Below are 115,343 nucleotides of genomic sequence, written 5' to 3'. Positions count from 1 at the left end.
TCGGTGTCCGAAGAAGCCCTGTCCGGCCGTGTGGGACGGTGTCCGAATAGGCGGGGGAGACAGGAGATCGAATTTGCCTGGGGCCGATCTCTTGTTACCGTTCGAGTAGCCCGGTTGCTGGTGCATCCCCCGTCGCCAGCAACCGGGCCTCTTTCTTGCCCGCCTGGGTGTACAGAGCACCACCCGGAGTCAATTGCCCGTGTGCATCGGGGAATTGCTCCCCGACCGCAGCAGCAGCGGTCCGCCGCCGTCGGCCCGGGCGAACTCCGCGACCGCCGTGTACGCGTCCATCGCGCCCCGCGTCCGCTCCCTGGGCGTCTCGCACGTCCCCGGCTCGTCCTCGGAACCGATCCGGCAGTGCATCTGCATCGTGCGCCCCTGTGGCCCCATGAGGCTCAGGACGGCCTCCAGGTCACGGCCGGTGGCGTTGCGGAAGTAGGTTCGCGCCCAGGTCTCCTCACCCTGCGCCAGCACGCAGGTCTGCGCCTCGATGCCGCCCGGCGTGGAGAGTTCGGGACCGCAGCGCGCGGCGGTGGCCACCCCCAGGCCGAGCAGCAGGGGTGAGCCGGGCGTCCGGGCGGTGGGGGCCTTCCCGTCACCGGCGCCGGTGGCCGGGCCGCGCCCGGAGGCGGATCCGCTCCGGTCGCCGGAAGCCGGGCCGCTCCGGTCGCCGTAGGCGGCTTCGCGCGCCCCGGCGGGCGCGACCGTGCGCCCCTCGCCCTCGGGCTGCTCCGCGGAGGCCGCGGCCAGCGGCAGGGCGACGGCGCAGACCGCGAGGCCCCCGAGGGCGAGGAGACGAAGGTTCATGGCAAGGGAAGATAACGAGGCGAGACGCGGGACCCGTTCCGCGCGCGCCGGACACCCCTACAACTCGGGCGCGCTCACACCCGTACGAGTGAGGGCCTCGACCACCGCGTCCACCACGGCCTCCACGTCGGGCACCCACGGTGAGGCCGAGCCCGGCAGCGGCGCACGCTCCCAGCGGACGGCGCCCCGGCCGGTCTCGGACGGGGGCAGCGCGAGGTATCCGCCCTCGCCGTGGAAGCGGAGGGATCCGGGCACGAACTCCTTGGCGTACAGCAGTTCGCCCAACTGCTCCAGGGAGTAGGGGCGGACGAGGATCGACCAGCGGGCGGGCGAGGCGACGACCGGGCCCAGGCGGATGCCCATGCGGTCGAGGGCGGCGAGGGCATGGGCGGCCGGCAGGGCGGGCAGGCTGACGGCGCAGGGCGCGCGGCCTCCCCCGCTCCCGGCGCCGCCGGGGCCGAGGGCACCCCCGGTGGCCAGGATGATCGGCGCCGCGGGCCGGTTGGTCCACCACCAGCGCACCATGCGCTCGTCGGTGGTGGCGGCGAGGAGACCGGGCTCGAAGGGATGGGCACCGGGCACGGTGCACTCGGGGTCGGGACAGTCGCAGCGGGACCGCCCCTGGGGGTCGGCCGCCACACCCGGGAGCACGGGCCACCGCCACTCCGTCGCGAAGGTCAGGGCCGCGCTGATCAACTCAGGGCTCCCGTCCTTCCGCTGGGACAGACGCCTGCGTCGCCTTCCGAGGATCTCGCGCATGAGCGCTCGTTCCTTTCCGTTGCACGCCTGGCAACACCGTGGGCCACATCACACCATGTGTCGATCACTTCACTGTGCGTATCAGCTGGCGCATCACTCCCCGTGCGCACGGCAAGGGGAACCCCTCACGGGCGGAGCGTCAGCCGCTCCGTCCCTAGTGCGTCTAGCTCAAGCATGGGCGTGGCGTGGGGTGGCGAAGTATGGCGTTTTGCCGTCCCGCGTATTTCTCTCCGCCTCCGCCACGAGAGGATGGGGCACGGTCGTCGGTGGATAGGACGCCCGGTCCGGTCACCAGGTTCCAGGTGGCCCCAACCACCCCCGGCCCTTACCGAGTACGTACCCATCACGACCGCAGTGACGCTCTGTGGAGCGAGCCCAGTCGACCGCAATCACCCGTTACCCGAGGCAGTTTTAGGCCAACTTCACTATTCCGCAAGGGGTTACCCGCGGAAGCCGTCAAAAGCATCCCGGACCCCATGGACACCAGGAATCCCCGCAGGACAATGCTGGACATCCCCTCACGAGTGCGTGTACATGTGGAGACACTGCTAGCGGCGCAGAATGACATGGGGGTTTTGCGATGCTTTTGAGCAATCCGCACCGGTCGGAAAGCCGGACACCATGAACGCCCCTCACCCTTCCAAAGTGGCCGGAATCGACTCAACGGTTCCCGCGCCCGCCCACACTGTCGCGCCCGCGCCCGCAGGCTCCCCCGTTCCGCCGCCCCACGCCCCCGGCGCCCTGCTCCAGGACCGCCTCGCCGGCTGGGTCTCGGACCTCACGACCCTCCACGAACTCACCGAGCGCCTGGCCCGCACGGCCGGCCTCGACGAGGGGCTGAAGGAGTTGCTGGAAGCGGGAGCCTCCCTCGTCGGCGCCCGCCGCGGACTCGTCGTCCTGGAACCGGCCGACGGTCTCGGCCCCGACACCACCATCGGCCTCGGTCTGGGCCGCGCCGACCTCGGCCACATCGAGACCGTGCCGCGCAGCGCCCTGTCCTACGGCCGCATCCTGGACGGCCTGCCCGGCTGCGACGACGCAGTGGCCGAGCCGGACCTGCTCGCCGAGGACGGTCCGGACCCGCGCCACCGCGAGGTCGCCGCCCGCCTCGGCTACGCGGCCAGTTACGCCCTGCCGCTGGCCACCGAAGCCGACGGCCGGCTCGGCGCCGCCGTGTGGCTCTACGACGAGCCCGCCGAGCCCGACGAACGCCGGCAGCACCTGATCGGCCTGTACGCGCGCTACGCCGCCGAGCACCTCTCGCGCCTGCTGGAGGTCGAGCGCACGCGCGCGTCCATGGCCACCATGAGCGAGGAGCTGCTGCCCTCCCGGCTGCCGCGGGTCTCCGGCGTCCAGCTCGCCGCACGGCACCGCACCGGTCCGCGCGGCGGCGGCGACTGGTACGACGCGCTGCCGCTGCCGGACGCCGCGCTGGGCCTCGCCGTCGGCTCGGTCACCGGCGCCGGGCCGAGCGCCGTCGCCGCGATGGGCCGGTTGCGGGCGTCGCTGCGCGCGTACGCCGTCATGGAGGGCGAGGACCCGGTCGCCGTCCTGTCCGACCTGGAGCTGCTGTTGCGCCTGACCGAGCCCGCCCGCTCGGCCACCGCGCTGTTCGCCTACTGCGAGCCCGCCCTGCGCAAGGTCACCCTGGCGGGAGCCGGGCACTGCCCGCCGCTGCTCGTCGGTGAGCGCCGTACCGAGTTCGTGGAGACCTCCGTCTCCGCCCCGCTCGGCATGCTCGCCTGCTGGGAGGCGCCCAGCGTGGAGCTCACGGCGGAACCAGGCGAAACGGTGCTGCTGTACTCCGACGGCCTGCTGCACCGCACCGGTGACTCCGTCGACCGGGCCTTCTCCCGGCTGCACGCCGCGGCGGCCGCCGTCCCCAGGTCACTGCGCCACGACCCGGACGCGATCGCCGAGCACGTGCTGCGCACGGTCCTCCCGGACGGGCTGGACACGGCCGACTCCGAGGAGGACGTGGTGCTGCTGGCGGCGCGGTTCGAGTAGCCGTCCGGCGCCGTGGAGCAGCGCCCCGGTGTAACAGGTCCTTCGCCGCTGGGCCCCCTTACATGCGACCGTACGATGAGGGGACCTCCTGCTCGCACGAAACCGCGAGCAGGGGGCGGGTCCAGTGCCGTATCCAAGGAGGATGACCGTGGCGGAAGAGCTCCCGGAGACCCCGGAGATCTCTGAAGAAGAGCCCATCGAGCAGCGCAAGAACGGCCTCTACCCGGGCGTCTCCGACGAGCTGGCCGCGAGCATGCAGTCCGGCTGGGCGGACACCGAGCTGAGGGACCTGGAGCCGATCGCGCAGGCCGCCGAGACCGCCGCGCGCCGCGCCCGGCTGTCCGCCCGCTTCCCGGGCGAGCGGATCGTCGTCCCCGCGGGGAACCTGAAGACCCGCTCCAACGACACGGAGTACCCCTTCCGCGCCTCCGTCGAGTACGCCTACCTCACCGGCAACCAGACCGAGGACGGCGTCCTCGTCCTGGAGCCGAAGGGCGGGGGCCACCGCGCGACGATCTACCTCCTGCCCCGCTCCGACCGGGAGAACGGCGAGTTCTGGCTCTCCGGCCAGGGCGAGCTGTGGGTCGGGCGCCGCCACTCCCTCACCGAGGCGGAGAAGCTGTACGGCATCCCGGCCTCCGACGTGCGCGAGCTCGCCGACGCGCTGCGCGAGGCGACCGGCCCGGTCCGCGTGCTGCGCGGCTACGACGCCGGCGTCGAGGCCGCCCTCACCGACAAGGTCACCGCCGAGCGGGACGACGAGCTGCGCGTCTTCCTCTCCGAGATGCGCCTGGTCAAGGACGGCTTCGAGGTTGGCGAGCTGCAGAAGGCCGTCGACTCCACCGTGCGCGGCTTCGAGGACGTCGTGAAGGTCCTCGACAAGGCCGAGGCGACCAGCGAGCGCTACGTCGAGGGCACGTTCTTCCTCCGCGCGCGCGTGGAGGGCAACGACGTCGGCTACGGCACCATCGCCGCGGCCGGACCGCACGCCTGCACCCTGCACTGGGTGCGCAACGACGGCCCCGTGCGCTCCGGTGACCTGCTGTTGCTGGACGCCGGTGTGGAGACGCACACCTACTACACCGCGGACGTCACGCGCACGCTGCCGGTCAACGGCCGCTTCAGCGAGATCCAGAAGAGGATCTACGACGCCGTGCACGACGCGCAGGAGGCCGGCATCGCGGCGGTGAAGCCGGGTGCCAAGTACCGCGACTTCCACGACGCCGCGCAGCGGGTGCTCACCGAGCGTCTCGTCGAGTGGGGCCTGGTCGAAGGACCGGTCGAGCGGGTGCTGGAGCTGGGCCTGCAGCGCCGGTGGACGCTGCACGGCACCGGGCACATGCTCGGCATGGACGTCCACGACTGCGCCGCCGCGCGGACCGAGAGCTACGTGGAGGGCGTCCTGGAGCCGGGGATGTGCCTGACCGTCGAGCCGGGCCTGTACTTCCAGGCCGACGACCTGACGGTTCCGGAGGAGTACCGGGGCATCGGCGTCCGCATCGAGGACGACATCCTCGTCACGGAGGACGGCAACCGCAACCTGTCCGCCGCGCTGCCGCGGCGGTCGGACGAGGTCGAGGCCTGGATGGCCTCGCTCAGGGGCTGACACCGATCCGACGGCCGGGCGCCCTGGGGTGCCCGGCCGTCGTCGTGGTCCGCGGCGCCCGCCGCGGACCGGTCGTGTGTCCCCGCGCCACCCTGGGGCGGCGCGGTCACCGAGGGGGACGGGTGAACGACTTCTTGCGCGGCTGCGGTGTCGATCTGCACCTCGAAGCCGACGCCCGCGAAGGACGGCGGGCCGGACTGGAGCGGGCCCTGCGGGACGCCGTGCGCGACGGCCGGCTTGCGCCCGGTGGGCGGCTGCCCGCGACCCGGCGGCTGGCGGAGGAACTGGGGCTGGCGCGGAACACCGTGAAGGCCGCCTACGACCAGCTCGTCGCGGAGGGCTATCTGACCGCCCGGCAGGGATCGGGGACGCGGGTCGCCTCCCTGCCCGCGGTCGCCGCCGCGGTGCCCGGGTCGGCGGCACACGCGCGTGCCCCCCGCTTCGACCTGCGGCCCGGCAGCCCGGACGTCGGGGCGTTCCCGGCGGCGGCCTGGCTGCGGGCGCTGCGCCGGGCCGTCGCCACGGCGCCCTCACGTGCGTACGACTACGGCGATCCGCGCGGGCGCATCGAACTGCGGCGGGCGCTGTCGGCGTACCTCGGGCGTGCGCGGGGTGTCGTCGCGCCCCCGGAGCGGATCGTCGTCACCTCCGGGTACGTACAGGGGCTGGCCCTGCTGACGCGGGTGCTGGACGGTGCCGCCATCGCCCTGGAGGACCCCGGGCTGCCCTTCCACCGGGAGGTCGTGCGGCGCAACGGCGCGACGGTGGTACCGGTACCGGTCGACAAACGGGGCGCCCGCGCCGACGCCCTGGACGATGTCTCGGCCGTCGTCGTGACCCCGGCGCACCAGTACCCGACCGGCGTGACCCTGCACCCCGAGCGCCGGCGGGCGCTGACCGACTGGGCACGCGCGCGGGGCGGACTGATCGTCGAGGACGACTACGACGGCGAGTTCCGCTACGACCGGCAGCCCGTGGGCGCACTGCAGGGCATGGCTCCGGACCGGGTGGCGTACCTGGGGACCGCGTCCAAGACCCTCGGGCCCGGGCTGCGGCTGGGCTGGACGGTGTTGCCGCCGCACCTGGTCGACGCGGTCGCCGACGCCAAGCTGCACAGCGACCATCACACCGAGGCGATCGGCCAGTTGGCGCTCGCCGAGCTGATCGACAGCCACGCATACGACCGGCACGTGCGCGCCTGCCGGCTGCGCTACCGGCGCCGCCGGGACCAGCTGCTGGAGCGGCTGGGCGGCCGACGGGGTGTGCGGGGGGTCGCGGCCGGTCTGCACGCGCTGGTGGAGGTCGCCGACGAGCGGGAGGTACTGGCGCGGGCGGAGGCGGAAGGGCTGGCGGTGGGGGCCCTCGGGGAGCACTGGCACCTCCCGGGGGCTACGGCGGCTCCCGCCGCGGGCCGTGCGGGCGGCGCCGGCGCGGGTGGCACCGACCGGCCGCAGGGCATCGTCGTCGGGTACGGCACGCCCGGGGAGGGCGCGTACCCCGAGGCGCTCCGGGTGCTGGCGTCGGTGCTGGAGGGCGCCTGACCCGCGGGCACCGGCGGCGTGCCCCGAGGGGGCCGGCCCGGGCCGCACGTCGGCCGGCGCGGCACGGGTGGCGTGCCCGGGGCGGCGGGCGTGGCCGCCCCGCACGTGCGGAGTGCCGCGAGGCACGGGGACGGGCGGCGCTTCCCTGGTCCGGACCCGTGGGGACGTGGGGCGGGCGCCCCCCTGCTACACCGCCATCAGCGGAGCGTCCTCCCGCCACTTGAGGATCTTGTCGAAGCTCACGACGGCGCCGCCGCGGCCCGGCCGGGTGCCGATGTGGACGTGGTCGGTGAGCTGGCGGATGAGGTGGAGGCCCCGGCCGTGCTCGTCGTCCTCGTGCGCGGGGCGGGCGAGGGGCGTGCCCCCGGGGCGGGCGGTGCCGTGGGCCCGCGGGAGGTCGGGCGGGGCGAACCCCGGGCCGGAGTCGGTGACTTCGATGCGGCACTTCTCGCCGTCGAGGTAGGCGGTGACGTGATAGGCGCCCGCCAGGCCACCGGGCACGGTGCCGCCGCCGTGCTCGACGGCGTTGGCGCAGGCCTCGCTGAGGGCGACGGAGATGTCGTAGGAGATGTCCGGGTCGACGCCCGCGGTCTCCATGGCGCCGAGCAGCAGGCGCCGGGCCAGCGGCACGCTCGCGGCATCGCGCCGCAGATGGAGGGACCACCAGATGCTCATGCTCCAGCCTCCCGGCCGCGGCTCGACATACGGTTACGTATTGCCACCCGCGCCTGGCCGTAAGCCCGGATTCGACGTGATCCCGCCCATATGGGGGATGCGTCGAGGGCGATAATCGGTGTATGTGAGACCGGGCACCCCAGGTGGGCACCAGCCGCACCAGAACATGATCTTCCGTTCGTACGGCACCTTGTGGACCTGCCGCCGGGGCGTGGGGCGGGCAGTGGGATGATGGGCCCGCCATGACTGCCCCTGCCTCGCGTCCCCACCCGCGTCCGGCACGCGCCGGACGCGATCTGCGCCTGCTGCGGGCCGCGGTGTTCTCCGCGGTCTGCGTCGCGCTGGCCGCCTCGGGGCACGTGCTGGCCTCCTGCGCCACGGTCCCGCTGTGGGCCCTGGGGGCGGGATTCCTGGGGGCGCTCGTGGTCGTGGTGCCGCTCACCGGGCGGGCGCGGTCGCTGCCCGGGATCGCGGCGCTGCTCGCGATCGGGCAGATCCTGCTGCACACCGTGTTCGGGCTGAGCCAGCAGACCGCCGGGGCGTCGGGCGCCTCGGCCGGTTCCGGCTCCGACGGCTCCCTGGTCGCGCAGGCCGCACGGCTGGTGTGCGGGGCCACCGCGTCGAGCATCAGCCCGGCCCGGGCCCAGCAGATCCTGGCCGACGCACACATCGCTCCGATCGGCTCCGCACGCCATCCCGCCGGGGCCGTGTCCACGGCCGCGGGCTGTATGTCGTCACTGCTGCCGTCCCTGCCGATGCTGCTCGGCCACGTCCTGGCCGCCCTCGCCGCCGGCTGGCTGCTGCGCCGCGGCGACCTGGCCGTGCTGCGGCTGGCCGACGTGGCGGCGCTGTCGGCGCACGAGGTCGCCGACGGGGCGCTCGTGCGGTCCCTGCGCGCGGCGCTCGCCCTGGTGCGCGCCCTGCTCGCCGGGCTGCCGGCCGCGCCGCAGCACGGCCCGCGCCTGCCGCGCACCGCTCTGCTCCCGCCGCGGATCCGGGCCACGGCGGAACTCCAGCACTCGGTGATCCGGCGCGGCCCGCCTGCCGCCGCGTTCGCCCTCGCCGCCTGACGCGACGCGACCACCGCGCTCCGAGAGAGCGTCCGGGAACTCCGAAGAGGACTCCAGGGGGCCGCCGCCGCTCGGCGGCCGTTCCCCACCGACTCGTTCGGACTCGAACCCACTCGAAGTGGAGTACTGCCTTCCATGAAGGTTTCCCGTATCGCCGCCTCCGGCGCCCTGGCCGCCACCGCCGTCCTCGCGCTGTCCTCCCCCGCCCTCGCGCACGTCTCCGTGCGTCCGGAGGGAACGGCCGCCAAGGGCGGCTACGCCGTCGTCGACTTCAAGGTGCCCAATGAGCGCGACAACGCCTCGACGACCAAGCTGGAGGTGACCTTCCCGACCGGCCACCCGCTGGCCTCGGTGATGCCCGAGCCGATCGACGGCTGGAAGATCGACGTCACCAGGTCCGAACTCGCCAAGCCGCTGGAGATGCACGGCAAGAAGATCACCGAAGCGGTCTCCAAGGTGACCTGGACCGCGACCGGCCAGGGGATCGAGCCCGGCTTCTTCCAGAAGTTCCCGCTCTCCGTCGGCACGCTCCCCGAGGACGCCGACCGACTCGTGTTCAAGGCGATCCAGACGTACTCCGACAAGGAGGTCGTCCGCTGGATCGAGGTGCCGCAGCAGGGACAGGACGAGCCGGAGCACCCGGCGCCCGTGCTGACGCTCTCCGCCACCGAGGACGAGCACGCGCCCGCCGCCGCGGGCGCGGCGAAGGCCTCCGACGACACCGCGAACGCCGCCGCGACCACCGCGTCCGACGGCGACGGCACCGACACCACCGCCCGGGTCCTGGGCGTCGTGGGCATCGTCGCCGGCGTGGCGGGCGTGGCCTTCGGCGTCCTCGCCGGCCGCCGCCGCAGCGCCGCCTGACGCCCGTTCCCCACGGCACGCGCAGGGGCCGTACCGGCCTCCGGGGCCCCTGCGCGTGCCGCCTCTCACCCCTATGGGACATTTCGCTATGCGCAAGAAGACGTTCGCCGCGGCGGCGCTGTTCGCCGCCGCCGCCCTCACACTCTCCGCCTGTGGCAGTGGCGACGACACCTCCGGCCCCATCGCCGTTGTCTCGGAGGAGTCCGCCTCGGACAAGGCCGTGACCGTCCTCGACAAGCCGTTCGAGAAGCCCGACCTGGTGCTGACCGACACCCACGGCAAGACGTACGACTTCCGCAAGGAGACCAAGGGCCGGCCGACCCTGGTCTACTTCGGCTACACCCACTGCCCCGACGTGTGCCCCCTGACGATGAACAACCTCGCCGTCGCCAAGAGCAAGCTGCCCAGGGCGGAACAGGACGAGCTGCGGATCGTGTTCGTCACCACCGACCCCGAACGCGACACCCCCGCCGCGCTCGGCTCCTGGCTCAAGGGCATCGACCCCCAGGTGGTCGGCCTCACCGGCGACTTCGCCACCGTCCAGGCCGGCGCCCGCACCCTGGGCATCAGCATCGAGCCGCCGCACAAGGACAAGAACGGCAAGATCGTCTCCACCCACGGCACCCAGGTCATCGCCTTCTCGCCGAAGACGGACGCCGGCTACCTCGTGTACGGCAAGGACGCCACCGTCGACGACTACACCGCGGACCTTCCCGAGATCGTCAAGGGGGAGACCCCGTGAGGCGCACCACCCTGTCTCCGTCGTCCACGGCGTCCACCGCGTCCGCCGCGGTCCTGGCCGGGGCACTCCTGCTCACAGGCTGCGGATCCGGCGACGACGCACCCGACCTGGCGGTCAGCGCCGCCTACATGCCGCAGCCGGTCTCCGACATGGCCGCCGGCTTCCTGACGATCACCAACGACGGCGACAGCGGCGACAGGCTGACGTCCGTCACCAGCGACGCCGCCGGCAGCGTCACCCTCCACCGCACCGTCGGCACGTCGATGCAGGAGGCGGCCTCCCTCGACGTGCCCGCGCACGGCAGGCTCGTCTTCGAGAGCGGCGGCAACCACCTGATGTTCGAGATGCTCAAGCGCAAGCCGAAGCAGGGCGACACCGTCGACGTCCAGCTGCACTTCGCCGAGTCCGGCACCGTGAGGGTCGCGATACCGGTCGAGCCGGCGACGTACCAGCCGGCCAGCGGACACTGAGGGAGGGGGACCGCAGTGACCCGGACCACCGCCCCCCGTCTGCGCGCCCTGGTGGTGCTGCTCCTGGCCGTCGCGGGCGCCCTGCTCGCCGGAGCCTCGCCGGCTTCCGCGCACGCCGCGCTCACCGGCAGCGCCCCCGCGCAGGGGGCGGTGGTCGACCGGGCTCCCGACCAGGTCAACCTCACCTTCTCCGAGAAGGTGGCCCTCAACGACGACTCCCTGCGCGTCCTCGATCCCCGGGGCACACGCGTCGACAAGGGAGACCCCGCGGAGGTGAGCGGCACCACCTACGCCGTCCAGCTCCGCGGCGGGCTGCCCGACGGCACGTACACGGTGGCCTACCAGGTGGTCTCCGCCGACAGCCACCCCGTCTCCGGCGCCTACACCTTCTCCGTCGGCGCCCCCTCCACGACCACCGTGGCCCTCGGCGGGCAGGAGGCGGGCGGGGGCCTGGTCGGCGGGCTGTACGGCTTCGGGCGGTACGTGTCCTACGCCGGGTTCGTCGTCCTGGTCGGCGGCGCCGCGTTCGTGCTCGCCTGCTGGCCGGGCGGCTGCGGGGTGCGGGCCGTGCAGCGCCTCGTGGTCGCCGGGTGGCTCGCGCTCACCGCGGCCACGCTCGGACTGCTCCTCCTGCGGGGCGCCTACACCACCTCCGGCAAGGCCTCCGACATCCTCGACCTCGACCTTCTCGGCCAGGTCCTGCAGACCAGGACGGGCGCGGCGCTGGTCTCCCGACTGCTGCTGCTCGGCGCGGCGGCCCTGTTCATCTCCGTGCTCTTCGGCGCCTGGGACCGGCGTGAGGACGCCGAGAAGCGGGACCTGACCTTCGGGCTCGCGCTCGGCGGATCCGTCGTGGCCGTCGGGATCGCCGCGAGCTGGGCCATGTCCGAGCACGCCTCGACCGGGCTCCAGCCGGGCGTCGCCATGCCCGTGGACGTCGTCCACCTGCTCGCCGTCGCCGCCTGGCTCGGCGGGCTCACCGCGCTCCTCGTGGGGCTGTACGGCGCGCCCGCCGGCACCCCGGTGACCGCCTCGGCCGTGCGCCGCTTCTCCACGGTCGCCTTCGGCAGCGTCGTCGCGCTGGTCGCCACCGGCACCTACCAGTCGTGGCGGCAGCTCGGCTCCTGGTCGGCGCTGACGGGCACCGGCTACGGGCAGCTGCTCCTGGCCAAGGCCGGGCTCGTGGCCCTGCTTGTCGCGATCGCCTCGGTCTCGCGCCGGTGGACCGCCCGGCTGACGGACCCGGCCGGCGCCCCAGCGGCCCGGCCCACCCCCGAGAACCGGCGGATCACCGCACCCGCCGGCTCCACGGCGCGGGCGCGGGGAGACGGCGAACCGGCGGACGGCGGGGGCGGATTGGCGGGCGGGGGCGCTGACGCGGTCACGGCGGACGGCGGTGGGGCGCCGGCGGACGGCGGAGCGCAGAACACGGACGGCGGTACGGAGGACGCGGGCGCCGGTGCGGGGAACCCGGGCGGCTCCGCCCGTGCCGCCCAGCTCGCCCGGCAGCGTGCCGCGGTGGACGCGGCGCGGCGGAAGCGGGAACGGGACGCCGACTCCAACCGGTTCGGGCTGCGGCGCTCCGTGCTCGCCGAAGCCGGCGTCGCCGTGGTCCTGCTCGCGGTGACCACGGCGCTGACCCAGACGGAGCCCGGACGCACCGAGGAGGCCGCCAGGGCTGCCTCATCCTCCGCCGCGTCCGCCAGGGGGGCACTGACCCTGGACATGTCCTTCGACACCGGCGGTCCGGACGGCAAGGGCGTCGTGAGTGTCGACCTCGACCCGGCGCGGACGGGCGCGAACGCACTGCACGTCTACGTCACCCGCCCCGACGGCCGCGCCTACGACATCCCCGAGGTGAAGATCGCCTTCAGCCTCACGGCGAAGGACCTCGGACCGCTGCCCGTCGTTCCCGACCGCGTCACCACCGGACACTGGTCGGCGAGCGACATACAGATCCCCGTGGCCGGCGACTGGAAGGTCGCCGTGACCGTGCGGACCTCCGACATCGACCAGGTGACCGTCTCCAAGAACGCACAGATCGGCTGATACCCCACCATGACCGACCAGTCCGTACCGAAGGCCCGCACCCCCGCCGACGGCAACGCCCCCCGTTCGCCCCGCACCCCGGAGGGCGTCTCCCGGCGGGCCCTGCTCGGCACCGCCGGCGCCACCGGGCTCGTGCTCGGCACGGCCGGCGCCGCCGCGGGCTACACCGCCGCCCCCGCACAGGCCACCCCGCTCACCTCCCTGGGCGCGGACCGGGCGATGTTTCACGGGAAACATCAGCCCGGCATCACGGAGGGCCTCCAGGCCCGCGGCCACCTCATCGCCTTCGACCTGACCGCCAAAGCGGGCCGCAAGGAGGCCGCCGCGCTGCTGCGCCGCTGGTCGCAGACGGCCGAGCGGCTGATGGCGGGCGAGCCGGTGGCGCACGGCGACACGGACGTCGCCCGTGACGCGGGACCGTCCTCGCTGACCGTCACCTTCGGCTTCGGCCGCAGCTTCTTCACCCGGACCGGGCTCGAGAAGCAGCGTCCGGACGCTCTCGCCCCGCTGCCGGAGTTCTCCTCCGACCGGCTCGACAAGGCCCGCAGCAACGGCGACCTGTGGGTGCAGATCGGCGCCGACGACGCCCTCGTCGCCTTCCACGCCCTGCGCGCGATCCAGAAGGACGCCGGCAGCGCGGCCCGGGTGCGCTGGCAGATGAACGGTTTCAATCGGTCGCCGGGTGCCACCGCCCACCCGATGACCGCCCGCAACCTCATGGGGCAGATCGACGGCACGCGCAATCCGAAGCCGGACGCCTCCGACTTCGACCGGCGGATCTTCGTCCCGGGCAGCGGGCAGCCCGCCTGGATGGCGAACGGCTCCTACGCCGTCGTACGCCGGATCCGCATGCTCCTCGACGACTGGGAGCAGTTGTCGGTCGCCGAGCAGGAGAACGTCATCGGGCGCCGCAAGTCCGACGGGGCACCCCTGTCCGGGGGTACCGAGACGACCGCGATGGACCTGGAGAAGACCGACAAGGCCGGCGACCTCGTCGTCCCCGTCAACGCCCACGCCCGTGTCACGCGCCCCGACCAGAACGGCGGGGCGGCCATGCTGCGCCGCCCGTTCTCGTACCACGACGGCATCGCCTCCGACGGGGTACCGGACGCGGGTCTGCTGTTCATCTGCTGGCAGGCCGATCCGCTGCGCGGTTTCGTCCCCGTGCAGCGGAAGCTGGACCGCGGCGACGCCCTGTCGCAGTTCGTCCGGCACGAGGCGAGCGGGCTCTTCGCGGTGCCGGGTGGGGCGGCGAAGGGCGAGTACGTGGGGCAGCGGCTGTTGGAGGGGTGAGGGACCGCCCGGCGGGCCTCCCCCTGCGGGGCGGCGTCGCGCGGGTGGACCTGCGGAACGGCACCGGTGCCATGCGTCCGGGCCTGCGGAACGGCACCGGCCGACGTCATGCGCCTGCGCGGTCTTCCGCGTTTCAAACCACCCGGTCGAGTGGCATCCGTGAGACGCCCGGGCCGTGACGCTCCGGGCCCATTAGGGTGAAGCCATGCCAGCGAGCTATGCCTACCTCGGCCCCGAGGGCACCTTCACCGAAGTCGCTCTGCGCACCCTCCCGGAGGCGGCGACCCGGGAGCTGATCCCGTACGTGTCCGTGCAGTCCGCACTGGACGCGGTCCGTGCGGGCGAGGCCGAGGCCGCGTTCGTGCCGATCGAGAACTCGGTCGAGGGCGGCATCACCACCACCCTGGACGAGCTGGTCGCCGGCGCACCGCTGATGATCTACCGCGAGGTGCTGCTGTCGATCACCTTCGCGCTGCTGGTCCGGCCCGGCACGCAGCTGTCGGACATCAAGACGGTCTCCGCCCACCCGGCCGCGCAGCCACAGGTCCGCAACTGGCTGCGCACCCACCTCCCCGATGCGGTGTGGGAGTCGGCCGCCTCCAACGCGGACGCCGCGCGCCTGGTCCAGGAGGGCCGCTACGACGCCGCCTTCGCGGGCGAGTTCGCCGCCGCGCGGTACGGGCTCCGGGCCCTGGAGACGGGCATCCACGACGCCGAGAACGCGCAGACCCGATTCGTGCTGGTGGGCCGCCCGGCCCGGCCCGCGGCACCGACCGGGGCGGACAAGACCTCCGTCGTGCTGTGGCAGCGCGACGACCACCCCGGCGGTCTGCGCGACCTGCTGGGAGAGTTCGCCACGCGCGGCATCAACCTGATGCTGCTGCAGTCCCGCCCGACCGGGGCCGGGATCGGCAACTACTGCTTCTGCATCGACGCCGAGGGCCACATCTCCGACCGCCGGGTCGCGGAGGCACTGACGGGGCTGAAGCGGATCTGCCTCCAGGTGCGCTACCTCGGCTCCTATCCGCGCGCGGACGTGCAGCCGGGCCAGGTGCAGAAGCCGGGGCCGGGGACGTCGGACGCGGAGTTCGTGTCGGCGGCGGACTGGGTCGCACGGTGCCAGGACGGGCGTTTCTAGCCATCCACGCCGGTCCTACCTGCCTATTTTCGTTATCCACAGGAGTTATCCACAGGGAGCCATCTCGACCTGGGGATAAGTCGACTCAGAGGCATGACCGAGTCGACAAATCGGCCCTCGGGGGCCTGATGCGGCCTCTGCCCCGTAGGTCACACTTCGTCCACCTGTTTCCTTTGAACAATCCTTTGGAGCGAACACTTTCCACTCGAAAGTGCGGACAAAAGAGGTTTGCACCGGGAATCCTCAGACGCGAAGCTGATCACGGAGTGATCAATTCCGAAGTCCACAGATCTTCCTCACACCCTGTGGATAACTTCCCGGCGGTGAAGGAACTCTGTGGACAAAGGCGCCCTCGCCGCGCCCTCAAGTCCCGCTCTCCACAAGGCAATCGAGTCAACGCACCGCCGCGCGCATGCTCCTTCCCAGGGAGTGGGACGCTTCCCCTTGACGGGTTCCGACACGGTCCGGCACGTAAGGCAATTCCGTCATAACGGAACGTATCGCCTCATTCGCCGTGCCCCGTAATAGTGAGTCGTGGGCCGGGACCGGGCACCGGTAGCCTTGACCGCGTGATTGACCTTCGCCTGCTCCGTGAGGACCCCGACCGAGTGCGCGCATCGCAGCGCGCCCGTGGAGAGGACGTCGCGCTCGTCGACTCCCTCCTGTCTGCCGACGAGCGGCGCAGGTCCTCCGGCGTCCGCTTCGACGAGCTGCGTGCCGAGCAGAAGGCGCTGGGCAAGCAGATCCCCAGGGCCTCCGCCGACGAGAAGGCCGAGCTCCTCAAGCGTGCCGAGCAGCTGAAGGCCGACGTGAAGGCCGCCGACGCCGAGCGCGACGCCGCCGGCGCCGAGACCCAGGAGCTGCTGCTCCAGCTGGGCAACCTCGTCCACACCGACGTCCCCGTCGGCGGCGAGGAGGACTTCGTCACGCTGGAGACGCACGGCACCGTCCGCGACTTCTCCACCGAGGGCTTCGAGCCCAGGGACCACCTGGAGCTCGGTCAGCTGCTGGGCGCCATCGACGTCGAGCGCGGCGCGAAGGTGTCGGGCTCCCGCTTCTACTTCCTCACCGGTGTCGGGGCCCTGCTGGAGCTCGCGCTGGTGAACGCGGCGATGGCCCAGGCGACGGCCGCCGGCTTCACCCCGATGCTGACCCCGGCGCTGGTGCGCCCGCAGTCGATGGCCGGCACCGGCTTCCTCGGCCAGGCCTCCCAGGACGTGTACCACCTCGACAAGGACGACCTGTACCTGGTCGGCACCTCCGAGGTGGCACTGGCGGCCTACCACATGGACGAGATCATCGACGCCGGGAAGCTGCCGCTGCGCTACGCGGGCTTCTCGCCCTGCTTCCGCCGCGAGGCCGGCTCGCACGGCAAGGACACCCGCGGCATCTTCCGCGTCCACCAGTTCGACAAGGTCGAGATGTTCTCCTACGTCTCCCCCGAGGAGTCGCAGGAGGAGCACCGCAGGCTGCTGGAGTGGGAGAAGCAGTGGCTGACGTCGCTGGAACTGCCGTTCCGCGTGATCGATGTCGCCTCCGCCGACCTCGGCGCCTCGGCGTCCCGCAAGTTCGACTGCGAGGCCTGGATCCCGACCCAGGGCAAGTACCGCGAGCTGACGTCGACCTCGGACTGCACCGAGTTCCAGTCGCGCCGCCTGTCCATCCGGGTCCGTGAGGGCAAGACGGTCAAGCCGCTCGCCACGCTCAACGGCACGCTCTGCGCCGTGCCGCGCACGATCGTGGCCATCCTGGAGAACCACCAGCAGGCCGACGGCTCGGTCCGCGTCCCCGAGGTGCTGCGTCCCTACCTCGGGGGCCGGGAGGTCCTGGAGCCGGTGGCCAGGTGAGCTCCGGTCTCCTCTACCGGCTGATCGCCACCGACCTCGACGGAACGCTGCTGCGCTCCGACGGGTCGGTGTCGCAGCGCACCCGTGAGGCACTCACCGCCGCCACCGCGGCGGGTGCCGCCCACATCGTCGTCACCGGCCGCGCCGTCCCCTGGACCCGGCACGTCCTCGACGACCTCGGCTACCGGGGCCTCGCGGTCTGCGGCCAGGGGGCTCAGGTCTACGACGCCGGTGCGCACCGCCTGCTGACGTCCGTGACGCTGGACCGCCAGCTGGCCGGTGTGGCCCTGGCGAAGATCGAGGCGGAGGTCGGCCCGCTGTACCTGGCGGCGAGCCGGGACGGGCTGGACGGCGAAGTGCTGGTCGGTCCGGGCTACGCGGTGCAGGGCACACTTCCCGCGACGCCGTTCACGGACGCCTCGGACCTGTGGACCGCCCCGCTCAACAAGATCTACATACAGCATCCCGAGCTGTCCGACGACGAGCTCGCCGAGGCCGCCCGCCGCGCCGCGGGTGGCTTCGTGAGTGTCGCCATGGCGGGCGAGGGCATCGTGGAGCTGCTGCCCCTGGGCCTGTCGAAGGCGACGGGGCTGTCGCTGGCGGCCCGCCGGCTGGGTGTGAGGGCCGACGAGACGATCGCCTTCGGCGACATGCCCAACGACATCCCGATGTTCGCCTGGTCCTCCCACGGCGTGGCCATGGCCAACGCCCACGAGGAGCTGAAGGCGGTCGCCGACGAACTGACGTCCTCCCACGAGGACGACGGCATCGCGGTGGTGCTGGAGCGTCTGCTGGGCTGACGCGGGCTCCGGGCGCCGCCGCCGGGACGGGCGCGCCAGGCGGCGCCGTCGGGGCCCCGGGACGGGGCCCGGCCGTGGGCCGGCCGGTGGCCCCGCCCGTGCACGGCCGCCGGGCGGTCGTCGGTGCGGGGGCCGGGCCGCTGTCGGGCGGGTGTTCCCGTCGGTCTTGCGGAGGATGCACGGATCGAACGTGCGCGGGCTTTCCGGGCCCGACCGCGGCTTAGCAGGCCGGTGCCTTACCACTCGGCCAATCCTCCGGGTGGGCGGTCCACGCGAGAGCGACATCGCGTGCTCGAAGCGACCGCCCCGGGCAGCTCCTGGTGTGCGGTGGACTCGACGGAGAGGTGGCGGCTACTCCGGAACCCGCCGCGGGCCGCCCTGCCGGGAGCCGGACGTACTGCCGTGCATGGACATCGCCCCGCTCCTCTCCCGGTCTGCGGCGCCGGACGGGGAGTCCGGCGGTGGGGACGAACTCCACTGTGCCGGTCCGGCGCCACCGGCGCCACCGATTTCCGAGCGGCCGTTCGACGGCGGGGGGCGTGTCCGGCGGCTACTCCTCGCCCGCCAGGGTCAGCGATCGCAACTTCTGGCCGGCGTACCAGGTGGCGAGGACGGTGACGGCGACCAGCAGCACCGTGGCGGTCGGCAGCCCCACGTCGGAGGTGACCAGGTCACCGCCGGCGACCCGGTGGGCGACCGCCAGAGCCCACTGCTGGATGCTGAGGGTCCGCGCGCCGGGCACCAGGGTGCCGAACAGGGCCTCCCAGACGAGGGCGTAGACGAGGCCGAACACGACCGCGTGCCGGGAGACGGTCCCCAGCAGCAGGAAGAGCGCCGCGTAGGCGATGGAGGCGACCAGTGCCGCGACCGTGTAGGCGACGGCGATCTGCTGCCCGTTGCCGTTGAGGACGAGTCCGGCGATCAGCGTCGGCACCGCCGAGAACGCCATGGTCACGGCGATCGCGACGATCAGCTTGGTGAGGATGACGGCCGGTCGCCTGATCGGCTTGGACAGCAGGTACACCACGGAGCCGTCGTCGATCTCCGGGCCGATCGCGCCGGTGCCCGCGATGACGCCGATGATCGGCACCATCGTGGCGAGCGCGAAGCCGCCGAGGACGTCGGCCGCGGTCTGGTCGTCGGCTCCGGTGAGACCGCGCACGGCCACGGCGATCACCAGGAGCAGCAGGGGCAACGCGCCGAGGATGAGGGCCCGGCGGCGTCCGAGCAGGGCCCGGTAGGTGAGCCGGGCGACGGTGGGGTCGTACATCTTCGGCCTCCTACGCCGCGACCAGGTAAGAGAAGACGGATTCGAGGGACTCGTCGGACGGCGAGACCGTCAGCAGCCGGATGCCGTGGTCCCGGGCGACGCGCGGCAGCAGAACGGTGAAGCGGGCGAAGTCGACGGCCTGGACGCGCAGCGCGCCCTCGGACGTGTCGACCTCGATGCCGGACGTCGACGGGTCGGCGATCAGCGCGGCCGCCAGGGCGCGGTCGTCGCTGGAGCGGATCAGGTAGCGGTGCGGGCGGTCGGTCATCAGGCGGCGGATCCGGCGGAAGTCGCCACTGGCCGCGTGCCGTCCGGCGACGATCACCTCGATGTGCCAGGCGAGTTGCTCGACCTCCTCCAGGATGTGGGAGGAGAACAGCACGGTGCGGCCCTCGGCGCCCATGCGCCGCAGCAGCTCCATGAGCTGCATGCGCTGGCGCGGGTCCATGCCGTTGAACGGCTCGTCGAGCAGCAGCAGCGACGGGTCGTGGACGAGGGCGCTCGCCATCTTCACCCGCTGCCGCATGCCCTTGGAGTAGGTGGCGATCTTGCGGTCCTGCGCGTACTCCATCTCGACGGTGGCCAGGGCGCGCGCCGCCGCCTTCGCACCGAGCCCGTGCAGTTCGGCGTTGGCGACGACGAACTCGCGGCCGGTGAGGAAGTCGTACATCGCCTCGCGCTCGGGCACGATGCCGATGTGCCGGTAGATCTTCTCGTTGCGCCACACGGCCTGCCCGTCGAGGGTGACGGAGCCGGTGGAGGGGGCGAGGAAGCCGCCCATCATGTTGAGGAGGGTGGACTTCCCGGCGCCGTTGGGGCCGAGCAGCCCGGTGACGCCGGGGCCGATGGTCATGGTGATGTCGTTGACGGCGACCACGTTGCCGAACCAGCGGGAGACGTGGTCGAGGGAGAGTGTGGTCACAGTCCCACCTTCTTGTAGCGGCGCAGCAGCAGGCCGTGGGCGGCGGCGATCAGGCCCAGGACGACGACGAGGTAGACGATGCCCTGGCCGGTGTCGGGCCCGTGCCCGCCGGGGACGGAGGACTCCGCTCCGAGGAAGGCCGACTGCACGCCGTCGATGAGCGTGACCGGCGAGAACAGCCCGATCCACGGGATGACGCCGGGATTGTCCTGGGAGTCGGCGATGGCCTGGAGGGTGGAGACCGCGCCGTAGGAGATGACCAGTACGGCGATCACGGCCGCGATGCCGAAGCCGCGGCGCGGGGTGACCGAGGCGATGACGAGGCCGATGCCGGCGAAGAGCAGCGAGAGCAGTGCCACGGAGAGAAGTCCCTGTACGCATCCCTCGGTCTGGTCGGCGAAGTCGAGCTTGGCGAGCAGCGCGCCGGCGTAGAGCACGAGCAGCGGCGCCGCGGTGAGGACGAACAGCGCCGACGCCAGCGCCGCGAACTTCGCCCGCACGTAGTCGGCGGTCTCGATGGGGCGCGAGAAGTAGAGCGGGACGGTCTTGAAGCGCAGGTCCCGCGAGACGGACTGGGGTGCCTGCGAGGCGACGTACAGGCAGATCACCGACTGCATGATGATCGCGTAGCGGGTGTACGCGACGGGCAGGTCGTGCGCCTTGGTGGCGACGGCGACGGCCACCATGATCGCCGCGGGCACGCACATCACCACGAACAGCAGCATCGGCAGGACCTTGGACTTCGCCGACCGGCCCAGGCCGTAGGCGCCGCGCAGGGACTGCGAGTACAGGGCGCGGGACGCGTACCCGCGGCCGAGGCGCGGGCCGTCGTAGGCGCGGTAGCCGATGTCGTGGATGCGGGTCTGGTCTGCGGACGTCGCGGCTGCGGAACGGTCAACCGCCATGGCCGGTCGCCTCCTTCCGCGGCTCGTCGCTGCTGGTGAACACTTCGGAGATGTGGTGCCGGCGCTGCTCCATGCGGACCAGTCCCAGGCCGAGGCCGGCGACGGTGTCGCGGACCAGGTCGTAGGTCTCCTCGCCGTCCGCGGTGAGGAGCAGGGTGTGGCCCGCGCCGGGCAGGCCGCTGGCGTCCTGGACACCGACCCCGCGCGCGGCGAGGGCCGCGCGCACCGCGTGGGTGCCGTCGGGGTGCTCGTCGGAGTCGGTGACCTCGATGGCGAGAGTGGTGGTGCTCTGGGTGAAGTCGGTGGTCGAGCTGGAGCGCAGGAGTTTGCCGCCGTCGATGACGACGACGTGGTCGCAGGTGCGTTCCAGTTCACCGAGCAGGTGGGAGGTGACCAGGACCGAGATGCCGAAGTCGCGGTGGATGCGGCGGATCAGTCCGAGCATCTCGTCGCGGCCGACGGGGTCGAGGCCGTTGGTCGGCTCGTCCAGGAAGACCAGCTGCGGGTCGTGCACGAGGGCCTGGGCGAGCTTCACGCGCTGCTTCATGCCCGTGGAGTAGCCGCCGATGGGGCGGTAGCGCTCCTCGTACAGGCCGACGTGGCGCAGGGTGTCCGCGGTGCGCTCACGGGCGGCGGCGGGCGGCAGGCCGGACATACGGGCCATGTGCACGACGAACTCGGTGGCCGAGACGTCGGGTGGCAGGCAGTCGTGCTCGGGCATGTAGCCGACGCGCTCGCGGATGGCGGTGCCCCGGGCGGCGACGTCGAGTCCGAGCACCTCGGCGCGGCCCTCGGAGGCGGGGGACAGGCCGAGCAGGATCTTGATGAGGGTGGACTTGCCGGCGCCGTTGGCGCCGATGAGTCCGGTCACTCCGGGTCCGATGTCCACGGACAACCGGTCGAGGGCGGTCACCCGGGGGAACCGCTTGCTCAGGCTTTCGGTCGCGATCACAGTCACGTCGTAGACCCTAGTGACGCACACCACGGAAGTCGTCAGACCGGAGAGTCGTCCTGGCGTCAGCCTGCAGTCGTACGGGCCCGTAGGGGATCTGCTCCCTGAGAGCTACGTGCCGCGCCCGTACCGACTCCGGCCCCCCTATTGACGCCGTCTCTAACAAGTGCCAGATTCGCTCATGTCAAGTTACGGGCACGTAGCGCAGTCGCCGAGAACCGCTGGAGGCGTTGGCATGACGACGGCAGTGACCCGCGAAGTCTCCGCCGAGCTGTGGGGATTCAGGCGGGTGCAACGCCTGGCGTACGAGTGCGCCGAGGCGGTGGCGGCCCGGCTGCAACCGGGTGTGACCGAGCGTGAGGCAGCCCGCATGCAGCGCGCGTGGCTGCGTGAGCGAGGTGTCGCGGACTGGTTCCACATGCCGTTCGCCTGGTTCGGGGACCGGACGGCGTTCGTGAACTTCCGGGTGCCGCTGCAGTTCTTCCCCACCGACCGCCGCCTGGAGCCGGGGATGCCGTTCATCCTGGACATGGCCCCGGTGTTCGAGGGATACACCGCGGACATCGGCTACTCGGGCTCGCTCGGCCCCCACCCGGTGCAGCACCGGCTGATGGCCGACCTGGAGGCGCACCGCGCGCTGATCCTCGACGAGGTGCGCGAGCGGCGGTCCCTGCGTGAGATCTACGAGGACGTGGACCGCCTCATGGTCCGCCAGGGCTACGCCAACCGGCACCGCGCCTACCCGTTCGGGGTGATCGCGCACAAGGTCGACCGGGTGCGCCCGCGCCGGTTCTCGCCACGGCTCTTCGGCTTCGGCACACAGGCCCTGAAGGGGCTGGCGAGCGACGCGCTGCACGGCCACCGCGAGGGCTGGTCGCCGCTGTGGTCGCCGTACCGGTTCTCCGACCACCCGCCGCGGCCGGGCCTGTGGGCGGTCGAACCGCATCTCGGCTTCCGCGGCACCGGCGCGAAGTTCGAGGAGATCCTGGTCGTCACCGACTCGCGGGATCCCGGGGAGAGCGCCTTCTGGCTGGACGACGATCTGCCGCACGTGCGGCGCTGGGCGGAGGACAAGTGACGCTGACGGACGCGCGCGAGCGCCGGGTACGAGCCGGTGGGGTCGACCTGTGCGTCGCCGAACTGGGCGACCCCGGGCGGCCGACGGTGGTGTTGGTACACGGCTATCCGGACAGCAAGGAGGTGTGGTCCGAGGTCGCGTCCCGGCTGGCCGACCGCTTCCACGTCGTCCTGTACGACGTCCGCGGCCACGGTCGTTCCTCCGCGCCCCGGCCGCTGCGCGGCGGTTTCACGCTGGAGAAGCTCACCGACGACTTCCTCGCCGTCGCGAACGCGGTCAGCCCCGGGCGGCCCGTCCATCTCGTCGGCCACGACTGGGGCTCGGTGCAGGGCTGGGAGTTCGTGACGGTCCGGCGCACACAGGGCAGGATCGCCTCCTTCACCTCCATGTCGGGTCCCTCGCTGGACCACTTCGGCCACTGGATCGGCAGGCGGGTCAAGCGGCCCACCCCGCGCCGCGTCGGCCAACTCCTGGGCCAGGGCGCCAGGTCGTGGTACGTGTACCTGCTGCACGCACCCCGGCTGCCCGAACTCGCCTGGCGGGGCCCGCTCGGCAGGCGCTGGCCGCGTGTGCTGGAACGGCTGGAGAAGGTTCCCCGCGGCGAGTACCCGACCTCCTCGCTCCCCGACGACGCCGCGCACGGCGCCTGGTTGTACCGCGACAACGTACGGGCCCGGCTGAGCAGGCCGCGCACCGACGCCTACGCACACGCCCCGGTACAGCTCGTCACACCCGAGGGCGACGCGTATCTGTCGCAGCGCCTCTACGACGAACTGGGCACCTGGGCCCCGCGGTTGACCCGCCGTGTCCTGCCGGCCGGGCACTGGGTCCCGCGCACCCGGCCGGACCAGATCAGCGCCTGGATCGAGGAGTTCGTCACGTCCGTCGAGGACGGCCGTGACGAACGTCCCGCCACCGGACGGCACTCGGACCGCTTCGGGGGGCAACTCGTGCTGGTCACCGGTGCGGGCAGCGGCATCGGGCGGGCCACGGCGTTCGCGTTCGCCGAGGCCGGCGCCCGTGTGGTCGCCGTCGACCGCGATGCCGAAAGCGCGGCACGGACAGCCGAGTTGGCCCGGCTCGTCGGCGCACCCGAGGCCTGGGCGGAGACCGCCGACGTCTCCGACGAGCAGGCCATGGAGAAGCTGGCCGAGAAGGTCCACACCGAACTCGGCGTCGTGGACGTGCTGGTGAACAACGCGGGCATCGGCCTGTCCGGCGGATTCTTCGACACGACGTCCGACGACTGGCGCAAGGTCCTGGACGTCAACCTGTGGGGAGTCATCCACGGCTGCCGCCTCTTCGGACAGCGGATGAGCGAGCGCGGCCAGGGCGGCCATATCGTCAACATCGCTTCCGCGGCGGCCTATCAGCCGTCCCGCGCCTTGCCCGCCTACAGCACCTCGAAAGCCGCCGTGCTGATGCTCTCCGCATGCCTGCGGGCCGAACTGGCCGGTCAGGGCATAGGGGTTACGGCCATCTGCCCGGGCCTGGTCAACACGAACATCACCGCGACGACGCGTTTCACCGGCGTCGACGCGGAGGAGGAGGCCCGTCGGCAGAAGCGCACCGCCCGCCTCTACGGGCGGCGCAACTACCCACCGGAGAAGGTGGCTGACGCCGTTCTGCGCGCCGTGGCCCGCGACGAGGCAGTGGTGCCGGTGACACCGGAGGCGCGCGGTGCGCACCTGCTGTCCCGTTTTGCCCCAGGGGCGTTGAGAGCGCTGGCCCGGATGAAGCCTCCTGTGTGAGGTAGTTGGCACGCTGGTGCCCAAAGAGCCTCGGGGTGGCAGCAGTTGAGTAAACCCACTGTGCAGAGCCTACGTTGTCCACAGAAGCGCCAACTGGCTTGTGTATAAACGTAGTTACTTGTGGATCAAACCTCGGAGCTTTATCAACATGCGTGATTCTCGTCTCATCGCTCATGCTGGGGAGATGGACGACAGACGCATGGTGAGGGTGTCGAAGTACCTCTCGACGCACCTGCGGCATCGACCGGAACGCATCGGGCTCACGCTCGACGAGGGTGGCTGGACCGAGATCGACACACTGATCTCGGCAGCTGCCGCGCACGGGTTCCGGTTCACCCGCGAAGAACTCGACCACGTGGTGACCGCCAACGACAAGAAACGGTTCGCGATCGAGGGCACCCGCATCCGCGCCAGCCAGGGCCACAGCATCGACGTCGATCTGGGCCTGCCCCCCGCGGCCCCTCCGGCATACCTCTTCCACGGGACGGTGGCCCGCCATCTGGACGCGATCCGCGCCGAGGGGCTGCGACCGATGAACCGGCACGACGTGCACCTCTCCGCCGACCGCGAGACCGCCTCCCGGGTCGGCGCCCGCCGCGGGCGGCCCGTCGTGCTGGCGGTCGACGCGGGCGCCATGCACCGCGACGGCCACGTCTTTCACGTGAGCGCCAACGGAGTGTGGCTGACGGAGGCAGTTCCGGCACGGTACCTGCGGTTCACGGAGCCGCGGTGAGCCGGGGGCCGTGGACCGACAGGGGCCGATGGAGACCGGCGGGACCGGTGGCCGGGGTGGACCGGAGCGGGTGATGACCGGATGGACCGGCACAAGACCGGTAGCCGGGGCGGACCGGCAGGGCCGGGGGCGACGGAGTGGGCCGGACGAAGGGTGAGGTGCGGCAACTCGGGTTGGGCCGGGGCGATGTGTGCTGGTCCGGATGCGGCAGGATCAGCGGTATGGATCATCTGCCCAGCACCGAAGCCGCCGTGACCGCCCTGCGCGCCCTCGCTGCCGAGTACGGGCGTGAGATACGCGTCACCCACGACATCGGTGCCGACCAGACCTCCCGCCGCACGGCCGCAGGAGTGTGCGCCGTCAGCGACCCCGACGGCTCCTTGCCGCACGAGGCCTACGCAGAGTTCGGCGGTGTGCCCCGGGTGAACGTACGGCTCTACCCCGAGGACGACGCGCTGATCGAGGTCGAGGGCATCGCGTGCCCGGACATCGCACGCGACGAGGTGCCGGCCTTTCTCCGGTCCGTCTTCGACGGCATCGCCCATGTCCGGGCCCGCCGCTTCCCGCCCGGCTACTTCCTGGTCGTGCCGATGCCGGGAGACCGCACGCACAAGGAGTACATGCCGTCGCTCCAGCTCACCCCCTGGCTGAGCAGCCGCGCACGGTGACTGTTTCACGTGAAACCCTTCCGGGCTCATACGGCTCGGCCCTTGCTCCTGCGTCCGGGCACCGTGACCCTTCCCTGCCGCCGCTGGCACGAGGGCGGCGCCTTCGGCCCGGACGCAGGCCAGGCGCCTCGGCTCCCACACCGCCCACAGACCACCTGTCCTGGCGCAGCTCTCGGGACGGCCCCTGACTCGGGTCCGTCCCGACACGGGCGGCGGCTGCGTCCGTGACCGAGACGAGCCGCCCCGCAGGCGGCCCGTCTCACCTCGCCTTCACCGTCGCGCCAGCCTCCGTGCCGAAGCGGCTGAGGCGGGGCGGCCGTGTCCGAACAGGAGGCGGTTCGGGCCGTGTTCCAGGACGGCGCGCACGCTCGCGGTCACTTGCCCGGCGTCCTGGGCGAGGAAGGGCATGCCGGGGCGGTCGCGCCGCAGCATGCCACCGGCCAGGAGGTCACCGAGGAGCGCGCTGCCGTCGGGGCGGTGCAGCAGGGTGACGGATCCGGGTGTGTGGCCGGGGGTGTGCAGCACCGTCAGTGGTGGTCCGTAGGTGTCCAGGGCGGCACCGTCCTCGAGTACGAGATCCGGGGTGAACGCGGGGAACGCGGGGTTCAGGGTGCGGCGCAGTATCCGGCCGAACAGACGCTGGGGTTCGTAGAGCCGGCTGGTTCCGGTGGTGGCCCAGTCCACTTCGGCCGCGTGCACCGCGACCGGCGCCCTGAGCTGCCGGCTCAGCTCGGCGGCGCCGCCGGCGTGATCGGGGTGGCAATGGGTCAGAACGATCAGTGATATCCCGTCGGGGTCGACTCCGACCCTGCCGAGGCGGCGGAGCAGCGTGCGCGTGGAGCCGGCCGGTCCGGCGTCCACGAGCACTGTGCCGCGCTCCGCGACGACGGCGTGAGCGGTGGACTGCCTCAGGTGGATGCTGACGATGCCGTTCATGTACTTCACGCCTTCTCCGCTGTGGCGCCCGAGAACGGGAGAGCGGGGGCCGTGTGGATCGAGCCGAGGCATTCCTCGATGCGGGCGGCGTCCGGGCGGCCGACGTAGGCCAGGTGCTGGTCCGGGCGGACGAGGTAGGCCATGGTCCCCGGTCCGTACAGCCGCGCGGCCTGGCGGCCCCGGTCGAGTATCGCGGGGACCGCGTCGGCCGCGCCCCTCCGGACGGCCGCGCCCCACCGGGTGGTCAGTACCGTCCCGGCGAGCGCGCCGTGCCAACGCCGGCACAGCGCGGCGAGCGAAGCGTCCAGTGGGTCGGTGTCCGCCGTGGTGGTGAGCAGCAGGGTGCACGCGTCGGGCGCCAGCAGGTCGTGCAGACGCACGGAGCGGTTGGTGAGGCCGTCGAAGAGCAGGGGATCGGGGAGCCGGTCACCGGCTGCCAGGGAGCTTCCGCGACCGGGGATGTGCGGTGTGCGGCGGTAGCTCTGGCCGAGTTGGGAGAACCGGCGGGCGAGGCCGCGCTGTGCCAGAGGGGTGTGCTGCAGCAGGGTCATCACGGCGTCGCGCAGGTGACGGCGTGGATCGTCACGCAGCAGCATGGCCGTGGCGCCACGGTGGGTGAACGTCACCACGGCCCGGGCGATCCGGTGCCGCTCGGGCTGGTAGGTGTCCAGCAGCGAGCGGGGAGACAGGCCGGTGACGACCGAGGCGAGTTTCCAGCCCAGGTTCATGGCGTCCCCGACGCCGAGGTTCAGGCCCTGTCCGCCGAAGGGCGTGTGGACGTGGGCGGCGTCCCCGGCCAGGAACACCCGGCCGCTGCGGTAGCGGACGGCCTGCTTGTGGGCGAGACGGAAGGTCCAGAACTCGTCGACCGACCGGACGGTGCCGGTGACGGCGGTTCGGCGCAGGGCCTGCTGCGCATCGGCCAGGCTGGGCTCGACCAGGGTGCCGTCGGCGGCGCGGTTCTGGGTGTAGGCGAGCCGGTAGCGCCGCTCGCCGGGCAGCGGGAACACCCCGCAGATACCGTCCGCGTCGGCGGAGAAGGTCATTTCGTTGCGGGGCAGGGGCCAGTCGACCACCGCGTCGCACAGCACCCAGTCGTCGGCGTACGCCTCGCCGGCGAAGGCGATGCCGAGTTGCTCACGGACCGTGCTGTGGGCGCCGTCACAGCCGATCAGCCAGTCCGCCTCGATGGTGTCGGTCCGGCCCTCAGGGGTGGTGACCGTGACGGTCACCGCGTCGGCGTTCTGCTCGACACGGGTACAGGCGGTGTTGCGCTCGACCACGATGCCCGCGTCGGCGAGGTGGTCGATGAGGATGTGTTCGGTGCGGGCCTGCGGGATGTCCGTCATGTGCGGATAGGCCGTGTCGCGCAGGGTGCGGAAGTCCACCGCGACCCGATCGCGATGGCCCGTACGCAACTGGAGGATGTCGACCCGCTGCCCCTCGGCCAGGACACGGTCGGCCACTCCCAGGGTTCGCAGGTGTTCCAGGGTCCGGGCGTGCAGGGCTGCCGACTTGGTGGCCTCCAGCACTCCGGCGTGTTTGTCGATGACGCGCGCCGTCACCCCGAAGCGGTTCAGCTGGGCGGCGAGGGCGAGTCCGGTCGGGCCCGCCCCGACGATCAGTACCTGGGTGCGCTGCATCACACCTCCTAAAAAAAGGGGAGCGTTCGCTCTCTTTGGTTCGAGGGTGTCTGCCAGGCAGGATGTTGTCAAGAATGAGCGCTCGCTTTACTGTGGAGGCGTGCCACGAGTCAGCGCCGCATACCGCGCAGCCCGCCGCGACCACATCCTCGCGGCGGCCTCCACATGTTTCGCCCGCGACGGGTTCCACCGCGCAACCATCCAGGACGTCATCGACGAGGCGGGCATGTCCCCCGGCGCGGTCTACCGGTACTTCCGCACCAAGGACGAGATCATCGCCGCGATCTCGCTGGACGCGACCGCCATGGTGGAGACAGCCGTACGCGATGCGCTGCGCACCCGTCAGCCGCTCCCGGCGCTCTTCGCCCGCCTGCCGCGGACGCTCGCCGCACTCGACCACGCCGACGACCGGTTCCGACTGGCGGTCCAGGCATGGGGCGAAGCGCTGCGCAACCCCACGCTGGCCGCCGCGATGCAGCACGGCCTGAGGGGAGTACACGACGCGTTGCGCGAGCGCATCGCCCAGGGGCAGGCGGAGGGCGAGGTGGCTGCTGCCGTCCACCCCGCAGCGGCAGCCGGCGTCCTGCTGTCCCTGCTCCAGGGATTCATCCTGCAGACCGCCTGGCAGTCGGAGCTGTCCGCCGACGTCTACGGTGACGCGGCGTCCGCCGTCATCGCCGGGCAGCTCTCCGCCGGGCCCGCCGACTGACCGCGCCCGGCGGTACGACGCGCTCGTGCCGCCACGGCCGCGAGGAGACCCCGGCGTCCGCGGGGGCGTGTCCGGGCGGCCTTCCGGCACCTCGCGCAACGGGGGCGCCCTGCATCCCGCGTATCGTCTGGAGACATGCGTCTGAGCACCGTGATTCTCCCCATCCACCGATGGGACGAAGGGCAGAAGATCTGGCAGTGGGCCGAGGACCTCGGCTTCCATGCCGCCTACACGTACGACCACCTGTCGTGGCGGACCTTCCGGGACGGGCCGTGGTTCGGGGCGGTTCCGACCCTGACGGCGGCCGCCTCCGTAACGCAGCGTATGCGTCTGGGTACGCTCGTGACCTCACCGAACTTCCGGCACCCGGTGACCCTCGCCAAGGAACTGATCTCCCTGGACGACATCTCCGGCGGCCGGGTCACCCTCGGCGTCGGCGCGGGTGGCACCGGCTTCGACGCCACCGCGCTCGGCCAGGAGCCGTGGACGCCGCGCGAGCGCGCCGACCGCCTCGCCGAGTTCGTGCCGCTGCTGGACCGCCTGCTGACCGAGGACGCCGTCTCCTACGTGGGCGACTTCTACTCGGCGCACGAGGCACGCAACATCCCCGGCTGCGTGCAGCGCCCCCGGCTGCCCTTCGCGGTGGCCGCCACCGGTCCACGCGGGATGCAACTCGCCGCCCGGCACGGTCAGGCGTGGGTGACCACCGGCGACCCCAGGCTCTACGAGAACGGCACCCCCGACCAGTCCGTCGCGGCCCTGCGCGGACAGTTGGAGAAGCTCGCCGACGCGTGCGCGGCGATCGGCCGGGATGTGAGCGACCTCGACAGGGTTCTGCTCACCGGGTTCACCCCGGACCGAGGCCGGCCGCTCGCGTCCCTCGCCGCGTTCGTGGACTTCGCGGGACGCCACCGTGAGCTCGGCTTCACCGACATCGTCATCCACTGGCCCATCCCCGACTCCGACTTCGCGGCCGACCAGAAGGTCTTCGAGCAGATCGCGACGGAGGCGCCGGCCCAGGTGGGGTAATCCCTCAGATGTGCGGACTCCCGCACGATCGTGCGGGCATATGCGGGACAATGAGCGCGTGACCTCAGCGACTCGACAGCCCGAGACCCCGGCGTCCACTGTTCCTCCACGGCTGATCGCCACCGACCTCGACGGCACCCTGCTGCGCGACGACAAGTCGGTGTCCCCGCGCACGGTCGCCGCTCTGGCCGCCGCCGAGGAGGCCGGCATCGAGGTCTTCTTCGTCACCGGCCGCCCGGCTCGCTGGATGGACGTCGTCAGCGAGCACGTCCACGGTCACGGCCTGGCGATCTGCGGCAACGGTGCCGCCGTGGTCGACCTCCACGGCGGTCCCGGCACCCACCGGTTCGTGAAGGTGCGGGAGCTGGCCCGCGGGAACGCCCTGGGCGCCGTACGGCTGTTGCGCGACGCGGCACCGGGCACGGTGTACGCGATCGAGCAGACGTACGGCTTCAACCAGGAGCCGGACTACCCCAAGCTGCACATGGAGATCCCGGACATCCTGCTGTCCGCCGAGGAACTGCTCGACCCGAGCGGCCCCCTTGCCGACGAGCCGGTGCTGAAGATCCTCGCCTTCCACCCCACGCTCGATCCCGACGCCTTCCTCACCCTGGCCCGTTACGCCCTCGGCGACCGCGTCAACGTCACCCGCTCCAGCCCCAGCGCCCTGCTGGAGATCAGCGGTCCCGACGTCTCCAAGGCCAGCACCCTCGCCCTGTGCTGCGCCGAGCGCGGCGTCTCGCACGAGGAGGTCGTCGCCTTCGGGGACATGCCCAACGACGTGGAGATGCTGACCTGGGCGGGCCGCTCCTACGCCATGGGCAACGCGCACCCGGAGGTGGTGTCCGCGGCCTCGGGGCGGACGGTCGCCAACAACGACGACGGCGTGGCGGTCGTGATCGAGGAGCTGCTGGGGCGACTGCCGTAGTCAGCCCACCGGAACACCCCGTTCGGCCAGCCAGGGCACCGGGTCCAGCGACGAGCCGGGCTCCGGGGTGACACGCACCTCGAAGTGCAGGTGCGGTCCGGTGGAGTTGCCGCTGGTTCCCGACTGGCCGATCCACTGCCCGGCGACCACCCGCTGCCCCTGGTCGACGGCGACGGCGGCCAGATGGGCGTACTGGGTGTAGTAGCCGCCGGCGTGCTGGAGCACGACCTCGATGCCGAAGGCGCCGCCACAGGAGACCTTCACCACGCGGCCCGCCCCGGCCGCCCTTACCGGTGTGCCGATCGGCACCGCGAAGTCCTGCCCGGTGTGCCGGTTCACCCACCGGGCACCGCCGCTGCCGAACCCTGCCGACAGCCGGTACGTCGCCACGGGCGCCACCCACGCGGGCGTGCCCTCGATCGGCGGCTGATCCAGCCGTACGGCACCCCGGCAGCTGCCCGCCGCGACAGCGGCATCGGCCTGGTCCTGCAACTGCCATCGCGCCTGTTCCAGCTTGTCGTCGATCTCCTCCCTCAACGCGGCGAGTTCGGCGTTCCGCTTCTCCAGCGTCCGCCAGGCCGTCCGGGCCTTCGCCTCGTCGGCGGCCAGCCGCGCCTCGGCCCGGCGCCGCTTTCCGATGGCGTTGTCGACGATGAGGTTGGCACGGGAGAACGCCTGCTGATGGCGCATCACCTGATCCGGGGAGCCCGCGAGAAGGATCTGCGCGGTCAGCGGCAGGCCGCCCCCGTTGCGGTACTGGGCCCGCGCGATCCGGCCCAGGTCCTTGCGCAGCGCGTCCATCTCCAGCCGTTCGCGTTCCAGGAGTTCCTCGTAGTGCTGGGCCTGCGCCCGCTGTGCCTCGGCAGCGTGCCGACCGGCCTCGTACCGCTGCGTCGCCTCGAACGCCTCCCGGTACAGGTGCGCCACCCGCGCGCTGACGCCGGAACCGTCCCCGGGGTCACCGGCGCCCGTCGTGGGGCGCGCCGCGAGGACCGCGATCGCGCACAGCAGCACCGGAACGAGCAGAGGGCGGCGTCGAAATGAGCGCATATCAGCGATCGTGACCCGGTCCTCGGCCCCGGTCCTGTTCGAGTCGTACGCCCGGGGGACGCGGCACCTCGTATGGCCCAAGGCCGGGCGCTCGCGCCGCTTCGGCCAGATCCGGCGCGCCCGCGGTGTGCGGCAGGTCCTGACCGCCCGAAGGGTTCCGCCCGTCCGACGGGGGCCGCTGCCCTGCAGCCTTGGGCGGCGGAAGCCGTGCCGGAGCGGGCCGGGCGGGACGCTCGGCGCCTACACCGGCGAAGGATGCGGTGCCCTCATGGGCGAGGGGGCGGCCTCTCCCGTGCCCGCCGCCGACAGTTCCTCGGTCGCGGCCTCGCGTGCGGCCATCCGCCGCAACGGCCCGTCCACGGCGACCAGCTCGGCGTAGGGGCCGCGCTGCACCACCCGTCCCCTGTCCAGGACGAGCACCTCGTCCACGGCTTCCAGGCCCGCCAGCCGGTGCGTGATGAGCAGGGTCGTACGTCCCTCGGTGGCGGCCAGCAGATCCGCGGTGAGCGCGTCGGCCGTCGGCAGGTCGAGGTGCTCGGCGGGCTCGTCGAGCAGCAGGACGGGAAAGTCGGCGAGCAGCGCCCGGGCCAGCGCCAGCCGCTGCCGCTGCCCGCCCGACAGCCGGGCGCCGTGCTCGCCGACCAGCGTGTCGAGCCCGTCCGGCAGGCTGTCGGCCCACGGGAGCAGCCGGGCCCGCTCCAGCGCGCCGCGCAGGTCCTCCTCCGAGGCGCCCTTCCTGGCGAGCAGCAGGTTCTCGCGCACCGAGCTGTCGAAGAGGTGCGCGTCCTGCGCGCACAGCCCCACCAGCCGCCGTACGGCGTCGCCGTCGAGGGCGGTCGCGTCCACCCCGCCCAGCGTGAAGGTGCCGGCATCGGTGTCCAGGAAGCGCAGCAGCACCTGCGCGAGCGTCGTCTTGCCGGACCCGGAGGGGCCGACCACGGCGATCCTGCGACCCCGCGCCAGCGTCAGGTCGCAACCGGCGAGCGCGTCGCGGCCCTGCCCGGCATGGCGGGCGGTCACTCCCTTGAGGACGACCGGGAACGGCACCGCGGGTGCGGGCAGGGGCTGCTCCGGTTCCCGCACCGGTTCGGGGGAGTCCAGCACGTCGTACACCCGTTCCGCGCTCTTGCGCACCCGCTGCCGGTGCTGCACGGCGAGCGGCAGCCCGAGCACGGCCTCGAAGGCGGCCAGAGGAGTGAGGACCACAACGGCCAGGGCCACGCCGTCCAGACGTCCGTCGGCGACCGCCCACGCCCCGGCCAGGGCGGCGCCCGTCACGGTCAGGCCGGAGACCAGAGCGGTGAGGCCGTCACCGAGCGCGGTGGCGGCGGCGGCCCGCGAGGCGATCCGGGTCAGCACTCCGTCGGCGCGCCGCGCCTCGGCCACCCGCCCCGGCAGGGCTCCTGCCACGGTCAGTTCCGCGGTGCCGGTGAGCAGATCGGTGACCCGGACGGCGAGCTGTCCGCGGGCCGGGGCGAGCCGGCGTTCCGCGCGCCGTGCCACCACCGCCGTGACCGCCGGAACACCGGCACCGGCCGCCAGCAGCCCGACCGCCAGGACGGCTCCCGCCTGCGGCAGCAGCCAGGCGGTGAAACCGACGGAAGCGGCGGAGACGACCACGGCGGCTCCGGCGGGCAGCAGCCAGCGCAGCCAGTAGTCCTGGAGGGCGTCCACATCGTCCACCAGACGTGACAGCAGATCGCCGCGGCGAACGCCGCGCAGCCCGGCGGGCGCCAGCCGCTCCAGCCGCCGGTAGACCGCGACCCTGGTGTCGGCGAGCATCCGCAGCACGGCGTCGTGCGAGACGAGCCGCTCGGCGTACCGGAAGACGGCCCGACCGATCCCGAAGGCCCGTGTCGCCGTCACGGCGAGCATCAGGTACAGCACCGGGGGCTGCTGCGATGCCCGCGAGATCAGCCAGCCGGACGTGGCCATGAGGCCGACGGCGCTGCCCAGGGCCAGACTGCCCAGCAGCAGGGCCAGCCCGAACCGGCCCCTGCGCGGGCCGGACAGGGCCCGGACACGGGCGAGCGTGCCGCTCGTCCCGGCCAGGTGCGCGTCCGCGGACGCGACGAGGCCCTGGGGCGCCGTGGGGGCGGCGGCGTCCGCGGTCGCGGGAGCGGCGTCGAGGACTCGGGGTGCGGTGGGCTCTCCAGGTGCCGCGAAGCCGTCGCCGGCGTCCGACGCGGTGGTGATCGGCTCGTCGGACACCGGGAGGCCCGTGTCGGCACCATGGCAGTCCGGTGTCCGCGGGACCGTTGCCGCCGGAACCGGGGCGAGAGCGGGTTCGGCGGATGCGCGGGGGCGGACCTCCGGCAGCCGCACCACCCGGTCCGCCACCGCGAGCAGCGCCGGCCGGTGCACCACCAGCAGGACCGTGCGGCCGACGGCCAGCCGCCGCACCGCCTCGACGACCTCCGCCTCGGTCTCGCCGTCCAGAGCGGCGGTGGGCTCGTCGAGCAGGAGCACCGGCCGGTCCGCGAGGAACGCACGGGCCAACGCGAGCCGCTGCCTCTGGCCGGCGGAGAGCCCGGCCCCGTCCTCGCCGAGCCTGGTCCGCGTGCCGGCGGGCAGCGCGTCGACGAACTCCAGCGCCCCGGCGTCCGCGAGCGCCTGCCGCACGGCGGTGTCATCGGCGTCGGGGCGGGCCAGCCGCACGTTCTCGGCGATGGTCCCGGCGTACAGGTGGGGACGCTGGGGCACCCAGGCGATCCGCGAGCGCCACTGGGCCAGATCGACGTCGGCCAGATCGGCTCCCCCGACCCGGATCCGTCCCGCGGACGGTCGTACGAAGCCCAGCAGCGCGTGCAGCAGCGTGGACTTGCCGGCTCCGCTGGGCCCGACGATCGCCACCGTCTCCCCCGGGGCGACGGAGAAGGACATCCGCGTCACGGCGTCCTCGGACCGCTGCGGGTAGCGGACCGTCACCTTCTCGATGTCGATACCGTCCCCCGGCACGGCGCCCGTGCCCGACTCCGGCAGGGGCGTCTCCAGCACGGCGAAGATCTCCTCCGCTGCGGACAGCCCCTCGGCCGCCGCGTGGTACTGCGCCCCGACCTGGCGCAGCGGGAGATATGCCTCGGGCGCCAGCACCAGAATGACCAGACCGGTGTAGAGGTCCATCTCGCCGTGCACGAGCCGCATGCCGATGGTCACCGCGACCAGGGCCACGGAGAGCGTGGAGAGCAGTTCCAGCGCGAAGGAGGACAGGAAGGCGATCCGCAGGGTACGCAGCGTCGCCTGCCGGTACGCGCCGGTGATGCGCCGGATCGACTCGGCCTGCGCCTTGGCACGCCCGAACACCTTCAACGTGGGGAGCCCGGCCACCACGTCGAGGAAGTGGCCCGAGAGCCGGGACAGCAGTCGCCATTGCCGGTCCATCCGGGACTGCGTGGCCCAGCCGATCAGCATCATGAAGATCGGGATCAGGGGAAGGGTGCCGACGATGATGGCGGCCGAGACCCAGTCCTCGGTGACGATGCGGGCCAGCACCGCCACCGGCACCACCACGGCGAGGCCCAACTGCGGCAGATAGCGGGAGAAGTAGTCGTCCAGCGCGTCGATGCCGCGCGTGGCGAGGGTGACCAGCGATCCGGTCCGCTGCCCGCTCAGCCAGCCCGGGCCGAGCCGGGATGCCCGCTCCAGCAGGCGTCCGCGCAGTTCCGACTTCACCGCGGCACTGGCCCGGTGGGCGGCCAGCTCGGTGAGCCAGGCGACCAGGGCCCGGCCACAGGCGACGGCGACCAGAAGCAGCAAGGGGGTACGGAGGGCGGAAACCGACAGTCCGTGCTGGAAGGCGCCCACCACGACCTCGGCGATGAGCATCGCCTGGGCGACGACGAGACCGGCGCCGAGCGCTCCCAGTCCGACGACTGCCGTCAGGAAGGCACGGGTGGCGCGGGCGTGACGGAGAAGACGCGGATCGATCGGTTTCACGTGAAACGTGCCCTTCAGTCCAGAGGGGTGCGTTTCATGTGAAACACACCCCGATCGGACTCAGTGTGCGGCCTCGGCGATGTGCTGGGTGCCGATCCGCTTGCGGAACACCCAGTAGGTCCAGCCCTGGTAGAGCAGGACGATCGGCGTGGCGATCCCTGCACACCACGTCATGATCTTCAGGGTGTACGGGCTGGACGAGGCGTTGGTCACCGTGAGACTCCAGTCCGCGTTCAGCGTCGACGGCATGACGTTCGGGAAGAGCGTCAGGAACAGCATGGCCACAGCGGCCACGATGGTCACGCCGGAGAGGGCGAACGACCACCCCTCGCGGCCTGCCTGGTTGGCTGCCAGCGCCGCGACCAGGGCGACGACGGCCACGACGAGGGCGACCAGGCTCTGGGCGTCACCGCTGTCGATCTGGGTCCAGACCAGGAACAGCAGCGCCAGCACGGCGGTGGCCAGGCCGACCTTGAGCGCCAGCCGCCGTGCCCGCTCCCGGATGTCACCGACGGTCTTGAGCGCCGTGAACACCGCGCCGTGGAAGGTGAACAGGGTCAGTGTCACCAGTCCGCCGAGGAGCGCGTAGGGGTTGAGCAGGTCCCAGAAGTTCCCGACGTACTCCAGGTTCTGGTCGATCTTCACGCCCCGCACGATGTTGCCGAAGGCCACGCCCCACAGGAAGGCGGGGAGGAGCGAGGACCAGAAGATCGCCGTCTCCCAGTTGCGCTGCCAGTTCTCCTCCGGCCGCTTCGCCCGGTACTCGAAGGCGACGCCACGCACGATCAGGCAGATCAGGATGATCAGCAGTGGAAGGTAGAAGCCGGAGAAGAGCGTGGCGTACCACTCGGGGAAGGCGGCGAAGGTCGCGCCGCCCGCGGTGAGCAGCCACACCTCGTTGCCGTCCCAGACCGGGCCGATGGTGTTGATCAGGACACGCCGCTCGGGACGGTCCCGGGCGAGCAGCCGGGTGAGGATGCCGACCCCGAAGTCGAACCCCTCCAGGAAGAAGTAGCCGATCCACAGGACGGCGATCAGGACGAACCAGACGTCGTGCAGTTCCATGACTGTGCAGCTCCCTCGGCCTAGTACGAGAAGGCCATCGGCTTGTCGGCGTCACGGGAGTCGCCGCCGATCTTCGTGGGCGGGTTCAGGTCGGATTCGGTCAGCTCGGGCGGACCGGCCTTGACGTACTTGACCAGAAGCTTGACCTCGACGACCGCGAGAGCGGCGTACAGCGCGGTGAAGACGATCATCGAGGTGAGGACCTCGCCCTGGGAGACTCCGGGTGAGACCGCGTTGCGGGTCTGCAGCACGCCGTAGACGACCCACGGCTGCCGGCCCATCTCGGTGAAGATCCAGCCCCAGGAGTTGGCGATCAGGGGGAAGGCCAGGGTCCAGATGGCGATGCGCCAGTACCAGGTGGTGAGCTCCGGGCCGAGGGCCTTGTTCTTGAACAGCACCAGGTGCGGCACCTCGTCCTCGCCGACGCGCAGGTGCTGCGGCAGCATGAACCTCTTGCGGGTCAGCCACAGCCCGGCGATACCGATGGCGAAGGAGGCCATGCCGAAACCGATCATCCAGCGGAATCCCCAGAACGTCACGGGGATGTTGGGCCGGTAGTCGCCGGGGCCGAACTTCTCCTGTTCCGCCTTGTTCACGTCGTTGATGCCGGGGACGTACGAGCTGAAGTCGTCGTTGGCGAGGAAGGACAACAGGCCGGGGATCTCTATGGCGACGGTGTTGTGGCCCTTCTCCACGTCACCGTAGGCGAAGATCGAGAACGGGGCGGAGTCCTGACCGTCCCACAGCGCCTCGGCGGCGGCCATCTTCATCGGCTGCTGCTTGAACATGACCTTGCCGAGGACGTCACCGCTGACCGCGGTCAGCAGGCCGGCGACGATGACGGTGATCAGCCCCAGCCGCAGCGAGGTCTTCATCGCGCTGACGTGCTTCTTGCGGGCCAGGTGGTAGGCGGCGATGCCGACCATGAAGGCGCCGCCGGTCAGGAAGGCCGCGGTGAGGGTGTGGAACACCTGACTGAGGGCGGTGTTCTGGGTGAGGACGGCCCAGAAGTCGGTGAGTTCGGCGCGCCCCTTCTCCTCGTTGATCCGGTAGCCGACCGGGTGCTGCATCCAGGAGTTGGCCGCGAGGATGAAGTAGGCCGACAGGATCGTGCCGACCGAGACCATCCAGATACAGGCCAGGTGGATCTTCTTGGGCAGCTTGTCCCAACCGAAGATCCACAGGCCGATGAAGGTGGACTCGAAGAAGAAGGCGATAAGGGCTTCGAAGGCGAGCGGAGCCCCGAAGATGTCACCGACGAAGCGGGAGTAGTCCGACCAGTTCATGCCGAACTGGAACTCCTGCACGATGCCGGTGACGACACCCATTGCGATATTGATCAAGAAAAGCTTGCCCCAGAACTTGGTGGCCCTGAGGTACTTCTCCTTCTCCGTGCGCACCCAGGCGGTCTGCAATCCGGCCGTGAGGGCGGCCAGGGAGATCGTCAGGGGGACGAAGAGGAAGTGGTAGACGGTGGTGATGCCGAACTGCCAGCGTGCCAGTGTCTCCGGCGCCAAAGCCAGGTCCACGTTGTCAGCCTCCTTACATCGCCGCGGTACAGCGGCAGTTTGCCCCGTATGTCACACACATGGCGGGAGCAGCGGGACACGCTTGTGAACGCGTTCACATTCACAAGCCTATTATGGCCGACTGATTTTCGACGGTCTCCAGGGGTCCCCCTTGACTACCCGGTCGACCTCTTGGCAGAAGCTTCAACTTCTGCATGCGGATCTTCCGGGCCCGCGCGGCACCTCACCGCACCGCTCGACGACAGCCGACCGCCCGGACCTGGCCAAGACACCGCCGCTGACACCCACCGCCTGCACCCGGCGCGAGGAGATCTACGTCGACACCGGCGTCTTCGTTTCACGTGAAACGAACGCCTGGCACGTCGTGGCACCGAACAGGGTGGCCTTTGGGACAAACTGCGACGCCCTCGGGCCCCCTACGGGCCCGCGTCGGGCTCACGGGGCGACGGATGCTGCCCCACAGGCCCTTGCAACGTCCTCGGCACACTGGATGGAGGCCCCGCACCTCGGTGCCGGTGCGCGACGGCGTCCCCGTACGTGTGGACCCGTACACGACGGACGGGCCCCACCCCCGAGGAGTGGAGCCCGTCGCCAGCGGCCGGTGAGGACCGCGCTACATCTGCTTGCGGAAGCCCTCCGCAGCCTTGAGGAAGATGTCGTTCGCCTCGCACTCCCCGACCGTCACGCGCACGCCCTCGCCGGCGAACGGCCGGACGACGACCCCGGCCTGCTCACACGTCTGAGCGAAGGGAACCGTGGCCTCTCCCAGCCGCAGCCACACGAAGTTGGCCTGTGTGTCAGGCACGGTCCAGCCCTGCGCGCGCAGGGCGTCGACCACGCGCGTGCGCTCGCACACCAGGGAGCCGACCCGCCCGAGCAGCTCGTCCTCCGCGCGCAGCGAGGCGACCGCCGCCTCCTGCGCCAGCTGGCTCACGCCGAAGGGCACCGCCGTCTTGCGCAGCGCCGCCGCCACCGGCTCATGGGCGATGGCGAAGCCGACCCGCAGGCCCGCCAAACCGTACGCCTTGGAGAACGTACGCAGCACGCAGACGTTCGGCCGGTCCCGGTACAGCTCCACGCCGTCGGGCACCTCGGGGTCCCGGATGAACTCGCGGTACGCCTCGTCCAGCACGACCAGTACATCGCCGGGCACCCGGTTGAGGAAGCGCTCCAGCTCCGCCCGCTTCACCACGGTGCCGGTGGGGTTGTTGGGGTTGCAGACGAAGATCAGCCGCGTCCGGTCGGTGATGGCGTCCGCCATCGCCTCCAGGTCGTGCACGTCTCCGCTCGTCAACGGCACCTGCACCGACCGCGCACCGCTGATCTGCGTGATGATCGGGTATGCCTCGAACGACCGCCAGGCGTACATGACCTCGTCGCCGGGGCCGGACGTTGCCTGGATCAGCTGTTGGGCGACACCGACCGAGCCGGTGCCGGTGGACAGGTGGGAGAGCGGCACGCCGAAGCGTTCCGACAGCTCGTTCATCAGCCCCGTGCACCCCATGTCGGGGTAGCGGTTGAACGACGAGGCCGCCGCCGTCACGCTCTCCATCACCCCGGGCAGTGGCGGATAGGGGTTCTCGTTCGAGGACAGCTTGTATGCCACCGGGCCGCCGGCCGCGGCCGGTTTGCCCGGCTTGTAGGTGGGGATCCCCGCCAGCTCGGCGCGCAGCTTCGGGCTCGTCTCACTCACCGCAGTCCTCCTAGCGACCCCCGGCGACCCGTCACTGCCGCCGGCATCCAATACTGCTTACCTTATGAGGATTCGGCCCGCCTGCGAACAGGTGCGAGGCAAACCCCTCTCACCTCATGTACATCACGAGCATCACCGCATGAACGCGTACGAGGGCGTGCCCATCGGGGGGCGCGCCACACATATATCTATGCGCCGGTAGCTCACGCCGTGGCGCGCATCCCTCGTGCAGGTGAGTTGAGACCTCTTCGCAACATCGCAGACTTGGCAGGCTCATGCGCGTCAAGAGGACATGTCCGCACCCAGGAAGGGTTAACTACCTTTATTTCAAAGGGTTCTGACGGACCATAACCTTGCAGAAACGTACCTGTCGGCGAGTGCATATGCGTCCGCCCTACCCCACCGCATGAGCCCTACTATCGGCTCGCCATGACAGCAGCAGGGAAGCACCAGGTGAGCCGGGCGGAAACCTCACGCCGAGGCAGCCGGCCGGGCAGAGCGGGCATCAGGGACGTGGCCGCCGCCGCCGGAGTCTCCATCACAACAGTCTCCGATGCCCTGAACGGCAAGGGCCGGCTCCCCGACGCCACCCGACGCCACGTCCGCGAGGTCGCCGACCGGCTGGGCTACCGTCCCTCGGCCGCCGCCCGCACCCTCCGTACCGGCAAGTCGGGCCTCATCGGACTGACCGTGACGACATACGGGGATGAACCTTTCACCTTCACCGAATTCGCGTACTTCGCCGAAATGGCACGTGCCGCCACCTCGGCCGCGCTCGCCCGCGGCTACGCCCTCGTGATCCTGCCCGCCACCTCCCGTCACGATGTGTGGTCGAACGTCGCACTCGACGGCACCGTCGTCATCGACCCCTCCGACCACGACCCGGTCGTCAGCGAACTGGTCCGCCAAGGTCTGCCGGTCGTCTCCGACGGACGCCCCGCCGGCGCGCTCCCGGTCACCGCCTGGGTCGACAACGACCACGAGGCAGCCGTCCTCGGCATCCTCGACCACCTGGCCGATGCCGGCGCCCGCCGCATCGGCCTGCTGACCGGGACCACGACGGACACCTACACCCACTTGTCGACCACCGCCTACCTGCGCTGGTGCGAGCGCGTCGGCCAGGACCCGGTGTACGAGGCCTACCCGGCGCACGACCCCTGCGCGGGCGCCGTCGCCGCCGACCGACTGCTCGCCCGGCCCGACCGGCCCGACGCCGTCTACGGCCTGTTCGACCCCAACGGCACCGACCTGCTCTCCGCCGCCCGCCGCTACGGACTGCGCGTGCCCGAGGACCTGCTGCTGGTCTGCTGCAGCGAGTCCGCCGTGTACGCCAACACCGAGCCGCCCATCACGACGCTGTCGCTGAAGCCGCGGCGCATCGGCACGGCCGTGGTCCAACTGCTCATCGACGCCATCGAGGGCCTGGAGTCGGACCAGCCGGTCGAGCAGGTGATACCGACGGAGCTGATCATCCGCACCTCGTCCCAGCGCCGCCCGCCCCGCACGACGGTCAGCCCGCCCCGTACCCCCGAGAAGGGGTAGGCCCGCTGCCCCAGGGGGCGGGGCGCACGGCAGGAGACGGTCCCGGCCGGGCCGCGTGGACCGAGCGGCAGGGCCGGGACGACCCGGAACGGCGCCGCCGGAACACTCCGGTCACCGTCCCTGCCCGGGGCCGGCCCGGGCAGGGACGTCCGGCCTGATCCGGCCACCGTCCGGACGGGCCTTCCGGGCCGCGGGCCGGTTCCGGCGGCCGTCGTGTCGGGCCCGGGTGCGGCATCCCGTCCTCACCGGCGGGGAAAGCCCTTCCCAAACGGGGCGAAAGCCGCGATGAACTGGAGTCTTGCTCCGATTCACCACCCCTGGGTCATCACACGGCACGATCCGCATTCCTATGATGGGCCCACGACACCGCGGGCCGCTGCGACCAGGCAGTCCGAAGCGGTGCAGCTGCGGCGCGATGGTGGAGGGGTCGATGACTCAGGGGGCCGGTCAGGGACCCGAAACGGAGCGGACGGCGACGTTGCGCGACTTTCGGGTGCCCGCGTACGTCCACGAGACCGGTCCGTATGCCCACAGCACCCCTCCCGACGATGCCGGGGACCCCGCCGACACCCCGGAGGGATACACCCCCACCCAGCGCGACCTGCCCGTCATCAACCGCGGTGACACACTCCAGGTGCCCGTCGAGCCGGCGCCGGCCGCACCGGCACCGCAGTCCGCCGCCGGTCCCGGTCCCCTGTACGTCGTCGGCGACGTACACGGATACCTCGACGAACTGGTGGCCGCGCTGCAGGAGAGCGGACTGATCGACGCCTCAGGTCAGTGGTGCGCGGGCGCCGCCCGGCTGTGGTTCCTCGGCGACTTCACCGACCGCGGCCCCGACGGCATCGGCGTCATCGACCTCGTGATGCGGCTGTCCGCCGAGGCCGCTGCCGCCGGCGGCTACTGCAAGGCCCTCATGGGCAACCACGAGCTGCTGCTGCTGGGCGCCAAGCGGTTCGGCGACACACCCGTCAACTCCGGCGCGGGCACCGCCACCTTCCAGGCGGCCTGGCTGCTCAACGGCGGCCAGAAGAGCGACATGGACCGGCTCCAGGACCACCACCTGCAGTGGATGGCCCGCCTCGACGCACTCACCGAGGTCGAGGACCACCTCCTGGTCCACTCGGACACCACCGCGTACCTCGACTACGGCTCCTCGATCGAGGAGGTCAACGACACCGTCCACGAGGCCCTCACCCGCAACGACGCCGACGAGGTCTGGGACCTGTTCCGCAAGTTCACCAGGCGTTTCTCCTTCCGGGACGAGGGCGGCGCCGACGCCGTGCGCTCGCTGCTCGACACCTACGGCGGCACCCGCATCGTGCACGGCCACAGCCCCATCCCGTACCTGCTGGGCGAGGTCGGGTCCGAGGACGGCGAGGACGACTCCGGCCCGGTCGTCGCGGGCCCGCACGTCTACGCCGACGGCCTCGCCATCGCGATGGACGGTGGCGTGACCATGGCCGGAAAGCTGCTCGTCCAGCAACTTCCCCTGGACATCTGACCGTTCGCAGGGCCCCGCCCCCGGTCGGCCGTCGGCGAACGGCGCAGGCCAGAGGCGAATTTGTGGAAACCCCCTGTCACCCTGTGGCATGACGGCTCTACCATCGGCTTATCCGTAGCAGGCTCCCCTCCGTTTCTGCCCGACGGCTCGTTCGTCATGCGAGCCCCAAGCCCTACGGAGCATCGGGGGATGCACATGAACAGCGTTCCGCAGCACCTGCTCAGCGAGGACCGCCAGGAGTACGAGCGGCTCCTCGATGAGGCGCTGCGCTCCGCACCGAACCGACCGGAGCTGGCCGCTGTCGGACAGCGGCTCAACCCCGAACAACTGCGCACCATGGCGCTGAACGCCACCGCACTCATCACCGCGGCGGCCGCGACCGAGTACCAGCACTACGTGAAGATCCGCGAGGAAGTACGTCGTCCGGCACCCTCCGCCCCCAGCACCTCCGGCCGCGCTTCCCAGGCGGCGGAGCCGGGCACCGGCGCGGTGGGCCTCGCCACCACCACAGGAGAGGCCGCCGAGACCGCCGGCGCGGGCGCGGTGGCCGTCGTCGCCGTCCTCGCCCCGGTCCTCGCCGGAACCGCGGCGGCGATCTTCCTGCTCGTGGGCTACACCCTGAGGATGCTCGACCCCGCGCCGGCCTTCGCCCGGACCATGCTCACCGCAGGGTGGGTGTTCGGCGCCCTGACCGCGGCCTCGATCCTCGTCGCCACGGTCGGACTGCTGGTCACCGCCCTGCGTAACCGGCCCTCCCGCGCGTCCGGACCCTACGGCGAGCTGAACGAGGAGGTGGCCCGGGCCAAGGAGGCCTGGTGCGAGTCCCTCCTGGAACGGGGAATCCTGCCGTTCCTGCGCGAGGCCCTCGCCGACCCCGGCACCGCGGCCGCCGTGCATCGCGCGGCGCCGTCGGCGCCGACCGGGCGCATGCCGCGCCTGGGCTACGACCGTCCGGGATTCAGCAGTCCCGAGGACGGCTCCACGGGACCGCGTCCGAGCTTCACCAGCCCCGACTTCAGCAGTCCGGATTTCGGGGGCCCGGAACACCAGCCGGAATAGCCCGTCGGCCCGCTCCTCCGCCCAGCGGTGGTGCAGGCCGATCGGGCAGCCGCCCCGCACGCGACTGACCGGGTCGTACGACACCGGCAGCCGCGTGAGCGGTGCGGGGGGGCGTGCCCGATGGGGACCCGGCCGGCCTCGTGGCCGCCCGTGCCCCGGCACGCCACCTTCCGACCTGCCGTCAGTCGGCGATCGGCAGATACACGCGGTTGCCCGCGGCGGCGAACTCCCTGGACTTCTGCGCCATGCCGTCCTCGATGTCGGCCCGGCTGGAGCCGTGCTCGCGGCGGATGTCCTGGGAGATCTTCATGCTGCAGAACTTCGGCCCGCACATCGAGCAGAAGTGGGCGGTCTTGGCGGGCTCGGCCGGCAGCGTCTCGTCGTGGAACTCCCGCGCCGTGTCGGGATCGAGGGCCAGATTGAACTGGTCCTCCCACCGGAACTCGAAGCGGGCGTCGGAGAGCGCGTCGTCCCATTCCTGCGCCCCGGGATGCCCCTTGGCGAGATCGGCTGCGTGAGCGGCGATCTTGTAGGTGATGACGCCGGTCTTGACGTCGTCGCGGTTGGGCAGGCCCAGGTGCTCCTTGGGCGTGACGTAGCAGAGCATGGCCGTGCCCCACCAGGCGATCATGGCAGCGCCGATACCGGATGTGATGTGGTCGTACGCCGGCGCGACGTCCGTCGTCAGCGGGCCGAGCGTATAGAACGGCGCTTCATCGCAGATCTCCTGCTGAAGGTCGATGTTCTCCTTGATCTTGTGCATCGGGACGTGGCCCGGGCCCTCGATCATCGTCTGCACCTCAAAACGCCTGGCGACGCGGTTGAGTTCCCCGAGTGTCCTCAGCTCCGCGAACTGGGCCTCGTCGTTGGCGTCGGCGATCGAACCGGGCCGGAGGCCGTCACCGAGGGAGTAGGTGACGTCGTAGGTGGCGAGGATCTCGCAGAGTTCCTCGAAGTTCTCGTAGAGGAACGATTCCTTGTGGTGTGCCAGGCACCAGGCAGCCATGATCGAGCCGCCGCGCGAGACGATGCCGGTCTTGCGGTTGGCCGTGAGCGGCACGTGCGCCAGGCGCACCCCGGCGTGGACGGTCATGTAGTCCACGCCCTGCTCGGCCTGCTCGATGACCGTGTCCTTGTAGATCTCCCAGGTCAGCTCCTCGGCCTTGCCGTCGACCTTCTCCAGCGCCTGGTAGAGGGGCACGGTGCCGATGGGGACGGGTGAGTTGCGCAGCACCCACTCGCGGGTGGTGTGGATGTTCCGGCCGGTGGACAGGTCCATGACCGTGTCGGCGCCCCAACGGGTCGCCCAGGTCATCTTCTCGACCTCCTCCTCGATGGAGGAGGTCACGGCGGAGTTGCCGATGTTGGCGTTGACCTTCACCAGGAACCGCTTGCCGATGATCATCGGCTCGATCTCCGGGTGGTTGACGTTGGCGGGCAGCACGGCCCGGCCTGCCGCGATCTCCTCGCGGACGACCTCGGGGGAGACGTTCTCCCGGATCGCGACGAACTCCATCTCGGGCGTGATCTCACCTCGTCGCGCATACGCGAGTTGCGTCACGGCCGCGCCCTCACGGCCACGGCGCGGCTGGCGCGGACGGCCGGGGAAGACCGCGTCGAGATTCCGCAGGCCTCCACGCGGCGAGGTGTGCTTGACGCCGTCGTCCTCAGGGCGGACGGGACGTCCCGCGTACTCCTCGGTGTCGCCGCGAGCAATGATCCAGTTCTCCCGCAGCGGTAGCAGCCCCCTGCGGACATCCGTGTCGACGAGTGGATCGGTGTACGGGCCGGATGTGTCGTACAACGTGACCGAATTCCCGTTGGTGAGATGCACCTGACGGACCGGCACCCGCAGGTCGGGGCGTGCTCCCTCGACGTACGCCTTGTGCCAGCCGATGGACGTCCCGGCCTCCCCGTTCAACGGTGCGTCGGCAGATCCGTCGGCCTGGATCTGCGCGGAGGCAGGCGTGCGTGCGTCCTTGTTGGTCATGAGACCTACTCCCTACGCCGGCATTACCCGGTAACAGGTTCGGCGGTCGACGCAGCGGTCACCGTCTTCCAGGTTTCGCGTGAAACATCACAGGGTGACGTGACGTTCCACGTGAAACACCGCAAAGACGAAGGTCAGCGCCCTCTCAGCCCGGTGCTCCGAGCTCCCGCGTGTGCAAAGGTGCCTCCACGCTAGCGTCAATTCGGGCGCGGTGAACAGAGGGCCCCCCTCGTTGTTGCGATGATCGGTCGGTGACCACGACACACCAGCCCCCGTATCGCCCGGATCCCGGACCCGAAGGTGGACACGGCCACTCGCACGGTCACAGCCACCATCATGGCCCGGCAGCGCCCGTCTCCCGGCACCTGCGCAAGGTCATCGCGGCCGTTCTCATCCCGTTCGCCGCTGCCGTGGTGGTCGGGCTCGCCGTGCTGTGGCCCGGCGGTGCGCCGGCGCACGCGCGTACGGGCGTCGGCTTCGACCGGCAGACGCAGCAGGCAACGGTCACCGAGGTCGTCGACGTGAGCTGCACGTCCGTCCATGCCTCGGGGGGCGCCCAGGCCGGAAGCACCTCCGCGGCCGGAGGGTCATCCGCCCAGGAGCGTGCGGCCGGCACCTGCAAGAAGGCGACGATCCGCGTCGACTCGGGCGAGGACCGGGGCCGTACGTTCACCGAGATCGTGCAACCGGACCAGTCCCGCCAGCTCCACCGGGGCGAGGAGGTCGTGGTCGCCTACGAGCCCTCCGCCCCTAGGGAACTGCAGTACTCGGTGGCCGACGTCAACCGCCGCTTCCCGCTGGCGCTGCTCGCCGGAATCTTCGCGCTCGCCGTTGTACTGGTCGGGCGGCTGAGGGGCGTGATGGCTCTGGTCGCGCTGGCCATCAGCTTCCTTGTGCTGAACTTCTTCATCCTGCCGGCGATCCTGCAGGGCTCGAACCCACTGCTCGTGGCGGTCGTCGGCGCCAGCGCGATCATGCTGATCGCGCTCTACCTGTGTCACGGCCTGTCGGCCCGGACCTCGGTGGCTGTGCTCGGCACGCTCGTCTCCCTGCTGCTGATCGGCGTCCTCGGCTCACTGTTCATCGGCTGGGCGGCACTCACCGGCAACACCGACGACAACACCGGTCTGATCCACGGCTTGTATCCGTCGATCGACATGAGCGGTCTCCTGCTCGCCGGAGTCATCATCGGCTCGCTGGGTGTGCTCGACGATGTGACGGTCACGCAGACCTCGGCGGTCTGGGAACTGCACGAGGCGAACCCGTCAATGGGCTGGCGCGGTTTGTACCGCGCCGGCATCCGCATCGGGCGGGACCACATCGCGTCCGTCGTCAACACACTGGTTCTGGCCTATGCGGGCGCGGCGCTGCCGCTGCTGCTGCTCTTCTCCATCGCGCAGAGCAGCGTGGGGGCGGTCGCCAACAGCGAGCTGGTCGCCGAGGAGATCGTCCGTACGCTGATCGGTTCCATCGGCCTGGTCGCCTCGGTCCCGGTCACCACGGCGCTGGCGGCGCTGGTGGTCTCGGCGGACCGTCCGGGGTCACCGGCCCCGGACAAGGTGACGAACGGGACAGCGGTGCGCGGCGGGCGGGGGCGGCGGCGGAAGCGCTGATCGAGGTGGGCCCGGCCCGCTGAAGAAGCGTTCCTGCGCCCCTCCTCCCGAAGGGAAGCCTTCCGCCGCCCGCACCGCCGGCTCAGCCCGCGCTCTGCTCCTCGGCCAGGATGCGGCCCAGGGCCTCGTCGAGATGGGCGTCGAAGTCGGCCAGGGAGCCCTCCTGCCCCAGCGGCACCAGCTTGTCGGTGCGGTCGAGGAAGGCGACGAGCGGCACCGAGGAGGCGCGGAACACCGCCTGGTCGCTGCCGACCTGGAGTCTGATCAGTACTTCACCCAGGGTGTCCGGTTCCACCGGAGAGACCCGCACATCGCCCTCCCCACAGGGCCGGCCCAGCCCGTCGATCAGCAACTCACGGCCGAACACCCAGGTCACCGGGGAATCACCGGGCAGATGGAAGGTCAGCTGCACGGCATAGGGATCACCGGTCTCGTAGCGCAACTCCACCGGGATGCGGAAGGAGAGCTCCTCGGACACCAGGAAGCTCATCATGACCTCTGCGTGTACTGCCTGTGCGGACTCGCGCATCGCCTACCCCGTCATTTGCCGTCGACTGGCTGGGATGAATCCCTTGACACTGGTGGCATCTTGCTGAAAGTACACGGTGGATCACAAGGAGTAAGTTTTCAGATGCTGATAGAGACCGCGATGGTGCCGAGCAGCCGGCCGGCCTCGTCCTGGAGCTTGCGGACGGCGGGGAGCAGCCGGTCGGCCTGGTCGTGAGGCAGCGAGATGGCCATCGTCGCGGCCGTGGTGCCCACGGTGATCGGAATCGCCGCGCACACGGTTCCCAGCGCGTACTCCTGCCGCTCGATCACGGGTTCCATCCGCCGCATCCGGTCCAGGCGCCGTAGCAGCGTGCCGTGGTCGGACACCGTGTACGGGGTGATGGCCTGCACGGGGTAGCGGTCGAGGTGGTCGCGGCGGGCGTCCTGGTCGAGCTGGGAGAGCAGACACTGTCCGATGGCGTGCGCATGGCCGGTCTCGCGGAAGTCGGCCCACTCCTCGACCGCCGGATTGCCGGGGGTGTCGGAGACGCACATGACCTCGATCTCGCCCTCCCGATACAGGGCGTAATACACGGGCACACCGATCGAATCGCGCCAGTGTGCCAGCGCCTCGGCGATGGTGCTGCGACGTTTCTGCGCCGCTGCCCCGCTACTCAGCCGCCAGGCGGCCTCGCCCAGGAAGAACAACCCCTTGTCGCGCCGCAGATAGCCCTCGTGCACCAGGGTGCGCAGCAGGTGGTAGGCCGTGGGCAGAGCGAGACGGGTCTCACGGGCCAGGTGCTTGGCCGTGGCGCCGTGCTCGTGCCCGGCGACGGCCTCCAGCAGGCGCATCGCGCGCTGTACGGAGCTGATCAGGGTCGTCGGGGCGTGCGGCTGCGCCGTGACGTCCGGGGGCCCGGGCGGCTGCCGCGGCGGCGCGGAGGCACGCGGCTGTGCGGGGGGTGCGTGCCGTTCCGTGGGTGCGGTGCCGACCGTGGCCAAGGATCACTCCCGATACGCGAGGGGGGAGCCCGTGCCGGGGGAACACGGGTGCGGAGGCGAACACCGAGCGAGGGGGCGCCCCCGCGTCGGGTTCCGGACTTTAACCGTCGGCCACACCCCGCAGATGTCCTGTCCGGAAAACTTCCCCCGCCCGAGGGAACCGGCGCTTCTCCCGGCGATCAGCGGTCACCCGCGCCCCTCACCAGTCGCCGCGCGAGGACGAACCAGAGGTGAACTTCCTCACGATGTAGACCAGTCCGCCGACCAGCGCCACGAAGATCAGCAGCTTGAACAGCAGGCCGATCACGAAGCCGACGACGGTCGCTATGACGCTGCCGAACACGACCAGGGCGATGACGGGCACCGCGACCCACTTCACCCACCACGGCAGTCCCGCGAAGATCTCCCGCATTGTCCTCGCCTCTACCTTTCCGCCCGCTTCTGTGCCGGGCCGCCGAACCCGGTGTTCGCCGGGTGTTCTTGTTGTCCTGCCTCGATGCTAGGGCGCGGGCAGGGGCTCGCGGGGGTCTCGCACCCCTTGTCTCCCCCTGACCGATCCCCTAGGGAACCCGGAGGCGCCCGCTCAGCTCTCGGGCGGAGAGAACACCACGAGCACCCTCAGATCCTCGCTGATGTGGTGGAACCGGTGGCTGGCTCCGGCCGGCACGTAGACCACGCTGCCCCGCGCCACCTGGGTGGTCTCCGTGCCGACGGTGAGCGCGGCACGGCCGCTGACGACGAAGTACACCTCGTCCTGCCGGTGCGGCTTCTGCGGGTCGTGCTCACCGGCATCGAGCGCGTACAGACCGACCGACATGTTCCGCTCCCGCAGGAACTGGAGGTAGGCACCGTCGTTGGCGGCGCGCTCCGCCTCCAGCTCGTCCAACCGGAATGCCTTCATCGCCGTTGTCCGCCCTCGTCTCCGTACTCACATCTGCTCATGGCCGATTCCGTCTGCCACGATCAGACACATGAAGAATTTTGTAGTCAAGACGATCGCGAACGCGGGGGCCCTGGCCGTCGCCGTATGGCTGCTCGACAAGATCACCCTGACCGGTGACAGCACAGGCAGGAAGATAGGCACGCTTCTCCTCGTCGCCCTGGTCTTCGGCCTGGTCAACTCCGTGGTCAAGCCGATTGTGAAGGTGCTGACCTTCCCCTTGTTCATCCTGACGCTCGGGCTGTTCACGCTCATCGTCAACGCCCTGATGCTGCTGTTGACGTCCTGGGCCTGCGATCAGCTCGGCCTGAGCTTCCAGGTGGACGGCTTCTGGACCGCCGTCGTGGGCGGACTGATCATCTCGGTCGTCTCCTGGGCGCTCAACGTCATCCTGCCCGACGGGGACTGAACTCCATGGCCTACCGCGTCTGCTTCGTCTGCACCGGCAACATCTGCCGCTCCCCGATGGCCGAGTCCGTCTTCCGCGCGCGTGTGGCGGAGGCCGGGCTCGGCGGCCTGGTCGAGGCCGACAGCGCCGGCACCGGTGGCTGGCACGAGGGCGACGGCGCCGACCCGCGCACCGTGGCCGTCCTCGACGAGGCCGGCTACGGCACCGCCCACACCGCCCGCCGGTTCCGGTCGTCGTGGTTCTCCCACCTCGATTTGGTGATCGCCCTGGACTCCGGCCATCTGAAGGCCCTGCGCCGCCTGGCCCCCACCGAGGAGGACGCCGCCAAGGTACGCCTGCTGCGGTCATACGATCCCGCGGCCGGCGACCTGGAGGTGCCCGACCCCTACTACGGGGGCCCGGAAGGCTTCGAGGAGTGCCTTGAGATGGTGGAGGCAGCGAGCGACGGTCTGCTCGCCGCAGTACGTGCGCACGTGGAAGGGCGGACGGTATGAGCAACGCAGCACGGGGAGGGGGAGGCGGCACCGGGGAGGGCACGCGCGCGGTGCGTGCCGGACTGCCCGAGCCGGTCAAGCATGAGCCCACGCTCCCCGGCCCGGCCTTCGCCGCCCACTTCCACCTTCCGGGAGACCCGACGGGCCCGTACACCTACGGCAGGGACGAGAACCCGACCTGGACGTTGCTGGAGCGGGCCATCGGCGATCTGGAGGCACCCGGCGCAGAGGGAGCCGAGACGCTGGTCTTCGCCTCCGGCATGGCCGCCATCTCGGCCGTGCTCTTCTCCCGGTTGCGGGCCGGGGACGCGGTCGTGCTGCCCAGCGACGGGTACCAGGTGCTGCCTCTGGTGCGCGCCCAGCTGGAGGCCTACGGCGTCGAGGTGCGTACCGCGCCGACCGGGGGTGACGCACAACTGAAGGTCCTGGACGGCGCGAAGCTGCTGTGGATCGAGTCGCCGTCGAACCCCGGGCTGGACGTGTGCGACGTACGACGGCTGGTCGGGGCGGCCCACGCGGGCGGTGCCCTCGTCGCCGTCGACAACACTCTGGCGACACCGCTCGGGCAGCGTCCGCTGGAGCTGGGGGCCGACTTCGCCGTGGCCAGTGGGACCAAGCAGCTCACCGGCCACGGCGACGTCCTGCTGGGATACGTCGTCGGGCGGGATGCCGCGGCCATGGGCGCCGTACGCCGCTGGCGCAAGATCGTCGGTGCCATCCCTGGCCCCATGGAGGCCTGGCTCGCCCACCGCTCGATCGCCACGCTCCAGTTGCGGGTCGACCGGCAGAACGCCACGGCTCTGAAGGTGGCCGAGGCCCTGCGGGAGCAGCCGGAGGTGACCGGGCTGCGCTATCCGGGACTTCCTGACGACCCCTCGCACAGGATCGCCTCACAGCAGATGCGGCGCTACGGCTGCGTGATCTCGTTCGTGCTGCCCTCGCGCGCGCATGCCGACCGCTTCCTCGACGCGCTGCGGCTCGTCGACGACGCCACGAGTTTCGGGGGAGTGCGTTCCACGGCCGAACGGCGTGGGCGCTGGGGAGGGGACGCCGTGCCGGAGGGCTTCATCCGCATGTCGGTCGGCGCTGAGGATCCCGAGGACCTGGTGGCGGATGTGCTGCACGCGCTCCGGGAAGCGGCGCGCTGACCGCTCGGCAGACGGCCGGCAGAGTCCGGCTACGCAGATCGGACGGTCCGAGCCTCCCCCCTCGTGGCTCGGACCGTCCGCGGTTCTGCGCGCGAAGAACCGCGCGAACAAGGCTAGTTGACCGGGTGTCAGTGTCCAATCACGGTAGCGACAGAGACCTATCGACTTATTTATAGTTGAGCAGGGCCGGGGGGCTGCGGGAACGGGCGTGGGGACAAGGGAGGGTGCGGCATGGATCTGGCCTTGCTGCGCACTTTCGTGACCGTGCATCGGGCCGGCTCCTTCACCCGTGCAGCGGCCCTGCTCGGTCTCTCGCAGCCGGCGGTCACCGCACAGATCCGCGCCCTGGAACGGCAGCTCGGCCGCCCCCTGTTCCTGCGGCAGGCCCGCGGAGTGACCCCGACGACCATCGGTGACGAACTCGCCCACAAGGCGGCCCCGCATCTGGACGCCCTGGTGGAGATCACCGAGACCGGCCTCGACGACGAGTCCGCCCTGGGCACACTGCATCTCGCCGGCCCACTGGAGTTCACCGCCGAGCGGGCCCTGCCCGTGCTCACGGAACTGACCGGCGTCGAAGGCCAGGGGCTCGCGCTGCGCACCTCCTTCGGCACCGCCGAGGAAACCCTGGAGGGACTGGCCGCCGGGCACCACGATCTGGTCATCAGCTCCACCCGGCCCCGGGGCACACTGCTCACGGCGACCCCGCTGTGCGACGAGGAACATGTGCTTGTCGCCGCCCCACGCTGGGCCGATCGGCTCGGCATCGGAAAGGAACCTCCCAGGAACGCACCGTTCCTGGAGAGCGTCCCGGTCGTCGAGGTGCACGAGTCGCTTCCGTTCGTCTCCCGCTACTGGGGATCGGTCTTCGACAGCCGGCCTGCCGCGTGGGGCACCGTCATCGTCCCGGATCTGCGCGCCGTCCTCGCCTGCGCCGCGGCGGGCGCCGGGCTTGCGGTGCTACCCCGCTATCTGTGTACCGGCGCTCTGGAGCGCGGGGACGTCGTGGCCCTGCACGAGCCGGCGGTGCCACCGCTGCGCACGTACTTCCTGGCGGTGCGCACCGGCACCCTCGCGATGCCGCACATCGCTCGTGCCCATGACTGGCTGCTGCACGCGGCCGCCGACTGGTCATGACCCCCCTCACCCGGCGGATTCACCCGGTCACCATTCGCGATGTTTCACGTGGAACGTGCCCAGATGTTTCACGTGGAACTGGCCGGGCCACATTTCTCCCATGACCGTCCGACCCGTGGTCAAGCGCACCGCGCGTGCCGTTCTGCTGGACGGCGACGACCTCATCCTGATCAAGCGCACCAAGCCCGGTGTGGACCCCTACTGGGTGACGCCCGGGGGTGGGGTCGAGCCCGAGGACTCCACCGTCGTCGACGCCCTGCACCGCGAGGTGTACGAGGAACTCGGCGCCAAGATCACCGACGTCGTGCCCTGCTTCGTCGACACCGTCGAGCACATCGGAGCGGACGGCGGCGCGACGGGGGTGAAGATCCAGCACTTCTTCGTCTGCCATCTGGCCTCCATGGACCCCTCTCTCCGACACGGCCCGGAGATGGACGAGCCCGCCGGTGAGTACGAGATCGTCCGGGTGCCGTTCACCCGCGTCGGTATCGCCTCCGTCCATCTCGTACCGCTGTCGCTGCGGCACTATCTCGACGGAAACATCGAGGGCGTCCGCGCGATGCATGCCCCCGACCTGGGCTGATCCGATCGGTGCTGCGGGCAGCAGGTGACGGTTCCGGCGTGCGGCGGCATGGAAGGGGTGCCGCACGGCAACGGAGCAGCGCGGGTCATCGCGTGGCCAAAAGCACGTCCGTCCCTCGGGAAACGAGTGGACGCGGGGGTCTTCGGTCGGACAGCCTGACCTGCGTGCCGACTGCTCTTCCCGCCGCTCTGCCCATCCGTCGTCTGACCCTCCGCGACCTGACTGCCTGCGCCGACCTGTCGGAGAACCGGGGGTGGCTACGCGAGGAGCACAAGTGGGGCTTCCTCCTCACCGCCGGCCGGGGCTACGGCATCGACGACCCGGACGGCGGACTCGTCAGCGCCTGCGTCGTCACACGCTACGGTCCGGAGGACCGGCCCGACCTCGGGGCGATCGGGATGGTGCTGGTCGCCGAGCGGCATGCCCGCCAGGGCATCGGCCGCCGCATGATGCGTCACGTCCTCGCCGACATGGGCACCACGCCGATGACCCTGCACGCCACCCCGTACGGCCGCCCGCTCTACGAAGAGCTCGGGTTCAAGGTCATCGGCCGGACGGAGATGGTGCTCGGGCGCTTCTCCCCGCACGGCACCGACATGGAGGGCACCCGCTCGGGCGTCACCACCCGAGCCGCGACCGCCGAGGACCTCACTGCGATCCTCCGCCTCGACGAGGAGGTGCTGGGCACCGACCGGACCCCCATCGTCACCCGGCTGCCCGCCTTCGCCGACCGGCTGCACGTCGCCGAGGAGTGCGGCCGGATCACGGGCTACGCGGCGGTCTGGCCCAATATGCACACGCACGTCGTAGGACCGCTCATCGCCCGTGACACGCAGACCGCGAAGGCCCTCGTGACGTCCCTGGCCGCCCGCAGTGACCGTCCACTGCGCACCGACATCGATGTACGGCACGAGGAACTGCTGGCCTGGGTCAAGGAGCACGGCCTGGCGTCCGTCGCCTTCAACGATGTGATGAGTCTCGGCAGGACGGAGCTTCCGGGTGACTGGCGCAGGAGATTCGCCCCGGTGACGGTGGCCGCGGTCTGACCGGCGGGCAGGAGAGGGCACGGCCGGCTGCCATGGTCGCATGCGCGCGCCATGTGCCTCGCTGGAGGTGCCCGGCCGGAGGGTGCCCAGAGGGTGCGGCACATGGGAGATCCTGCACCACGACCCGGAACCGGCGATCTGCACATGCGGCCCGCCACCGAGGACGACCTCCCGGCCGTCGTCGCGATGCTGGCGGACGACCCCCTCGGCGCCCAACGTGAAGCACCGGACAACCTGGCGCCCTATCGGGCAGCACTGGAACGGCTCAGCACCGACCCGCTCCAGCACGTGATCGTGGCCGTACGGAGCGACCGCATCGTCGGCAGCCTCCAGCTCACGATCATCCCGGGGCTGTCCCGGCGCGGGTCCACCCGGTCGATCATCGAGGGCGTCCGCGTGCATGCCGGCGAACGGGGCAGTGGCCTCGGCGCCCGGCTGATCGAGTGGGCCGTGGAGACATCCCGCCGCGAGGGCTGCCAGCTGGTGCAGATGGCCTCGGACGCGTCCCGAACAGATGCCCACCGGTTCTACGAGCGCCTCGGGTTCACCGCGTCGCATGCGGGCTTCAAGCTGCCACTCTGACGGTCACCAAGGGGCTGTTCCACGTGAAACAGCCCCTTGGTGACCGTGGCCTCTCGGCACCGCCTATCCGATGCCGCGCCACCCCTCCGGATCCACCCCGCCCGGCACTGCTGCCCCCTCCTCGTAGGGCCGGCGCGTGAAGACGAACGTGCCCAGGTCCAGGTGGTCCACCGTCCCGTCCGCCCGCCGTACCACCCTCAGCAGCTCACCGGCGAAGTAGCCGTCCAGTCCGGTCCAGGTTCCGTCGCCGTTCGGCCGCAGCCGCGCACGGCGTCCGCTGCCGGACAGGGGGTCCAGTGCCAGCAGGCCATCAGCCCTCGGACGCAGGACGACCCCGTTCGTCCCCCAGTACCACGGCCCTGCCAGCTCCAGCACGGCCGGATCGACGTGCATCAACGGACGCCACGGCTCGGGAATCCGGGGCTCGGCCTCGGCGACGATGCGCACGAGATCGCCGGCCACGGCCGACACCTGGGGCCCGGAGGTGCAGTTGGCCAGCACCACCGCCGCGACGTCGTCCGCCACGCTGATGCTGAGGTTCGCCAGGAAGCCCGGCACGGATCCGCTGTGCCCTGCGAGCAGACGCCCGCCCTTGTACTGGAGCTGCATCCCGAGGCCGTAGGTGACACCGTCCGCCAGATCTGCGGCCTCGGCAGGCGCAGCCGGCGTCCGCATCTCCCGCACGCTCCGCGCGCTCAGTACCCGGTCGTCCCCCTCGGCCAGGAAGGTCGCGAAGCGTGCCAGGTCGCCGGTGGTCGACCAGAGTTGTCCGGCCGGCTCCATCCGCCCGAAGTCCTGCGCGGGCTCCGGCAACAGCACATCGGCCCACGGGTGCACCGCCCAGCCGCCCACGTGCGGTGCGCGAGGCCGTACGCCCGTCCGCTCAAGGCCCAGCGGGTGGAGCACCTCTCGCTGAAGGACGTCCTCCCACGGGGCACCCCGAAGCTGTTCGACGAGGGCCCCGAGCAGGGTGTAACCGGGGTTCGAGTAGTGGAACCGCCGCCCGACCGGGTGCCGGTGGGGCTCGTCGCCCAGCACGTCCGACAGCTCCGGGCGCAACGAGCCAGGGCTGCGCTCCCACCAGGGCCCCGTCGACGCCTCAGCTGCCAGGCCGCCGGTGTGGGCGAGCAGATCGGCGATCGTCGCCTCCCCCGCCCCCGTGCCCGTGCCCGGCAGATGCTTCTCCAGCGGGTCGTTGAGGTCGAGCAGCCCCTCGTCGCGCAGCCGCAGGGCGAGTACCGCGGTGAAGGTCTTGGTGATCGAGCCGATGCGGTACTGCGTGTTCGCGTCCGGAGCCTGCCCGTCGAGCGATGTCCGCGCGCCGTCCCACACCCGCTGTCCGCCCCGCACGACGGCGGCAGCGAGTGACGGTGTACGCCCATCGCTCTGGGCCACCGCGATCCGGTGCAGCAGCGCACGCCGCGTGGTCGGAAGCAGCCCCTGCTGAGAAGTCGTCATGCGTACAGTCCACCCCGCCCGGGCCCACTCGTCGAGCGCATATGCCCTCAGCCCCGGCGCGCTGTGCACCAGGGGGGCCGGCCGACCACGGACTCCAGCTGCCGCAGCCGGCGTTGTCCCTGGGGGTGTTGTGATGGTGGACCGCCGCGCGAGCGCGGCACGCGACCCGGCCGGCTCAGCGTCTGGTCATCAGATGAAGGCCAAGGCCGTCGAGGGCCTCTCGGGCACGTCCGAGGAGCTCAACAGCATCGTCGGTCCCGGTACTTACCTGGGCCTGTACCCGATCGGGCAGGCCAACAGCGAGGACCGGGAGGCCTCGTTCGACTACCGGAACGGACTCGGTGCCAGGTCGACCGCGCTGGAAGAAGCAAACAAGCCGTATGCCTCCAACGCGTTCTACAGCGAGGAGATGAACTGGCACATCCCGGAGTTCGACGCCGAGGTTCTTCAGTTCACCCTGTTCACCCTGTTCACCCTGTTCACCCAAGAAGAGATCTCCCAGCAGCTCGGTTGGGACGGGCACACCAATGCCGGCCCCGGGGCGGTCGCCCGGGCCCGGGAGATCACCGAGGAGAACAAGGGCAAGAACGCCACCAACGACTTCATCGCAGACTCCTCGTTCTCGGACAGCGATGTCTACGACACGCGGTACTCCGGCGGCACCACCGCCCACGACGTGGCCTCCTGTCTGCGCTACGGCGGCTTTCCGACCAAGGCACCCGCCAAGGACTCCGCGGAGTACCGCGTACTGGTGGAGAACCTGAAGCAGGCCTGGTCCGAGTGCAGCTGGCAGAACCCGCTGGACGGCAACCGGGTCCTCAACGGTCCCGTCATGGCCGCGAGCACCGAGTGGGAGCAGGAGCACGCCGGCCAGGCCAAGCAACGCAACACGATCATCCAGGCGGAGACGGACGCCGCAGCCGAGACCCGCGCGGCCACGGACGACATGGTCCGGGCCATCCAGCGGGCCTGGCGTGCCGACCAGATCCTGACCTGGCAGAAGGTCGTCGCGGAAGAGCTCGTCGCGGACCCCGACTCCCAGTTCAAGCCCGAACCCGAGCTGTACGAGCGGGCAGACACCGACCTCGCCGACGCGCGGAGCAAGGCCGATGAACTGGTGGCTTCGGCCAACGGTCACGCCAAGGCAGCCGCTGCGGCAGCCGAACGCGGCACCACCGCGCAGCAGGAGGCGTGGGGCATCGCCGACGCCACCGACGTGCCGCGCTGGAGCGGGTGGTGTCCGAGGCCTGTGCAGACCTCGGACACCGTCTGTTCCTGCGCGCCCTGAAGAGGCCTACGGGGTGCAGGTGCCCGAACGCCGCTGCGAGGCCTTCACGGCGCTCGGTGAGCGGTTCGGGTACTCCGACTATCTGGTCGACTGCGGTCTGAACGTCGTGTACGACGACTGACGGAGACGGCGGGCGGCCCGCACTCGCCGGACCTCATCGAACTCCTCCCGGGTCAGTTGCTCCGAATTGTGGCCTTTCCCACTCCGCACAAGCAGTTCTGAGGTGAGTCCGTGCTTCTTCTCCTACGCTACTGACCTTCAAAGCGTGTTGTCGGCAGGGGCTGACGCGTGATCCCTGCGGTATGCCGACTGCATGAGGTGTGCACGAGATCAAGGACCTTGCGGCGGAATTCGGGCGGATGGCTGCGGGGCCCCGAGCACGAGGACTACCGGCGAGCCCCGGCCGCGCACCGATGAGTTTCCCGCGCCGCGCTGGTCCATACGCCGGACACCCACGGACGGAAGGCTGGGCCATGCGAAAACTGATCTACGGCATGAACCTGACCCTGGACGGCTACATCGCCGCGGCCGGCGACGACATCGGCTGGAGCGGACCGCCGAGCGACGAGCTGTTCCAGTGGTGGCTCGACCACGAGCAGGAGAGTGGCCTGTCGCTGTACGGGCGCAAACTGTGGGAGACGATGAGTTCCTACTGGCCGACCGGCGACCAACAGCCCAACGCCACCCCGGCGGAGATCGAGTTCACGCGGAACTGGCGGGACACGCCGAAGGTGGTGTTCTCCTCGACGATCGACAAGGTCGACTGGAACGCCCGCCTGGTCACCGGAGACGCGATCGCCGAGATCACCCGGCTCAAGGCCGAGGACGGCGCCCCGATGAACATCGGCGGCGCAACGCTCGCCGGAGCGGCCATGCGCGCCGGGCTGATCGACGAGTACGCGATCGTCGCCCATCCGGTCCTGGTGGGCGGCGGCACGCCGTTCTTCACCACGCTGGACAGCTGGGTGAACCTGAACCTGGTGGAGACGCGGACGTTTCCCGGCGGCGTGGTCCTGACCAGGTACGAGACGAGGCGCTGAGCAGCAGCGCCCACGCGCTGGTCTCACGGTGATGTCGTAACCGACATCCATCCGACATCGACCGTGAGAATCCGACACGGAGAACGAGGCCCTGCAACAACTGTAGGGCCGCATTAGGAATGTCCTGTTCCGATACGCTGACCTGCGGTTCGTCCGCTGTCTCATACTAGGGACACGGCATGTCCGTCTGACGGTCTTGTCCTGCGTCCTCGACGGATCGACCGTAGGTTCGAGTCCGGCCTCTGCCTGCCCCGACATTCCTGTGTGGCGGCACACCACCTGTGCGGACAAGGGCGTTGCTACGGCTGCGTCAGAAGGCGCCCAGGCGCCACACTCGTACCGTGCCGTCCGCGTTGGCGGTGGCCGCCGTCCTGCCGTCCGGGCTGAAGGCCACGCTCTGGATCTTTCCATTGCTGCCGGCGTCGGCCGTGAGGGGCACGGTCGATCCGCTCGTTGCCAGATTTCTCAGTTCAGCCGTGCCGTCGGCATAGACGATGGCGAGGATCTCACCCACGGTGCTGAACCTCAGGGCACTGACACCGGTGAAGGTCCGCGGAACCTTGTCGACGTACAGCTTCCAGAGCTGCGCGGAGCCCTCGCCGGACTGGATCGCCAGAAACGCACGGTCCGCGCTGAATCCCACGGGCCGGCCCTTGGACAGGGCTGCGAGGTCCTTCGCCGTGTCGACGTCCCACAGGTGCACCTTCTGGTCTGCGGCGAACTCGCTGCTGGTGGCCAGCGTCTTGCCGTGGGGGCTGAAAGCGAGGACGCAGCCGGCGGGCAGGACAGCCCTGGTCTTCCTGGTCGTCATGTCCCACAGCCGCACCGTGCAGGGAGACCCGGCTGCTCCGGTGGCGAGGGTCTTGCCGTCAGATGTGAACGCCATGGTCTGGACCCCGTTCCGGTGGCCGGAGAGGCTGGCGACGAGCTTGCCGGTGGTGGTGTTCCAGAGCCGGACCGGGTTGTCGTAGTCGGGACCAGCGACCCCCATCGCGGTGGCGAGGAGGTCTCCCTTGGGGCTGAACGCCTTCAGCACGCTGCCCGAGTGCTTGGTGTGGATGACGAGGGTCTTGCCGGTGGCCAGATTCAGCAGTCGCACGGTCAGGTTGGCCCCGTCGCCGCTGTGCAGGATGTCCCCCATGGCGAGGATCGATCCGTCGGGGCTGAACACGGGGTAGTTTCGGCCCGCGAGCGTGGTGACGGTCTGGGCGTCCGATGCCCGCAGCAGCCGTATTCCTTCGTCGCTGCCAACGGCGATGAGCTTGCCGTCCGGGCTGAACTCCACTTCAGTGCCCGCCCCGGTGGCGGTGGCGATCACTTGCGTGTCGACCGTCCCGCTGCTGGATTGCGAGCCCTCGCCGTTGCCCTTCGCCAGGACCAGCACCAGGGTGACGGTCAGGGCGAGGGCCAGGGCGACAGCGACGGTGAGCGTCTTGGCCCGGCGGGGCCGGCGGACAGGGCGGGATGCACGGGTGGTGGCCCGTACCACCGGCGCCGGCGGGGCGGGAGGCCCCACGGCCGCGGGGGTGCGCGTGGCGGCTCGGGAACGGGGTGGCGCGGTCTCGGCCGTGGGTGCGGGGGCGGGTCGCGGAGTCGGTGCCGGTGTCGCCCGCGCTAAGGGGGCCGGAGCGGGTGCTGCGGCTGGTGTCGGTGCCGGTTCGGGTGGGGGCTGTTGAGGCAGAAGGGCCTGAAGCCGTGCGGCCGCCGCGGCGGAGACCTGCTTGCTGTCGTCCTCCTGAAGGCCCCGCATCACCTCCATCACGGCCGCCCGCACCACCTCGTTCCCGATCCGGTGCAGATGGGCGAGCCCATCGAGAGCACCGAGACGATCGCTGACCATGGGGCTGCCGATGGCGTTATGGAGATGGAGGGGGAGTTGCCAGTTGATGTTCCGCGCGATGACGATCCGGCCCTCGACGTTGTCCTGCTTCTTGGGCCGCTGCTGGGGTATCTCCTCAACCACCCGGTCATGGACGTAGCCGTACAGCTCGTCGAGGGTGATGTCGCCGTCACCGTCGAGGTCCGCACTGCCGTCGCGCAGGCCCTCCACCAGATAGCGGGTGAACACAGACTGCGGAGCTTGGCCATGCGCCCGGCCGCCCTCGAACGAGTACTGCGTCGAGTCCGACGCGGTCAGCACCGTACGACCACGCCCTTGGAAACGCTCCAAGGCGTGCACCGCGGTGTCGCCCTTGGAGATCCGTCCGCCCGCCGAGTAGGCCCCGCTGTAGCAGCAGTCGAGAATCAGTACCTTCTGGCGGGACACGCAGCCCTCCAGAGCCTGGTCGATCTGCTCAGCGGACAGTGCGGTGAACAGCAGACTGTCGTGCCGGGTATTGGTCATCGCGAGATAGAGCCGGCCGCTGTCGTCCTTGAGTCCGTGGCCCGTAAAGTACAGAAGGGTGAGGTCGTCGCGGCGCCGGTCGCGGTAGAAGTCGCCGATGGCCTGACCGACGAGATGAAGCGGCTGGTTGACCAGAGTAGTGACCTCGAACCCCGCGATGGCCGGATCCCTCAGCACCGCGCCCAGCGCCTCCGTGTCGTGCGCCGGCGCCGTCAACTGCCGCAGTGCGCTGTCCTGGTACTCGTAGGTGGCGATCAGCAGCGCCAGTCTGCGTCCCACGGCCGCTCACCGCTGGTCGCCGGTGTGGCGGCGGACGTACGCGTCGATCAGGGCCTGGCGCTCGGCATCCGAGGCCCGGTCGAGTTCGAGCGTGTCGCCGTTGATGGTCACCGAGATGCGGTGCCGGGCGGAGGATCTGCCCAGCCAGTCGCGCACGGTGCCGATCAGCGACGTGAACACCCCTCCGGACGCGCTCAGCGCCACGACGACGGCTCCGAGGGTGAGCGCGTCCGTGCCCTTCGCCCCGTCGGGCGGGGGGCCACCCTCCGCCCACCGCACCGACTCGACATCCAATTCGATTATTTCTGCGCGTAGTCGACGCCCCAGCCGGTCGGCCGCCTCCCGATCCAGCTCAGGGTCGGGCGCGAAGTCCAGCAGCACGTCCACCACAAGGTCCGCTGGGCGGTCCGCACGCGCGCCCGGCGCCGAAGCCCTGTCCCACATGTCTCCCCCGGTGTCGTCGCCACGAAGCCGACGCTCTCAGTGTGGCCGCACCAAGCAGCCAACGGCAGCCTCTCGCCAGAACTCACGCGATTGAGCGGAATGAGCACCCGAGCGATACGGGCCACACCAGGGGCACCGTCCAGCAGCCCTCCGAGCGGTCCTCGGCGGCAGCCCTCCCCGTGGCCGTCCGAGTCGGTCGGCGGCCGGAGGGTGACTGCGGGCCCGGCGCTGGTGGCGGATTGGGAGCGGGGAGGCGACCAGCACGCATTCGTCTCACTGAAATGTCCTTTGGGCCGGACAGAGGCCACCGTCAACGAGAAAGGGACATCGGAAACGCGGACCTACAACAGCCGCGGATCAGGTCTGGGCCATGTCCACGAACCGGGAGTAGTGGCCCTGGAAGGCCACGGTGATCGTGGCCGTCGGGCCGTTTCGGTGCTTGGCGACGATCAGGTCGGCCTCACCGGCACGCGGCGACTCCTTCTCGTAGGCGTCCTCGCGGTGCAGCAGGATGACCATGTCGGCGTCCTGCTCGATGGAACCGGACTCGCGCAGGTCGGAGACCATCGGCTTCTTGTCGGTGCGCTGTTCGGGGCCGCGGTTGAGCTGTGAGAGCGCGATGACCGGGAGCTCCAGCTCCTTGGCGAGCAGCTTGAGGTTACGGGACATGTCCGAGACCTCCTGCTGCCGGCTCTCGGCGCGCTTGGAACCACCGGACTGCATCAGCTGGAGGTAGTCGATGACGACGAGTCGGAGGTCGCTGCGCTGCTTGAGGCGGCGGCACTTGGCACGGATCTCCATCATCGACAGGTTCGGGGAGTCGTCGATGTACAGCGGGGCCGCCGAGACGTCCGGCATCCGGCGGGCCAGACGTGTCCAGTCCTCGTCCGTCATCGTGCCCGAGCGCATGTGGTGCAGGGCGACGCGGGCCTCGGCGGAGAGCAGGCGCATCGCGATCTCGTTGCGTCCCATTTCGAGTGAGAAGATCACACTCGGCAGGTTGTTCTTGATCGAGGCGGCTCGCGCGAAGTCCAGTGCGAGCGTCGACTTGCCCATCGCGGGACGCGCGGCGATGACGATCATCTGGCCCGGGTGCAGTCCGTTGGTGAGGGAGTCGAAGTCGGTGAATCCGGTGGGCACGCCGGTCATCTCGCCGCTGCGCGAGCCGATCGCCTCGATCTCGTCGAGGGCGCCCTCCATGATGTCGCCGAGCGGCAGGTAGTCCTCGCTGGTGCGCTGCTCGGTGACGGCGTAGATCTCGGCTTGGGCCCGGTTGACGATCTCGTCGACGTCGTCGTCGGCTGCGTAGCCCATCTGCGTGATGCGGGTGCCGGCCTCGACGAGGCGGCGCAGGACCGCGCGCTCGTGCACGATCTCCGCGTAGTACTCGGCGTTGGCCGCCGTCGGCACCGTCTGGACGAGGGTGTGCAGGTAGGAGGCGCCGCCGACCTTGTTGATCTCGCCACGCTTGGTCAGCTCGGCGGCGATCGTGATGGGGTCGGCCGGCTCGCCCTTGGCATAGACGTCGAGGATCGCCTGGAAGATCGTCTCGTGGGCGGGCTTGTAGAAGTCGTGTCCCTTGAGGATCTCGACGACGTCGGCGATGGCGTCCTTGGACAGCAGCATGCCGCCGAGGACCGACTGCTCGGCTTCGAGGTCCTGCGGCGGAAGGCGCTCGAAGGTGGACCCGGCGCCCTCCCAGGCACCGTTGTCCCGTCCCCGGTCGTGCTGCTCGTCGCGGCCCCGGCCACCGTCACCGCGCCGACGGGAGGCGGGCAGACGATCGCTGGGACCACTGTCGGCCCACGGATCGTCCAACGGCTCGGAAATGCTCACCGAGCCACCTCCTCCCGTCCGCGGAGCGGACCTCGCCGTGCCCCTCATTTCTACGGCACGGCACTGACAAATCAGGGGCCCAACTCCGGTTCCAGCGGGCCGGTTTTGTGACGTTTTGAAAACCGGCGCACGGAGCGGGTGCCGGACCACGGTAGGCCTGCGGGCACCGTCAGCCAATCTGGTTATCCACAGGGCATGTGGATGACGGCCCGGATGCTGTGGAGAACTCCGCGAAACCTGTGCACGACCCGGTGGACAGTGCTGTGAACAAGGTCGCGCCGCCACCACAACAACGCCTCTGAACTGCGGCTTCAACATCCACCGGCTGTGCAGAAGAAAAAGTTGCCCGGTCGGATCAAGATCACTTGAGACTCTGTGCACAAGGACACGCACCAAGAGAGGGCGTAAGGGTCACTGCTCCATTGCATCGCTTACCTGTGGACGATTAGATTGGCGCCCATGACACAGGCTCCCCCGGCCCCGCAGGGCGTCCGCCGCCGGCATGACCGAGAGATCATCGGCCTGGCGGTCCCCGCCTTCGGTGCACTCGTCGCCGAGCCCCTCTTCGTCCTGGCCGACAGCGCCATCGTGGGACACCTCGGCACCCGCCAGCTCGCCGGGCTCGGCATCGCCTCCGCTCTGCTCACGACAGCCGTCAGTGTCTTCGTGTTCCTGGCCTACGCCACCACCGCCGCTGTGGCGCGCAGGGTCGGTGCCGGAGACCTCCAGGCAGCGATCCGCCAGGGCATGGACGGCATCTGGCTCGCGCTGTTCCTGGGAGCCGCCGTCATCGCCCTCACCCTGCCCGCAGCGCCAGGCCTCGTGGACCTCTTCGGGGCGTCGTCCACAGCAGCTCCGTACGCGGTCACCTATCTGCGGATCTCCTCTCTCGGGATCCCCGCCATGCTCGTCGTGTTCGCCGCGACCGGCGTTCTGCGTGGACTGCAGGACACAAAGACGCCGCTCTACGTCGCTGTCGCGGGCTTCGTCGCCAACGCCGTGCTCAACGCCGCCCTCGTGTACGGCGTCGGCCTCGGTATCGCCGGATCGGCGTGGGGAACGGTCGTCGCACAGTGCGCCATGGCCGTGGTCTATCTGAGGGTCGTCGTGCGCGGCGCTCGCCGGCACGGTACCTCGCTGCGCCCCGACGCGGCCGGGATCCGAACATCAGCCCGGGCCGGCGGACCACTTCTCGTGCGCACACTGTCGCTGCGGGCCGTCCTGCTGATCGCCACGGCCGTCGCTGCCCGGCTGGGAGACGCCGACGTCGCCGCCCACCAGATCATCCTGTCGCTGTGGAGCCTGCTGGCGTTCGCCCTCGACGCCATCGCCATCGCCGGGCAGGCGATCATCGGGCGGTATCTCGGAGCCGGCGACACCCAGAGGGCGCGCGACGCCTGTCGCCGCATGGTGGAGTGGGGCATCGCCGTCGGTATCGTCCTCGGCGCGCTGGTGATCCTGGCCCGGCCCGTGTTCCTGCCGCTGTTCACCAGCGACACCACGGTCACCGAGGCGGCGCTGCCCGCCCTGGTGATCGTGGCACTCTCACAGCCGGTCTCCGGCATCGTCTTCGTCCTGGACGGCGTTCTGATGGGCGCCGGCGACGGGCCTTATCTGGCCGGGGCGATGCTGCTCACCCTGGCTGTCTTCGCTCCCGTCGCGCTGCTCGTACCGACGCTGGACGGCGGCCTGACCTCGTTGTGGGCGGCGATGACGCTGATGATGACCGTACGGATGCTGACGCTCTGGCTGCGCGCCCGCTCGGGTCGCTGGCTGGTGCCCGGGGCGGCGCGATGACCAGCACCCGTTGCGTCTGTTTCACGTGAAACAGACGCAACGGCACACGTCCGGCAGGCGAGGCGAGAAAAGGGAAGGGGCCGCACCCCGCGGGGTGCGGCCCCTTCCACAGTTGCTCACGCCGGTACGGCGATCAGGCCGCGACGACCTCGACGCTGACCTTGGCGGCAACCTCGGGGTGCAGACGCACGGACGTCTCGTGGGCGCCCAGGGTCTTGATCGGCGCACCGATCTCGATGCGGCGCTTGTCGACCTCGGGACCGCCGGCAGCCTTGATCGCAGACGCGACATCGGCCGGGGTGACGGAACCGAAGAGACGGCCGGCGTCGCCGGAGCGAACGGCCAGACGGACCTTCACGCCCTCGAGCTGGGCCTTGACCTGGTTGGCCTGCTCGATGGTCTGGATCTCGTGGATCTTGCGAGCGCGACGGATCTGCTCGACGTCCTTCTCGCCGCCCTTGGTCCAGCGGATCGCGAACTTCCGCGGGATCAGGTAGTTGCGAGCGTAACCGTCCTTGACGTCGACGACGTCGCCCGCAGCACCGAGGCCGGAGACCTCGTGGGTGAGGATGATCTTCATGAGTCGGTCACCCTTCCCTTAACGCGCGGTGGAGGTGTAGGGCAGCAGCGCCATCTCACGGCTGTTCTTGACGGCCGTGGCGACATCACGCTGGTGCTGCGTGCAGTTGCCGGTCACGCGGCGGGCACGGATCTTGCCGCGGTCGGAAATGAACTTCCGCAGCATGTTCGTGTCCTTGTAGTCCACGTACGTGACCTTGTCCTTGCAGAAAGCGCAGACCTTCTTCTTCGGCTTGCGCACAGGCGGCTTCGCCATGGTGTTTCTCCTGTGTGATCAAGAAGTTGGGGTACGACCCGCCCTCGACCGGATCGGGCCCGGGGGCACCGGGCCCGCAGGCCTAGAAGGGGGGTTCGTCCGAGTAGCCGCCACCGCCGCCGCCACCGGAGCCGCCGCCCCAGCCGCCGCCCTGCTGGCCGCCGGCGGGAGCGCCGGTCGCCCAGGGGTCGTCGGCGGAAGCGCCGCCCTGCTGGCCGCCACCCTGCTGGCCGCCACCGGGGCCGCCGCCCCAGCCGCCGCCCTGCTGGCCGCCACCGCCGTAGCCGCCCTGGCCGCCGCGGCCCGTGGTCTTGGTGACCTTGGCCGTGGCGTTGCGCAGGCTGGGCCCGACTTCCTCGACGTCCAGCTCGAAGACCGTGCGCTTGACACCCTCACGGTCCTCGTAGGACCGCTGCTTCAGTCGGCCCTGCACGACGACGCGCATGCCTCGCTGAAGCGACTCGGCGACGTTCTCCGCCGCCTGGCGCCAGACCGAGCAGGTCAGGAACAGGCTCTCGCCGTCCTTCCACTCGTTGGTCTGGCGGTCGAAGGTACGGGGAGTGGACGCGACACGGAACTTCGCGACCGCCGCACCGGAGGGGGTGAAGCGCAGCTCGGGGTCGTCGACAAGATTGCCGACGACCGTGATGACGGTCTCGCCTGCCATGGGGGAACCTCTCGGCGGGTTTGCTGCTGGCTGCTGGTGGTGCTACTCGAAACCCGAGATCAGCTGAGCGGGAGAGCTCAGTGGGTCTCGGGGCGGAGGACCTTGGTCCGGAGGACCGACTCGTTCAGGTTCATCTGGCGGTCGAGCTCCTTGACGACCGCAGGCTCGGCCTGCAGGTCGATGACCGAGTAGATGCCCTCGGGCTTCTTCTTGATCTCGTACGCGAGACGACGACGGCCCCAGGTGTCGACCTTCTCCACCTTGCCGCCGCCATCACGGACGACAGAAAGGAAGTTCTCGATCAGCGGGGAGACAGAACGCTCCTCGAGATCGGGGTCGAGGATGACCATCACCTCGTAGTGACGCATGTGGAACCCACCTCCTCTGGACTCAACGGCCACGGTCGTTCCGTGGCAGGAGGGTTGTGATGCGTACGCAACGGTATCGGCCACCACTGACAATCGCGGGTTCCCGCAGACCGTCGCGGGCCCCACCGGGGATCCCTCTCGGGATTCCCTCTCGCGGCCTGGGCAGACACCGGTGCAGACGGTACAGAGTACCCGCACACCCGCTTCCGGTTGAAATCAAGGCCCCAGGACCGTCAATCTGTACACATCGGGTGTGTATGGCGCTACGATGCGCCGTCTTCCGCAGGAGGTGCCCTATGGCACAGGCATTGCGACCCAACACCGCCGGAGGCCTGTTCTCCACGGACGGCAAGCCCCATCCCCTCCAGGACTCCCTGCTCGTGGTGACCCTGGTGCTGGGCCTGACGTCCTTCGTCACCGGACTGACAGCCGACAGCCTGCACCTGCTCAGCTCCTGGGCGGGTCTGGTGGGGATCCTCACGGGCGCGTACGGCCAGTGGATCTCGGAGACGACGCGTGAGCGCTTCGGCCTCGTGGTGGGCCTCGGTGCCTCGGGGGTCGGCTTCTTCCTCGGGATGGCACACGGAGGGCTGTTCGGCGGGCTCGTCAGCTGACACGACGGCCCGTCCGCCCATTCGGGCCGCTCACAGGGCGCAGTAGGCTTCGGCGCGAGAGCCGGAGCCCCTGTACCCATGGGGACACACCAGCCCGAGGAGCGCCCCGAATGAGCCTGACCCTGAGGACCATCAGTCGCGAGCAGCATCTGGCCTACATCCAGAGCCTGCCGGCGGCGAGCCACATGCAGGTCCCGGCCTGGGCCGACGTGAAGGCGGAGTGGCGCTCGGAGAACCTGGGCTGGTTCGACGAGCGGACCGGCGAGATGGTCGGCGCGGGCCTGGTTCTCTACCGGCAGCTGCCCAAGATCAAGCGCTACCTCGCCTATCTGCCCGAGGGCCCGGTCATCAACTGGTTCGCGCCGAACCTTCAGGACTGGATCGAGCCGATGCTGGCGCATCTGAAGCAGCAGGGCGCCTTCTCGGTGAAGATGGGCCCCCCGGTGATCATCCGGCGGTGGAACGCCGACACCATCAAGAGGGGCATCCAGGACCAGGACGTGAAGCGGCTGCGCGACCTGGAGGCCGACTTCATCGAGCCGCGCGCCTTCGAGGTGGCCGACAAGTTGCGCCGTATGGGCTGGCAGCAGGGCGAGGACGGCGGGGCCGGCTTCGGCGATGTCCAGCCCCGTTACATCTTCCAGGTGCCGCTGGCGAACCGCTCGCTGGAAGAGGTGCACAAGAACTTCAACCAGTTGTGGCGCCGCAACATCAAGAAGGCCGAGAAGGCCGGCGTCGAGGTCGTCCAGGGCGGCTACCACGACCTGGAGGAGTGGCAGCGGCTGTACGAGATCACCGCCGTGCGCGATCACTTCCGGCCGCGCCCGCTGTCGTACTTCCAGCGCATGTGGACGGCCCTCAACACCGAGGACCCCAACCGTATGCGGCTGTACTTCGCCCGCCACAACGGCGTGAACCTCGCCGCGGCGACGATGCTCGTCGTCGGCGGACACGTCTGGTACTCCTACGGCGCCTCCGACAACATCGGCCGCGAGGTCCGTCCCTCGAACGCGATGCAGTGGACGATGCTGCGCGACGCCTACGCGCTCGGTGCCACGGTCTACGACCTGCGCGGCATCTCCGACTCGCTGGACGAGACCGACCACCTCTTCGGCCTCATCCAGTTCAAGGTCGGCACAGGCGGGCAGGCTGCCGAGTACCTCGGCGAGTGGGACTTCCCGTTGAACAAGCTGCTCCACAAGGCGCTCGACCTCTATATGTCGCGCCGTTGAACCGCCACACTTTCTCTCTCACCCCCATAGACCGTTCAGACCAGAAAGGTTCCGGGTCCGGCCATGGCGCTCACGCTCTACGTCGACACCGCGCGCTGGCGGGCGCACCACAAGCACGTACAGGAGCAGTTCCCGGGACTCGTCCCGGTCTGCAAGGGCAACGGCTACGGCTTCGGGAACGAGCGGCTCGCGGAAGAGGCCACGCGGCTGGGTGCGGACCTGCTCGCCGTCGGCACGACCTACGAGGCCGCGCGGATCAAGGACTACTTCAGCGGTGACCTGCTGGTGCTGACACCGTACCGGCGCAGCGAGGAGCCGGTGCCGCTGCCCGACCGCGTCATCCGCTCCGTGTCGTCGGTCGACGGCGTGTACGGCCTGGTGGGTGCGCGGATCGTCATCGAGGTGATGTCCTCGATGAAACGGCACGGCATCAGCGAGGAGGACCTGCCGCAACTGCACGCCGCCCTGGAGAACGTGCGGCTGGAGGGCTTCGCCATCCACCTGCCGCTGGACCGTACCGACGGCTCGGACGCCGTCGAGGAGGTCATCGGCTGGATGGACCAGCTGCGTGCGGCCCGGCTGCCCCTGCACACGATGTTCGTCAGCCACCTCAAGGCCGAGGAGCTGCACCGGCTGCAGCAGCAGTTCCCGCAGACCCGCTTTCGCGCCCGGATCGGCACGCGGCTGTGGCTCGGGGACCACGAGGCCACGGAGTACCGCGGTGCGGTCCTCGACGTCACCCGGGTCTCCAAGGGCGACCGGTTCGGATACCGGCAGCAGAAGGCGGCCTCCGACGGCTTCCTGGTGGTCGTGGCGGGCGGTACGTCCCACGGGGTGGGACTGGAGGCCCCGAAGGCGATGCACGGCGTCATGCCACGTGCCAAGGGCGTCGCGCGCGCCGGTCTGGCCACGGTGAACCGGAACCTTTCGCCGTTCGTGTGGGCCGGCAAGCAGCGCTGGTTCGCCGAACCCCCGCACATGCAGGTGTCGATCCTGTTCGTGCCGTCGGATGCCGAGGAGCCGCGGGTCGGCGACGAACTGGTGGCCCATCTGCGCCATACGACCACGCAGTACGACCGGCTCATGGACCGCTGAGCCGGCATCGGAGGCGACAGGGCCGTACCCGGAGCCTTCCGGATACGGCCCTGTACATGCTGGGACGAGGCCGCCCGCGTTCGGTCAGGAGGAACCGTCGGCGGGCTTCTGGTGGCCCCATTCGACCGGGGGGCCTTGGTGATGGGCGGCGTGCCGCGGCGGATGAGCCGTCTCCCCGAGTACGAACCTGTCCTCCGCCCCGTCGAGAACGCCACCCGACGGATCGTCGTCGCCGGTCTGGCGCACCACGTCCCGCTCGGGCATGAGGATGTCGCGCACGACGACGGCGCACAGGTAGAGCGTGCCCAGCAGATGGACGCCGATCGCGACGTGGTAGCCGTCGGCCGGCAGGCCCTTGTGGGCGTCCCCGCTGGTCGTGTAGGCGAGGTACATCCAAATCCCGAGGAAGTACATGACCTCGCAGGCCTGCCAGATCAGGAAGTCCCGCCACTTGGGCCGGGCCAGCACGGCGAGCGGGACCAGCCACAGGACGTACTGCGGTGAGTAGACCTTGTTGGTGAGGATGAATGCCGCGACGACCAGGAAGGCGAGCTGCGCGAAGCGGGGCCGGCGTGGCGCGGTGAGGGTAAGGATGGCGATCCCCGCGCAGCACAGCAGCACCAGCACCGTGGCGAGGAGGTTGACGGTGTCCGTGGACAGCGGGTGGCTCGAATTCTGGGCCATGATCAGCCAGAAGGAGCCGAAGTCGACGCCTCGGTCGTGACTGAACCGGTAGAACTTCAGCCAGCCATCGGTGGCGAAGATCATCACCGGTAGATTCACCACGAGCCATGCGACGACGGCACCGGCCACCGCCTTGCCGAAGTCCCGCCACTTGCCGGCACGCCAGCACAGCAGCAGCAGCGGCCCGAGCAGCAGGAACGGGTAGAACTTGGCAGCCGTGGCGAGCCCCAGCAGCACACCGAAGGCGACGGAACGGCCCCGCGCCCACATCAGTATCGCGGCGGCGGTGAGAGCGACCGCGAGCAGGTCCCAGTTGATGGTGGCGGTCAGGATGTAGGCGGGCGCCAGAGCGACCAGCAGACCGTCCCAGGGACGTCGGGCGTGCGTCCGGGCGACACAGACAGCGACGACGGCCGCGCAGACCATCAGCATTCCGGCGTTGACCATCCAGTACCACTGCTCCTGGTGCTGGATGCTCCCGCTACCGGGGGTCAGCCATGCGGCCACCTCCATGAACACACCGGTCAGCACCGGATATTCGAGATAGTCCATGTCGCCGGGCAGCTTGTCGAAGTACGGCACCAGCCCGTCGGCGAACCCGCGCCCCTGGTACAGGTGCGGGATGTCGGAGTAGCAGGCGTGCGTGTACTGGGAGCTGGCGCCGAAGAACCAGGCTCCGTCGTAGCAGGGCGCCTTCTGCACCAGTCCGAGGGCGAACATGCCGATCGCCACGAGCACGACGATCCGTACCGGGGTCCACCAGCTCGCCCCTGCAAGGGCCCGCCGGCCGAGCGGGCCGCCGATCAGCTCACCGCCGGCCGCGGCCACCGGGTCGTCCTGGGTGGGCCGCACCGGCTCGGGCTCGTGCACGCGCGTCGGCGTCGATTCTGCACTGGGCATGGGGCACATCCTGCCGTACATGGCTGGGAACACGCCGAGGGCCGCCACACCAGGGGCGGTGCGGCGGCCCTCGTTTCACATGAAACATCTGGATGTTTCACGTGAAACGCGTATGTCGGGCAGTAGGTCGACTACCCGGACGTGCCTCCGAGGAAGCCGCCAGGACCGTTGCCCTTGCCGCCTCCGCTGCTGCTGCTGCTCACGCTCGGACTCGGACTCGGACTCGGTGAGGAACTCGTTCCAGGATCCGTGCCGCCCGCGGTCGTACCGCCCACGTCGGTGCCTCCGGTGGTGGGATCACACTTCCAGCTCCACCCGTTGCAGGTCTGGCTGGGCGTGGGCGAGGGGCTGGTCAACGTCTCGCTCGGGGTCGGCGTCGGCGTCGGGCTCTCCTGCACCGTCTCCGTGGGCGTCGGCGTCGGGCTCGGCGTGTCGTTGATGATCTTCCCGAGCGGCTGGGCCTCGGGGAAGGGCTTGTGGTCGGCGTTCTTCAACGCCTGGGACATGTAGTCCTTCCAGATCTGCGCCGGGATGTCACCACCGTGGATGGACTCCACACCACCGGTACCGTTCATCGAGAGCAGCTTGCCCTCGGCCGGATCGGTGCGGAACAGAGTGACGGCCGTCGACAGTTCCCGGGTGTAGCCGACGAACCACGCCGACTTGTTCTTGTCGGTCGTACCCGTCTTGCCGGCTGCCGGGAAGCCGATGTCGGCGATCTTCCTGGCCGTACCGTTCTTGACCACGTTCTCCAGGACGTCCGTCACGTTGTCGGCGACGTTCGCCTCCATGGCCTGCGACCCCTTGGGAGCCTCGAACTGCGGAAGCTCCTGACCGTCCTTGACCACCTTGACGACCGAGTACGGCTCGTAGTGCTCACCGGAGGCCGCGAACGTGGCGTAGGCGTCGGCCATGCGGATCGCGCTCGGCGTCGAGGTGCCGAGGGAGAAGGAGACGTTGTTGAGGTTGGCCTTGTCGAAGGACTCGGGCAGGATGCCGATCGACTTCGCGACCTCCCGGGTCTTGCTCAGCCCCACGTCGACGCCGAGCTGGGCGAACGGCGAGTTGATCGACTGTTCCATGGCCTTCCTGAGGGTGATCATGCCCCAGGCCCGCGGTCCTTCGTTCTTCTGCCGGAAGGGCTTGCCGTCGGCGCCCATGATCGGCTCGCCCTGCTGGTTCCTGATCACCAGAAGGTCGTCGCCGTTGTACCTGGCCATGGGCGACAGCGGCTCACCCTGCGTCTGGTAGGTGCCGTACTCCATCGCCGCGGCCAGGACGATGGGCTTCCACGTCGAACCGACCGGCACACCCTGCGTGTTCGCGTTGTTCGTGTAGTGGCCCTTGTCGTAGCCCTCACCGCCGTAGAGCGCCACGATGGCGCCGCTCTTCGGGTCCACCGAGGCGGCACCGAACTGCACGAGCTTGTCCTTCTCGCGCTTGTCGGGGTGGAGGAAGCCCTTCTGCGTCTTCTTGACGGCGACCTCGAGCTCCTCGACCCTGGTCTTGTCGAAGGTCGTGTAGATCCGGTAGCCGCCCTGCTCCAACTGCTCGGGGGTCAGGCCGGTCTTCTTCGCCACGAAGTCCTTGGCGATGTCGATCAGGTATCCGGTCTGCCCGGTCAGAGACGAGGTCTTCTGCTTGAGCCTGGGGAAGTTCTTGACCTTCGCCCGCTCGGCCGGGGACATCCGGTCCACCTCGACCATGCGGTCCAGGATCCAGTTCCACCGCTCCTTGGCCCGTGCGGTGTTCGCCTCGGGCGTCGCGTTCGCTCCGACACCACCGTCGGGGTTGTAGAGATTCGGCCCCTTGAGCAGGGATGCCAGGAACACGCACTGCTCGGTGCTCAGGTCCTTGGCGTCCACGCCGAAGTAGGCCTGCGCGGCGGCCTGGATGCCGTAGGCGTTGCGGCCGTAGTAGGCGGTGTTCAGGTAGCCCGCGAGGATGTCGTCCTTCGACAGCTGCGAGCCCACCTTGATGGAGATGAACAGTTCCTTGAACTTGCGGGAGAGCGTCTGCTCCTGGCTCAGGTAGGTGTTCTTGACGAACTGCTGCGTGATGGTCGAGCCGCCCTGCGTCTGACCACCGCGCGCCATGTTGGCCAGGGCGCGGGCGATACCCATCGGGTCGACGCCCTTGTCGGTATAGAAGGAGGCGTTCTCGGCAGCGACCACCGCGTTCTTCATCGCCTTGGGGATCTCGGCGTTGGTCACGATCTGGCGGTTGGTCTGGCCGCCCGTGGCCGCCATCTGTGAGCCGTCGGCCCAGTAGAAGACGTTGTTCTGCGCCAGCGCGGTCCGGTTCGGGTTCGGGACGCCGACCATGGCGTAGCCGATGCCCGCCACCGCCACCATGCTGCCCAAGAAGCCGATGAACATCCCCGCGACCAGTTTCCAGGACGGCACCCAGCGACGCCAGCCGTACTTCGCCGCACGGGGGTAGTCGATGATCCGGTTCCTGGTGGGCGCGGTCGCACGGCCGCGGCCCGCGGGAGCGTTGCGGCGACGCCCGCCTGTGCTTCTCTGTGCCGCGCGACGGGCCTCGGCACGGCCGCCGTGCGACCGCTCCTCCCCGGTCGGCGCATAGGCATCCGACCCTTGGTGACCCGCCCCGTAAGAGCCGGACGGAAACTCAGTGGCGCCTCGCGGTGCCGCCCGGCGGCCGGAGGACGGGCCGGGCTGCCCGCGTCGGGCTCCGGCCCGTCCGCCTCCCTGCGGCTGCGGCGGTTTGCGACGGTGCTCGCTCATCGAACGATTACTCCTCGGGCAGGCGCACCCTTGCGCGCCTGGAAACGGCGGCTGGTTTCCGGTCCCCCCGAAGTACGGATGCGGCTGGACCCGCATTCACCCGTACTGCACCGAGAGCGAGGACGTCCTCGAACGTCACTCGGTTCCCGGTGGTGTGCATGGCGCACAGACTACGCACCGCCGAAACCTGTCGAGCCCTGAAGTTCACCCCAAATCAGGCAACTTGCCACCGGCGAAACGGTGATGTGATCCCGTTCACCGCCGTTCCCCTTGTCGTACCCGGAAGGCCGTTCTATCGTGCTGATGTATCGAGTCGATACATCAGCACGAGATAAGTCGAGCAGGACCGAGAGGAGGCGATCATGAGCCGGCGTTCCGGGATCCTCGAGTTCGCCGTACTCGGCCTGCTCCGCGAATCTCCGATGCACGGCTATGAGCTGCGCAAACGGCTCAACACCTCACTGGGGGTGTTCCGGGCGTTCAGCTACGGGACGCTGTATCCCTGCCTCAAGACGCTGGTCGCCAACGGCTGGTTGATCGAGGAACAGGGCACCACGGCCGAGACCGGCACCGCGCTCGCGGGGCGCCGGGCAAAGATCGTGTACCGATTGACGGCAGAAGGTAAGGAACACTTCGAGGAGCTCCTGTCCCAGACAGGACCCGACGCCTACGAGGACGAGCACTTCGCCGCCCGCTTCGCCTTCTTCGGACAGACGTCGCGCGACGTCCGCATGCGCGTGCTGGAGGGCCGCCGCAGCCGGCTGGAGGAGCGGCTGGAGAAGATGCGCGCCTCGCTGGCACGCACGCGGGAGCGGCTCGACGACTACACACTTGAGCTCCAGCGCCACGGGATGGAGTCCGTGGAGCGCGAAGTGCGCTGGCTGAACGAGCTCATCGAGAGCGAGCGGGCGGGGCGGGATCTGAAAGGATCCGCCGCCGGGGGGACCGGGGGGACCGCTCAGCAGGACACCACATCTGGAGCGACGGGCGGCCTGCCCCGGTCCGGGGGCGACCCCAGGCCGGATACGCCCGGCGACACCGCCACGTGAGCGCCCACTCAGGGCCTCACTCGTACACACAGGGAGCAACCGGAATGGGTTCGGTTCGCGTAGCCATCGTCGGCGTGGGCAACTGCGCCGCCTCGCTGGTACAGGGAGTCGAGTACTACAAGGACGCCGACCCGGCGTCCAAGGTGCCGGGCCTGATGCACGTCCAGTTCGGCGACTACCACGTCAAGGACGTCGAGTTCGTCGCCGCCTTCGACGTGGACGCCAAGAAGGTCGGCCTCGACCTCGCGGACGCGATCGGCGCCTCCGAGAACAACACCATCAAGATCTGCGACGTCCCCAGCACCGGTGTGACGGTCCAGCGCGGCCACACCCTCGACGGCCTCGGCAAGTACTACCGTGCCACCATCGAGGAGTCCGCCGAGGAGCCGGTCGACGTCGTCCAGGTCCTGAAGGACAAGCAGGTCGACGTGCTGGTCTGCTACCTGCCGGTGGGGTCCGAGGACGCGGCGAAGTTCTACGCCCAGTGCGCCATCGACGCCAAGGTCGCCTTCGTCAACGCTCTGCCGGTCTTCATCGCCGGCACCAAGGAGTGGGCGGACAAGTTCACCGAGGCGGGCGTCCCGATCGTCGGTGACGACATCAAGTCCCAGGTCGGCGCCACCATCACGCACCGCGTCATGGCGAAGCTGTTCGAGGACCGCGGTGTCATCCTGGACCGCACGATGCAGCTGAACGTCGGCGGCAACATGGACTTCAAGAACATGCTCGAGCGCGAGCGCCTGGAGTCCAAGAAGATCTCCAAGACGCAGGCGGTCACCTCCCAGATCCCCGATCGGGATCTCGGCGAGAAGAACGTCCACATCGGCCCGTCCGACTACGTCGCCTGGCTCGACGACCGCAAGTGGGCCTACGTCCGCCTTGAGGGCCGCGCCTTCGGTGACGTCCCGCTGAACCTGGAGTACAAGCTCGAGGTCTGGGACTCCCCGAACTCCGCCGGTGTCATCATCGACGCGCTGCGCGCCGCGAAGATCGCCAAGGACCGCGGTATCGGCGGCCCGATCCTCTCGGCGTCGTCGTACTTCATGAAGTCCCCGCCCGTGCAGTACTTCGACGACGAGGCCCGCGAGAACGTCGAGAAGTTCATCCGCGGCGAGGTCGAGCGCTGACGCCCGTCGTGCGCTGAAAGCTCCTGCCAGGGCTGGGAGGGTCCCCGAGGCGTCATGCCCGGGGACCCTCCCATGTCCCCGGCCCCCCGCTCCCGCGGCCCCGCGCCGGTGCCGGGCCGACGATCGTCCGGCGGCCTTCCGCGTCCCGGCGCCTTTGCTCCTGCCGCCCGGGGACACCCCCGTATGTGAGGCTGTGCCGCATGGCCGTCGTCCGTGATCTGCGCGTGCTGCTCCGCTTCCGGAACTTCCGGCGGCTGCTCGCGGTGCGGCTGCTCTCCCAGGGCGCTGACGGCGTCTACCAGGTGGGGCTCGCCACCTACGTGGTCTTCTCCCCGGAGAGGCAGACTTCGCCGGCCGCGATCGCCTCCGCGATGGCGGTGCTGCTGCTGCCGTACTCACTGGTGGGCCCCTTCGCCGGGGTCCTGCTGGACCGCTGGCGTCGCCGCCAGGTCCTCGTCCACGGCAACCTGCTGCGCGCGCTGACGGCGACGGTGACGGCCGTGCTGATCGCCGGCCACGTCCCGGTCTGGCTCTTCTACGTCTCCGCGCTGTGCGTGACTGCCGTCAACCGCTTCGTCCTGGCCGGCCTGTCCGCCGCGCTTCCGCGGGTGGTCGACGCCGAGCGCCTGGTGATGGCCAACTCCCTTTCCCCGACAGCCGGGACGCTCGCCGCCGTCGCGGGAGGCGGACTCGCCTTCGTCGTACGCCTGGGTGTCTCCGACTCCGACGCGACGGTGGTGGTGCTCGGGGCGGCGCTGTACCTCTGCGCGATGCTGGCCTCGCTGCGCATGGCACCGGATCTGCTGGGCCCGGACCGGGTCTGGGCAGGGCCGCGCATGGTGGACGTGCTCAAGGGCACCGCCCGCGGCCTCGCATCCGGGGTCAGGCATCTCGCCGCGCCGGGACGGCGGGAGGCCGCCCGCGCGCTGGCGGCGATGACGCTGATGCGGTTCTGCTACGGCGCGCTGACCGTCCTGGTGCTGATGCTGTGCCGGTACGCCTGGTCGTCCGACACGGAACAGGGGCTGGCCCTGCTCGGGCTCGCGGTGGGCATCTCCGGAGCGGGGTTCTTCACCGCGGCCCTGGTGACGCCGTGGGCGGCCGGGCGGCTCGGGCCGATTCGCTGGATCGCCGTCTGCGCCGGCACAGCGGCGGTGCTGGAACCGTTGCTCGGTCTGACGTTCTCCGAGGTTCCCGTGCTCGTTGCGGCGTTCGTGCTGGGTCTGGTCACCCAGGGGGCGAAGATCGCTACCGACACGATCGTGCAGTCCTCGGTCGACGACGCGTTCCGCGGCCGGATCTTCTCGGTCTACGACGTGCTGTTCAACGTCGCTTTCGTCGGTGCCGCGGGAGTGGCCGCCGTGATGCTGCCGCCCGATGGTCGGTCCGTGCCGCTCGTGGTCGCCGTGGCCTGCATCTACGGAGCGATTGCCGCGACTTTGGCACGATTTGATCATCGGCGGTGATCACATCCGGGGCACAGAGTTGCGTCGGTAGAGCAAAGTGGCCAGGGGGACCCAGTAACTTACGTGGGTCTTATCTCGCGCCCCGCGCGCACGCACCCACGTTCTAGGGGGATCCCCGAAGTGACCACTCCGCCGCCCCACGGCCAGAACCCGTACGCCCAGACGCCCCCGCCCGCGGGTCAGGAACCGGGCCAGCCGGGGGTCCCGCCGCAGGGTGCGCCCTATGCCCCGTTCCCGAACCAGGCCGGTCCGGGGACCCCCACAGGGGCTCCGGTGCCGCCGCAGGGCGGGGCCGGAAAGCGCGCGGGCAAGAAGGTGGCCCGTATCGCCGGCTTCATCGTCGTCGTCCTCATCATCGCCGCGATCAAGGTCGGCATAGCCGACTGGCTGACCGAGTCGGACGCTCACGCCACCTCGGTGGGGGCGTGCATGCACAACGCCGGCACCGAGTCGAAGCCGGACCTGAAGGAAGTCGACTGCTCCTCCAACAAGGCGCAGTTCAAGGTCGTCGAGAAGTTCGCCGACACCACCGACGACTCCAAGTGCGAGGCCGTCCAGGAAGCGACGATCTCCTACATCGAGAGCGGCAGCGACGACGTCGTGCTCTGCCTGAAGGAGACGCCCTGATCGCCTGAGGGTCATACGACAGCGGGTGGTGTTTCACGTGAAACACCACCCGCTGTCGTATGACCCGGCGTGCGGGGCATGTTTCACGTGAAACATGCCCCCGTTCCATGGATCAGGCCTGTTCGGTCCACCACTCCTTGAGCGCGGACACGGCTTGGTCGTACTCCATCGGGCCGTTCTCCAGACGGAGCTCCAGCAGGTACTTGTAGGCCTTGCCGACCATGGGGCCGGGTCGGACGCCCAGCACCTCCATGATCTGGTTGCCGTCGAGGTCGGGCCGGATGGCGTCCAGCTCCTCCTGCTCCTTCAGCTGGGCGATGCGCTCCTCCAGGCCGTCGTAGGCCCGGGAGAGAGCGGCAGCCTTGCGCTTGTTGCGTGTGGTGCAGTCGGAGCGGGTCAGCTTGTGCAGGCGTTCCAGGAGAGGACCCGCGTCACGGACGTACCGGCGCACCGCCGAGTCCGTCCACTCGCCCGTGCCGTAACCGTGGAATCGCAGATGGAGCTCGACCAGCCGGGAGACGTCCTTCACCAACTCGTTGGAGTACTTCAGCGCCGTCATGCGCTTCTTGGTCATCTTCGCGCCGACGACCTCGTGGTGGTGGAACGAGACCCTGCCGTCCTTCTCGAAGCGGCGCGTGCGGGGCTTGCCGATGTCGTGCAGCAGCGCGGACAACCGCAGCGTCAGGTCGGGCCCGCCGCTCTCCAGGGCCATCGCCTGTTCCAGGACGATCAAGGTGTGCTCGTAGACGTCCTTGTGCCGGTGGTGCTCGTCGCTCTCCAACCGAAGAGCGGGCAGCTCCGGCAGAACACGTTGGGCGAGCCCGGTGTCGACCAGCAGGGTCAGGCCCTTGCGCGGGTGCGAGGAGAGAACGAGCTTGTTGAGTTCGTCCCGGACCCGCTCGGCCGAGACGATCCCGATACGGTCGGTCATCTCCCGCATCGCGGTGACGACCTCGGGGGCGACGTCGAAGTCCAGCTGGGCGGCGAAGCGCGCAGCGCGCATCATCCGCAGCGGATCGTCCGAGAAGGAATCCTCCGGAGTGCCGGGCGTCCGCAGGACGCGCGTCTCCAGGTCGTCGAGACCGCCGTGCGGGTCGATGAACCGCTTCTCGGGAAGCGCCACGGCCATCGCGTTGACGGTGAAGTCGCGGCGGACCAGATCCTCCTCGATGGAGTCGCCGTACGACACCTCCGGCTTGCGGGAGGTCCGGTCGTAGGCCTCCGACCGATAGGTGGTGACCTCGATCTGATAGCCGGCCTTCTGGGCTCCGACCGTGCCGAAGGCAATACCGACCTCCCACAGGGCGTCCGCCCAGGGCCGCATGATCTTCAGGATGTTCTCGGGGCGGGCGTCCGTCGTGAAGTCCAGGTCGTTGCCGAGCCGGCCGAGCAACACGTCACGCACCGAGCCTCCGACAAGGGCCAGCGAGAAGCCGGCCTGCTGGAAGCGCCGGGCGAGGTCGTCGGCGACGGGGGCGACCCGCAGCAGTTCGCTCACCGCGCGCTGCTGCGCCTGGGTCAGGGAAGGGGGAGTGTCTTCGTTGGCGTTCGGCACAACAGAAGAGGGTACGTGGCCCGGCAGCTGCCGGGTTCCCCGATGGACGAGGCTGGGAACGCCTCCGCCGATACCCGCACAAGGCATGTGGTTTCCGCGCAATCCACTCCTCCTCTGCAGAGGGGCGGATTCGGGACACCAGGCCGACCGTCTCCGATCTTGTGGAGCGGTCCGCGGCACCTCATCTCAGCGCACATCGTTACCATGCGTGGACGCACATTCCGACGACCACTGACGACGAGGGACGGGCGAGCGCGTGGCCGAGGCGGCAGACTTCCAGGGGACGAGTCCCTCACCTGCCCGCCGGTGGCTCCGGCGCACCGCGTCCCTGCTGGCCGGAGCACCCCTGCTGGCCGGACTCCTCCAGTTGCCCGGCGCTCAGAGCGCCGGGGCCGCCCTGCAGGACGCCCCGGAGAAGGCGTCGGGCTCCCGCACGGTCGCGGTCGCCGTGGACTCCCTCAGCCCCGGCGTTCTGGGCGACGGGGACACCCTCACCGTGTCGGGCACGGTCACGAACAACGGCGAGCAGGCCGTCACCGACGCCCGTGTGGACCTGCGGCTGGGGCCGGAACTGACCACCCGCTCGGTGATCGACTCCGCCGCGGAGCGCACCGGCTATCTTCCCGGGACCGACGGCTCGGCCCTCGGCAGCAAGTACGTCACGAAGATCGACAAGCTCGCCCCGGGCGTGGCGCGGCACTTCAGCATCTCCGTGCCCGCCGACAAACTGCACCTCGGCGACGACGGCGTCTACCAGCTCGGTGTATCCCTCTCCGGCAGCACCGCGGCGCAGTCGTGGGAACACGTCCTCGGCATCCAGCGGACCTTCCTGCCCTGGCAGCCCGAGGAAGCCGAGCCCAGGACGAAGACCACGTTCCTGTGGCCGCTGGTCTCCACGATCCACATGACGGCGGAGACAGGGCCCGGCGAACAGCAGACGCCGGTCTTCCTCGACGACGACCTGGCGCAGGAGATCTCCCCGGGCGGCCGGCTGGACCAGCTGGTGTCGCTCGGCCGGGGCCTCGACGTCACCTGGGTCGTCGACCCGGACCTGCTGGCCTCGGTCGATGCCATGACGGGCAGCTACCGCGTCCGCGGGGACGGCGACACCACGACCGCCGGCACCCATCAGGCCGTCGCCAAGCAGTGGCTCGCCCAGCTGCAGCAGGCGGTGGCCGAGAAGGAAGTCGTCGCCCTCCCGTTCGCCGACCCTGATCTGGCCTCCCTCGCACACAACGGCACGAGCGTCACCGGCTCGCTCAGCCAGCTCAAGGCGGCCTCCGACGTCGCCGCGACCACGGTGCAGACCGTGCTGCACGTCTCGCCGAGCACCGACTTCGCCTGGCCCGTGGAAGGCGCCGTCGACCCCTCCATCGTCAAGGTCGCCACGTCCGCCGGCGCCGACAAGGTGATCGCGCGCAGCGACAGCCTCAAGGAGAACGGCGGGCTGTGGTACACGCCGTCGGCGGCCCGCCCGATCGGTGGCGGCACCACGGCCGTCGTGGCGGACGCCGGCCTGTCCACGGCGTTCCAGGGGGACCTGACGAAGGCCTCCTCCGCCACCCTCGCCGTGCAGCGGTTCCTGGCCCAGAGCCTGGAGCTGAACCTGCAGACATCCAAGCAGCGCAGCATCGTCGTCGCCCCACAGCGCATGCCGACCAGCGGCCAGGCTCAGGCGATGGCCTCGGCCCTGACCGCCCTCCAGGGCGGCACCTGGTCCCAGGCACAGCAGCTGACCGCAGCGGCCAGGGCCAAGCCGGACCCGGACGCCACCACGAAGATCCCGTCCGCGTCGTCGTACCGTTCGGCGCTGCGCAGGCAGCAGCTGCCGCGGTCGGCCTTCCAGCAGATCGCCACCACGCAGGACAAGCTCGACAACTTCCAGGTCGTCCTCACCGACGAGTCCCGCGTCGCCACCCCCTTCGGACGGGCCATGAACCGCGAGATGTCCACGTCGTGGCGGGGCCGGGCGGCGCCGGCGAGTACCTTCCGCCAAGACGTGGAGGGTCACCTCGCCACGCTCTCCGACCAGGTCAGGCTGATCGAGAAGTCCGACACCAAGCTGTCCGGGCGCAGCGCCACGATCCCGGTGACCGTCCAGAACAACCTGGTCCAGGGCGTCGACCACCTGGTACTGCGGCTGACGTCGACCAACTCCACCCGTCTGAAGATCGGTGGCAAGACCTTCGACGAGCAGCCCATCGCGGTCTCCGGCGGGCACAGCCAGACGGTGAAGTTCACGACCTCCGCCAACGTCAACGGCCAGACCACAGTGGTCGCCCAGCTGTACACACAGGACGGCCGGACCTACGGTGCCCCCGTGACCTTCGACGTGAAGGTCACCGAGATCACGGCCGCGGTGATGCTGGTCATCGGCGGCGGTGTGCTGCTGCTCGTCCTGGCCGGTTTCCGCATGTACACCCAGCGCAAGCGGGCCGCCGCACGCACCGCCGGCGACGACGGTTCCGACGGGGCGCACGAGACGGAGGGCGACGCGGAGAACCCGCAGGGCCCCGCCGAACGTCTCAGCGAGCAGTCCGGCACCGACGCACGGACGGACGACCCGCAGCAGCCGAGTGACCCGGCACCGGACACCGCGGCGGAAAACACCGGCCCGTCCGGGACGGGTGAGAGAGTGGACCGTTGAGGATGACGTGGCCGTGGGCCCAGGACGACGAGGTGGGGTAACCATGAACGCGCCGTACGACGGTGACCGCGGCCAGGCCGTGGGCAGCTCGGGTCATCCCGAGGGCCCCTCGCCCGAGCACGGCCAGGTGCCGCCGCAGCACCCCGCGGACATGTACCTCCAGGACGCCTACGACCAGGACCCCTACCGGGCCCAGGACCTGTCCGCCCAGGACCCGGTCGCCGAGGCCCTCTACGACCGCGCCGCGCACCCCCCGCCGCCCCCGGGCGCCCAGGAGCCGCAGCAGCCGCTGTACGGGCAGCCTGCGCAGTCTCCGTACGCGCCCGACCCGCACGTGTGGGCGCAGACCCCGGCTCCGGAGCCGGAGGGTCCCACGCAGCACCTCCCGTACGGCGACGACCCCCGGACCACGCAGTACGTGGGCGTCGACGACCTGGTCACCCGGGCGGGCGAGGAGAAGCACCACGAGCCGGACGCCTTCGCCCACCTCTTCCGCGACCAGCAGCAGGGCGCCTCCCGCCCGGTGCAGGACTCTCCGTCGGTGCCGGGCCCGGCCCCGGCACCCGGCGGGAACGGCCCGGCACCGCAGCACCAGGCACAGACGGCACGGACGGCGCCCATGGACGACCGGACCATGAACCTCGGCACGGCTCCCGTGGAGGCCGCCGCACCGGCTCCCGCGCCGCCCCCCGCCCCCGCGGCGAAGAAGGGGCGCGCTGCGGGGCTGCTGCAGTCCAGTGCCGTGATGGCGGCCGGCACGATGGTCTCCCGTCTCACCGGCTTCATCCGTTCCGCGCTGATCGTCTCCGCGCTCGGCGTCGGCCTGCTCGGCGACACCTTCCAGGTCGCCTACCAACTGCCGACGATGATCTACATCCTCACCGTCGGCGGCGGCCTGAACTCCGTGTTCGTTCCCCAGCTGGTCCGAGCGATGAAGGAGGACGAGGACGGCGGCGAGGCGTACGCCAACCGGCTCCTGACGCTGGTCATGGTGACCCTCGGCCTGCTCACCGTCGCTGCGGTCTTCGCCGCGCCGGTCCTGATCCGGTTGCTGTCGGACTCCGTCGCCAGCGATCCCGCGGCCCACGACGTCGGCGTCACCTTCGTCCAGTTCTTCCTGCCCTCCATCTTCTTCATGGGCATCCACGTGGTGATGGGCCAGGTCCTCAACGCCCGGGGGAAGTTCGGCGCGATGATGTGGACGCCGGTCCTCAACAACATCGTCATCATCGTGACGCTGGGCACGTTCATCTGGGTCTACGGCGCCGCCGCCGACTCCGGCATGACGGTCACCAGCATCCCGCCGGAGGGCCAGCGCCTCCTCGGCATCGGTGTCCTGCTCGGCCTCGTGGTGCAGGCGCTGGCGATGATCCCGTACCTGCGGGAGACCGGCTTCAGGATGAGGCTGAGGTTCGACTGGAAGGGGCACGGGCTCGGCAAGGCGGTCACGCTCGCCAAGTGGACCTTCCTGTTCGTGCTCGCCAATCAGGCCGGCGCACTGGTCGTGTCCCAGCTGTCCACCTCGGCCGGCAAGGCGTCCCCCGTCGACGGCACCGGCTTCGCCGCCTACGCCAACGCCCAGCTGATCTGGGGACTGCCACAGGCCATCATCACCGTCTCGCTGATGGCCGCGCTGCTGCCGCGGATCTCCCGCTCCGCCGCCGAGGGCGACGGCGGCGCCGTCCGCGACGACATCTCGCAGGGCCTGCGCACCACGGCCGTCGCGATCGTCCCGATCGCCTTCGGCTTCCTGGCACTGGGCATCCCGATGTGCACGCTGATCTTCGGCTCCTCGGGCACCAGCGAGGCCACCAACATGGGATTCATGCTGATGGCGTTCGGCCTCGGCCTGATCCCCTACTCCGTGCAGTACGTCGTCCTGCGCGCCTTCTATGCCTACGAGGACACCCGAACCCCCTTCTACAACACGGTCATCGTGGCCGCGGTCAACGCGGGCGCCGCGGCCCTGTGCTTCTTCCTGCTCCCCTCGCGCTGGGCCGTGGTGGGCATGGCCGCCGCCTACGGCCTGGCCTACGCCATCGGGGTGGGCGTCGCCTGGAGCCGCCTGCGCAAGCGGCTCGGCGGCGACCTGGACGGAGCTCGCGTCCTGCGCACCTACGCGCGCCTGTGCATCGCCTCGGTGCCCGCCGCCGCGCTCAGCGGCGCCGCCTGCTACGGCATCGGGCACTCGCTCGGCCAGGGTGTCGCGGGCTCCTTCGCCGCTCTGCTGGCGGGCGGGGCCGTGCTGCTCGGCATCTTCTACTTCGCCGCCCGCCGCATGCGGATCGAGGAACTGAACTCCCTCGTCGGCATGGTGCGCGGCCGACTGGGACGCTAAAAGGGGGTAGACGCACAACCAACTGCCGCCGTCGCGTGTCGTGCAGAGCGGCGGTCTGTGGGCACAATTGGTTTCGGCGTCGGACGGCGCGCTCGTTGTCGCACGGCGCGCATGGGATGGGGAGGCAGGAACGACGGTGGCGGAACGGAGCACAGCTGCCGTCGACGTGGCAGACATCAGCGGCGACAAGTCGCTGACCGCGCAGGCGGACCAGTCCACGGCCGACGGGGTGGCCAAGAACCGGGAGCAGGACACGGACAACGACGAGGCACAGGGGAGTGGCGGGACGGAGCGTCCCGAGAAGGCCTCACCGCCCGAGCTGCACAGCGGCCACAAACTGGCCAGACGTTACCGGCTGGAGGAGTGCGTCACCCGTCTGGACGGATTCAGCAGCTGGCGTGCGGTGGACGAGAAACTGCGCCGTGCCGTCGGCGTGCACGTCCTGCCGGCCGACCATGCCCGGGCCCGTTCCGTGCTGGCCGCCGCCCGCTCCTCCGCGTTGCTCGGCGACCCGCGCTTCGTGCAGGTGCTGGACGCCGTCGAGGAGAACGACCTCGTCTACGTCGTCCACGAGTGGCTGCCCGATGCCACCGAGATGACCGCGCTTCTCGCGGCCGGGCCGCTGGAGCCGCACGACGCCTATCAGATGGTCAGTCAGATCTCGGCCGCCATGGCCGCCGCGCACCGCGAAGGTCTGTCGCATCTGCGGCTCAACCCGAATGCCGTGCTGCGTACCTCCACCGGGCAGTGGCGCATCCGCGGGCTGGCGGTCAACGCCGCACTGCGCGGCATCAGCTCCGGCAGCCCGCAGCGCACCGACACCGAGGCCATCGGCGCCCTGCTGTACGCGGCGCTCACCCAGCGCTGGCCGTACGAGAACGACGCCTACGGCATGTCCGGGCTGCCCAAGGACATCGGGCTGATCGCCCCCGACCAGGTCCGTGCCGGCGTCCACCGCGGCCTGTCGGAGCTGGCGATGCGCGCGCTCGTCAACGACGGTGCCACCGCCTCCCGGGCCGAGGCGCCGTGCACCACGCCGGAGGACCTGGTGAAGGCGATCGGCGAGATGCCCCGCATCCGCCCGCCGGAGCCGGCGTTCACCGCACCGCCGGAGTACCAGCGGACCACCTACCAGCAGGGCACCTACGGCCGTCCGGCGCCACACCCCGGCTCCAACCAGCCCGTGCCGACACCTCCGCCCCCGCTGCAGACCCGTACCGGCAAGGCGCTGAAGTGGGCCGTCTCCGCTCTGCTCATCGCGGCGCTGGGGCTGGGCAGCTGGCAGCTCGCGGACGCCCTGATGGACCGGGGCAAGTCCGACGACACCCAGCCGACGCAGACCACGGACGGCAACGACGACAACGCGCAGAAGCCGGCGAGTGGCAAGTCGATCGGCATCGAAGGCGCCCGTGACTTCGATCCGTTCGGCAAGGACGGTTCCGAGTACCCGGGCGATGTGTACAAGGTCTACGACAGCGCCTCAGGCACGTACTGGCAGACCAGCTACTACGAGAGTGCCAGGTTCGGGAACCTGAAGCCGGGCGTCGGAGTCGTTCTCGACCTCGGAAGGTCCCAGCAGGTCGGCCAGGTCACGGTCTCCTTCATGGGGTCGACTTCCGTCGAGCTCCGAGCGCCTTCGGACAGCACCGGCACCAGCCCGACGTCCTTCGACGGCTACGTCAAGGTGGCCGAGGGCAAGGGCACCACGGTGACGCTCAAGCCCACCAAGACACTGAACGCGCGGTACCTGCTGGTGTGGCTCACCGAGCTGCCGATACAGGCGGACGAAGGCAAGTTCCGCGGCAGAGTGATCGACGTCAAGGTGACCACCTGACGCCCCGACCGGAGCCGAGGACCCGCAGCCTGTCAGGGCTGCGGGTCGACGTCTTGAACCGCCCGAGCCGAGCGGCTTCCGGGCGACGGCAACCCTGGCATTCCGAAGGGCCAGGAGTCCCTCCGGACCTGCGTCCCTCTCGTCGGTCACGCACTCCCTCGGTACCGCGCTCCCGACGACGACAGGGCCGCACTCACGGCCGGGCCACCACTCCGCAGGTGTCCGTCGAACGGAACGAGCTCGCAGAAGGGATCGCCGCCCTGCCAAGAGCCCCGCGCAGGCCGTCTCGATCCGGCGCGCTGTGTGGCATCCTGTGGTTCGGGCTTACGGGTTGGGTTGCCGGCATCGCGGTTGCTTCCCCTAGAGACTCGGGGGATATGAGTGGATAGCAGGTCGTGGCGGGCCGATCTGTCGGACTCCGATCTCCTGGCGCGCCACGTGGCGGGAGACAAGGACGCCTTCGGTGAGATCGTCCGGCGTCATCGCGACCGGCTCTGGGCGGTGGCGCTGCGAACCCTGGGGGATCGTGAGGAGGCCGCCGACGCGGTCCAGGACGCCCTGGTCTCCGCTTACCGGGCCGCCCACACCTTCCGCGGCCAGTCGGCCGTCACGACGTGGCTGCACCGCATCACCGTGAACGCCTGCCTCGACCGCGCCCGCAAGGCGGCCTCCCGCAAGACCTCCCCCGTCGACGACACGGAGCGCCTGGAGCAACTGCTGGAACCCCACGAGTCCGCCTCTGCTCCTGCCGAGCGCAACGACCTCCACCGGCAGCTGCTGGAGGCACTCGCCACGCTCCCGCCCGACCAGCGGTCCGCTCTCGTCCTGGTCGACATGCAGGGCTACCCCGTCGCCGAAGCGGCCCGCATCCTGGACGTGCCGACGGGCACGGTGAAGAGCCGATGCGCCCGGGGCCGAGCCCGGCTGCTGCCGCTGCTGACCCATCTCCGGCCGGAGAACAGCGCCGGCGCGGACAGAGCGGTCCCAGGACGGAACCGGGCGCAGAGGACATCCGTCCCACCCGCAGCGGGCCCGCCCGACACAGGACCCCGCGAACCAGGACCGAGCGACTCAGCTGCAGTGAAGGGCGGAGGTGGGCGAACGTGACTTCCACGACGGACAGGGCTGAGCACCCGGACGTCGCCGAGATCTCCGAGCTCACCGAAGGGCTGCTCCCGCAGACCCGCACGGCTGATGTGCGCCGGCATCTGGACACATGCGACCTGTGCGCCGACGTCCATGCGTCGCTGGAGGAGATCCGCGGCATGCTCGGTACCCTGCCGGGCCCGCCCCGGATGCCCGAGGACATCGCCGGCCGCATCGACGCCGCCCTCGCCGCGGAGGCCCTGCTCGACGCCACAGCTCCCGAACCCGCCGAACAGAACGAGTCCGGGCCGTCCACCGATCTCCCGGATGAACCGGGCACCCGGTCCACCACAGACGACCGGCACGATGTTTCACGTGAAACGTCGGCCACGGACCGTCCCTCGGGTCACGCTCGCACCGCTTCGACCGGGCCCGGCCGCAAGAATCGCACCCGCCGGGTGCGACGCAGGGCGGCCGTCCTCGGCACGGTACTCGGCGCTGCGGCGCTGGGCCTGGGGACCGTGCTGGTGTCCTCTCTGATGGGCGGTGGCGAGTCCGGGACGACCGCGGCGGGACGCCCCTCGACCGCCCAGGACACTTTCTCCCGCGCCACACTCCCGCAGCAGGTGACAGACCTGCTCGCTCAGAACACGAAGAGCATCTCCCGTACCCCGCACAGCTTCGGCATCCAGTCCGACAGCGGTGGAACCGGCACCGGCGACCCCAGGGTCTACAAGCAGCCCACCGTGCCCGACTGCGTACAGAGGGGCATCGGCCGCGACGACGCGGCGCTCGCCACCGAGGAGGGCGTCTACCAGGGGAGCGACGCACTCCTTGTGGTGCTGCCGGACGCCAAGGACAGCACGCGGGTCACGGCCTATATCGTGGACGCGCGCTGCGTGCAGGAGCCCTCCTCGTCCGACGCCGCAGAGGTGCTGCTGCAGAGCTCCTACGCGCGTCCCTGAGCGCCTCGGGCTTCATCCCCCGCCATGTGGGTCCCGTACGGTGTTCGCCCGCCGTGTGCCCGGACACAGCGGGAATGCCCGCCCCTTAGGATCCGTTGGGTGGGGTGAGAGCTCGGGAAGGGGCTCCCACCGGCCGTACGACGCAGTCCAGAGACGAGGAATCAAGCCGTGAGCGACGTCCGTAACGTGATCATCATCGGCTCCGGGCCCGCCGGGTACACCGCGGCGCTCTACACCGCGCGCGCGTCGCTGAAGCCACTGGTCTTCGAGGGTGCCGTCACCGCTGGTGGCGCCCTGATGAACACCACCGAGGTCGAGAACTTCCCCGGTTTCCGCGACGGCATCATGGGCCCCGAGCTCATGGACAACATGCGGGCCCAGGCCGAGCGTTTCGGCGCCGAGCTCATCCCGGACGACATCGTCTCCGTCGACCTCGCCGGTGAGATCAAGACCGTGACGGACACCGCAGGCACCGTCCACCGGGCGAAGGCCGTCATCGTCACCACCGGCTCCCAGCACCGCAAGCTCGGCCTGCCGAACGAGGACGCCCTCTCCGGCCGCGGGGTGTCCTGGTGCGCCACCTGCGACGGCTTCTTCTTCAGGGACCAGGACATCGCCGTGATCGGCGGCGGCGACACCGCGATGGAGGAGGCCACGTTCCTCTCGCGCTTCGCCAAGTCCGTTACGGTCGTCCACCGCCGGGACGCCCTGCGCGCCTCCAAGGCGATGCAGGAGCGCGCCTTCGCCGACCCGAAGATCAAGTTCGTCTGGGACAGCGAGGTCGCCGAGATCCAGGGCGACCCGAAGCTCGCCGGCCTGAAGCTGCGCAACGTCAAGACCGGCGAACTTTCCGACCTGCCGGTCACCGGCCTGTTCATCGCCATCGGCCACGACCCGCGCACCGAGCTCTTCAAGGGCCAGCTGGACCTGGACGAGGAGGGTTACCTCAAGGTTGCCGCTCCCTCTACCCGGACCAACATCACCGGTGTCTTCGCCGCGGGTGACGTTGTGGACCACACCTACCGCCAGGCGATCACCGCAGCAGGGACCGGCTGCTCCGCCGCCCTCGACGCCGAACGTTTCCTGGCCGCCCTCGGCGACAGCGAGCAGCAGGCCGAGCCTGCGAAGACCTCTGCCTGACCTCCCCCATCCGCCCCACGCACCAACAGTTAAGGAGCCCCTCCGTGGCCGGCACCCTCAAGAACGTGACAGACGACTCCTTCGAGCGCGACGTACTCAAGAGCGACAAGCCCGTCCTGGTGGACTTCTGGGCCGCCTGGTGCGGTCCGTGCCGCCAGATCGCGCCCTCCCTTGAGGCGATCGCCGCCGAGTACGGCGACAAGATCGAGGTCGTCAAGCTGAACATCGACGAGAACCCGGGTACGGCCGCCAAGTACGGCGTCATGTCCATCCCGACGCTGAACGTCTACCAGAACGGCGAGGTCGCCAAGACCATCGTCGGTGCCAAGCCCAAGGCCATGATCGTCCGTGACCTTGAGGACTTCATCGCCGAGTGACGATGAGGATCGTGCGCTGAGCGCACGTTTCACGTGAAACACGAAATGGGCCAACCCCTGCGGGTTGGCCCATTTCGTTTACAGCGGCCGAAGCACCGGTTCCTTCTGCACCGCCCCCAGGAGCCGGTCCAACGCCATCTCCACATCTTCCTTCCAGGACAACGTGGAGCGCAGCTCCAGCCGCATCCGTGGATGGGTCGGATGCTGGCGGACGGTCTTGAAGCCCACGGCCAGAAGATGATCAGCGGGCAGCACGCAGGCAGGCTCCTTCCAGCGGGCGTCACCGAACGCCTCGATCGCTTTGAAGCCACGACGCAACAGATCCTTGGCGACCGTCTGCACCATCACCCGCCCCAGTCCCCGACCCTGGTGGCCCGGCATGATGAAGCCGGTCATCAGCTGTACGGCGTCGGGCGACACGGGACTCGTGGGAAAAGCCGCGGATCGCGGTACATAGGCAGGCGGCGCGTAGAGAACGAAGCCCACCGGGACGTCGTCGACGTAGACCACCCGTCCGCAGGAACCCCAGTCCAGCAGAACCGCGGAGATCCAGGACTCCTTCTCCAGGGCCGCTCGGCCCGCCCTTACCGCGGCTTCGCCGCTGACGGGATCCAGCTCCCAGAAGACGCAGGCGCGGCAGCGCTGGGGGAGGTCCCCAAGGTTGTCCAACGTGAGCGGTACGAGCCGACGCCCCATGAAGGCTGTTCCTCGCTTCCCTCGCCCGCGGCTTCGCGGGCGGCAGTCAGAGCGCTCCGTTCCTTGAGCAGACTGCCGACGAACCCGCCGACCGCGCCCAACCCGAGGCCGGTGCTCACCAGTCCGGTCCGGCTCATCGTTCGCATGGCCCCCGCCTCCCCATTACAGGTGCCGCCTGGTGGTGTGCCATACCTGATCGCATCGTATCCATGATGCGATTCCCTCAATACCGGCAGAAAGCAAAGAGCGGGCCGTGTTCCGGTACACACCGGACACGGCCCGTTCCAGGTCGGGATTTCAGGCGTCGGTCTCCTCGCCGTCACCGTCCTCCAGGCTCCTCTGCAGGAGCGGGCCCTCGCCCGGAGCCAGCGTGCTGAGAATCCGTTCCAGGTCGACCACGGAGGCGAACTCGACAGTGATCTTCCCCTTCTTCTGTCCGAGGTCCACCTTCACCCGTGTCTCGAACCGGTCCGACAGCCGCGCCGCGAGGTCGGTCAGCGCCGGGGTGACGTGGGCACCAGGACGCGGACCCTTGGCCCGCGTGGCCTTCTGCGGCCGCGACCCCATGAGGGTGACGATCTCCTCGACGTTCCGGACCGACAGCCCTTCGGCAACGATCCGGTGGGCCAGCCGCTCCTGCTCCTCGGAGTCGTCCACTGCGAGGAGGGCCCGGGCGTGGCCCGCCGACAGCACACCGGCGGCCACTCGGTTCTGCACCCTCGGTGAGAGCTTCAGCAGGCGCAGGGTGTTCGATACCTGCGGTCGGGAACGCCCGATCCGGTCAGCCAGCTGATCGTGGGTGCAGTTGAAGTCCTTCAGCAGCTGATCGTAGGCGGCAGCCTCCTCGATCGGGTTCAGCTGCGACCGGTGCAGGTTCTCCAGCAGCGCGTCCAGAAGGAGCTTCTCGTCGTCCGTCGCCCGGACGATCGCCGGAATCGCCTCCAGCCCCGCCTCACGGCAGGCTCGCCAGCGCCGCTCGCCCATGATGAGCTCGTAGCGGGCAGGGCCCGTCTGGCGAACGACGACGGGCTGGAGGAGACCGACCTCCTTGATGGAGGTGACCAGCTCGTGCAGAGCGTCCTCATCGAACACCTCACGCGGCTGACGTGGGTTCGGGGTGATGGCATCGAGGGGGATCTCGGCGAAGTGCGCCCCCACGGGAGGGGTGGGCACGTCCAGAGCCCCCGCCGTCGACAACTCCTCCGTTTCACGTGAAACGGGCGGCAGCATGGCCACCTTCGCCGCAGCCACACCGCGGTCGGCAGCCATCGCCGGCACGGAAGCCGGGGAGGACGGCGCCGACCCCATGGCCGTCGCAGCCGGCGTCTTCTCAGTCGGGGCAGCGGGGATCAGTGCGCCAAGACCTCGGCCCAGCCCCCTTCGTCGCTCACTCACTGAATCCCCTCCACCATGTTCGGGTTGCTCTGAGCACCGATGTGGGCGTGGGTGACGTCGTAGCTGACGCCGACGCCCTTCAGCGCCATCTCTCGTGCCGCCTCAAGATAGGAGAGGGCACCGCTCGATCCGGGATCGTAGGTCAGCACCGTCTGCCCATAGCTCGGTGCCTCGGAAATGCGGACCGAGCGGGGGATGCTGGTCCGCAGCACCTCGTCGCCGAAATGGTTGCGCACCTCGTCCGCGACCTGGGACGCAAGACGCGTCCGGCCGTCGTACATGGTGAGCAGGATCGTCGATACATGCAGCGTCGGGTTGAGGTGTCCCCGCACCAGGTCGACATTGCGCAGCAGCTGTCCCAGCCCCTCCAGCGCGTAGTACTCGCACTGAATCGGGATGAGCACCTCCTGGCCCGCCACCAGCGCGTTGACCGTCAGCAGACCGAGCGAGGGCGGACAGTCGATGAGGACGTAGTCCAGCGGCTGCTCATAGGCCTGGATGGCCCGCTGGAGCCGGCTCTCACGCGCCACGAGGGAGACCAGCTCGATCTCCGCGCCGGCGAGGTCGATGGTGGCGGGGGCGCAGAACAGCCCTTCCACATCGACGACCGGCTGGACGACATCCGAGAGCGGCTTGCTCTCCACCAGTACGTCGTAGATGGAAGGGACCTCGGCGTGATGGTCGATCCCCAGGGCGGTGGACGCATTGCCCTGCGGGTCGAGGTCGATCACCAGGACGCGTCCACCATGCAGGGCCAGCGAGGCAGCAAGGTTGACGGTCGTCGTCGTCTTACCGACTCCGCCCTTCTGGTTGGCCACCACGATGACGCGGGTCTGTTCGGGGCGCGGCAGCCCTTCACCGGCGTGGCCCATTGCCTCCACCGCGAGTTGGGCCGCACGACCGATCGGGGTGTCGTCCATCGGGGGCGGTGTTTCACGTGAAACATCCTCCCCTGGCGACTCGGCGCGGGGACCGGGGACCGGATCGGTCATCGGTCCCGCGATGTTGGCGTCGGACCGCAAGGATTCACTCTCCTCGACTTCAGGCTCGCAATGAACAGAGCCTCGCACGGGTTCGGGGTCGTGAGCCAGTGAGCCCTTGGGTTCTGTGGAGAAATCCACCTCTGTGGACATCTCCGTACCTCTCCCGGGGGAGAGCGCCCGAGCGGCTCGCGTCTCTTCCAGGGAGCCGAGAGGCCTGCGGTCGCGGGGTTCGGCCGCAGCGCGGCCCCGGCTGATGATGCCGTGCAGCAGTGAGCGACGTTTCACGTGAAACACGATGCACAGCGGCCGAGGCCGAACTGTCGCGACACTCCGTCGTACGTCGCCGGGGCAGCTTGTGTGGAGTACGCGGGTCCGTCGGAGACGATCAGCGACGACGGCGAGTCCGCCCCGCACGAGCCGCCTTCGCCCGCTTGGCTGCGAAGCGCACACCGCCCGGGCTCTCCCCGACCTCGACCCGGACCACCGTCGACATCGGATCCACGACGCCTTCGCCGACATGCAGGATCGACGTCTCGACCGCACCGAGCTTGCTGAGCGCCGTGGCAGCACTCTTCAGTTCCTCCTCGGCGGTGTCGCCCTTGAGGGCGAGCATCTCACCGTAGGGGCGCAACAGCGGGATGCCCCAGGTGGCCAAGCGGTCCAGTGGTGCCACGGCACGGGCCGTCACCACATGGACCGGGGGCAGCTTGCCCATGACCTCCTCGGCCCGGCCCCGGACAACGGTCACATGGTCCAGCCCCAGCAGTTCCACGACCTCGGTGAGGAAGTTGGTGCGCCGCAGCAACGGCTCCAGGAGCGTGATCTTCAGGTCCTCCCGGACCAGGGCGAGGGGAATGCCGGGCAGACCGGCACCGGAGCCGACGTCGCACACGGTGACACCCTCGGGAACGACCTCCGAGAGCACCGCGCAGTTCAGCAGGTGCCGCTCCCACAGGCGGGGCACCTCGCGGGGTCCGATGAGCCCGCGCTGGACTCCTGCCTCGGCCAAGAGCTCGGCGTACCGGACCGCATCCGCGAAGCGATCACCGAATACGTCGCGTGCCTGCTCGGGCACAGGGGGGAGCTCCGCTGCCTCCGTCACGGGGACCGTCCTTCCGTACCGCATCAGCGCAACCCGCGCCGACCACCAGAACTACAGGCTGACAAAGTCCGGCCCCGTCTGCGCAACAGACGGGGCCGGAGGGATACGTACGTACCGAATCAGTTGGGCAGCACGACGACGAACCGCTGCGGTTCCTCGCCCTCGGACTCACTGCGCAGACCGGCCGCCTTGACCGCGTCGTGCACGACCTTCCGCTCGAACGGGGTCATCGGCTTGAGCTGCTTGGGCTCACCGCTGCTCTTGACCTCGGCCGCCGTCCTGGCGCCCAGCTCGGCCAGTTCGGCGCGCTTCGTGGCGCGGTACTCGGCGATGTCCAGCATCAGCCGGCTGCGGTCACCGGTCTCCCGGTGCACGGCCAGCCGCGTCAGCTCCTGCAGCGCCTCCAGCACCTCGCCGTCCCGGCCGACCAGCTTCTGCAGGTCACGGGTGCCCGTGTCGCTGATGATCGACACGGATGCCCGGTCGCCCTCGACGTCCATGTCGATGTCGCCGTCGAGGTCGGCGATGTCCAGCAGACCCTCAAGGTAGTCCGCCGCGATATCGCCCTCCTGCTCCAGGCGGGTCAGGGTGTCTGCACCCTCGGCGGAGGTGGTGCCTTCCGTCACGGGATGGGCTCCTTCTTACTTCTTGGACGGGGACTTGGGGCGCTGCGGACCACCCTTGCGCTGCCCGCTCTGGGCCTTGCTGCGGGTGCCGGAAGCAGGCTTCTCGGCCGTGCTGTCGGGCTGGGAGTCCTCCTGATCACCGGACTTACTCAGCGACGGCGAGGACGACGACGTGGCCGGCGAGGCCGCCGGCGACGGGGCCGACGAGGTCGACTGGCGCTGAGACTTCGTCTGGCGCTTGGGCTGCTGCCGCTTCGGGGTCGCGCTCGCGGTCGGCTGCGTCGTACCGTCCTCGGTCTGCGCGGCGGCCTTGGCGTCACTCATCACCACGGAACCGTCGGGCTGGGCCGCCAGGCCCGCCTTGTTCAGTCCGTTGATGAACTTGCGCTCGAACTCGTTACGGTCACGGCCCTTGGAGACGATGGCCTTGACGATGGCCTTCTCGCGACGGTTACGGGTCTTGCCGTGGTGCTCGACGTGCTTGGACAGGCGCTCCAGGTAGGCGGCCTGGGCCTTGGAACCCGGGGTCGGGTTGTTGTGGATCACGTACATCTGCTGGCCCATGGTCCACACGTTGGTGGTCAGCCAGTAGACGAGGACACCGACGGGGAAGTTGATGCCGAAGACGGCGAACATGACCGGGAAGACGTACATCAGCATCTTCTGCTGCTGCATGAACGGCGTCTTCACCGTGGTGTCGACGTTCTTCGTCATCAGCTGGCGCTGGGTGAAGAACTGCGACGCCGACATCAGGACGATCATGATGGCGGTGACGACCCGGACGTCGGTGAGCGAGGCGCCCAGCGCCTCGACCTTCTCCGGGCTGTCCATGAACTTCGCGGCGAGCGGGGCACCGAAGATGTGGGCCTGACGTGCGCTGGCCAGCAGGTCCTCGTTGATGACCCCGATGGTCTTGCCCGTCGCGATGCCGTTGAGCACGTGATACAGGGCGAAGAAGAACGGGGACTGCGCCAGGATGGGAAGGCACGAGGAGAGTGGGTTGGTACCCGTCTCCTTGTACAGCTTCATCATCTCTTCGGACTGACGCTGCCGGTCGTTCTTGTAGCGCTCCTGGATCTTCTTCATCTCCGGCTGGAGCGTCTGCATCGCGCGGGTCGCCTTGATCTGCTTCACGAAGAGCGGGATCAGGCAGATCCGGATCACGACCACCAGCGACACGATGGACAGACCCCAGGCCCATCCGGTGTCGGGCCCGAAGATCGCGCCGTACACCGAGTGGAACTGGACGATGACCCAGGAGACGGGCCAGGTGATGAAACTGAAGAGGCTGGCAATCGTGTCCACTAATCATGCTCCTTGGGCATGGGACGAGGTCTCTGCGGCCGGGCCCGTCGAGGTGTCCCCGTCGGGGCCCGGTTCGGCGGCGGAGGTCCCGCCCCTGCGTGCACGCCAGGCGTCACGCAGCATTTCGTGCCACCGCGGGCGCTTGCGCGGCGGAACATGGTCCACACCGCCCAGCGACCACGGATTGCACCGCAGAATGCGCCAGGCCGTGAGTGCCGTTCCCTTGATCGCTCCGTGTCGGTCGATCGCCGTGTAGCCGTAGTGGGAGCACGACGGGTAGTACTTGCAGACCGGCCCCAGCAGGGGACTGATCGTCCACTGGTACAGCTTGATCAGAGCCAGCAACGGATACTTCATCGCGTGCCCCCTCCCAGTAGCCGTTCGAGGGCGGCGTCCAGGTCCCGGGCCAGATGTGCATGGTCGGCGTCACCCGCACCGGGCAGCGCCCGTACCACTACCAGGCTACCGGGGGGAAGCTGAGCGATCCGGTCCCGCATCAGGTGACGCAGTCTGCGCTTCACCTTGTTGCGGACGACCGCACCGCCCACCGCCTTGCTCACGACGAAACCCGCACGCGTCGGAGGAGCGCTCTCCCCAGGCGCGTGCGGGTCCGTGGCACCGCTACGAAGGTGGACGACGAGGGACGGGCGGCCCGCCCGGCGTCCCCGTCGTACCGCGGTCGCGAAGTCCTCGCGCCGCCTCAGCCGGTTCTCGGTGGGCAGCACGACGTCATGACCTGATCGGGATCAGGCGGACAGACGGGCGCGACCCTTGCTGCGGCGGGACGCGAGAATCGCGCGGCCGGCACGGGTGCGCATACGCAGCCGGAAGCCGTGGGTCTTCGCGCGACGACGGTTGTTCGGCTGGAAGGTGCGCTTGCTCACTCGGGGGCTCCAGAAGAAATCGGGTGTTGGCGGGGTGCCGTCCTGGCTGTCACCGTGCGCCCACGATTAGTTCGCAGTCACGCCCCAGTGCACCGCTTTCCGATCACCTTGAACGCGATCTGTGCCCATCGGAGGCAGGCGGCAGCAGCCATCGACAACTCGACCTGGTTACGGTACGCGCGGCTACGCCATCCGGTCAAACCAGGGAGCACCAAGAGACACTATCCACAGGCTGGGGACAACAACTTGAACCGCACCCGCCGCGCTGACTACCGTGGCTGAACTCCGATTCGTTCCCTTGTCCCCGACCCACACCGATTCACATCCCGACCCGTCCCGGATCACACGATCGTGGGACCTGCGAGAGAGCGTGCCCTGTGGCTGACGTACCTGCCGATCTTGCCGCAGTGTGGCCGCACGTGCTGGAGCAGCTCCTCGGTGAGGGACGCGGCCAGGGTGTCGAGGCCAAGGACGAGCGCTGGCTCCGGCGCACCCAGCCGCTCGCGCTGGTCGCCGACACGGCCCTCCTCGCCGTACCGAACGAATTCGCGAAAGGCGTACTGGAGGGCAGGCTCGCCCCGATCGTCAGCGACACATTGAGCCGCGAGTGCGGGCGCCCGATCCGCATCGCGATCACCGTCGACGACTCCGTGGGAGAGCCCACGGCCCCCGCCCCGGCCCCGGCCCCGCCCGCGCCTCCGGCCCAGCAGCCGCAGCGCTACGACGAGCAGCCCGAACTGCCCGCGTACGACTCCCCGTACGAGGCTCCCTACGACGGGGGCTACGGCCGCCACCGCGCCGAGCACCTGCCGGGCCGCGGCGACGACCAGCTTCCGGGCCCCCGCCCCGACCAGCTGCCGACCGCCCGGCCGGCCTACCCCTCGGAGTACCAGCGCCCCGAGCCGGGCGCCTGGCCGCGTTCCGCGCAGGACGACTACGGCTGGCAGCAGCAGCGGCTCGGCTTTCCCGAGCGCGACCCGTACGCCTCACCGTCCTCGCAGGACTCCTACGGCCCCCAGGACTACCGCGCGCCGTCCATGGACCGGCCCGAGCGCCCGCCCTACGACCAGCGTGCCGACTACGACGCCCCGCGCGGCGAGTACGAGCACCCGCGCGGGGACTACGACCAGCGGGACGGCGGCCGGCGCGAGCTGCCCGAGCCGCCGCCCGGCTCCGGACACGTGCACCGCGGCGGTCCCGTCGGCCCGAACCTGCCGGCCACCGGCGCCCCCGGTCCGCTGGCGGCGCAGCCGGCGCCGGCGACCGGACCGGGCGAGCCGACCGCGCGGCTCAACCCGAAGTACCTCTTCGACACCTTCGTCATCGGCGCCTCGAACCGCTTCGCGCACGCTGCCGCGGTCGCCGTCGCGGAGGCGCCGGCGAAGGCCTACAACCCGCTGTTCATCTACGGGGAGTCCGGGCTCGGCAAGACGCACCTGCTGCACGCCATCGGGCACTACGCGCGCAGCCTCTACCCGGGCACGCGGGTGCGGTACGTGAGCTCGGAGGAGTTCACCAACGAGTTCATCAACTCCATCCGCGACGGCAAGGGCGACAGCTTCCGCAAGCGCTACCGCGAGATGGACATCCTGCTCGTCGACGACATCCAGTTCCTGGCGGACAAGGAGTCGACTCAGGAGGAGTTCTTCCACACCTTCAACACGCTCCACAACGCCAACAAGCAGATCGTGCTGTCCTCCGACCGGCCGCCCAAGCAGCTGGTCACGCTGGAGGACCGGTTGCGCAACCGCTTCGAGTGGGGGCTGATCACCGACGTGCAGCCGCCCGAGCTGGAGACGCGGATCGCGATCCTGCGCAAGAAGGCGGTGCAGGAGCAGCTGAACGCCCCACCGGAGGTGCTGGAGTTCATCGCCTCCCGCATCTCGCGCAACATCCGCGAGCTGGAGGGCGCGCTGATCCGGGTGACGGCGTTCGCGTCGCTCAACCGGCAGCCGGTGGACCTGGGCCTGACGGAGATCGTCCTGAAGGACCTGATCCCCGGTGGTGAGGACTCGGCGCCCGAGATCACGTCGACGGCCATCATGAGCGCCACGGCGGACTACTTCGGGCTGACGGTGGAGGACCTGTGCGGCACCTCGCGCGGCCGGGCCCTGGTCACCGCGCGGCAGATCGCCATGTATCTGTGCCGCGAGCTGACGGACCTGTCGCTGCCGAAGATCGGGGCGCTGTTCGGCGGGCGTGACCACACGACGGTCATGCACGCGGACCGCAAGATCCGGAACCTGATGGCCGAGCGGCGCTCCATCTACAACCAGGTGACCGAGCTGACCAACCGGATCAAGAACGGCTGACGCGGCTGCCCACGGCACCGCCAAGCACCCGCCCCCGTCTGTGCCGCCCACGGCACGGACGGCACACGCACGGCCGCGGAACGGGCCCGGGCAGGGCCGCCCGAGACCACGTGCGGCGCCGCCGGGCACGGCCGAGCACCACCACCCACGGCGACCGAAGGGCGCCTCCGGACGGGTTCCGGAGGCGCCCTTCGTCCTGCGGCGGCGCGGTGCCGCCGGCACACGCGTGCCCCTCGCTGTTCGAATAGCTGCGGGGTTACGGCTCTTCTCCACAGATTGGGGGACTTTCTTCCGTCCACAGACTGGGGACCGCGAAGTTCTCCAGATCACTGTCCACAGGGCGGCCACCCTGGAGACGTCCTGGCAGGTCAGCAGCATGTGGATTCGTGGACAAAAGATCTCCACAGCCTGTGGACAACGCGGCGGTCCACAAGCTGTGTACGAAGTTGTCCACGAGCAACTCACAGCTTCCCACCGGTTGTCCCCAGCGATCGGTGGCTTCTCCACATCTCTGTCCACTGTTCGGCAACCCGGCGCGGCTCCTCACCGGCCGGAGTGAAAGCCGTCACAACAAGGTGCCTGGTTGGGCTGTGGGAAAGCGGGGTAAAGCTGGGGACAGGTCTGGGGAGAACTGCCCTCGGCCTGTGCACGGGATGTGCAGAACTTTCCGTTCTCCACAGAGACACCCGGTTGTCCACTGCCTCCGCCCACAGGGCCAGTGGACAAAATTTCCGCGCTGAGCTGCGCAAACGTGGTTATCCACGGTTTCCACAGGCCCTACTACTACGAACGACTAGAGAGAGCCTGGAATCCGTTTCGAAGCGGGACCTGTGCACAACTCGCCCCGAGCTGCCCGACCGCCCCTCGTCACGACTTGACCCCGAGAGGCACCTACTGTCACTGCGGTGCGTCAGACTGTTCCCCGGTGTCCTTCCCCTCTCCGGGGCGGCTGACACCGGGACAGACGACGAAGGCGAAGCAGGGCGAGAAGCGCCGGCAACAGCAGGAGGCGGCTTACGGTGAAGATCCGGGTGGAACGCGACGTACTCGCGGAGGCAGTGGCCTGGGCGGCGCGCAGCCTCCCGGCCCGTCCACCGGCGCCTGTGCTCGCCGGCCTGCTGCTGAAGGCCGAGGACGGCCAGCTGAGCCTGTCCAGCTTCGACTACGAGGTCTCCGCCCGCGTGAGCGTCGACGCCGAGGTCGAGGAGGAGGGCACCGTCCTGGTCTCGGGCCGGCTGCTCGCGGACATCTCCCGCGCCCTGCCCAACCGGCCGGTGGAGATCTCCACGGACGGTGTACGGGCGACGGTGGTCTGCGGCTCCTCGCGCTTCACCCTCCACACGCTGCCCGTCGAGGAGTACCCGGCGCTGCCGCAGATGCCGAACGCGACGGGCACCGTGCCCGGCGAGGTCTTCTCCGCGGCGGTGCAGCAGGTCGCCATCGCCGCGGGCCGGGACGACACGCTGCCCGTGCTGACCGGTGTGCGCATCGAGATCGAGGGCGACACGGTCACGCTGGCCTCCACCGACCGCTACCGCTTCGCGGTCCGTGAGTTCCTGTGGAAGCCGGAGAACCCGGACGCCTCGGCGGTCGCCCTGGTGCCCGCCAAGACGCTGCTGGACACCGCGAAGTCGCTGGGCGCCGGTGACAGCGTCACGCTGGCGTTGTCGGGCTCGGGTGCGGGCGAGGGCCTGATCGGCTTCGAGGGCGCCGGGCGGAGGACGACGACCCGGCTGCTGGAGGGCGACCTCCCGAAGTACCGGACGCTGTTCCCGACGGAGTTCAACAGCGTGGCCACCATCGAGACCGCGCCGTTCGTGGAGGCCGTCAAGCGCGTGGCGCTGGTCGCCGAGCGCAACACCCCGGTGCGGCTCAGCTTCGAGCAGGGTGTGCTCATCCTGGAGGCCGGCTCCAGCGACGACGCACAGGCTGTGGAGCGGGTGGACGCGCAGCTGGAGGGCGACGACATCTCGATCGCCTTCAACCCGACGTTCCTGCTGGACGGTCTGAGCGCGATCGACTCCCCCGTGGCGCAGCTGTCGTTCACGACGTCGACCAAGCCCGCGCTGCTGTCCGGCAAGCCGGCGGTGGACGCCGAGGCGGACACGGCCTACAAGTACCTGATCATGCCGGTGCGGCTGAGCGGCTGAGCGGCTGAGCGGCTGAGGCTCCCGGTTGTTGTCCACAGGCCGGTGCACAACTGTCCCCGGCCTGTGGGAGAACCCGCAGGTGAGGGTGTACGTATGAGCGCGTATGCCCACAGCTGTGCGTGACCGTCCGGGTTTAGGCTCGGACAGGGGTACGAGGGTGCCCCAGGGGTGCGAGCGTGCCCCGCACGCCACACAGCGACCTAAGGAAACAACTGATGGAGCTCGGTCTCGTCGGCCTCGGCAAGATGGGCGGCAACATGCGCGAGCGGATCCGCCGCGCGGGCCACACCGTCGTCGGATACGACCGCAACCCGGACCTCGCCGACGTCCACAGCCTGGAGGAGCTTGTGGGCAAGCTCTCCGGCCCGCGTGCGGTGTGGGTGATGGTCCCGGCCGGCGAGGCCACCCAGTCCACGATCGACGAGCTGGCACGGTTGCTGGAGCCGGGTGACGTGGTCGTGGACGGCGGCAACTCCCGCTGGACGGACGACGAGAGGCACGCCCGGGAACTGGCGGCCAAGGGCATAGGTTTCGTCGACTGCGGTGTCTCCGGCGGCGTGTGGGGCCTGGAGAACGGCTACGCGCTGATGTACGGAGGCGGTGCGGACGACGTCGCCAAGGTGCAGCCGGTCTTCGACGCGCTCAAGCCGGAGGGTGACTTCGGGGCGGTGCACGCGGGCCGGGTCGGTGCGGGCCACTTCGCGAAGATGGTCCACAACGGCATCGAGTACGCGATGATGCAGGCCTACGCCGAGGGCTGGGAACTGCTGGAGAAGGCCGACTCCGTGGAGAACGTCCGCGAGGTCTTCCGCTCCTGGCAGGAGGGCACGGTCATCCGTTCCTGGCTGCTCGACCTCGCGGTGAACGCTCTCGACGAGGACGAGCACCTGGACGACCTGCGGGGTCATGCACAGGACTCCGGTGAGGGACGCTGGACCGTGGAGGCCGCCATCGACAACGCGGTTCCGCTTCCGGCGATCACGGCCTCGCTGTTCGCGCGGTTCGCCTCCCGCCAGGAGGACTCGCCCCAGATGAAGATGATCGCGGCGCTGCGCAACCAGTTCGGCGGCCACGCGGTCGAGAAGAAGTAACGATCCACGCAGTACCACCTGAACGCCGGGGAGGTCGGCGAACGACCATGCACGTGACGCACCTGTCGCTGGCCGACTTCCGCTCCTACGCCCGGGTCGAGGTCCCGCTGGACCCGGGCGTCACCGCTTTCGTCGGCCCCAACGGGCAGGGCAAGACGAACCTCGTCGAGGCCGTCGGCTATCTCGCCACCCTCGGCAGCCACCGGGTGGCCTCCGACGCGCCGCTGGTCCGCATGGGAGCCGACCGGGCCGTGATCCGTGCGCAGGTCCGGCAGGGCGAGCGGCGGCAACTGGTGGAGCTGGAGCTGAACCCGGGCAAGGCGAACCGGGCTCGTATCAACAGGTCGTCGCAGGTCAGGCCGCGTGACGTGCTGGGGATCGTGCGGACGGTCCTGTTCGCCCCGGAGGATCTCGCGCTGGTGAAGGGTGATCCGGGGGAGCGGCGCCGCTTCCTCGACGAGCTGATCACCGCGCGGTCGCCGCGCATGGCGGGGGTGCGTGCGGACTACGAGCGGGTGCTCAAGCAGCGCAACACCCTGCTGAAGAGTGCCGCGCTGGCCCGTCGGCACGGCGGGCGTGCCATGGACCTGTCGACCCTGGACGTGTGGGACCAGCACCTGGCGCGGGCGGGTGCCGAGCTGCTCGCGCAGCGGCTCGACCTGATCGCGGTGATCCAGCCGCTGGCCGACAAGGCGTACGAGCAGCTGGCGCCGGGCGGGGGTCCGGTCCAGCTGGAGTACAGGCCGTCGGCGCCGGGTGAGGCGGTGAGCCGTGAGGATCTGTACGCGCAGGTGATGGCGGCACTGGCGGACGTCCGCCGGCAGGAGATCGAGCGCGGGGTGACGCTGGTGGGGCCGCACCGCGACGACCTGGTGCTCAAGCTCGGCCGGCTCCCCGCGAAGGGGTACGCCTCGCACGGCGAGTCCTGGTCGTACGCCTTGGCGCTGCGGCTGGCCTCCTACGACCTGCTGCGTGCCGAGGGCAACGAGCCGGTGCTGGTCCTCGACGACGTCTTCGCCGAGCTGGACGCGCGGCGCCGGGAGCGGCTGGCGGAGCTGGTGGTGCCCGGCGAGCAGGTGCTGGTGACCGCCGCCGTCGGCGACGACGTGCCGCATGTGCTGAGCGGGGCGCGGTACGCGGTGTCGGACGGGGCGGTGGAGCGCGTATGAGCGGCGACGGGCCGGGCCGGGGCGAGGAGCGAGAGCCCTCGGGTGTCGATCTCGCGCGGGTGGCGCTGCGGGCGGCGAAGGAGGCGGCGCGTGCCCGGGGGGACGCGGTGCAGCAGAAGCGGCAGGCGCGGCGTGGTGGGCTGCGGTCGGGCGCGCGTGCGGACGGGCGGGACCCGATGGCGCTGGGGGCCGCGATCAACCGGCTGATCACCGAGCGGGGCTGGGAGGCGCCCGCGGCGGTGGGCGGGGTGATGGGCCGCTGGCCGCAGATCGTCGGGGAGGACGTGGCCAAGCACTGCGTGCCGGAGCGCTACGACGAGGACGAGCGGGTGCTGGTCGTGCGCTGCGATTCCACGGCGTGGGCGACGAACCTGCGTCTGCTGGCTCCGCAGCTGGTGGCGCGGCTGAACGAGGATCTGGGGCAGGGCCGGGTGCGCATGATCCGGGTGCAGGGCCCCGGTGGGCCGGCCCGCCGGTACGGTCCCCTGCGCGCTCCGGGCGGCCGTGGACCCGGTGACACGTACGGGTGAGCTACGTCATAGGCGGACCGGGTCCGGGGGGTCGCGCGCAGGGGCGGATCGGGGCGCGGCCCCGGACCTGACCCGGGAGTAGCAAAGGGTTGACAGCCCGAAGCTCTGAGTGCCGCTGTGAGCCTCTTGGAGCCCCCATCCGTATATCGGGAGTCGGGCGAGACCGGTTCAGGGCGGCACATGCGGACTCAGGGACCGGCAAACCCCCATCAGTGTCAGTGCTACCGGTAGAATGGAAGTCAATCCCGCCCCATCGTGGGGACCGCCCGGGAAACGCTGAGCAACGCTGAGCAACGCTGATCAAGGCTTACCAACGCAACATGCCGCAGCCGCTCCGGCAACCCGCCGACGAGCCCGGCTCGTGCTGTGCCAGAAAGGGCGCTTCGTGGCCGATTCCGGCAACCCCAACGAGAACTTCCCGTCCACCGACGAAGGCGCGACCGCCGCGGGCGACCTCCCCTCGAACAGCGAGGTCGCGGCGGCCTCGTACGACGCCAGCGCCATCACCGTCCTCGAGGGTCTGGACGCGGTCCGCAAGCGACCCGGTATGTACATCGGCTCGACCGGCGAGCGCGGTCTGCACCACCTGGTGTACGAGGTCGTCGACAACTCGGTCGACGAGGCGCTGGCCGGCTACGCGGACACCATCGACGTGACGATCCTTCCCGACGGCGGCGTGCGCGTCATCGACAACGGACGTGGCATCCCCGTGGGCATCGTGCCCTCCGAGGGCAAGCCGGCCGTCGAGGTCGTGCTGACCGTGCTGCACGCGGGCGGCAAGTTCGGCGGCGGCGGTTACGCGGTCTCCGGCGGTCTGCACGGCGTGGGCGTGTCCGTCGTGAACGCGCTGTCCTCGAAGGTCGCCGTCGAGATCAGGACCGACGGCCATCGCTGGACGCAGGACTACAAGCTGGGCGTCCCGACGGCCCCGCTCGACCAGCACGAGGAGACCGACGAGACCGGTACCTCGGTCACCTTCTGGGCCGACCCGGACATCTTCGAGACCACCGAGTACTCCTTCGAGACGCTGTCGCGGCGCTTCCAGGAGATGGCGTTCCTCAACAAGGGTCTGACGATCAGACTCACCGACGAGCGCGAGTCGGCGAAGGCGACCAGCGGCGCGGACGAGGCGGGCGCCGACGAGAAGGCCGAGGTCAAGACCGTCACGTACCACTACGAGGGCGGCATCGTCGACTTCGTGAAGTACCTCAACTCCCGCAAGGGAGAGGTCGTCCACCCCTCGGTGGTCGACCTGGAGGCCGAGGACAAGGACAAGAGCCTGTCCCTCGAGGTCGCGATGCAGTGGAACAGCGGCTACAGCGAGGGCGTGTACTCCTTCGCGAACATCATCCACACCCACGAGGGCGGTACGCACGAGGAGGGCTTCCGCGCGGCCCTCACGAGCCTGATCAACAAGTACGCGCGCGACAAGAAGCTGCTGCGCGAGAAGGACGACAACCTCACCGGTGACGACATCCGCGAGGGTCTGACGGCGATCATCTCGGTCAAGCTGAGCGAGCCGCAGTTCGAGGGCCAGACGAAGACCAAGCTGGGCAACACGGAGGCCAAGACCTTCGTGCAGAAGGCGGTCTACGAGCACCTCAACGACTGGCTGGACCGGAACCCGGTCGAGGCCGCGGACATCGTCCGCAAGGGCATCCAGGCGGCCACCGCGCGCGTGGCGGCCCGCAAGGCGCGCGACCTCACCCGCCGCAAGGGCCTGCTGGAGACGGCGTCCCTGCCGGGCAAGCTGTCGGACTGCCAGTCCAACGACCCGACCAAGTGCGAGATCTTCATCGTCGAGGGCGACTCCGCCGGCGGCTCGGCCAAGTCCGGCCGGAACCCGGAGTACCAGGCGATCCTCCCGATCCGCGGCAAGATCCTCAACGTCGAGAAGGCCAGGATCGACAAGATCCTGCAGAACCAGGAGATCCAGGCGCTGATCTCCGCCTTCGGCACCGGTGTGCACGAGGACTTCGACATCGACAAGCTCCGCTACCACAAGATCATCCTGATGGCGGACGCCGACGTCGACGGCCAGCACATCAACACCCTGCTGCTGACGTTCCTGTTCCGCTTCATGCGCCCGCTGGTCGAGGCCGGGCACGTGTTCCTCTCCCGTCCCCCGCTGTACAAGATCAAGTGGGGCAAGGACGACAGCGAGTACGCCTACTCCGACCGCGAGCGCGACGCGCTGCTGGAGATGGGGCGCCAGCGCGGCAAGCGGATCAGGGAGGACTCGATCCAGCGCTTCAAGGGACTCGGCGAGATGAACGCCGAGGAACTGCGCGTGACCACGATGGACCAGGAGCACCGTGTGCTCGGCCAGGTCACCCTGGACGACGCCGCCCAGGCCGACGACCTGTTCTCGGTCCTGATGGGCGAGGACGTCGAGGCACGCCGCCAGTTCATCCAGCGCAACGCCAAGGACGTCCGCTTCCTCGACATCTGAGTCGGTCTCAGCTGACCGAACCAGGAAGGATCTTCACCAGCAATGGCCGACGAGAACACTCCAGTCACCCCTGCCGAGGGCGCCGAGACCGCCATGCGCGTCGAGCCCGTCGGGCTCGAGACGGAGATGCAGCGCTCGTACCTCGACTACGCGATGTCCGTCATCGTCTCGCGTGCGCTGCCCGACGTGCGGGACGGCCTCAAGCCCGTCCACCGCCGCGTGCTGTACGCGATGTACGACGGCGGCTACCGCCCCGAGCGCGGCTTCTACAAGTGCGCCCGCGTCGTCGGCGACGTCATGGGTAACTACCACCCGCACGGCGACTCCTCCATCTACGACGCGCTGGTCCGTCTCGCCCAGCCGTGGGCTATGCGCATGCCGCTGGTCGACTCCAACGGCAACTTCGGCTCCCCGGGCAACGACCCGGCGGCGGCCATGCGCTACACCGAGTGCAAGATGGCGCCGCTGTCGATGGAGATGGTCCGCGACATCGACGAGGAGACCGTCGACTTCACGGACAACTACGACGGCCGCTCGCAGGAGCCGACCGTCCTGCCGTCCCGTTTCCCGAACCTGCTGATCAACGGCTCGGCCGGGATCGCGGTCGGCATGGCGACCAACATCCCGCCGCACAACCTGCGCGAGGTCGCGTCCGGCGCCCAGTGGTACCTGGAGAACCCGGAGGCCTCGCACGAGGAGCTCCTGGACGCGCTGATCGAGCGGATCAAGGGCCCGGACTTCCCCACCGGCGCGCTGGTGGTGGGCCGCAAGGGCATCGAGGAGGCCTACCGCACCGGCCGCGGCTCCATCACCATGCGCGCGGTGGTCGAGGTCGAGGAGATCCAGAACCGCCAGTGCCTGGTGGTCACCGAGCTGCCGTACCAGGTGAACCCGGACAACCTGGCGCAGAAGATCGCCGACCTGGTGAAGGACGGCAGGATCGGCGGCATCGCGGACGTCCGCGACGAGACGTCGTCGCGCACCGGTCAGCGCCTGGTGATCGTGCTGAAGCGGGACGCGGTCGCCAAGGTCGTCCTGAACAACCTGTACAAGCACACCGACCTGCAGACGAACTTCGGCGCCAACATGCTGGCGCTGGTCGACGGTGTGCCGCGCACCCTGTCGCTGGACGCGTTCATCCGCCACTGGGTGACGCACCAGATCGAGGTCGTCGTCCGCCGTACGCGCTTCCGGCTGCGCAAGGCCGAGGAGCGTGCCCACATCCTGCGCGGCCTGCTCAAGGCCCTGGACGCCATCGACGAGGTCATCGCGCTCATCCGGCGCAGTGAGACCGTCGAGGTCGCGCGCACCGGCCTGATGGGGCTCCTGGAGATCGACGAGATCCAGGCGAACGCCATCCTGGAGATGCAGCTGCGCCGCCTGGCCGCGCTGGAGCGGCAGAAGATCGTCCAGGAGCACGACGAGCTCCAGGCGAAGATCAACGAGTACAACCAGATCCTGGCCTCGCCGGTCCGCCAGCGCGGCATCGTCAGCGCGGAGCTGACCGCGATCGTCGAGAAGTACGGCGACGACCGCAAGACGATGCTGGTGCCCTACGACGGCGACATGTCCATCGAGGACCTGATCGCCGAGGAGGACATCGTCGTCACGGTCACCCGCGGCGGCTACGTCAAGCGCACCAAGACCGACGACTACCGGGCGCAGAAGCGCGGCGGCAAGGGCGTGCGGGGCACGAAGCTGAAGGAAGACGACATCGTCGACCACTTCTTCGTCTCCACGACCCACCACTGGCTGCTGTTCTTCACCAACAAGGGCCGGGTGTACCGGGCGAAGGCCTACGAGCTGCCGGACGCCGGCCGGGACGCGCGCGGCCAGCACGTGGCGAACCTGCTGGCCTTCCAGCCCGACGAGGCCATTGCCGAGATCCTCGCCATCCGGGACTACGAGGCGGCGCCGTACCTGGTCCTGGCGACCAAGGCGGGCCTGGTGAAGAAGACGCCGCTGAAGGACTACGACTCCCCCCGCTCGGGCGGTGTGATCGCCATCAACCTCCGGGAGCGGGAGGACGGTTCGGACGACGAGCTGATCGGGGCCGAGCTGGTCTCGGCCGACGACGATCTGCTGCTCATCAGCCGGAAGGCGCAGTCGATCAGGTTCACCGCGACGGACGACACGCTGCGGCCGATGGGGCGGGCGACGTCGGGTGTGAAGGGCATGAGTTTCCGTGAGGGAGACGAACTGCTCTCGATGAATGTCGTCCGACCCGGTACGTTCGTGTTCACCGCCACCGACGGTGGGTACGCGAAGCGGACCCGCGTCGACGAGTACCGCGTCCAGGGACGCGGCGGCCTCGGCATCAAGGCCGCCAAGATCGTGGAGGACCGCGGTTCACTGGTCGGCGCGCTGGTGGTCGAGGAGACCGACGAGATCCTCGCCATCACGCTCTCGGGCGGCGTGATTCGTACGCGAGTCAACGAGGTCAGGGAGACGGGCCGTGACACCATGGGCGTCCAACTGATCAACCTGGGCAAGCGCGATGCCGTGGTCGGCATCGCCCGAAACGCCGAGGCGGGGCGCGAGGCGGAGGAAGTCGACGGCGACGTGGCCGTGGACGAGACCGCCGAGGAGACCGCCGTCGGCACGGACGAGGGTGAGGCGCCCTCGGCCGAGTAGCACGAGGAGAGAGTCATCGTGAGCGGAGCCACGGGCGCCGGACCGACCGGTACCAGTACGGAGACGGGCGGCGGCGGCCGTGGCTCCGCCGCGTACGCGAGCGATCCGCACACCACCAATCTGAAAGCGGTGAAGCCGTCCGCGGCCGACTCGCCCGACATGCCTGGATCCCAGGGGGGACCTGTGACGGACACCCGAGGCCCGCAGACGCAGGCTGCGGGCGGGCCGGGTGCGTCACCGCTGCCGGGGGAACGGCAGTCGCAGCAGCCCGCGGGGCCGTACCACCCGCCGCAGGCCTACCCGACCGGCGCCCAGGCGGATGAGCCGAACGCCGCCCAGGGCGGCGCGGTCCGCCGGCCCCGCACCGGGGCCCGCACCATGCCCCGGGTCCGCAAGGCGCGGCTGCGCGTCGCCAAGGCCGACCCGTGGTCGGTGATGAAGGTCAGCTTCCTGCTCTCCATCGCGCTGGGCGTCTGCACGATCGTGGCGTCCGCGGTGCTGTGGATGGTCATGGACGCCATGGGGGTCTTCTCCACGGTCGGCGGCACGATCTCGGAGGCGACCGGCTCGAACGAGTCGAACGGCTTCGACCTGCAGGCGTTCCTGTCCCTCCCCCACGTCCTGATGTTCAGCACGATCATCGCGGTGATCGATGTCGTCCTCGCGACGGCCCTGGCGACCCTCGGCGCCTTCATCTACAACCTCTCCGCGGGCTTCGTGGGCGGCGTCGAGCTGACCCTCGCCGAGGACGAGTGAGGCCCCTCGGGTATCGATTTTGGGACTGCCGCGGTCGTGCGCTAATCTTCAGGGGTCAGCGCGCGGGACACACACCGCAGAGCGCGGCGGGGCTATAGCTCAGTTGGTTAGAGCGCATCCCTGATAAGGATGAGGCCACAGGTTCAAATCCTGTTAGCCCCACCAGCGAAAAGACCCCCGGTCCACAGGACCGGGGGTCTTTCGGCATCAACGCCTGGCACCAGCCCGTCGGGGCCGCGTCGGGAGGCGTGCAGGGGGCACCGTTCGCCGGCCGCCAGGTGAATCGTCGCCCTCCCGGACGTGGGGAGGCCGCCGTCCGGTCGGCCTGGGTCTCCACCGGCGCAGTCGGCGGGGTGAGGGAGAGCCGCGGGCTCAGGGTGTGGTGGGGGCGTTTCCCGCCCTCGGGGGAGACCGTGGTGCAGACGCGTACGAGATGCGTCATGTGGGCATGGCCGCGCCACCGCAGCAGGGCGGTCGGCCGTGGGGGTGGCATCAGCCAGCGGGTGGGGACGGCACCGGTTCGGGGCCGTCGGTGAGGTGAGGTGAGGTGAGGGGCACACGGCGACGGCCCGGCGCTCTGTCGAGCGGCCGGGCCGTTTTCCGCATGCAGGACTGCCGTACGCAAGTCGCCGTCCGTGTGTGTGGGTGCGCGCCTCAGCGCTGGAGAGGAAGCGCGGGCTCGGCTCCTCGGGCGAGCGTGTCGCAGGAGGCGTCGGAGGTGGTGTCGGTGGCCGTCTCGGAGGCCGTGTCGGTCAGGGGGTGGTGCCGGCAGTGGGGGGATGTGCCGTGGGCCTCGGCGCGGATGCGCTGCTTCATCGTGGGCGGCAGCGCCCGGGCGTGGGACCAGGGGGACTGTGTGGGGATCGTCACCTGTGGGCTCTCGGCGCCCTCGGGGTCGCTGTTGCGCGCCGGCTCGTTCCGGGTTACCGCAGCGGCGGCGGTCGCGGTGATCAGCCCGAGCGCCGTGCACAGCGCGAGGAAGGCGGTGACGATGACGGTCCACAGCGTCCTGACCTGGTTCCGGGACATGATTCCCTCACTTTCGGGTTGGGCGATTTGCGTACTTTCCTCATGATGTGTACGGAGGTCGCGAAGTGGGGGACCGACGCCCGTGGCGCGTCGATGTTCCCGGCAACACCACCCGGATGGCGGCACGGGCCCCGGACACGGGTGGAGCGGGCCTGCTCGGAGGGGCGGCGTCCGCTTCGAGTGCGGTGCACGGGGGGCCAGTTGGAGCCCGGATCCAGGTCACCGATCGATATCGGTCGGTGTGTATAGTCGGGCGCCAGAGGTCCCCTACGTCAAGGAAAGACGAGGTCGCGCGGTGAAGAAGCTTCTCCTGGTCGCACTGGCCGCCATCGGCGGGCTCCTCGTGTACCGCCAGATCCAGGCGGATCGCGCCGAGCAGGATCTGTGGACGGAGGCGACTGACTCCGTGCCCACGGGTTCGTGAGTCCCGACACCACAATCTGATACAGACCCCGACCGCCGCCGCGGTCGGGGTTTTGTGCAGCAGCGGTCGCGAGGGGGTGGCGCGTCATGGGGCGGCGTACGCCGAGGGCAACGATCCGCGGGGCCGTCGCCGCCGCCTTGTTCGGTGCGGTGGCCGCACTGCCCGGGCTCCCGGCCGCCGCGGCCGGCGCGGCGAGTGGCAGCGGCTACGCCTTCGACCCGGCCGACCGCAGCCTCACGGCCGCCGCCACCTCCGCCGACGCAGGCCTCCTCGAACCCGGCGCCGGCTACCGCTCCACCCTTCCGCCGAGCGGCAAGACCTACTACCGCCTCGACCTGGAGGCCGCGCCGACGGCGTACGTCGCCGTCACCGCCGTTCCCCCGGCGGGCTCCGACGTCGCCGTCACCGACGGTGTCCGGGTCGCCCTGCAGGACGCCGACAGCCACTACTGCTCCACCGACACCGCGAGCTTCGGCGCCGCCCGCAGCGCCCGGCCGATCACGGCGTGGGGCGTCCGGCAGGCCGACCATGGCCGGTCCGCCTGCCGGGGCGCGGGCACGTACTACGTCGTCGTCGAACGCCTGAGGACGTCGTCCTCGCCCGCCGCCGACGACACGTTCGACCTGGAACTCACCGCCGCCACCGAACCCGCCCTCCAGGAGCCCGGCCCGACGAGCGCGCCCGACGCCTGGAACTCCGCCTCGCCCGCGCCGCAGCCCGGTACCCCTCGTGCGCTCCGGGGCGGCGCCGGGTTCGCCACGGCGGCACCGATGGGGCAGGGCGTCTGGAGCGCTACCGCGATCCCCGGCCAGACCCTCTTCTACAAGGTGCCTCTCGACTGGGGCCAGCAGCTGTCGGCCACCGCCGAGCTGGGCAGCACGCGTCAGAACGGGTCCGGGCTCGTCGCCGGTGCGCTGGGGCTGTCCCTGTACAACCCCGTGCGCGGCCCTGTCGCGGACGCGACGGCGAACTACGGCGGCAGCCAGAAGTCGGCCGCCCTGGCCGCCCTCCCCCCGGTCGACTACCGCAACCGCTACGCCGTCCACGACACGGTCAGCGGCATGCGGTTCGCCGGCTCCTACTACCTGGCCGTGCACCTGTCGAGCCGGGTCGCCGAGCGATACGGCGACGGCCCGTTCGCGCTGACCCTGCGTGTACGGGTCGAGGGCGCACCGCGGCAGCCCGGGCCCGGGTACGCCGGAGGGTCCACTCCGAAGGACGTCTTCCGGGTCACCGACCGGGACCGGCAGGCCGCGGCCGCCGCCGGCAGCCTCACAGGCGGCCTGCCGACCGGCACGGCGGGCGCTGCGGGCGCGGCCGGTGACCCGGCGGCCGCAGGGGACGGTACGGCGATGAGGGCGCTAGCCGCCGGGGGGATCGGCACCGGAACCCTGCTGCTGGCCGTGCTCGGCGGCTGGGCGGTCGTGGCCCGCCGCAGGGCGTCCGCGTCGGCTCAGACCCGGGTCAGCGCCCAGAAGCCCACGGCGTAGCAGGCCAGCGCGAGCAGCAGCAGCGGCACCGCCACCCTGGCGGGTGGTCCCGCCCGCCGGCGCCGGGCCCGCGCGGAGCGGGACCCGTGCCGCGGTGCCCGTGTCCGCGGGGCGGACGCGGGGGTGTGCGCGGCCACGGGCCCGGGGACGGGCATGGTCACGGGCCCGGGGACGGGCATGGTCACGGGCCCGGGGGCCACGCCGGGGTCCCGGGCGGTGTACGACGCGGTCGGGGTGTCGACCGCATGGTGGCCGTACCGGGGCGGAGGCAGGGCGGAGGCGGACTCGCCCCCGGTCTCGGCCTCGGGAAGGCGAGCCGCGGCGGGGTGTCCGTAGGGCCACGCGGGGTGGTGCGGTGGGGGAGCGGGGGCCGGCGTCGGCGTGGGCGCCTGTGCCGGTCCTTGTGCCTGGGCGGTGGGCGGCGCGGGCGCCTGTGCCGGCGGCCGGGGCGGGGGCGCCGGCGGGGCGAGGGG

General features: G+C 70.2%; 97 protein-coding genes, 2 tRNA genes, 1 pseudogene and 1 riboswitch. Of the genes and pseudogenes, 58 read left to right on the top strand and 42 right to left on the bottom strand.

Annotation, left to right across the window (positions count from 1 at the left end; translation table 11 throughout):
* Window positions 1-189: 189 nt before the first annotated feature.
* Together I3F54_RS14980 and I3F54_RS14975 are read right to left on the bottom strand one after the other, a co-directional pair.
* Window positions 190-807 carry a hypothetical protein gene (locus I3F54_RS14980; protein WP_240119237.1) on the bottom strand — a complete coding sequence of 206 codons (618 nt, stop codon included), beginning with the start codon at window positions 805-807 and terminating at the stop codon, window positions 190-192.
* A gap of 57 nt (window positions 808-864) precedes the next feature.
* Window positions 865-1,566, bottom strand: a complete 702-nt coding sequence (locus tag I3F54_RS14975) for a bifunctional DNA primase/polymerase (RefSeq protein WP_240119236.1) — start codon at window positions 1,564-1,566, stop codon at window positions 865-867.
* Window positions 1,567-2,187: 621 nt separating this feature from the next.
* Here I3F54_RS14975 and I3F54_RS14970 point away from each other — a divergent pair.
* The 3 genes from I3F54_RS14970 (at window position 2,188) to I3F54_RS14960 (ending at window position 6,720) form a co-directional block, all read left to right on the top strand.
* Entirely contained in the window at window positions 2,188-3,573 is a 1,386-nt protein-coding gene (locus I3F54_RS14970; protein WP_275677473.1) for a PP2C family protein-serine/threonine phosphatase, read from the top strand.
* Window positions 3,574-3,715: 142 nt separating this feature from the next.
* Window positions 3,716-5,179, top strand: coding sequence for an aminopeptidase P family protein (locus I3F54_RS14965; RefSeq protein ID WP_240119234.1), 1,464 nt, complete (start codon window positions 3,716-3,718; stop codon window positions 5,177-5,179).
* A gap of 122 nt (window positions 5,180-5,301) precedes the next feature.
* Window positions 5,302-6,720 (top strand): PLP-dependent aminotransferase family protein, encoded by a 1,419-nt coding sequence (locus tag I3F54_RS14960; protein WP_240119233.1) that lies wholly within the window; start codon window positions 5,302-5,304, stop codon window positions 6,718-6,720.
* 186 nt (window positions 6,721-6,906) lie between these two features.
* On the opposite strand, the gene I3F54_RS14955 is transcribed toward I3F54_RS14960, so the two are convergent.
* On the bottom strand, window positions 6,907-7,395 hold the full coding sequence (locus I3F54_RS14955; protein ID WP_240119232.1) for an ATP-binding protein: 489 nt from the start codon (window positions 7,393-7,395) through the stop codon (window positions 6,907-6,909).
* 242 nt (window positions 7,396-7,637) lie between these two features.
* On the opposite strand from I3F54_RS14955, the gene I3F54_RS14950 reads away from it, so the two are divergent.
* From I3F54_RS14950 to I3F54_RS14910, 9 genes are all read left to right on the top strand, one after another.
* Window positions 7,638-8,465 carry a hypothetical protein gene (locus I3F54_RS14950; RefSeq protein WP_240119231.1) on the top strand — a complete coding sequence of 276 codons (828 nt, stop codon included), beginning with the start codon at window positions 7,638-7,640 and terminating at the stop codon, window positions 8,463-8,465.
* Between the two features lie 135 nt (window positions 8,466-8,600).
* Window positions 8,601-9,329, top strand: a complete 729-nt coding sequence (locus tag I3F54_RS14945) for a YcnI family protein (protein ID WP_240119230.1) — start codon at window positions 8,601-8,603, stop codon at window positions 9,327-9,329.
* Between the two features lie 88 nt (window positions 9,330-9,417).
* The gene (locus I3F54_RS14940) at window positions 9,418-10,071 is read left to right on the top strand and encodes an SCO family protein (protein ID WP_240119229.1); all 654 of its coding nucleotides are present in this window, start codon (window positions 9,418-9,420) and stop codon (window positions 10,069-10,071) included.
* Window positions 10,068-10,541: a copper chaperone PCu(A)C gene (locus tag I3F54_RS14935; RefSeq protein ID WP_240119228.1), complete on the top strand. Its 474-nt coding sequence runs from the start codon at window positions 10,068-10,070 to the stop codon at window positions 10,539-10,541. The genes I3F54_RS14940 and I3F54_RS14935 overlap by 4 nt, the downstream gene beginning before the upstream one ends.
* A gap of 15 nt (window positions 10,542-10,556) precedes the next feature.
* Window positions 10,557-12,590: a copper resistance protein CopC gene (locus I3F54_RS14930; RefSeq protein WP_240119227.1), complete on the top strand. Its 2,034-nt coding sequence runs from the start codon at window positions 10,557-10,559 to the stop codon at window positions 12,588-12,590.
* Window positions 12,591-12,599: 9 nt separating this feature from the next.
* Window positions 12,600-13,883 (top strand): iron uptake transporter deferrochelatase/peroxidase subunit, encoded by a 1,284-nt coding sequence (gene efeB, locus I3F54_RS14925; RefSeq protein WP_240119226.1) that lies wholly within the window; start codon window positions 12,600-12,602, stop codon window positions 13,881-13,883.
* 205 nt (window positions 13,884-14,088) lie between these two features.
* Window positions 14,089-15,021, top strand: coding sequence for a prephenate dehydratase (gene pheA / locus I3F54_RS14920; RefSeq protein WP_240119225.1), 933 nt, complete (start codon window positions 14,089-14,091; stop codon window positions 15,019-15,021).
* Between the two features lie 569 nt (window positions 15,022-15,590).
* Complete coding sequence (serS, locus tag I3F54_RS14915; protein WP_240119224.1) at window positions 15,591-16,868, top strand: serine--tRNA ligase; 1,278 nt, start codon at window positions 15,591-15,593, stop codon at window positions 16,866-16,868.
* On the top strand, window positions 16,865-17,668 hold the full coding sequence (locus I3F54_RS14910) for an HAD family hydrolase (protein WP_240119223.1): 804 nt from the start codon (window positions 16,865-16,867) through the stop codon (window positions 17,666-17,668). The genes serS and I3F54_RS14910 overlap by 4 nt, the downstream gene beginning before the upstream one ends.
* Before the next feature lie 169 nt (window positions 17,669-17,837).
* On the opposite strand, the gene I3F54_RS14905 is transcribed toward I3F54_RS14910, so the two are convergent.
* From I3F54_RS14905 to I3F54_RS14885, 5 genes are all read right to left on the bottom strand, one after another.
* Window positions 17,838-17,925 (bottom strand) — tRNA-Ser (locus tag I3F54_RS14905).
* A 293-nt stretch (window positions 17,926-18,218) separates the two neighbouring features.
* Window positions 18,219-18,938, bottom strand: a complete 720-nt coding sequence (locus I3F54_RS14900; RefSeq protein ID WP_240119222.1) for an ABC transporter permease subunit — start codon at window positions 18,936-18,938, stop codon at window positions 18,219-18,221.
* Window positions 18,939-18,948: 10 nt separating this feature from the next.
* A complete protein-coding gene (locus I3F54_RS14895) occupies window positions 18,949-19,860 on the bottom strand; it encodes an ABC transporter ATP-binding protein (RefSeq protein WP_240119221.1) in 912 nt (303 codons plus the stop codon).
* Window positions 19,857-20,765 (bottom strand): ABC transporter permease subunit, encoded by a 909-nt coding sequence (locus I3F54_RS14890; RefSeq protein WP_240119220.1) that lies wholly within the window; start codon window positions 20,763-20,765, stop codon window positions 19,857-19,859. The genes I3F54_RS14895 and I3F54_RS14890 overlap by 4 nt, the downstream gene beginning before the upstream one ends.
* Window positions 20,755-21,717: an ABC transporter ATP-binding protein gene (locus I3F54_RS14885; RefSeq protein ID WP_240119261.1), complete on the bottom strand. Its 963-nt coding sequence runs from the start codon at window positions 21,715-21,717 to the stop codon at window positions 20,755-20,757. Before I3F54_RS14885 ends, I3F54_RS14890 begins: the two co-directional genes overlap by 11 nt.
* 235 nt (window positions 21,718-21,952) lie before the next feature.
* On the opposite strand from I3F54_RS14885, the gene I3F54_RS14880 reads away from it, so the two are divergent.
* From I3F54_RS14880 to I3F54_RS14865, 4 genes are all read left to right on the top strand, one after another.
* Window positions 21,953-22,795: a M24 family metallopeptidase gene (locus I3F54_RS14880; protein ID WP_240119219.1), complete on the top strand. Its 843-nt coding sequence runs from the start codon at window positions 21,953-21,955 to the stop codon at window positions 22,793-22,795.
* Window positions 22,792-24,546 carry an SDR family oxidoreductase gene (locus tag I3F54_RS14875; protein WP_240119218.1) on the top strand — a complete coding sequence of 585 codons (1,755 nt, stop codon included), beginning with the start codon at window positions 22,792-22,794 and terminating at the stop codon, window positions 24,544-24,546. The genes I3F54_RS14880 and I3F54_RS14875 overlap by 4 nt, the downstream gene beginning before the upstream one ends.
* Window positions 24,547-24,730: 184 nt before the next feature.
* Window positions 24,731-25,279 (top strand): RNA 2'-phosphotransferase, encoded by a 549-nt coding sequence (locus tag I3F54_RS14870; RefSeq protein ID WP_240119217.1) that lies wholly within the window; start codon window positions 24,731-24,733, stop codon window positions 25,277-25,279.
* Between the two features lie 221 nt (window positions 25,280-25,500).
* Window positions 25,501-25,947 carry a hypothetical protein gene (locus tag I3F54_RS14865; protein ID WP_240119216.1) on the top strand — a complete coding sequence of 149 codons (447 nt, stop codon included), beginning with the start codon at window positions 25,501-25,503 and terminating at the stop codon, window positions 25,945-25,947.
* 270 nt (window positions 25,948-26,217) lie between these two features.
* Here the strand turns inward: I3F54_RS14865 and I3F54_RS14860 are convergent, their stop codons facing one another.
* Together I3F54_RS14860 and I3F54_RS14855 are read right to left on the bottom strand one after the other, a co-directional pair.
* A complete protein-coding gene (locus tag I3F54_RS14860; protein WP_240119260.1) occupies window positions 26,218-26,883 on the bottom strand; it encodes an MBL fold metallo-hydrolase in 666 nt (221 codons plus the stop codon).
* Window positions 26,884-26,888: 5 nt separating this feature from the next.
* Window positions 26,889-28,598: an FAD-dependent monooxygenase gene (locus I3F54_RS14855; protein WP_275676185.1), complete on the bottom strand. Its 1,710-nt coding sequence runs from the start codon at window positions 28,596-28,598 to the stop codon at window positions 26,889-26,891.
* Window positions 28,599-28,626: 28 nt separating this feature from the next.
* On the opposite strand from I3F54_RS14855, the gene I3F54_RS14850 reads away from it, so the two are divergent.
* From I3F54_RS14850 to I3F54_RS14840, 3 genes are all read left to right on the top strand, one after another.
* Window positions 28,627-29,235 (top strand): TetR/AcrR family transcriptional regulator, encoded by a 609-nt coding sequence (locus I3F54_RS14850; RefSeq protein WP_240119214.1) that lies wholly within the window; start codon window positions 28,627-28,629, stop codon window positions 29,233-29,235.
* A gap of 135 nt (window positions 29,236-29,370) precedes the next feature.
* On the top strand, window positions 29,371-30,264 hold the full coding sequence (locus tag I3F54_RS14845; RefSeq protein WP_240119213.1) for an LLM class flavin-dependent oxidoreductase: 894 nt from the start codon (window positions 29,371-29,373) through the stop codon (window positions 30,262-30,264).
* 40 nt (window positions 30,265-30,304) lie between these two features.
* A complete protein-coding gene (locus I3F54_RS14840; protein ID WP_240119212.1) occupies window positions 30,305-31,192 on the top strand; it encodes an HAD hydrolase family protein in 888 nt (295 codons plus the stop codon).
* On the opposite strand, the gene I3F54_RS14835 is transcribed toward I3F54_RS14840, so the two are convergent.
* The 5 genes from I3F54_RS14835 to hisC all read right to left on the bottom strand — a co-directional run bounded on the left by I3F54_RS14835 (window position 31,193) and on the right by hisC (window position 40,465).
* Window positions 31,193-32,242, bottom strand: coding sequence for a M23 family metallopeptidase (locus tag I3F54_RS14835; protein ID WP_240119211.1), 1,050 nt, complete (start codon window positions 32,240-32,242; stop codon window positions 31,193-31,195). It lies immediately after the preceding gene.
* 240 nt (window positions 32,243-32,482) lie between these two features.
* Window positions 32,483-36,178, bottom strand: a complete 3,696-nt coding sequence (gene cydD / locus I3F54_RS14830) for a thiol reductant ABC exporter subunit CydD (RefSeq protein WP_240119210.1) — start codon at window positions 36,176-36,178, stop codon at window positions 32,483-32,485.
* A 60-nt stretch (window positions 36,179-36,238) separates the two neighbouring features.
* Window positions 36,239-37,243 carry a cytochrome d ubiquinol oxidase subunit II gene (gene cydB, locus I3F54_RS14825; protein ID WP_240119209.1) on the bottom strand — a complete coding sequence of 335 codons (1,005 nt, stop codon included), beginning with the start codon at window positions 37,241-37,243 and terminating at the stop codon, window positions 36,239-36,241.
* A gap of 20 nt (window positions 37,244-37,263) precedes the next feature.
* Window positions 37,264-38,772, bottom strand: a complete 1,509-nt coding sequence (locus I3F54_RS14820) for a cytochrome ubiquinol oxidase subunit I (RefSeq protein WP_240119208.1) — start codon at window positions 38,770-38,772, stop codon at window positions 37,264-37,266.
* 613 nt (window positions 38,773-39,385) lie between these two features.
* Window positions 39,386-40,465 carry a histidinol-phosphate transaminase gene (gene hisC, locus I3F54_RS14815; RefSeq protein ID WP_240119207.1) on the bottom strand — a complete coding sequence of 360 codons (1,080 nt, stop codon included), beginning with the start codon at window positions 40,463-40,465 and terminating at the stop codon, window positions 39,386-39,388.
* Window positions 40,466-40,894: 429 nt separating this feature from the next.
* On the opposite strand from hisC, the gene I3F54_RS14810 reads away from it, so the two are divergent.
* From I3F54_RS14810 to I3F54_RS14800, 3 genes are all read left to right on the top strand, one after another.
* Window positions 40,895-42,007: a LacI family DNA-binding transcriptional regulator gene (locus tag I3F54_RS14810; RefSeq protein WP_240119206.1), complete on the top strand. Its 1,113-nt coding sequence runs from the start codon at window positions 40,895-40,897 to the stop codon at window positions 42,005-42,007.
* Between the two features lie 415 nt (window positions 42,008-42,422).
* Window positions 42,423-43,511: a metallophosphoesterase gene (locus I3F54_RS14805; protein WP_275676182.1), complete on the top strand. Its 1,089-nt coding sequence runs from the start codon at window positions 42,423-42,425 to the stop codon at window positions 43,509-43,511.
* A gap of 189 nt (window positions 43,512-43,700) precedes the next feature.
* Window positions 43,701-44,570, top strand: coding sequence for a hypothetical protein (locus I3F54_RS14800; RefSeq protein ID WP_240119204.1), 870 nt, complete (start codon window positions 43,701-43,703; stop codon window positions 44,568-44,570).
* Between the two features lie 181 nt (window positions 44,571-44,751).
* Here I3F54_RS14800 and thiC read toward each other — a convergent pair whose 3' ends face one another.
* Window positions 44,752-46,560: a phosphomethylpyrimidine synthase ThiC gene (gene thiC / locus I3F54_RS14795; protein WP_240119203.1), complete on the bottom strand. Its 1,809-nt coding sequence runs from the start codon at window positions 46,558-46,560 to the stop codon at window positions 44,752-44,754.
* Window positions 46,553-46,740, bottom strand: a riboswitch (TPP riboswitch). It overlaps the preceding gene by 8 nt.
* A 71-nt stretch (window positions 46,741-46,811) precedes the next feature.
* On the opposite strand from thiC, the gene I3F54_RS14790 reads away from it, so the two are divergent.
* Complete coding sequence (locus tag I3F54_RS14790) at window positions 46,812-48,173, top strand: YibE/F family protein (RefSeq protein ID WP_240119202.1); 1,362 nt, start codon at window positions 46,812-46,814, stop codon at window positions 48,171-48,173.
* A gap of 82 nt (window positions 48,174-48,255) precedes the next feature.
* Here I3F54_RS14790 and I3F54_RS14785 read toward each other — a convergent pair whose 3' ends face one another.
* The 4 genes from I3F54_RS14785 to I3F54_RS14770 all read right to left on the bottom strand — a co-directional run bounded on the left by I3F54_RS14785 (window position 48,256) and on the right by I3F54_RS14770 (window position 50,565).
* Window positions 48,256-48,702: an SsgA family sporulation/cell division regulator gene (locus I3F54_RS14785; protein WP_240119201.1), complete on the bottom strand. Its 447-nt coding sequence runs from the start codon at window positions 48,700-48,702 to the stop codon at window positions 48,256-48,258.
* A 98-nt stretch (window positions 48,703-48,800) separates the two neighbouring features.
* A complete protein-coding gene (locus I3F54_RS14780) occupies window positions 48,801-49,664 on the bottom strand; it encodes an IclR family transcriptional regulator (protein ID WP_240119200.1) in 864 nt (287 codons plus the stop codon).
* Between the two features lie 199 nt (window positions 49,665-49,863).
* Window positions 49,864-50,076, bottom strand: coding sequence for a DUF5326 family protein (locus I3F54_RS14775; protein WP_240119199.1), 213 nt, complete (start codon window positions 50,074-50,076; stop codon window positions 49,864-49,866).
* 171 nt (window positions 50,077-50,247) lie between these two features.
* Complete coding sequence (locus tag I3F54_RS14770) at window positions 50,248-50,565, bottom strand: cupin domain-containing protein (RefSeq protein WP_240119198.1); 318 nt, start codon at window positions 50,563-50,565, stop codon at window positions 50,248-50,250.
* A 70-nt stretch (window positions 50,566-50,635) separates the two neighbouring features.
* Here I3F54_RS14770 and I3F54_RS14765 point away from each other — a divergent pair, with 70 nt between their 5' ends.
* The 7 genes from I3F54_RS14765 to I3F54_RS14735 all read left to right on the top strand — a co-directional run bounded on the left by I3F54_RS14765 (window position 50,636) and on the right by I3F54_RS14735 (window position 56,003).
* Window positions 50,636-51,013 (top strand): phage holin family protein, encoded by a 378-nt coding sequence (locus tag I3F54_RS14765; protein WP_240119197.1) that lies wholly within the window; start codon window positions 50,636-50,638, stop codon window positions 51,011-51,013.
* A gap of 5 nt (window positions 51,014-51,018) precedes the next feature.
* A complete protein-coding gene (locus I3F54_RS14760; protein ID WP_240119196.1) occupies window positions 51,019-51,507 on the top strand; it encodes a low molecular weight protein-tyrosine-phosphatase in 489 nt (162 codons plus the stop codon).
* Window positions 51,504-52,655, top strand: a complete 1,152-nt coding sequence (locus tag I3F54_RS14755; RefSeq protein WP_240119195.1) for a cystathionine gamma-lyase — start codon at window positions 51,504-51,506, stop codon at window positions 52,653-52,655. The genes I3F54_RS14760 and I3F54_RS14755 overlap by 4 nt, the downstream gene beginning before the upstream one ends.
* 231 nt (window positions 52,656-52,886) lie before the next feature.
* Complete coding sequence (locus I3F54_RS14750) at window positions 52,887-53,792, top strand: LysR family transcriptional regulator (protein ID WP_240119194.1); 906 nt, start codon at window positions 52,887-52,889, stop codon at window positions 53,790-53,792.
* Between the two features lie 100 nt (window positions 53,793-53,892).
* Complete coding sequence (locus I3F54_RS14745) at window positions 53,893-54,375, top strand: NUDIX domain-containing protein (protein ID WP_240119193.1); 483 nt, start codon at window positions 53,893-53,895, stop codon at window positions 54,373-54,375.
* A gap of 164 nt (window positions 54,376-54,539) precedes the next feature.
* Window positions 54,540-55,421 carry a GNAT family N-acetyltransferase gene (locus I3F54_RS14740; protein WP_240119192.1) on the top strand — a complete coding sequence of 294 codons (882 nt, stop codon included), beginning with the start codon at window positions 54,540-54,542 and terminating at the stop codon, window positions 55,419-55,421.
* 102 nt (window positions 55,422-55,523) lie between these two features.
* The gene (locus I3F54_RS14735; protein WP_240119191.1) at window positions 55,524-56,003 is read left to right on the top strand and encodes a GNAT family N-acetyltransferase; all 480 of its coding nucleotides are present in this window, start codon (window positions 55,524-55,526) and stop codon (window positions 56,001-56,003) included.
* 63 nt (window positions 56,004-56,066) lie between these two features.
* On the opposite strand, the gene I3F54_RS14730 is transcribed toward I3F54_RS14735, so the two are convergent.
* The gene (locus I3F54_RS14730) at window positions 56,067-57,461 is read right to left on the bottom strand and encodes a serine hydrolase (RefSeq protein ID WP_240119190.1); all 1,395 of its coding nucleotides are present in this window, start codon (window positions 57,459-57,461) and stop codon (window positions 56,067-56,069) included.
* A 193-nt stretch (window positions 57,462-57,654) separates the two neighbouring features.
* Between I3F54_RS14730 and I3F54_RS14725 the strand changes: the two genes are divergently transcribed.
* Together I3F54_RS14725 and I3F54_RS14720 are read left to right on the top strand one after the other, a co-directional pair.
* A complete protein-coding gene (locus I3F54_RS14725; protein WP_240119189.1) occupies window positions 57,655-58,749 on the top strand; it encodes a hypothetical protein in 1,095 nt (364 codons plus the stop codon).
* 473 nt (window positions 58,750-59,222) lie between these two features.
* Window positions 59,223-59,789, top strand: a complete 567-nt coding sequence (locus tag I3F54_RS14720) for a dihydrofolate reductase family protein (protein WP_240119188.1) — start codon at window positions 59,223-59,225, stop codon at window positions 59,787-59,789.
* 310 nt (window positions 59,790-60,099) lie between these two features.
* Here I3F54_RS14720 and I3F54_RS14715 read toward each other — a convergent pair whose 3' ends face one another.
* From I3F54_RS14715 to dnaB, 3 genes are all read right to left on the bottom strand, one after another.
* Window positions 60,100-62,412, bottom strand: coding sequence for a caspase family protein (locus I3F54_RS14715; RefSeq protein ID WP_240119187.1), 2,313 nt, complete (start codon window positions 62,410-62,412; stop codon window positions 60,100-60,102).
* Window positions 62,413-62,418: 6 nt separating this feature from the next.
* Window positions 62,419-62,799, bottom strand: coding sequence for a hypothetical protein (locus I3F54_RS14710; RefSeq protein ID WP_240119186.1), 381 nt, complete (start codon window positions 62,797-62,799; stop codon window positions 62,419-62,421).
* Window positions 62,800-63,213: 414 nt separating this feature from the next.
* A complete protein-coding gene (gene dnaB, locus I3F54_RS14705; protein WP_240119185.1) occupies window positions 63,214-64,692 on the bottom strand; it encodes a replicative DNA helicase in 1,479 nt (492 codons plus the stop codon).
* A 459-nt stretch (window positions 64,693-65,151) separates the two neighbouring features.
* Between dnaB and I3F54_RS14700 the strand changes: the two genes are divergently transcribed.
* Window positions 65,152-66,489 carry an MATE family efflux transporter gene (locus I3F54_RS14700; RefSeq protein WP_240119184.1) on the top strand — a complete coding sequence of 446 codons (1,338 nt, stop codon included), beginning with the start codon at window positions 65,152-65,154 and terminating at the stop codon, window positions 66,487-66,489.
* Window positions 66,490-66,622: 133 nt separating this feature from the next.
* Here I3F54_RS14700 and rplI read toward each other — a convergent pair whose 3' ends face one another.
* The 4 genes from rplI to rpsF form a co-directional block, all read right to left on the bottom strand.
* Window positions 66,623-67,069 (bottom strand): 50S ribosomal protein L9, encoded by a 447-nt coding sequence (gene rplI, locus I3F54_RS14695; protein WP_240119183.1) that lies wholly within the window; start codon window positions 67,067-67,069, stop codon window positions 66,623-66,625.
* A gap of 18 nt (window positions 67,070-67,087) precedes the next feature.
* Window positions 67,088-67,324 carry a 30S ribosomal protein S18 gene (gene rpsR, locus I3F54_RS14690; protein ID WP_003949403.1) on the bottom strand — a complete coding sequence of 79 codons (237 nt, stop codon included), beginning with the start codon at window positions 67,322-67,324 and terminating at the stop codon, window positions 67,088-67,090.
* A gap of 82 nt (window positions 67,325-67,406) precedes the next feature.
* Complete coding sequence (locus I3F54_RS14685) at window positions 67,407-67,991, bottom strand: single-stranded DNA-binding protein (protein WP_240119182.1); 585 nt, start codon at window positions 67,989-67,991, stop codon at window positions 67,407-67,409.
* Window positions 67,992-68,068: 77 nt separating this feature from the next.
* Entirely contained in the window at window positions 68,069-68,359 is a 291-nt protein-coding gene (rpsF, locus tag I3F54_RS14680; protein WP_009189556.1) for a 30S ribosomal protein S6, read from the bottom strand.
* A gap of 296 nt (window positions 68,360-68,655) precedes the next feature.
* Between rpsF and I3F54_RS14675 the strand changes: the two genes are divergently transcribed.
* The 3 genes from I3F54_RS14675 to I3F54_RS14665 all read left to right on the top strand — a co-directional run bounded on the left by I3F54_RS14675 (window position 68,656) and on the right by I3F54_RS14665 (window position 71,300).
* On the top strand, window positions 68,656-68,973 hold the full coding sequence (locus tag I3F54_RS14675) for a hypothetical protein (RefSeq protein ID WP_240119181.1): 318 nt from the start codon (window positions 68,656-68,658) through the stop codon (window positions 68,971-68,973).
* Window positions 68,974-69,083: 110 nt separating this feature from the next.
* Window positions 69,084-70,205, top strand: coding sequence for a peptidoglycan bridge formation glycyltransferase FemX (femX, locus tag I3F54_RS14670; RefSeq protein WP_240119180.1), 1,122 nt, complete (start codon window positions 69,084-69,086; stop codon window positions 70,203-70,205).
* Between the two features lie 63 nt (window positions 70,206-70,268).
* The gene (locus I3F54_RS14665) at window positions 70,269-71,300 is read left to right on the top strand and encodes an alanine racemase (protein ID WP_240119179.1); all 1,032 of its coding nucleotides are present in this window, start codon (window positions 70,269-70,271) and stop codon (window positions 71,298-71,300) included.
* 84 nt (window positions 71,301-71,384) lie between these two features.
* Here the strand turns inward: I3F54_RS14665 and I3F54_RS14660 are convergent, their stop codons facing one another.
* Complete coding sequence (locus tag I3F54_RS14660; RefSeq protein WP_240119178.1) at window positions 71,385-72,884, bottom strand: glycosyltransferase family 87 protein; 1,500 nt, start codon at window positions 72,882-72,884, stop codon at window positions 71,385-71,387.
* Between the two features lie 131 nt (window positions 72,885-73,015).
* On the bottom strand, window positions 73,016-75,238 hold the full coding sequence (locus I3F54_RS14655; RefSeq protein ID WP_240119259.1) for a transglycosylase domain-containing protein: 2,223 nt from the start codon (window positions 75,236-75,238) through the stop codon (window positions 73,016-73,018).
* Between the two features lie 755 nt (window positions 75,239-75,993).
* Here I3F54_RS14655 and I3F54_RS14650 point away from each other — a divergent pair.
* From I3F54_RS14650 to I3F54_RS14635, 4 genes are all read left to right on the top strand, one after another.
* Complete coding sequence (locus I3F54_RS14650) at window positions 75,994-76,680, top strand: PadR family transcriptional regulator (protein ID WP_240119177.1); 687 nt, start codon at window positions 75,994-75,996, stop codon at window positions 76,678-76,680.
* 44 nt (window positions 76,681-76,724) lie between these two features.
* On the top strand, window positions 76,725-77,807 hold the full coding sequence (locus tag I3F54_RS14645; RefSeq protein WP_240119176.1) for an inositol-3-phosphate synthase: 1,083 nt from the start codon (window positions 76,725-76,727) through the stop codon (window positions 77,805-77,807).
* A gap of 200 nt (window positions 77,808-78,007) precedes the next feature.
* Window positions 78,008-79,273 (top strand): MFS transporter, encoded by a 1,266-nt coding sequence (locus tag I3F54_RS14640; RefSeq protein WP_240119175.1) that lies wholly within the window; start codon window positions 78,008-78,010, stop codon window positions 79,271-79,273.
* A gap of 120 nt (window positions 79,274-79,393) precedes the next feature.
* Complete coding sequence (locus I3F54_RS14635; protein ID WP_240119174.1) at window positions 79,394-79,900, top strand: hypothetical protein; 507 nt, start codon at window positions 79,394-79,396, stop codon at window positions 79,898-79,900.
* 112 nt (window positions 79,901-80,012) lie between these two features.
* On the opposite strand, the gene I3F54_RS14630 is transcribed toward I3F54_RS14635, so the two are convergent.
* Window positions 80,013-81,455 carry a CCA tRNA nucleotidyltransferase gene (locus tag I3F54_RS14630; protein ID WP_240119173.1) on the bottom strand — a complete coding sequence of 481 codons (1,443 nt, stop codon included), beginning with the start codon at window positions 81,453-81,455 and terminating at the stop codon, window positions 80,013-80,015.
* A 256-nt stretch (window positions 81,456-81,711) separates the two neighbouring features.
* Here I3F54_RS14630 and I3F54_RS14625 point away from each other — a divergent pair, with 256 nt between their 5' ends.
* The 7 genes from I3F54_RS14625 to trxA all read left to right on the top strand — a co-directional run bounded on the left by I3F54_RS14625 (window position 81,712) and on the right by trxA (window position 91,842).
* Window positions 81,712-84,102: a DUF6049 family protein gene (locus I3F54_RS14625; RefSeq protein ID WP_240119172.1), complete on the top strand. Its 2,391-nt coding sequence runs from the start codon at window positions 81,712-81,714 to the stop codon at window positions 84,100-84,102.
* Between the two features lie 43 nt (window positions 84,103-84,145).
* The gene (gene murJ / locus I3F54_RS14620) at window positions 84,146-86,440 is read left to right on the top strand and encodes a murein biosynthesis integral membrane protein MurJ (RefSeq protein ID WP_240119171.1); all 2,295 of its coding nucleotides are present in this window, start codon (window positions 84,146-84,148) and stop codon (window positions 86,438-86,440) included.
* Window positions 86,441-86,576: 136 nt separating this feature from the next.
* Window positions 86,577-88,274 carry a protein kinase family protein gene (locus I3F54_RS14615; RefSeq protein ID WP_240119170.1) on the top strand — a complete coding sequence of 566 codons (1,698 nt, stop codon included), beginning with the start codon at window positions 86,577-86,579 and terminating at the stop codon, window positions 88,272-88,274.
* A gap of 381 nt (window positions 88,275-88,655) precedes the next feature.
* The gene (gene sigM / locus I3F54_RS14610; RefSeq protein WP_240119169.1) at window positions 88,656-89,381 is read left to right on the top strand and encodes an RNA polymerase sigma factor SigM; all 726 of its coding nucleotides are present in this window, start codon (window positions 88,656-88,658) and stop codon (window positions 89,379-89,381) included.
* Window positions 89,378-90,325, top strand: a complete 948-nt coding sequence (locus I3F54_RS14605; protein WP_240119168.1) for a hypothetical protein — start codon at window positions 89,378-89,380, stop codon at window positions 90,323-90,325. The genes sigM and I3F54_RS14605 overlap by 4 nt, the downstream gene beginning before the upstream one ends.
* A 168-nt stretch (window positions 90,326-90,493) precedes the next feature.
* The gene (gene trxB / locus I3F54_RS14600; RefSeq protein WP_240119167.1) at window positions 90,494-91,465 is read left to right on the top strand and encodes a thioredoxin-disulfide reductase; all 972 of its coding nucleotides are present in this window, start codon (window positions 90,494-90,496) and stop codon (window positions 91,463-91,465) included.
* A 44-nt stretch (window positions 91,466-91,509) separates the two neighbouring features.
* On the top strand, window positions 91,510-91,842 hold the full coding sequence (trxA, locus tag I3F54_RS14595) for a thioredoxin (RefSeq protein WP_240119166.1): 333 nt from the start codon (window positions 91,510-91,512) through the stop codon (window positions 91,840-91,842).
* A 78-nt stretch (window positions 91,843-91,920) separates the two neighbouring features.
* Here the strand turns inward: trxA and I3F54_RS14590 are convergent, their stop codons facing one another.
* The 9 genes from I3F54_RS14590 to rpmH form a co-directional block, all read right to left on the bottom strand.
* Window positions 91,921-92,538 carry a GNAT family N-acetyltransferase gene (locus I3F54_RS14590; RefSeq protein ID WP_240119165.1) on the bottom strand — a complete coding sequence of 206 codons (618 nt, stop codon included), beginning with the start codon at window positions 92,536-92,538 and terminating at the stop codon, window positions 91,921-91,923.
* A gap of 297 nt (window positions 92,539-92,835) precedes the next feature.
* On the bottom strand, window positions 92,836-93,933 hold the full coding sequence (locus tag I3F54_RS14585; protein WP_240119164.1) for a ParB/RepB/Spo0J family partition protein: 1,098 nt from the start codon (window positions 93,931-93,933) through the stop codon (window positions 92,836-92,838).
* Window positions 93,930-95,003, bottom strand: coding sequence for a ParA family protein (locus I3F54_RS14580; RefSeq protein WP_308373526.1), 1,074 nt, complete (start codon window positions 95,001-95,003; stop codon window positions 93,930-93,932). Before I3F54_RS14580 ends, I3F54_RS14585 begins: the two co-directional genes overlap by 4 nt.
* 298 nt (window positions 95,004-95,301) lie before the next feature.
* Complete coding sequence (gene rsmG / locus I3F54_RS14575; RefSeq protein WP_240119162.1) at window positions 95,302-96,018, bottom strand: 16S rRNA (guanine(527)-N(7))-methyltransferase RsmG; 717 nt, start codon at window positions 96,016-96,018, stop codon at window positions 95,302-95,304.
* Between the two features lie 119 nt (window positions 96,019-96,137).
* Window positions 96,138-96,644 carry a R3H domain-containing nucleic acid-binding protein gene (locus I3F54_RS14570; protein ID WP_240119161.1) on the bottom strand — a complete coding sequence of 169 codons (507 nt, stop codon included), beginning with the start codon at window positions 96,642-96,644 and terminating at the stop codon, window positions 96,138-96,140.
* Between the two features lie 15 nt (window positions 96,645-96,659).
* Entirely contained in the window at window positions 96,660-97,949 is a 1,290-nt protein-coding gene (yidC, locus tag I3F54_RS14565; protein WP_240119160.1) for a membrane protein insertase YidC, read from the bottom strand.
* Between the two features lie 3 nt (window positions 97,950-97,952).
* Window positions 97,953-98,306 (bottom strand): membrane protein insertion efficiency factor YidD, encoded by a 354-nt coding sequence (yidD, locus tag I3F54_RS14560; protein ID WP_240119159.1) that lies wholly within the window; start codon window positions 98,304-98,306, stop codon window positions 97,953-97,955.
* A complete protein-coding gene (gene rnpA / locus I3F54_RS14555; protein ID WP_240119158.1) occupies window positions 98,303-98,674 on the bottom strand; it encodes a ribonuclease P protein component in 372 nt (123 codons plus the stop codon). The genes yidD and rnpA overlap by 4 nt, the downstream gene beginning before the upstream one ends.
* Window positions 98,675-98,695: 21 nt before the next feature.
* On the bottom strand, window positions 98,696-98,833 hold the full coding sequence (gene rpmH / locus I3F54_RS14550) for a 50S ribosomal protein L34 (RefSeq protein WP_003956500.1): 138 nt from the start codon (window positions 98,831-98,833) through the stop codon (window positions 98,696-98,698).
* 377 nt (window positions 98,834-99,210) lie between these two features.
* Between rpmH and dnaA the strand changes: the two genes are divergently transcribed.
* The 9 genes from dnaA to I3F54_RS14505 all read left to right on the top strand — a co-directional run bounded on the left by dnaA (window position 99,211) and on the right by I3F54_RS14505 (window position 112,092).
* Window positions 99,211-101,145 carry a chromosomal replication initiator protein DnaA gene (gene dnaA, locus I3F54_RS14545; protein ID WP_308373509.1) on the top strand — a complete coding sequence of 645 codons (1,935 nt, stop codon included), beginning with the start codon at window positions 99,211-99,213 and terminating at the stop codon, window positions 101,143-101,145.
* A 1,019-nt stretch (window positions 101,146-102,164) separates the two neighbouring features.
* Window positions 102,165-103,295: a DNA polymerase III subunit beta gene (gene dnaN, locus I3F54_RS14540; RefSeq protein WP_240119157.1), complete on the top strand. Its 1,131-nt coding sequence runs from the start codon at window positions 102,165-102,167 to the stop codon at window positions 103,293-103,295.
* A 215-nt stretch (window positions 103,296-103,510) separates the two neighbouring features.
* Window positions 103,511-104,386, top strand: coding sequence for a phosphogluconate dehydrogenase (NAD(+)-dependent, decarboxylating) (gene gnd / locus I3F54_RS14535; RefSeq protein WP_240119156.1), 876 nt, complete (start codon window positions 103,511-103,513; stop codon window positions 104,384-104,386).
* 47 nt (window positions 104,387-104,433) lie between these two features.
* The gene (gene recF, locus I3F54_RS14530; protein WP_240119155.1) at window positions 104,434-105,555 is read left to right on the top strand and encodes a DNA replication/repair protein RecF; all 1,122 of its coding nucleotides are present in this window, start codon (window positions 104,434-104,436) and stop codon (window positions 105,553-105,555) included.
* Entirely contained in the window at window positions 105,552-106,085 is a 534-nt protein-coding gene (locus tag I3F54_RS14525; RefSeq protein WP_240119154.1) for a DUF721 domain-containing protein, read from the top strand. Before recF ends, I3F54_RS14525 begins: the two co-directional genes overlap by 4 nt.
* A gap of 361 nt (window positions 106,086-106,446) precedes the next feature.
* Window positions 106,447-108,537 (top strand): DNA topoisomerase (ATP-hydrolyzing) subunit B, encoded by a 2,091-nt coding sequence (gyrB, locus tag I3F54_RS14520; RefSeq protein ID WP_308373508.1) that lies wholly within the window; start codon window positions 106,447-106,449, stop codon window positions 108,535-108,537.
* A gap of 42 nt (window positions 108,538-108,579) precedes the next feature.
* A complete protein-coding gene (gene gyrA, locus I3F54_RS14515) occupies window positions 108,580-111,171 on the top strand; it encodes a DNA gyrase subunit A (protein ID WP_240119153.1) in 2,592 nt (863 codons plus the stop codon).
* Between the two features lie 18 nt (window positions 111,172-111,189).
* The gene (locus I3F54_RS14510) at window positions 111,190-111,927 is read left to right on the top strand and encodes a DUF3566 domain-containing protein (protein WP_240119152.1); all 738 of its coding nucleotides are present in this window, start codon (window positions 111,190-111,192) and stop codon (window positions 111,925-111,927) included.
* An 88-nt stretch (window positions 111,928-112,015) separates the two neighbouring features.
* Window positions 112,016-112,092 (top strand) — tRNA-Ile (locus I3F54_RS14505).
* A gap of 489 nt (window positions 112,093-112,581) precedes the next feature.
* On the opposite strand, the gene I3F54_RS14500 is transcribed toward I3F54_RS14505, so the two are convergent.
* Entirely contained in the window at window positions 112,582-112,956 is a 375-nt protein-coding gene (locus I3F54_RS14500) for a DUF6344 domain-containing protein (protein ID WP_240119151.1), read from the bottom strand.
* 295 nt (window positions 112,957-113,251) lie between these two features.
* Between I3F54_RS14500 and I3F54_RS14495 the strand changes: the two genes are divergently transcribed.
* Together I3F54_RS14495 and I3F54_RS14490 are read left to right on the top strand one after the other, a co-directional pair.
* Window positions 113,252-113,380, top strand: a complete 129-nt coding sequence (locus I3F54_RS14495; RefSeq protein WP_003999697.1) for a DLW-39 family protein — start codon at window positions 113,252-113,254, stop codon at window positions 113,378-113,380.
* A gap of 86 nt (window positions 113,381-113,466) precedes the next feature.
* Window positions 113,467-114,870 (top strand): hypothetical protein, encoded by a 1,404-nt coding sequence (locus I3F54_RS14490; RefSeq protein ID WP_240119150.1) that lies wholly within the window; start codon window positions 113,467-113,469, stop codon window positions 114,868-114,870.
* On the opposite strand, the pseudogene I3F54_RS14485 reads toward I3F54_RS14490, so the two are convergent.
* A pseudogene (locus tag I3F54_RS14485) lies at window positions 114,834-115,343 on the bottom strand (serine/threonine protein kinase); the annotation flags it as partial. The gene I3F54_RS14490 and the pseudogene I3F54_RS14485 sit on opposite strands and share 37 nt — an antisense overlap.

Source organism: Streptomyces sp. MUM 2J, from assembly GCF_022414535.1.
Lineage (GTDB): Bacteria > Actinomycetota > Actinomycetes > Streptomycetales > Streptomycetaceae > Streptomyces.
Note: the sequence above shows the minus strand (reverse complement) of the source record. Positions and strands in the feature narration are given on the sequence as shown.

Coding starts and splice junctions, on each gene's coding strand:
- I3F54_RS14980 (WP_240119237.1), bottom strand. CDS start 807: ATGAACCTTCGTCTCCTCGCCCTCGGGGGCCTCGCGGTCTGCGCCGTC.
- I3F54_RS14975 (WP_240119236.1), bottom strand. CDS start 1,566: ATGCGCGAGATCCTCGGAAGGCGACGCAGGCGTCTGTCCCAGCGGAAG.
- I3F54_RS14970 (WP_275677473.1), top strand. CDS start 2,188: ATGAACGCCCCTCACCCTTCCAAAGTGGCCGGAATCGACTCAACGGTT.
- I3F54_RS14965 (WP_240119234.1), top strand. CDS start 3,716: ATGACCGTGGCGGAAGAGCTCCCGGAGACCCCGGAGATCTCTGAAGAA.
- I3F54_RS14955 (WP_240119232.1), bottom strand. CDS start 7,395: ATGAGCATCTGGTGGTCCCTCCATCTGCGGCGCGATGCCGCGAGCGTG.
- I3F54_RS14950 (WP_240119231.1), top strand. CDS start 7,638: ATGACTGCCCCTGCCTCGCGTCCCCACCCGCGTCCGGCACGCGCCGGA.
- I3F54_RS14945 (WP_240119230.1), top strand. CDS start 8,601: ATGAAGGTTTCCCGTATCGCCGCCTCCGGCGCCCTGGCCGCCACCGCC.
- I3F54_RS14940 (WP_240119229.1), top strand. CDS start 9,418: ATGCGCAAGAAGACGTTCGCCGCGGCGGCGCTGTTCGCCGCCGCCGCC.
- efeB (WP_240119226.1), top strand. CDS start 12,600: ATGACCGACCAGTCCGTACCGAAGGCCCGCACCCCCGCCGACGGCAAC.
- pheA (WP_240119225.1), top strand. CDS start 14,089: ATGCCAGCGAGCTATGCCTACCTCGGCCCCGAGGGCACCTTCACCGAA.
- I3F54_RS14900 (WP_240119222.1), bottom strand. CDS start 18,938: ATGTACGACCCCACCGTCGCCCGGCTCACCTACCGGGCCCTGCTCGGA.
- I3F54_RS14890 (WP_240119220.1), bottom strand. CDS start 20,765: ATGGCGGTTGACCGTTCCGCAGCCGCGACGTCCGCAGACCAGACCCGC.
- I3F54_RS14880 (WP_240119219.1), top strand. CDS start 21,953: ATGACGACGGCAGTGACCCGCGAAGTCTCCGCCGAGCTGTGGGGATTC.
- I3F54_RS14870 (WP_240119217.1), top strand. CDS start 24,731: ATGGACGACAGACGCATGGTGAGGGTGTCGAAGTACCTCTCGACGCAC.
- I3F54_RS14865 (WP_240119216.1), top strand. CDS start 25,501: ATGGATCATCTGCCCAGCACCGAAGCCGCCGTGACCGCCCTGCGCGCC.
- I3F54_RS14860 (WP_240119260.1), bottom strand. CDS start 26,883: ATGAACGGCATCGTCAGCATCCACCTGAGGCAGTCCACCGCTCACGCC.
- I3F54_RS14845 (WP_240119213.1), top strand. CDS start 29,371: ATGCGTCTGAGCACCGTGATTCTCCCCATCCACCGATGGGACGAAGGG.
- I3F54_RS14840 (WP_240119212.1), top strand. CDS start 30,305: ATGCGGGACAATGAGCGCGTGACCTCAGCGACTCGACAGCCCGAGACC.
- I3F54_RS14835 (WP_240119211.1), bottom strand. CDS start 32,242: ATGCGCTCATTTCGACGCCGCCCTCTGCTCGTTCCGGTGCTGCTGTGC.
- cydB (WP_240119209.1), bottom strand. CDS start 37,243: ATGGAACTGCACGACGTCTGGTTCGTCCTGATCGCCGTCCTGTGGATC.
- I3F54_RS14810 (WP_240119206.1), top strand. CDS start 40,895: ATGACAGCAGCAGGGAAGCACCAGGTGAGCCGGGCGGAAACCTCACGC.
- I3F54_RS14805 (WP_275676182.1), top strand. CDS start 42,423: ATGGTGGAGGGGTCGATGACTCAGGGGGCCGGTCAGGGACCCGAAACG.
- I3F54_RS14800 (WP_240119204.1), top strand. CDS start 43,701: ATGCACATGAACAGCGTTCCGCAGCACCTGCTCAGCGAGGACCGCCAG.
- thiC (WP_240119203.1), bottom strand. CDS start 46,560: ATGACCAACAAGGACGCACGCACGCCTGCCTCCGCGCAGATCCAGGCC.
- I3F54_RS14785 (WP_240119201.1), bottom strand. CDS start 48,702: ATGCGCGAGTCCGCACAGGCAGTACACGCAGAGGTCATGATGAGCTTC.
- I3F54_RS14775 (WP_240119199.1), bottom strand. CDS start 50,076: ATGCGGGAGATCTTCGCGGGACTGCCGTGGTGGGTGAAGTGGGTCGCG.
- I3F54_RS14770 (WP_240119198.1), bottom strand. CDS start 50,565: ATGAAGGCATTCCGGTTGGACGAGCTGGAGGCGGAGCGCGCCGCCAAC.
- I3F54_RS14765 (WP_240119197.1), top strand. CDS start 50,636: ATGAAGAATTTTGTAGTCAAGACGATCGCGAACGCGGGGGCCCTGGCC.
- I3F54_RS14760 (WP_240119196.1), top strand. CDS start 51,019: ATGGCCTACCGCGTCTGCTTCGTCTGCACCGGCAACATCTGCCGCTCC.
- I3F54_RS14755 (WP_240119195.1), top strand. CDS start 51,504: ATGAGCAACGCAGCACGGGGAGGGGGAGGCGGCACCGGGGAGGGCACG.
- I3F54_RS14750 (WP_240119194.1), top strand. CDS start 52,887: ATGGATCTGGCCTTGCTGCGCACTTTCGTGACCGTGCATCGGGCCGGC.
- I3F54_RS14745 (WP_240119193.1), top strand. CDS start 53,893: ATGACCGTCCGACCCGTGGTCAAGCGCACCGCGCGTGCCGTTCTGCTG.
- I3F54_RS14735 (WP_240119191.1), top strand. CDS start 55,524: ATGGGAGATCCTGCACCACGACCCGGAACCGGCGATCTGCACATGCGG.
- I3F54_RS14730 (WP_240119190.1), bottom strand. CDS start 57,461: ATGACGACTTCTCAGCAGGGGCTGCTTCCGACCACGCGGCGTGCGCTG.
- I3F54_RS14725 (WP_240119189.1), top strand. CDS start 57,655: ATGAAGGCCAAGGCCGTCGAGGGCCTCTCGGGCACGTCCGAGGAGCTC.
- I3F54_RS14720 (WP_240119188.1), top strand. CDS start 59,223: ATGCGAAAACTGATCTACGGCATGAACCTGACCCTGGACGGCTACATC.
- I3F54_RS14700 (WP_240119184.1), top strand. CDS start 65,152: ATGACACAGGCTCCCCCGGCCCCGCAGGGCGTCCGCCGCCGGCATGAC.
- rplI (WP_240119183.1), bottom strand. CDS start 67,069: ATGAAGATCATCCTCACCCACGAGGTCTCCGGCCTCGGTGCTGCGGGC.
- rpsR (WP_003949403.1), bottom strand. CDS start 67,324: ATGGCGAAGCCGCCTGTGCGCAAGCCGAAGAAGAAGGTCTGCGCTTTC.
- I3F54_RS14685 (WP_240119182.1), bottom strand. CDS start 67,991: ATGGCAGGCGAGACCGTCATCACGGTCGTCGGCAATCTTGTCGACGAC.
- rpsF (WP_009189556.1), bottom strand. CDS start 68,359: ATGCGTCACTACGAGGTGATGGTCATCCTCGACCCCGATCTCGAGGAG.
- I3F54_RS14675 (WP_240119181.1), top strand. CDS start 68,656: ATGGCACAGGCATTGCGACCCAACACCGCCGGAGGCCTGTTCTCCACG.
- femX (WP_240119180.1), top strand. CDS start 69,084: ATGAGCCTGACCCTGAGGACCATCAGTCGCGAGCAGCATCTGGCCTAC.
- I3F54_RS14665 (WP_240119179.1), top strand. CDS start 70,269: ATGGCGCTCACGCTCTACGTCGACACCGCGCGCTGGCGGGCGCACCAC.
- I3F54_RS14660 (WP_240119178.1), bottom strand. CDS start 72,884: ATGCCCAGTGCAGAATCGACGCCGACGCGCGTGCACGAGCCCGAGCCG.
- I3F54_RS14655 (WP_240119259.1), bottom strand. CDS start 75,238: ATGGTGGCGGTGGCGGGCATCGGCTACGCCATGGTCGGCGTCCCGAAC.
- I3F54_RS14650 (WP_240119177.1), top strand. CDS start 75,994: ATGAGCCGGCGTTCCGGGATCCTCGAGTTCGCCGTACTCGGCCTGCTC.
- I3F54_RS14645 (WP_240119176.1), top strand. CDS start 76,725: ATGGGTTCGGTTCGCGTAGCCATCGTCGGCGTGGGCAACTGCGCCGCC.
- I3F54_RS14640 (WP_240119175.1), top strand. CDS start 78,008: ATGGCCGTCGTCCGTGATCTGCGCGTGCTGCTCCGCTTCCGGAACTTC.
- murJ (WP_240119171.1), top strand. CDS start 84,146: ATGAACGCGCCGTACGACGGTGACCGCGGCCAGGCCGTGGGCAGCTCG.
- I3F54_RS14590 (WP_240119165.1), bottom strand. CDS start 92,538: ATGGGGCGTCGGCTCGTACCGCTCACGTTGGACAACCTTGGGGACCTC.
- yidD (WP_240119159.1), bottom strand. CDS start 98,306: ATGAAGTATCCGTTGCTGGCTCTGATCAAGCTGTACCAGTGGACGATC.
- gnd (WP_240119156.1), top strand. CDS start 103,511: ATGGAGCTCGGTCTCGTCGGCCTCGGCAAGATGGGCGGCAACATGCGC.
- recF (WP_240119155.1), top strand. CDS start 104,434: ATGCACGTGACGCACCTGTCGCTGGCCGACTTCCGCTCCTACGCCCGG.
- I3F54_RS14525 (WP_240119154.1), top strand. CDS start 105,552: ATGAGCGGCGACGGGCCGGGCCGGGGCGAGGAGCGAGAGCCCTCGGGT.
- gyrA (WP_240119153.1), top strand. CDS start 108,580: ATGGCCGACGAGAACACTCCAGTCACCCCTGCCGAGGGCGCCGAGACC.
- I3F54_RS14500 (WP_240119151.1), bottom strand. CDS start 112,956: ATGTCCCGGAACCAGGTCAGGACGCTGTGGACCGTCATCGTCACCGCC.
- I3F54_RS14490 (WP_240119150.1), top strand. CDS start 113,467: ATGGGGCGGCGTACGCCGAGGGCAACGATCCGCGGGGCCGTCGCCGCC.